Source organism: Variovorax sp. AB1(2024), assembly GCF_037482385.2.
Lineage (GTDB): Bacteria > Pseudomonadota > Gammaproteobacteria > Burkholderiales > Burkholderiaceae_C > Variovorax.
This window is the reverse complement of record NZ_JBBHKP020000001.1, coordinates 1,808,102-1,921,749: the sequence shown is the minus strand read 5'-3', so window position 1 is coordinate 1,921,749 and position 113,648 is coordinate 1,808,102. Positions and strand designations below refer to the sequence as shown.

At 67.7% G+C, this 113,648-nt stretch carries 105 protein-coding genes and 1 pseudogene (2 of these 106 running past the window's edge); 42 read left to right on the top strand and 64 right to left on the bottom strand.

All coding sequences use genetic code 11. From position 1 onward, the window contains the following. The 5 genes from WIX39_RS08995 to WIX39_RS08975 form a co-directional block, all read right to left on the bottom strand. Positions 1-482: the 5' portion of an ABC transporter ATP-binding protein gene (locus tag WIX39_RS08995; protein WP_409194916.1), read on the bottom strand. It extends 376 nt beyond the left edge of the window; only the first 482 of its 858 coding nucleotides appear in the window; the start codon lies at positions 480-482; its stop codon lies beyond the left edge, outside the window. 59 nt (positions 483-541) lie between these two features. Continuing rightward, entirely contained in the window at positions 542-1,552 is a 1,011-nt protein-coding gene (locus WIX39_RS08990) for an ABC transporter substrate-binding protein (protein WP_409194915.1), read from the bottom strand. A gap of 20 nt (positions 1,553-1,572) precedes the next feature. Beyond that, a complete protein-coding gene (locus WIX39_RS08985; protein WP_409194914.1) occupies positions 1,573-2,466 on the bottom strand; it encodes a TauD/TfdA dioxygenase family protein in 894 nt (297 codons plus the stop codon). A 159-nt stretch (positions 2,467-2,625) separates the two neighbouring features. Next, the gene (locus WIX39_RS08980) at positions 2,626-3,297 is read right to left on the bottom strand and encodes a hypothetical protein (protein WP_159053661.1); all 672 of its coding nucleotides are present in this window, start codon (positions 3,295-3,297) and stop codon (positions 2,626-2,628) included. 75 nt (positions 3,298-3,372) lie between these two features. Next, positions 3,373-4,488 carry a class I SAM-dependent methyltransferase gene (locus tag WIX39_RS08975; RefSeq protein WP_409194913.1) on the bottom strand — a complete coding sequence of 372 codons (1,116 nt, stop codon included), beginning with the start codon at positions 4,486-4,488 and terminating at the stop codon, positions 3,373-3,375. Between the two features lie 36 nt (positions 4,489-4,524). Between WIX39_RS08975 and WIX39_RS08970 the strand changes: the two genes are divergently transcribed. The 5 genes from WIX39_RS08970 (at position 4,525) to WIX39_RS08950 (ending at position 8,070) form a co-directional block, all read left to right on the top strand. Then, positions 4,525-5,301 (top strand): SDR family oxidoreductase, encoded by a 777-nt coding sequence (locus WIX39_RS08970; RefSeq protein ID WP_106935669.1) that lies wholly within the window; start codon positions 4,525-4,527, stop codon positions 5,299-5,301. Between the two features lie 11 nt (positions 5,302-5,312). Continuing rightward, positions 5,313-5,711, top strand: a complete 399-nt coding sequence (locus tag WIX39_RS08965) for a dihydroneopterin aldolase (protein ID WP_081271445.1) — start codon at positions 5,313-5,315, stop codon at positions 5,709-5,711. A 93-nt stretch (positions 5,712-5,804) separates the two neighbouring features. Further along, on the top strand, positions 5,805-6,737 hold the full coding sequence (gene ttcA, locus WIX39_RS08960) for a tRNA 2-thiocytidine(32) synthetase TtcA (protein WP_081271430.1): 933 nt from the start codon (positions 5,805-5,807) through the stop codon (positions 6,735-6,737). Positions 6,738-6,784: 47 nt separating this feature from the next. Continuing rightward, positions 6,785-7,405, top strand: coding sequence for a DUF4136 domain-containing protein (locus tag WIX39_RS08955; protein ID WP_106935670.1), 621 nt, complete (start codon positions 6,785-6,787; stop codon positions 7,403-7,405). Positions 7,406-7,425: 20 nt separating this feature from the next. After that, on the top strand, positions 7,426-8,070 hold the full coding sequence (locus tag WIX39_RS08950) for a histidine phosphatase family protein (RefSeq protein WP_106935671.1): 645 nt from the start codon (positions 7,426-7,428) through the stop codon (positions 8,068-8,070). Between the two features lie 13 nt (positions 8,071-8,083). Here the strand turns inward: WIX39_RS08950 and WIX39_RS08945 are convergent, their stop codons facing one another. Together WIX39_RS08945 and WIX39_RS08940 are read right to left on the bottom strand one after the other, a co-directional pair. Continuing rightward, positions 8,084-11,254, bottom strand: a complete 3,171-nt coding sequence (locus WIX39_RS08945; protein WP_285413240.1) for an efflux RND transporter permease subunit — start codon at positions 11,252-11,254, stop codon at positions 8,084-8,086. Between the two features lie 55 nt (positions 11,255-11,309). Next, the gene (locus WIX39_RS08940; RefSeq protein WP_106935673.1) at positions 11,310-12,503 is read right to left on the bottom strand and encodes an efflux RND transporter periplasmic adaptor subunit; all 1,194 of its coding nucleotides are present in this window, start codon (positions 12,501-12,503) and stop codon (positions 11,310-11,312) included. A gap of 253 nt (positions 12,504-12,756) precedes the next feature. Between WIX39_RS08940 and WIX39_RS08935 the strand changes: the two genes are divergently transcribed. The 10 genes and pseudogenes from WIX39_RS08935 (at position 12,757) to WIX39_RS08890 (ending at position 25,409) form a co-directional block, all read left to right on the top strand. After that, positions 12,757-13,215 carry a hypothetical protein gene (locus WIX39_RS08935; RefSeq protein ID WP_081271435.1) on the top strand — a complete coding sequence of 153 codons (459 nt, stop codon included), beginning with the start codon at positions 12,757-12,759 and terminating at the stop codon, positions 13,213-13,215. A gap of 95 nt (positions 13,216-13,310) precedes the next feature. After that, the gene (gene miaB / locus WIX39_RS08930) at positions 13,311-14,672 is read left to right on the top strand and encodes a tRNA (N6-isopentenyl adenosine(37)-C2)-methylthiotransferase MiaB (RefSeq protein WP_106935674.1); all 1,362 of its coding nucleotides are present in this window, start codon (positions 13,311-13,313) and stop codon (positions 14,670-14,672) included. Beyond that, on the top strand, positions 14,672-16,099 hold the full coding sequence (locus WIX39_RS08925) for a sensor histidine kinase (RefSeq protein ID WP_081271437.1): 1,428 nt from the start codon (positions 14,672-14,674) through the stop codon (positions 16,097-16,099). The genes miaB and WIX39_RS08925 overlap by 1 nt, the downstream gene beginning before the upstream one ends. 55 nt (positions 16,100-16,154) lie before the next feature. Further along, positions 16,155-16,808: a hypothetical protein gene (locus tag WIX39_RS08920; protein ID WP_081271438.1), complete on the top strand. Its 654-nt coding sequence runs from the start codon at positions 16,155-16,157 to the stop codon at positions 16,806-16,808. Continuing rightward, positions 16,805-18,193: a sigma 54-interacting transcriptional regulator gene (locus WIX39_RS08915; RefSeq protein WP_081271439.1), complete on the top strand. Its 1,389-nt coding sequence runs from the start codon at positions 16,805-16,807 to the stop codon at positions 18,191-18,193. The genes WIX39_RS08920 and WIX39_RS08915 overlap by 4 nt, the downstream gene beginning before the upstream one ends. Before the next feature lie 193 nt (positions 18,194-18,386). Further along, positions 18,387-18,590, top strand: coding sequence for a hypothetical protein (locus WIX39_RS08910; RefSeq protein ID WP_081271440.1), 204 nt, complete (start codon positions 18,387-18,389; stop codon positions 18,588-18,590). Between the two features lie 5 nt (positions 18,591-18,595). Continuing rightward, positions 18,596-20,602, top strand: a complete 2,007-nt coding sequence (mdoH, locus tag WIX39_RS08905) for a glucans biosynthesis glucosyltransferase MdoH (RefSeq protein ID WP_409194912.1) — start codon at positions 18,596-18,598, stop codon at positions 20,600-20,602. Between the two features lie 100 nt (positions 20,603-20,702). Continuing rightward, complete coding sequence (locus tag WIX39_RS08900) at positions 20,703-23,096, top strand: glucose/quinate/shikimate family membrane-bound PQQ-dependent dehydrogenase (RefSeq protein WP_106935676.1); 2,394 nt, start codon at positions 20,703-20,705, stop codon at positions 23,094-23,096. Between the two features lie 280 nt (positions 23,097-23,376). Next, positions 23,377-24,273 (top strand): annotated as a pseudogene (locus WIX39_RS08895) (RNA ligase family protein). Next, positions 24,270-25,409: an AAA family ATPase gene (locus WIX39_RS08890; RefSeq protein WP_106935678.1), complete on the top strand. Its 1,140-nt coding sequence runs from the start codon at positions 24,270-24,272 to the stop codon at positions 25,407-25,409. The pseudogene WIX39_RS08895 and the gene WIX39_RS08890 overlap by 4 nt, the downstream one beginning before the upstream one ends. Before the next feature lie 83 nt (positions 25,410-25,492). Here WIX39_RS08890 and ffh read toward each other — a convergent pair whose 3' ends face one another. Beyond that, complete coding sequence (gene ffh / locus WIX39_RS08885; protein WP_081270256.1) at positions 25,493-26,881, bottom strand: signal recognition particle protein; 1,389 nt, start codon at positions 26,879-26,881, stop codon at positions 25,493-25,495. Positions 26,882-27,064: 183 nt separating this feature from the next. Between ffh and WIX39_RS08880 the strand changes: the two genes are divergently transcribed. The 8 genes from WIX39_RS08880 (at position 27,065) to WIX39_RS08845 (ending at position 37,403) form a co-directional block, all read left to right on the top strand. Further along, the gene (locus WIX39_RS08880) at positions 27,065-27,880 is read left to right on the top strand and encodes a cytochrome C assembly family protein (protein WP_081270255.1); all 816 of its coding nucleotides are present in this window, start codon (positions 27,065-27,067) and stop codon (positions 27,878-27,880) included. Further along, positions 27,877-28,140, top strand: coding sequence for a PP0621 family protein (locus tag WIX39_RS08875; protein ID WP_081270254.1), 264 nt, complete (start codon positions 27,877-27,879; stop codon positions 28,138-28,140). The genes WIX39_RS08880 and WIX39_RS08875 overlap by 4 nt, the downstream gene beginning before the upstream one ends. Before the next feature lie 19 nt (positions 28,141-28,159). Beyond that, positions 28,160-29,857 (top strand): two-component system sensor histidine kinase NtrB, encoded by a 1,698-nt coding sequence (locus WIX39_RS08870; RefSeq protein WP_106935679.1) that lies wholly within the window; start codon positions 28,160-28,162, stop codon positions 29,855-29,857. 4 nt (positions 29,858-29,861) lie between these two features. Beyond that, positions 29,862-31,412: a sigma-54-dependent transcriptional regulator gene (locus WIX39_RS08865; protein WP_106935680.1), complete on the top strand. Its 1,551-nt coding sequence runs from the start codon at positions 29,862-29,864 to the stop codon at positions 31,410-31,412. Further along, positions 31,399-32,013: a 1,6-anhydro-N-acetylmuramyl-L-alanine amidase AmpD gene (gene ampD / locus WIX39_RS08860; protein WP_106935681.1), complete on the top strand. Its 615-nt coding sequence runs from the start codon at positions 31,399-31,401 to the stop codon at positions 32,011-32,013. The genes WIX39_RS08865 and ampD overlap by 14 nt, the downstream gene beginning before the upstream one ends. Before the next feature lie 350 nt (positions 32,014-32,363). Then, the gene (locus WIX39_RS08855) at positions 32,364-35,279 is read left to right on the top strand and encodes a ribonucleoside-diphosphate reductase subunit alpha (protein WP_081270251.1); all 2,916 of its coding nucleotides are present in this window, start codon (positions 32,364-32,366) and stop codon (positions 35,277-35,279) included. Positions 35,280-35,482: 203 nt separating this feature from the next. Further along, positions 35,483-36,661 carry a ribonucleotide-diphosphate reductase subunit beta gene (locus tag WIX39_RS08850; protein WP_081270250.1) on the top strand — a complete coding sequence of 393 codons (1,179 nt, stop codon included), beginning with the start codon at positions 35,483-35,485 and terminating at the stop codon, positions 36,659-36,661. 196 nt (positions 36,662-36,857) lie between these two features. Continuing rightward, the gene (locus tag WIX39_RS08845; protein ID WP_081270249.1) at positions 36,858-37,403 is read left to right on the top strand and encodes a histone H1-like DNA-binding protein; all 546 of its coding nucleotides are present in this window, start codon (positions 36,858-36,860) and stop codon (positions 37,401-37,403) included. A gap of 69 nt (positions 37,404-37,472) precedes the next feature. Here the strand turns inward: WIX39_RS08845 and WIX39_RS08840 are convergent, their stop codons facing one another. The 7 genes from WIX39_RS08840 to WIX39_RS08810 all read right to left on the bottom strand — a co-directional run bounded on the left by WIX39_RS08840 (position 37,473) and on the right by WIX39_RS08810 (position 43,839). Continuing rightward, complete coding sequence (locus WIX39_RS08840) at positions 37,473-38,375, bottom strand: carbohydrate kinase family protein (RefSeq protein WP_106935682.1); 903 nt, start codon at positions 38,373-38,375, stop codon at positions 37,473-37,475. A 57-nt stretch (positions 38,376-38,432) separates the two neighbouring features. Next, entirely contained in the window at positions 38,433-39,815 is a 1,383-nt protein-coding gene (locus tag WIX39_RS08835; protein ID WP_106935683.1) for a zinc-ribbon and DUF3426 domain-containing protein, read from the bottom strand. 55 nt (positions 39,816-39,870) lie between these two features. After that, a complete protein-coding gene (prmA, locus tag WIX39_RS08830) occupies positions 39,871-40,758 on the bottom strand; it encodes a 50S ribosomal protein L11 methyltransferase (protein WP_409194911.1) in 888 nt (295 codons plus the stop codon). Positions 40,759-40,773: 15 nt separating this feature from the next. Then, positions 40,774-42,123, bottom strand: coding sequence for an acetyl-CoA carboxylase biotin carboxylase subunit (accC, locus tag WIX39_RS08825; RefSeq protein ID WP_081270245.1), 1,350 nt, complete (start codon positions 42,121-42,123; stop codon positions 40,774-40,776). Between the two features lie 2 nt (positions 42,124-42,125). Beyond that, positions 42,126-42,593 carry an acetyl-CoA carboxylase biotin carboxyl carrier protein gene (accB, locus tag WIX39_RS08820; RefSeq protein WP_106935684.1) on the bottom strand — a complete coding sequence of 156 codons (468 nt, stop codon included), beginning with the start codon at positions 42,591-42,593 and terminating at the stop codon, positions 42,126-42,128. A 100-nt stretch (positions 42,594-42,693) separates the two neighbouring features. Further along, the gene (locus WIX39_RS08815) at positions 42,694-43,242 is read right to left on the bottom strand and encodes a TlpA family protein disulfide reductase (RefSeq protein ID WP_081270206.1); all 549 of its coding nucleotides are present in this window, start codon (positions 43,240-43,242) and stop codon (positions 42,694-42,696) included. After that, positions 43,243-43,839, bottom strand: a complete 597-nt coding sequence (locus WIX39_RS08810) for a hypothetical protein (RefSeq protein WP_106935686.1) — start codon at positions 43,837-43,839, stop codon at positions 43,243-43,245. A gap of 111 nt (positions 43,840-43,950) precedes the next feature. On the opposite strand from WIX39_RS08810, the gene mpl reads away from it, so the two are divergent. Together mpl and WIX39_RS08800 are read left to right on the top strand one after the other, a co-directional pair. Beyond that, a complete protein-coding gene (gene mpl, locus WIX39_RS08805) occupies positions 43,951-45,354 on the top strand; it encodes a UDP-N-acetylmuramate:L-alanyl-gamma-D-glutamyl-meso-diaminopimelate ligase (protein WP_106935687.1) in 1,404 nt (467 codons plus the stop codon). A 4-nt stretch (positions 45,355-45,358) separates the two neighbouring features. Beyond that, entirely contained in the window at positions 45,359-45,880 is a 522-nt protein-coding gene (locus tag WIX39_RS08800; protein WP_106935688.1) for a cupin domain-containing protein, read from the top strand. A gap of 16 nt (positions 45,881-45,896) precedes the next feature. On the opposite strand, the gene WIX39_RS08795 is transcribed toward WIX39_RS08800, so the two are convergent. The 6 genes from WIX39_RS08795 to WIX39_RS08770 form a co-directional block, all read right to left on the bottom strand. Further along, entirely contained in the window at positions 45,897-47,015 is a 1,119-nt protein-coding gene (locus WIX39_RS08795; RefSeq protein ID WP_106935689.1) for a 3-deoxy-7-phosphoheptulonate synthase, read from the bottom strand. 228 nt (positions 47,016-47,243) lie between these two features. After that, a complete protein-coding gene (locus tag WIX39_RS08790; RefSeq protein WP_409194910.1) occupies positions 47,244-47,765 on the bottom strand; it encodes a hypothetical protein in 522 nt (173 codons plus the stop codon). Positions 47,766-47,847: 82 nt separating this feature from the next. Next, entirely contained in the window at positions 47,848-49,308 is a 1,461-nt protein-coding gene (tldD, locus tag WIX39_RS08785) for a metalloprotease TldD (RefSeq protein ID WP_106935691.1), read from the bottom strand. A 117-nt stretch (positions 49,309-49,425) separates the two neighbouring features. After that, the gene (gene rodA / locus WIX39_RS08780) at positions 49,426-50,580 is read right to left on the bottom strand and encodes a rod shape-determining protein RodA (RefSeq protein WP_081270199.1); all 1,155 of its coding nucleotides are present in this window, start codon (positions 50,578-50,580) and stop codon (positions 49,426-49,428) included. Positions 50,581-50,612: 32 nt separating this feature from the next. Then, complete coding sequence (locus WIX39_RS08775) at positions 50,613-52,457, bottom strand: sensor histidine kinase (RefSeq protein WP_409194909.1); 1,845 nt, start codon at positions 52,455-52,457, stop codon at positions 50,613-50,615. 6 nt (positions 52,458-52,463) lie between these two features. Beyond that, entirely contained in the window at positions 52,464-53,210 is a 747-nt protein-coding gene (locus WIX39_RS08770) for a response regulator transcription factor (protein ID WP_199851855.1), read from the bottom strand. A gap of 374 nt (positions 53,211-53,584) precedes the next feature. On the opposite strand from WIX39_RS08770, the gene WIX39_RS08765 reads away from it, so the two are divergent. From WIX39_RS08765 to mtgA, 5 genes are all read left to right on the top strand, one after another. After that, the gene (locus WIX39_RS08765) at positions 53,585-54,178 is read left to right on the top strand and encodes a YqiA/YcfP family alpha/beta fold hydrolase (RefSeq protein ID WP_081270196.1); all 594 of its coding nucleotides are present in this window, start codon (positions 53,585-53,587) and stop codon (positions 54,176-54,178) included. 140 nt (positions 54,179-54,318) lie between these two features. Continuing rightward, positions 54,319-56,376: a ribonuclease catalytic domain-containing protein gene (locus WIX39_RS08760; RefSeq protein WP_409194908.1), complete on the top strand. Its 2,058-nt coding sequence runs from the start codon at positions 54,319-54,321 to the stop codon at positions 56,374-56,376. A 43-nt stretch (positions 56,377-56,419) separates the two neighbouring features. Next, entirely contained in the window at positions 56,420-57,274 is an 855-nt protein-coding gene (locus WIX39_RS08755) for an energy transducer TonB (RefSeq protein WP_081270194.1), read from the top strand. Positions 57,275-57,309: 35 nt separating this feature from the next. Then, complete coding sequence (aroE, locus tag WIX39_RS08750; RefSeq protein WP_409194907.1) at positions 57,310-58,170, top strand: shikimate dehydrogenase; 861 nt, start codon at positions 57,310-57,312, stop codon at positions 58,168-58,170. After that, entirely contained in the window at positions 58,167-58,910 is a 744-nt protein-coding gene (gene mtgA / locus WIX39_RS08745; protein ID WP_409194906.1) for a monofunctional biosynthetic peptidoglycan transglycosylase, read from the top strand. The genes aroE and mtgA overlap by 4 nt, the downstream gene beginning before the upstream one ends. Here the strand turns inward: mtgA and WIX39_RS08740 are convergent. Next, entirely contained in the window at positions 58,876-59,292 is a 417-nt protein-coding gene (locus WIX39_RS08740; protein ID WP_409194905.1) for a DUF2809 domain-containing protein, read from the bottom strand. The two genes, mtgA and WIX39_RS08740, sit on opposite strands and share 35 nt — an antisense overlap. 8 nt (positions 59,293-59,300) lie before the next feature. Here WIX39_RS08740 and WIX39_RS08735 point away from each other — a divergent pair, with 8 nt between their 5' ends. From WIX39_RS08735 to ruvC, 3 genes are all read left to right on the top strand, one after another. Beyond that, entirely contained in the window at positions 59,301-60,152 is an 852-nt protein-coding gene (locus WIX39_RS08735) for a lysophospholipid acyltransferase family protein (RefSeq protein WP_409194904.1), read from the top strand. Positions 60,153-60,324: 172 nt separating this feature from the next. Further along, complete coding sequence (locus WIX39_RS08730; protein ID WP_081270189.1) at positions 60,325-61,314, top strand: phosphatidate cytidylyltransferase; 990 nt, start codon at positions 60,325-60,327, stop codon at positions 61,312-61,314. A 25-nt stretch (positions 61,315-61,339) separates the two neighbouring features. After that, entirely contained in the window at positions 61,340-61,888 is a 549-nt protein-coding gene (ruvC, locus tag WIX39_RS08725; protein ID WP_081270188.1) for a crossover junction endodeoxyribonuclease RuvC, read from the top strand. 1 nt (position 61,889) lies between these two features. On the opposite strand, the gene glyA is transcribed toward ruvC, so the two are convergent. Next, on the bottom strand, positions 61,890-63,212 hold the full coding sequence (glyA, locus tag WIX39_RS08720; RefSeq protein ID WP_409194903.1) for a serine hydroxymethyltransferase: 1,323 nt from the start codon (positions 63,210-63,212) through the stop codon (positions 61,890-61,892). A gap of 165 nt (positions 63,213-63,377) precedes the next feature. Between glyA and WIX39_RS08715 the strand changes: the two genes are divergently transcribed. Then, positions 63,378-64,280, top strand: a complete 903-nt coding sequence (locus tag WIX39_RS08715; protein WP_409194902.1) for a LysR family transcriptional regulator — start codon at positions 63,378-63,380, stop codon at positions 64,278-64,280. A gap of 24 nt (positions 64,281-64,304) precedes the next feature. Here WIX39_RS08715 and WIX39_RS08710 read toward each other — a convergent pair whose 3' ends face one another. The 21 genes from WIX39_RS08710 to dksA form a co-directional block, all read right to left on the bottom strand. After that, the gene (locus tag WIX39_RS08710; protein WP_172839926.1) at positions 64,305-64,481 is read right to left on the bottom strand and encodes a hypothetical protein; all 177 of its coding nucleotides are present in this window, start codon (positions 64,479-64,481) and stop codon (positions 64,305-64,307) included. 24 nt (positions 64,482-64,505) lie between these two features. Beyond that, positions 64,506-65,429, bottom strand: a complete 924-nt coding sequence (lpxC, locus tag WIX39_RS08705) for a UDP-3-O-acyl-N-acetylglucosamine deacetylase (protein WP_172839925.1) — start codon at positions 65,427-65,429, stop codon at positions 64,506-64,508. Positions 65,430-65,654: 225 nt separating this feature from the next. Next, on the bottom strand, positions 65,655-66,866 hold the full coding sequence (ftsZ, locus tag WIX39_RS08700; RefSeq protein WP_081270184.1) for a cell division protein FtsZ: 1,212 nt from the start codon (positions 66,864-66,866) through the stop codon (positions 65,655-65,657). 170 nt (positions 66,867-67,036) lie between these two features. Continuing rightward, positions 67,037-68,266 carry a cell division protein FtsA gene (gene ftsA / locus WIX39_RS08695; RefSeq protein WP_081270183.1) on the bottom strand — a complete coding sequence of 410 codons (1,230 nt, stop codon included), beginning with the start codon at positions 68,264-68,266 and terminating at the stop codon, positions 67,037-67,039. A 28-nt stretch (positions 68,267-68,294) separates the two neighbouring features. Next, positions 68,295-69,083 carry a cell division protein FtsQ/DivIB gene (locus WIX39_RS08690; RefSeq protein WP_081270182.1) on the bottom strand — a complete coding sequence of 263 codons (789 nt, stop codon included), beginning with the start codon at positions 69,081-69,083 and terminating at the stop codon, positions 68,295-68,297. Between the two features lie 2 nt (positions 69,084-69,085). Next, entirely contained in the window at positions 69,086-70,057 is a 972-nt protein-coding gene (locus WIX39_RS08685; protein ID WP_409194901.1) for a D-alanine--D-alanine ligase, read from the bottom strand. Beyond that, the gene (murC, locus tag WIX39_RS08680; RefSeq protein WP_409194900.1) at positions 70,054-71,511 is read right to left on the bottom strand and encodes a UDP-N-acetylmuramate--L-alanine ligase; all 1,458 of its coding nucleotides are present in this window, start codon (positions 71,509-71,511) and stop codon (positions 70,054-70,056) included. Before murC ends, WIX39_RS08685 begins: the two co-directional genes overlap by 4 nt. Then, complete coding sequence (murG, locus tag WIX39_RS08675; protein WP_106935703.1) at positions 71,508-72,572, bottom strand: undecaprenyldiphospho-muramoylpentapeptide beta-N-acetylglucosaminyltransferase; 1,065 nt, start codon at positions 72,570-72,572, stop codon at positions 71,508-71,510. Before murG ends, murC begins: the two co-directional genes overlap by 4 nt. Then, positions 72,569-73,867, bottom strand: a complete 1,299-nt coding sequence (ftsW, locus tag WIX39_RS08670) for a putative lipid II flippase FtsW (protein WP_081270178.1) — start codon at positions 73,865-73,867, stop codon at positions 72,569-72,571. The genes murG and ftsW overlap by 4 nt, the downstream gene beginning before the upstream one ends. Next, complete coding sequence (murD, locus tag WIX39_RS08665; protein WP_409194899.1) at positions 73,864-75,945, bottom strand: UDP-N-acetylmuramoyl-L-alanine--D-glutamate ligase; 2,082 nt, start codon at positions 75,943-75,945, stop codon at positions 73,864-73,866. The genes ftsW and murD overlap by 4 nt, the downstream gene beginning before the upstream one ends. Positions 75,946-75,952: 7 nt before the next feature. Further along, positions 75,953-77,131, bottom strand: coding sequence for a phospho-N-acetylmuramoyl-pentapeptide-transferase (mraY, locus tag WIX39_RS08660; RefSeq protein WP_081270177.1), 1,179 nt, complete (start codon positions 77,129-77,131; stop codon positions 75,953-75,955). A gap of 15 nt (positions 77,132-77,146) precedes the next feature. Further along, entirely contained in the window at positions 77,147-78,589 is a 1,443-nt protein-coding gene (locus tag WIX39_RS08655; protein ID WP_409194898.1) for a UDP-N-acetylmuramoyl-tripeptide--D-alanyl-D-alanine ligase, read from the bottom strand. Beyond that, positions 78,586-80,142 (bottom strand): UDP-N-acetylmuramoyl-L-alanyl-D-glutamate--2,6-diaminopimelate ligase, encoded by a 1,557-nt coding sequence (locus WIX39_RS08650; RefSeq protein WP_409194897.1) that lies wholly within the window; start codon positions 80,140-80,142, stop codon positions 78,586-78,588. The genes WIX39_RS08655 and WIX39_RS08650 overlap by 4 nt, the downstream gene beginning before the upstream one ends. Positions 80,143-80,144: 2 nt before the next feature. Further along, on the bottom strand, positions 80,145-81,899 hold the full coding sequence (locus tag WIX39_RS08645) for a peptidoglycan D,D-transpeptidase FtsI family protein (RefSeq protein ID WP_081270174.1): 1,755 nt from the start codon (positions 81,897-81,899) through the stop codon (positions 80,145-80,147). Further along, positions 81,896-82,255, bottom strand: coding sequence for a cell division protein FtsL (gene ftsL, locus WIX39_RS08640; RefSeq protein WP_106935707.1), 360 nt, complete (start codon positions 82,253-82,255; stop codon positions 81,896-81,898). The genes WIX39_RS08645 and ftsL overlap by 4 nt, the downstream gene beginning before the upstream one ends. 94 nt (positions 82,256-82,349) lie before the next feature. Further along, positions 82,350-83,273, bottom strand: coding sequence for a 16S rRNA (cytosine(1402)-N(4))-methyltransferase RsmH (gene rsmH / locus WIX39_RS08635; protein WP_081270172.1), 924 nt, complete (start codon positions 83,271-83,273; stop codon positions 82,350-82,352). Between the two features lie 8 nt (positions 83,274-83,281). Beyond that, the gene (mraZ, locus tag WIX39_RS08630; RefSeq protein WP_081270207.1) at positions 83,282-83,710 is read right to left on the bottom strand and encodes a division/cell wall cluster transcriptional repressor MraZ; all 429 of its coding nucleotides are present in this window, start codon (positions 83,708-83,710) and stop codon (positions 83,282-83,284) included. A 273-nt stretch (positions 83,711-83,983) separates the two neighbouring features. After that, positions 83,984-85,312, bottom strand: a complete 1,329-nt coding sequence (gene hslU / locus WIX39_RS08625; RefSeq protein ID WP_081270171.1) for an ATP-dependent protease ATPase subunit HslU — start codon at positions 85,310-85,312, stop codon at positions 83,984-83,986. A 2-nt stretch (positions 85,313-85,314) separates the two neighbouring features. Next, positions 85,315-85,860, bottom strand: coding sequence for an ATP-dependent protease subunit HslV (hslV, locus tag WIX39_RS08620; RefSeq protein ID WP_007832466.1), 546 nt, complete (start codon positions 85,858-85,860; stop codon positions 85,315-85,317). 58 nt (positions 85,861-85,918) lie between these two features. Then, positions 85,919-87,583 (bottom strand): STAS domain-containing protein, encoded by a 1,665-nt coding sequence (locus WIX39_RS08615; RefSeq protein ID WP_409194896.1) that lies wholly within the window; start codon positions 87,581-87,583, stop codon positions 85,919-85,921. A 46-nt stretch (positions 87,584-87,629) separates the two neighbouring features. Beyond that, the gene (gene dksA / locus WIX39_RS08610) at positions 87,630-88,427 is read right to left on the bottom strand and encodes an RNA polymerase-binding protein DksA (RefSeq protein ID WP_409196334.1); all 798 of its coding nucleotides are present in this window, start codon (positions 88,425-88,427) and stop codon (positions 87,630-87,632) included. A 554-nt stretch (positions 88,428-88,981) separates the two neighbouring features. Between dksA and WIX39_RS08605 the strand changes: the two genes are divergently transcribed. Continuing rightward, a complete protein-coding gene (locus WIX39_RS08605) occupies positions 88,982-90,475 on the top strand; it encodes a YdgA family protein (protein ID WP_234382090.1) in 1,494 nt (497 codons plus the stop codon). 48 nt (positions 90,476-90,523) lie between these two features. Here the strand turns inward: WIX39_RS08605 and WIX39_RS08600 are convergent, their stop codons facing one another. The 11 genes from WIX39_RS08600 to WIX39_RS08550 form a co-directional block, all read right to left on the bottom strand. Further along, positions 90,524-91,579, bottom strand: a complete 1,056-nt coding sequence (locus WIX39_RS08600) for a CobW family GTP-binding protein (RefSeq protein ID WP_081271346.1) — start codon at positions 91,577-91,579, stop codon at positions 90,524-90,526. Positions 91,580-91,674: 95 nt separating this feature from the next. Next, positions 91,675-92,889, bottom strand: coding sequence for a class I SAM-dependent rRNA methyltransferase (locus WIX39_RS08595; protein WP_106935712.1), 1,215 nt, complete (start codon positions 92,887-92,889; stop codon positions 91,675-91,677). A 13-nt stretch (positions 92,890-92,902) separates the two neighbouring features. Beyond that, positions 92,903-93,910: a tyrosine recombinase XerC gene (locus WIX39_RS08590; protein ID WP_267898693.1), complete on the bottom strand. Its 1,008-nt coding sequence runs from the start codon at positions 93,908-93,910 to the stop codon at positions 92,903-92,905. Further along, complete coding sequence (locus WIX39_RS08585; protein WP_106935714.1) at positions 93,894-94,529, bottom strand: YdcF family protein; 636 nt, start codon at positions 94,527-94,529, stop codon at positions 93,894-93,896. The genes WIX39_RS08590 and WIX39_RS08585 overlap by 17 nt, the downstream gene beginning before the upstream one ends. After that, positions 94,526-95,230, bottom strand: coding sequence for a DUF484 family protein (locus WIX39_RS08580; protein WP_081271352.1), 705 nt, complete (start codon positions 95,228-95,230; stop codon positions 94,526-94,528). Before WIX39_RS08580 ends, WIX39_RS08585 begins: the two co-directional genes overlap by 4 nt. Next, positions 95,227-96,102: a diaminopimelate epimerase gene (gene dapF, locus WIX39_RS08575; protein ID WP_106935715.1), complete on the bottom strand. Its 876-nt coding sequence runs from the start codon at positions 96,100-96,102 to the stop codon at positions 95,227-95,229. The genes WIX39_RS08580 and dapF overlap by 4 nt, the downstream gene beginning before the upstream one ends. A gap of 57 nt (positions 96,103-96,159) precedes the next feature. Next, positions 96,160-97,761, bottom strand: a complete 1,602-nt coding sequence (locus tag WIX39_RS08570; protein ID WP_106937557.1) for an MFS transporter — start codon at positions 97,759-97,761, stop codon at positions 96,160-96,162. Then, positions 97,754-98,158 carry a DoxX family protein gene (locus WIX39_RS08565; RefSeq protein ID WP_106937558.1) on the bottom strand — a complete coding sequence of 135 codons (405 nt, stop codon included), beginning with the start codon at positions 98,156-98,158 and terminating at the stop codon, positions 97,754-97,756. The genes WIX39_RS08570 and WIX39_RS08565 overlap by 8 nt, the downstream gene beginning before the upstream one ends. Continuing rightward, complete coding sequence (locus tag WIX39_RS08560; RefSeq protein ID WP_409196333.1) at positions 98,158-100,044, bottom strand: amidohydrolase; 1,887 nt, start codon at positions 100,042-100,044, stop codon at positions 98,158-98,160. The genes WIX39_RS08565 and WIX39_RS08560 overlap by 1 nt, the downstream gene beginning before the upstream one ends. Before the next feature lie 4 nt (positions 100,045-100,048). Continuing rightward, positions 100,049-100,336 (bottom strand): DUF1427 family protein, encoded by a 288-nt coding sequence (locus tag WIX39_RS08555; RefSeq protein WP_081271399.1) that lies wholly within the window; start codon positions 100,334-100,336, stop codon positions 100,049-100,051. A 17-nt stretch (positions 100,337-100,353) separates the two neighbouring features. Beyond that, the gene (locus WIX39_RS08550; protein ID WP_106935717.1) at positions 100,354-101,007 is read right to left on the bottom strand and encodes a hydrolase; all 654 of its coding nucleotides are present in this window, start codon (positions 101,005-101,007) and stop codon (positions 100,354-100,356) included. Positions 101,008-101,178: 171 nt separating this feature from the next. Between WIX39_RS08550 and WIX39_RS08545 the strand changes: the two genes are divergently transcribed. Both WIX39_RS08545 and WIX39_RS08540 read left to right on the top strand, forming a co-directional pair. Next, a complete protein-coding gene (locus WIX39_RS08545; protein ID WP_409194895.1) occupies positions 101,179-102,090 on the top strand; it encodes a LysR family transcriptional regulator in 912 nt (303 codons plus the stop codon). Positions 102,091-102,092: 2 nt separating this feature from the next. Then, on the top strand, positions 102,093-103,310 hold the full coding sequence (locus WIX39_RS08540; RefSeq protein WP_106935719.1) for an MFS transporter: 1,218 nt from the start codon (positions 102,093-102,095) through the stop codon (positions 103,308-103,310). On the opposite strand, the gene WIX39_RS08535 is transcribed toward WIX39_RS08540, so the two are convergent. The 3 genes from WIX39_RS08535 to WIX39_RS08525 form a co-directional block, all read right to left on the bottom strand. Further along, positions 103,297-104,049: an anti-sigma factor gene (locus tag WIX39_RS08535; protein ID WP_106935720.1), complete on the bottom strand. Its 753-nt coding sequence runs from the start codon at positions 104,047-104,049 to the stop codon at positions 103,297-103,299. The genes WIX39_RS08540 and WIX39_RS08535 overlap by 14 nt on opposite strands. Further along, complete coding sequence (locus WIX39_RS08530; protein WP_234382924.1) at positions 104,046-104,570, bottom strand: sigma-70 family RNA polymerase sigma factor; 525 nt, start codon at positions 104,568-104,570, stop codon at positions 104,046-104,048. Before WIX39_RS08530 ends, WIX39_RS08535 begins: the two co-directional genes overlap by 4 nt. A 97-nt stretch (positions 104,571-104,667) precedes the next feature. Then, positions 104,668-105,237: a DUF3455 domain-containing protein gene (locus tag WIX39_RS08525; protein ID WP_081271361.1), complete on the bottom strand. Its 570-nt coding sequence runs from the start codon at positions 105,235-105,237 to the stop codon at positions 104,668-104,670. 255 nt (positions 105,238-105,492) lie between these two features. Between WIX39_RS08525 and WIX39_RS08520 the strand changes: the two genes are divergently transcribed. The 5 genes from WIX39_RS08520 to WIX39_RS08500 all read left to right on the top strand — a co-directional run bounded on the left by WIX39_RS08520 (position 105,493) and on the right by WIX39_RS08500 (position 110,475). Further along, on the top strand, positions 105,493-108,003 hold the full coding sequence (locus tag WIX39_RS08520) for a penicillin acylase family protein (RefSeq protein WP_409194894.1): 2,511 nt from the start codon (positions 105,493-105,495) through the stop codon (positions 108,001-108,003). A 124-nt stretch (positions 108,004-108,127) separates the two neighbouring features. Then, positions 108,128-108,811 (top strand): CPBP family glutamic-type intramembrane protease, encoded by a 684-nt coding sequence (locus WIX39_RS08515; protein ID WP_409194893.1) that lies wholly within the window; start codon positions 108,128-108,130, stop codon positions 108,809-108,811. Between the two features lie 283 nt (positions 108,812-109,094). Continuing rightward, on the top strand, positions 109,095-109,277 hold the full coding sequence (locus WIX39_RS08510; RefSeq protein ID WP_409194892.1) for a hypothetical protein: 183 nt from the start codon (positions 109,095-109,097) through the stop codon (positions 109,275-109,277). A 26-nt stretch (positions 109,278-109,303) separates the two neighbouring features. Further along, positions 109,304-109,768 (top strand): hypothetical protein, encoded by a 465-nt coding sequence (locus WIX39_RS08505; RefSeq protein WP_159053663.1) that lies wholly within the window; start codon positions 109,304-109,306, stop codon positions 109,766-109,768. Positions 109,769-109,782: 14 nt separating this feature from the next. Beyond that, positions 109,783-110,475 carry a hypothetical protein gene (locus WIX39_RS08500; protein WP_409194891.1) on the top strand — a complete coding sequence of 231 codons (693 nt, stop codon included), beginning with the start codon at positions 109,783-109,785 and terminating at the stop codon, positions 110,473-110,475. Between the two features lie 174 nt (positions 110,476-110,649). Here the strand turns inward: WIX39_RS08500 and WIX39_RS08495 are convergent, their stop codons facing one another. From WIX39_RS08495 to WIX39_RS08470, 6 genes are all read right to left on the bottom strand, one after another. Continuing rightward, complete coding sequence (locus tag WIX39_RS08495) at positions 110,650-110,844, bottom strand: hypothetical protein (protein ID WP_409194890.1); 195 nt, start codon at positions 110,842-110,844, stop codon at positions 110,650-110,652. 86 nt (positions 110,845-110,930) lie between these two features. Further along, positions 110,931-111,257, bottom strand: a complete 327-nt coding sequence (locus tag WIX39_RS08490) for a hypothetical protein (RefSeq protein WP_234382104.1) — start codon at positions 111,255-111,257, stop codon at positions 110,931-110,933. Between the two features lie 168 nt (positions 111,258-111,425). After that, a complete protein-coding gene (locus tag WIX39_RS08485; RefSeq protein ID WP_409194889.1) occupies positions 111,426-112,475 on the bottom strand; it encodes a DUF4365 domain-containing protein in 1,050 nt (349 codons plus the stop codon). 92 nt (positions 112,476-112,567) lie between these two features. Further along, positions 112,568-113,089: an ATP-binding protein gene (locus WIX39_RS08480; protein WP_409194888.1), complete on the bottom strand. Its 522-nt coding sequence runs from the start codon at positions 113,087-113,089 to the stop codon at positions 112,568-112,570. Next, positions 113,086-113,502, bottom strand: a complete 417-nt coding sequence (locus WIX39_RS08475) for an ASCH domain-containing protein (RefSeq protein WP_409194887.1) — start codon at positions 113,500-113,502, stop codon at positions 113,086-113,088. The genes WIX39_RS08480 and WIX39_RS08475 overlap by 4 nt, the downstream gene beginning before the upstream one ends. Positions 113,503-113,512: 10 nt before the next feature. Then, positions 113,513-113,648 carry the end of a GNAT family N-acetyltransferase gene (locus tag WIX39_RS08470; protein WP_409194886.1) on the bottom strand. 1,337 nt of this gene lie beyond the right edge of the window, so 136 of the gene's 1,473 nt are visible here — the last part of the coding sequence; its start codon lies beyond the right edge, outside the window; its stop codon occupies positions 113,513-113,515.

Here is a 113,648-nt window from a genome sequence, read left to right as displayed (position 1 = left end):
ACGTCGGCGAACTTCGACAGGCCCACCTTGTCGAGGTAGTGCAAAGCGCGCTCGGCCGCTTCCTTCTTGCCGAGCGTGCGCGAGGCGAGCAGCGGGAACATCACGTTCTGCTTGACCGTCTTCCACGGCGGCAGCTGGTCGAACTCCTGGAACACGACGATGCGGTCGGGCCCGGGCTGCGTCACGCGCCGGTCTTCGAGGCGGATCTCGCCTTCGACCGGCGCAATGAAGCCGGCCACGGCCTTCAGCAGCGTGGACTTGCCGCAGCCCGAGGGGCCGAGCAGCACGAAGCGGTCGGCGGCATGGACGTCGAAGCTCACGCGGTGCGTGGCGCGCACCACGCGCTCGGGGGTGCGGTATTCGAGGCTGACGTTGTCGACCTGGAGCAGCGGTGCGTTGGCGTCCTGCTCCCTCCCCCGCTGGGGGAGGGCTGGGGTGGGGGCAGACAGCGCCTGCTTGGCCACCGCCCTGCCCTCCCCCATCCCTGCCTTCCCCCAGAGGGGGAACGAGTCAAACCCCGAACGCACCTTCGCCGTGCCCATCAGTTCCCCGAAACGTTCTGCGCATCGTCGAAGAAGTAGTCCTTCACCGAAGCCGGCTTGTTCCTGATCGCGCCCACCCGGTGCATGAACTCCGCCAGCGGATAGGTGTTCTGCGGCGTGGTCTTGAACTGCACCTCGGGGTTCTTGATGATCTTCAGCAGCAGCTCGCGGTCGAGCTTGGCGTTGCTCACCTTCAGGTAGATGTCCGCCGCCTTCTCCGGATTGGCGGTGACGAACTTCGCGGCCTCGTCGAGCGCATCGACGAAAGCCTTGTAGGTCTTCGGGTTCTCGCTGCGGAATTTCTCGGTCGCATAGAGCACCGTGGCCGACGACGGCCCGCCCAGCACCTGGTACGAGTTGAGCACGATGCGCGCATTCGGATTGCCCGCCAGCTCCTGCTCCTGGAACGGCGGATTGCCGAAGTGGCCCGTGATCTCGGTGCCGCCCTTGATGATGGCCGCGGCCGCGTCGGGATGCGGCACCGCCACGCTGATCTTGTCGAGCCGGTTGAACTCCTTGTCGCCCCACAGCTTGGCCGACGCGAACTGCAGCACGCGCGACTGCACCGACACGCCCACCGCGGGCAGCGCGATGCGGTCCTTGTCGGTGAAGTCGGCGATCGACTTCACGTTCGGATTGTTGGTCACCAGGTAGTACGGGAAATTGCCCAGCGAGGCCACGCCCTTCACGTTCTGCTTGCCCTTGGTGCGGTCCCACAGCGTGAGCAGCGGCCCCACGCCGGCGCCGGCGATCTCGATGTTGCCGGACAGCAGCGCGTCGTTCACCGCCGAGCCGCCCGAGAGCTTGACCCATTCGACCTTGGCGTCCACACCGGCCGCCTTGGCGTGCTTCTCGATGAGCTTCTGCTCCTGCGCCACGTTGAGCAGCAGGTAAACGATGCCGAACTGCTCGGCGATGCGGATCTGGCCCTCGGCATGCGCGGCCAGGCTGCCGGCCAGGAGACTGAGGCCGGCGGCGAGCGCGGCGGCTTTGCGGGTGAAGCGGTTCATTGACTGTGGTCCCGGAAGAATCAGAAAGGCGTGTCGCCGACGATGGTGGTGCGGTTGAGACGGCGGCGCAGGTGGTCCGGCGTGCCGGCTGCGAGATGCATCAGCGAGCGGTTGTCCCAGAACACGAGGTCGTGCGGCGCCCACTGGTGGCGGTACACGAACTCGGGCTGCACGCTGTGCGCAAACAGCTCGGCCAGCAGTGCGTCGCTTTCGTCCTGCGGCAGGCCGACGATGCGCGTCGTGAAATGCTCGCTGACGAACAGCGCCTTGCGGCCGGTTTCCGGGTGCGTGCGCACCACGGGCTGCACGGCGGGCGCGACCTGATCGATCTGTTCTTGCGAGAGCTTGGGCCGCCACGGGTTCTTTGCGCGCAGCTCTTCGTACTTGGCGAGGTAGCTGTGCTCGGCCTTGAGCGGCAGGATGCGCCGCTGCAGCTCGGGGCTCAGCGCTTCCCAGGCCAGATGCTGGTCGGCGAACAGCGTGTCGCCGCCCTCGCTGGGCAGCTCCTGCGCATGCAGCAGCGAACCGAGGCTGGGCTTGGGCTTGTACGAGATGTCCGAATGCCAGTAGACCCCCGCGTCGCCCAGGCCGATGGGCTCGCCGTTCTCCTTGATGTTGGAGACGATCAGGATTTCCGGGTGGTTCTTCAGCTGGAACTGATGGAGCACGTGGATTTCGAGCGGGCCGAAGCGGCGGCTGAAATCGATGTGCTGCTGCGGGGTGATCTGCTGGTTGCGGAACACCAATACATGGTGGTCGAGGTGTGCGCGGTGAATGCGCGCGAAGTCCGTGTCGTTGATCGGTTTCGAGATGTCGAGGCCGACGATTTCGGCGCCTACGGGGGCGTCGAAGGGGCGCACTTCGAAGTGCTGTGAAACGCCTGCGGCGTTGAAGGGAACGGCATGAGAGGTCATGGACGGCGACGCCTGAATCGATCAAGGCTCTGCGTGGGCAAGCCTGCCACTCTAGGCCTAACCGCCGCCATTGCGAAAGAACGATTCGTTGCTTGCTTATGGCCCCTCGCGCATTTACCCAGCTTCCCCCAAAAAGACGACAAGCCGCACTGGGTCGCGCTATTTCTTCCAGAACTGCCATTTCCGCTTCACGCGGAACGGCTTGAGCGCAGTGAGGCCGGCGTCGCCCTCCAGCGTTCCGGCAACCTCCCTCAGCCTTGCACGCACGAGCGACAGCGGATGGGAGGGGAACATCGCATCGTAGGCCGCGCTGTCCGAGGGAATGACCCGCAACGGCGTGGCCCGCATCCTCTCGAACAGACTTTCACCCTCCGCCAGCTCGATCGGTTCGGCATCGGGAATGGGCCACTTGTCCCCTTCGAGGGCCATGACCGCGGCCTCGCGAATACCGGTAGTGCCGATTTCCTGTGCCTCGATATTGATCTGGTAGTTGCAATCGCCAAATGGAATCCACAGGATGCCGACGTAGTACATCGCAAGACTGCCTGGTGTCGGTGCTCGGTACTTGAACAGGCCACTCAGCACCTCGAGCCCCATCACCTTCACGACTTCCATCGACAGCATGACGCCTCGGTTGTCGATGCATTGCTGTCGATAGAAGGCGGCCGCAGCATCGGGCATGGTCAGGTCGAATTGCCAATCGACCGGCACCGCCCTGAAGCGCATCAGATGCGCCACACCCGCTGCACTCATCCAGAAACGATGGTTCTCGCTGCTTTCGCCGAGCGTGCATTCGGCGACATCGAACGTAAGCGACTCCATACTGACCATGACACTTCCTCCCTTTTTTGACAGCGCCGACTGTAGATGGAAACAGCTAGCGCGAGAGAGCATCCATGGCCGTGTTCACAAGGTGTGGCTGCGATCCCCCTCAACAAACCCCATCGCCTCCCAAGCCTCCCCCACGGCAAACCCCACAACCTTGAACAACTCCCCCATCTCATGCTCATGGATCAGCCGCGCAGCCATAGCCCGCTCGGCAGTGCTACCAAGCTCCATCCTCCCCAGCAACCCGCAGTTCAACAGAAACCGCGCCTGGCTCGTATAGCCCAGCACCTCAAGCCCCGCATCCTGACCAGCAAGCGCAATCCCCGTGAAGTCCACATGCGCGGTGATGTCCTTGTAGCCCACGTCGGACAGCGGATCGCCATCGGCCTGGTGCGCGCGGTGGCACATCACCGTGCCCATGTGGCGTTGCGGGTGGTAGTACTCGGCCTCGGGGAAGCCGTAGTCGATCAGGAAGGCCGCGCCTCTCTTCAGACGGTCCGCCAGCGTCGCGATGAAGGCCCTGGCCTGGGGATGGATCTCGGTGAGGTAGTCGTGCTCGCCGGGCACGTCGACCGGCGGCCGCAGCTCGGTCGGGCGGTCCGCCCAGGCCCAGCCGTCGTCCTGCGCGTTGCGCACCACGCCGCGCTCGAACCACTGGCCCCCCACGCGTGCCAGCAGTTGCACCGGCATCGCGTCGAGCACTTCGTTGCCGACGACCACGCCCTCCATCGACTCGGGCAGTTCATTGAGCCACTCGACGCGGTCCGCATAGCGCACCAGCGCCTGCTGCTGCCGCTCGCGCAGGGTGCCGGACAGGTCGACGATGCGGTAGCGCACGTCGGTGCGCCCCATTTCGTCGAGCGCATGCAGCAGTTGCACGGCCAGCGCGCCGGAGCCCGCGCCGAATTCCCAGACCGTGGAGGTGCCGGTCTTCTCCAGCGCCTCGGCCACCTGCGCGGCCAGCGTCTGGCCGAACATCGGCGTGAGTTCGGGCGCGGTCACGAAGTCGCTGCCAGAAGAAGGCATGTGGCCGAACTTGGCGGAGCTGTTGGCGTAGTAGCCGAGGCCGGGTGCGTACAGGGCCAGCGCCATGAAGCGGTCGAACCCGATCCAGCCGCCCGCGCGTTCGACGGAACGCGCGATGAGGTGATCGAGGGCGGTGGGTAAACTGCTGGGGGTTGTCTTTGTCGTCACGGCGCCATTGTCTCTCTCCTCCCATTTCCCCTCCGCATGAGCACCGCATCCTCCTCCCCCGCCCGCCGAACCGTTCTCGTCACGGGTGCCGGCCGCAGGCTGGGCCGCGACATCGCACTGGCGCTCGCCGCCAGCGGCTGGCAGGTGGCGGTGCACTACCGCAACTCGCGCGCCGAAGCCGAGCAGACGGTGGCCGACTGCGCCGCGCTTTCGGGCGACTCGGCCCTCTTCGCCGCCGACCTCGAGGACGAGGCCGCCACGCGCGCCCTGCTGCCCCGCGTGGTCGCGCGCTTTCGCAGCGTCGACGCGGTGGTGCACAGCGCCGCGCTGTTCGAGCACGACGAGGCCGCCACCTTCAGCTACGCGCTCATGGAGCGCCATGCGCGCAGCAACACCGGGGCGGCCATCCTGCTGGCGCAGGCGCTGAACGAACACGTGAGCGCGCGCGATGCGCAAGGCGCGGTGGTCCACCTGCTCGACCAGAAACTCTGGAACCCGAACCCCGACTTCCTGAGCTACACGCTCTCGAAGGCCGCGCTGGAAGCCGCCACGCCGATGCTGGCGCTGGCGCTGGCGCCGCGCGTGCGCGTGGTGGGCGTGGCGCCCGGCCTCACGCTGGCGAGCCACATGCTCGACGACGACAAGTTCGCGCAGCTGCACAAGCTGTCGCCGCTGGGCCGCTCCTCCACCCCGGCCGACGTGAGCGCCACGGTGAAGTTCGCGCTGGAAAACAGCTCCATCACCGGCACCACCCTGCTGGTGGACGGCGGCCAGCACCTGATGAAATTCGAGCGCGATTTCTCGCTCATGTGAGCACCACCACCATGTCCACCGCATCTTCCCAGCCCGCGGCCGCGCCCACGCAGGGCCGCCAGACACTCACCCTCCAGGGCCTGCGCTTCGACGCCAACCTGGGCATCCTCGACCACGAGAAGACGGCACCGCAGCCGATCCAGGTCGATGCCGAACTCAGCCTCGGCCCGCAGCCGCTGCTGCCGCAGGACGACGACATCTTCCATGTGCTCGACTACCGCAAGGTGCGCCGCATCATCATCGACGAGTGCACCGCCGAGCACGTCAACCTGCTCGAAAGCCTGATCGGCAAGCTGGTGCAGCGGCTGCTGCAGCTGCCCGGCGTGGTGGGCGTGCGCGTGAAGATCGCCAAGCTCGAAATCTTCGACGACTGCGAAGTGGCGATCCGCATGGAAGCCGGCCAGTGGTAGCGGGAAGAACCACGGCTTTTCCCGCCGCGTAGCGCGTGGCATGGGGATCGGGGACAATCACCTCCTCCCCCGACTCCCCGAAGTAGCCTGCCCATGAACGCCGTCTGGATCGACGAGGCGCCCGCCGCCGCCGACGCCACTGCCAATTCCCTCAAGATCGAACGCGAGACGCACAAGCTCGAAAAGCGCCTGTGCCGCCAGGTCGGGCAGGCCATCGTCGACTACAACATGATCGAGGAGGGCGACAAGGTCATGGTGTGCGTCTCGGGCGGAAAGGACAGCTACGCGCTGCTCGACATCCTGCTCAAGCTGAAGGCGCGCGCGCCCATTCACTTCGACATCGTGGCGGTCAACCTCGACCAGAAGCAGCCCGGCTTTCCCGAAGAAGTGCTGCCCAGGTACCTGAGCGAACTGGGCGTGGACTTCCACATCGAGAACCAGGACACCTACAGCATCGTCAAGCGCGTCATTCCCGAGGGCAAGACCACCTGCGGCCTGTGCAGCCGGCTGCGCCGCGGCATCCTGTACCGCGTGGCCGACGAGCTGGGCGCCACCAAGGTCGCGCTGGGCCACCACCGCGACGACATGCTGCAGACCTTCTTCCTCAACATGTTCTTTGCCGGCAAGCTCAAGAGCATGCCGCCCAAGCTGGTGAGCGACGACGGCAAGCACGTCGTGATCCGCCCGCTGGCCTACGTGGCCGAGAAAGACACCGTGCGCTGGGCCCAGCACCGCGAGTTCCCGATCATTCCGTGCACCCTGTGCGGCAGCCAGGAAAACCTGCAGCGCAAGCAGGTCGGCGAAATGCTGCGCGAGTGGGACAAGAAGTACCCCGGCCGCGTCGAGAACATGTTCACCGCGCTGCAGAACGTGGTGCCTTCGCACCTGCTCGACGGAACACGGCACGATTTCAAGGGTCTCAAGGCGACCGGCGTGGCGGATGACGACGGCGACAAGGCCTTCGACACGCCTTCCTTCGACTTGCTCTCCCAGGCACCCTCAGCACTGCGCATCGTCCAGGGCTGATTCGGGCAACCCAGGGGAATTTTGGGCAGCCTTGCCCGGAGACCCTCATGAAACGTGCGCTTTCAGCTCTTCTTCTCATAGCAAGCCTGACCGGCTGCGCCACCTCCTGGGTGGTCGACAGCGATGTGAAGAGCTTCTCTTCCCTCGGCCCGGTGCCACCCGGCGCCACTTACCGCTTCGACCGCCTGCCCTCGCAGCAGGCCGACGGCGCCCGGCAGGATTCGCTCGAAGCCATGGCAGCCGCGGCGCTCGACAAGGTCGGCCTGCGCCGCGACGACGCCCATCCCCAGTACAACGCGCAGATCGGCGCCCGCGTGACGGCCGGCCTCTCGCCCTGGGCCGACCCCTGGCTCTACGACGGCCCCTGGGGCTACGGATGGGGCGGCGGCTACGGCTACTACGGGCGCCGCTGGTACGGCGGCGGCTGGTACGGCGGGCCGGTGTTCGCCCAGCCGTCGAACCCCTGGTACGAGCGCGAAGTCAGCATCGTGCTGCGCGAGGCCGGCTCCAACCGCGTGGTCTACGAGACCCGCGCGCGCAACGACGGCCCCTACAGCTCGAGCGCGGCCGTGCTGCCCGTGATGTTCCAGGCCGCGCTGCAGGGCTTCCCGAACCCGCCGCAGGGCGAGCGCCGGGTGAACATCGAACTGCCGACGGCTCTAAAGTAGCGCCTTCTAGAATCCCGCGGATGGAAGAAGCCACCCGTCTGATCGCCGTTCGCCACGGCGAAACCGCCTGGAACGTCGACACCCGCATCCAGGGCCACATCGACATCGGGCTCAACGCCACGGGCCTCTGGCAGGCGCAGCGTGCAGGCGCGGCGCTGGCCGACGAGCCCATCGGCGTCGTCTACGCCAGCGACCTGTCGCGCGCCTGGCAGACCGCCCAGGCCATCGCCGAGCCCCACGGCCTGGCCGTGCAGCCCGAGCCGCGCCTGCGCGAGCGGGCCTTCGGGAACATGGAAGGCCTGAGCTTTGCCGAGATCGAGGCCACGCTGCCCGCGCAGGCCAAGCGCTGGCGCGAGCGCGACCCCGAATTCGAGCCCGAGGGCGGCGAGAGCCTGCTGACGTTCCGCGACCGCGTGACCGGCGTGGCCGCCGAGCTGGCGGCACGCCACCCGGGCGAACTGGTCGTGCTGGTGGCGCACGGCGGCGTGATGGACGTGCTCTACCGCGCCGCCACCCGCCAGGGGCTGCAGGCGCCGCGCACCTGGCAGCTGGGCAACGCCGCCATCAACCGCATGCTGTGGACGCCGGAGGGCTTCAGCCTCGTGGGCTGGAGCGACACCACCCACCTCGCGGTGGGCGACACGCTCGACGAAACCACGACCTGAGCGGGCGCGCGCCTCAGGCGTGCGAGGCCGCCGAATGGCCTGGCGCGCCGCCGGCTTCGGCCTTGGCCTCGCCCGGCAGATCGACCATCGGCCCGGTGCCGCTGTAGCGGTCCAGCGCCAGGTAGATGGCCGGCGTGATGTACAGCGTGATCACCTGCGAGAAGATCAGCCCGCCCACCACCGCCACGCCCAGCGGCTGGCGCAGTTCGGCGCCGGCGCCCAGGCCCAGCGCGAGCGGCAGCGCGCCCATCAGCGCGGCCAGCGTGGTCATCAGGATCGGGCGAAAGCGCAGCCGGCAGGCTTCGCGGATCGCCTCCACCGGGCTCAGGCCTTCGGTGCGCTGCGCGTCGAGCGCGAAGTCGATCAGCATGATGGCGTTCTTCTTCACGATGCCGATCAGCAGCAGGATGCCGATGGTGGCGATCAGCGTCAGGTCGAAGCCGAAGATCTTCAGCGAAATCAGCGCGCCCACCGCCGCCGAGGGCAGCCCCGCCAGGATGGTGATCGGGTGGATGTAGCTCTCGTACAGCACGCCCAGCAGCACGTAGATGACCAGCACCGCCAGCACCAGCAGCACCGCCTGGCTCGACTGCGAGCTCTGGAACACCGCCGCGTCGCCGCCGTAGGTGGTGATGATCGACTGCGGCATCTTCAGCTCGTCCTTGAACTGGTCGATCTTGGCGGTTGCGTTGCCCAGCGGAACGTCGGGGCCGAGGTTGAACGACACCGTCACCGCCTGCAGCTGCCCCTGGTGGTTGACCGAGGTCGGCCCCACGGTGCGCTTCACGGTCGAGAAGGCAGACAGCGGCACCAGCTTGCCGGTGGTGCTGCGCACCGACAGGCGCGCCACGTCTTCCTCGAACTGGCGGTCGCTGTCGGCGGCCGAAAGAATCACCTGGTAGGTGTTGCTGGCGCCGTAGATGCTGCCGATCTGGCGGTCGCCGTACGCGTTGTAGAGGGCGGTGCGCAGGTCGCCCACCGCCACGCCCAGCACGCCGGCCTTGTCGCGGTCGATGTCGAGCGTGGCCTGCAGGCCTCGGTTCTGCGAGTCGCTGGTGACGTCCCGGAAGGCCGGGTCGGCGCGCATGCGCTCCATGAGCCTGGTGGCCCAGGGCACCATCTCGCCCGCGTTCACGCTCTGCAGCGTGTACTGGAAGCGCGCCTTGCTCTGCCGGCCGCCCAGGCGCAGGTTCTGCACCGGCTGCATGTAGACGGCGATGCCCGGGATCTCGCGGAAGCGCTGGCGCAGCGACTCGAGCACCTTGCCCATGGCCGGACGCTCGCCGCGCGCCTTGAGCACGGCGAACAGGCGGCCCGAGTTCTGCGTGGCCGTGGGGCCGCCCACGCCGACGAAGGAGCTGACGTAGTCGACGCTCGGGTCGGCCTGCAGCGCCTCGGCCACGCGGTCCTGCAGCGCCTTCATGGCGGTGAACGAAATGTCCTCGGCCGCCTCGGTCGTGATCTGGATCTGGCCGATGTCCTCTTCCGGGAAGAAGCCCTTGGGGATGGTCGCGAACAGCCAGCCGGTGACGACGAAGGTCAGCCCCGCCATCAGCAGCATCAGCTTGCGGTGGCCCAGCGTCCAGTCGAGCGAGCGCATGTAGCTGCCGTGCACCGAGCGGTAGCCGCGCTCGAAGGCACGGCCGATGGCGGTGCCGGGCTCGGGGTGCTCTTCCTCGTGGTCGATCGCGCCTTCCTTGCGCGGCACCTGCTTGAGCAGCCGGCTCGCGAGCATCGGCACCAGCGTGAGCGACACCACGGCGGACACCAGCACCGCCAGCGCCACCACCACCGCGAACTCGTGGAACAGCAGGCCGATGACGCCGGGCATGAAGAAGATCGGGATGAACACGGCCACCAGCGAGATCGAGATCGACACGATGGTGAAGCCCACCTCGCGCGCGCCGCGCAGCGCCGCGGCGAACGGGTCCATGCCCTTTTCGACGTAGCGCATGATGTTCTCGAGCACCACGATGGCGTCGTCCACCACCAGGCCCACGGCCAGCGTGATGCCCAGCAGCGAGATGTTGTCCAGGCTGTAGCCGAAGGCGTAGAGCAGCGCCACCGCGCCGATCAGCGAGATGGGAATGGTGGCCGCCGGAATCAGCGTGGCCACAAGCCGGTGCAGGAACAGGAAGATCACCAGCACCACCAGCGCGATGGTGCCCAGCAGCGTGAGCTGCACGTCGTGCACGGCTTCGCGGATCGACAGCGAGCGGTCGTTCACCATCTGGATCTCGACCGACTGCGGCAGCTCGGCCTTGAAGCGCGGAATGAGCGCGCGCACCGCGTCCACCACCTGCACCGTGTTGGCATTGGGCTGGCGCTGCACGGCGAGCGAAATCGAGTCTTGCCCGTTGAAGCTGCTGGCGGTCTTGACCGACTCGAAGCTGTCTTCGATGGTCGCCACTTCATCGAGCCGCACCGGCGAGCCGTTGCGCTGGCCGACGATGAGCTTGGCGAAGTCGGCCGCCTTCATGAGCTGGCGGTTGGCCTGGATGGTGAGCGTTTGGCGCGGGCCGTCGAGGGTGCCGACCGGCGTGTTGGCGTTGGCGGAGTTCACCGCCTTGGCCAGCTCGTCGAGCGTGATGCCGCGCGCGTTGAGCAGGTCGGCATTGGCCTTGATGCGCACGGCAAAGGCCTTGCGCCCGTACACGCCCACCTGCGCCACGCCGTCGATGGTCGAGAGCGTGGGCGAGATCAGGTTCTCGGCGTAGTCGTTGAGCTCCGACGGGTTCATCGACGGCGAGATCAGCGCGATGAACAGCACCGGCGCGTCCGCCGGGTTGACCTTGCGGTACGAGGGCAGCTGCGTCAGTTCCTGCGGCAACTGGCGCTGCGCGCGCAGCAGTGCGGCCTGCACGTCGACGGCGGCGGCATCGATGTCGCGGCTGCTGACGAATTCGAGCGTGAGCGATGTCACGCCCTGCGTGTTCACCGAGCTGATGGTCTGCAGGCCCGGGATGGTCGAGAACTGCTTTTCCAGCGGCAGCGCGACCGACGACGCCATGGTGTCCGGACTCGCGCCCGGCAGTTGCGCATTGACGTTGATGACCGGCGTGTTGTAGCTGGGCAGCGCGGCAACGGGGATGCTGAAGTACGCAAAGATGCCGATGACCACCACGGCGGCGGACAGCAGCACCGTCATCGCGGGACGACGGATGCAGAGCTCCGAGATGTTCATTTGGCAACCTCCGCGCTTCGCGCTGCGGTATTCGCCTTGGGAGCGGCCCGGCGGCTCATGCCCGTCCCTGCTTCGGCGGCTTGATGTCGGTGCCGTCCGAAGACGCGGCGCTGCCGGGCGTGACGCCCGTGGTGCCCTTGGCCGGAGACTCGGGAGCCCCGGGCGCAGCGGCCGGCGGCTTCACGTCGACGCGGACCTTGCCGCCTGGGCGCACGTTCTGGCTGCCCTCGATCACCACCTGCTCGCCGGGCTCCACGCCGCTGACGGCCACCTTCGTGCCGAAGGTGTGCAGCGCCTTCACCTTGCGGCGCGTGGCGGTCTTGGCTTCATCCACCACGTAGAGCGACGTGCCGTCGGCCAGCATCATCAGCGCCGCGGCGGGCACCACCGTGACGCCGTTGAGCGTGCGCACCGTGATGCGCGTGCCGACGAACTGCCCGGGCCACAGGCCCTGGTCGGCGTTGGCGAACACCGCCTTGGCGCGCACCGTGCCGATCAGCGGATCGACCGTGTTGTCGACGAAATCGAGCGTGCCGGCCAGCGGCTCCTTGCGGCCGGTGACGACCGCCTCGACCTTCGAGCGCGAGCGCGCGGCCTCCAGCAGGTCCTGCAGGTTGCCTTCGGGCACCGGGAAGCTCACCGCGATCGGGTCGAGCTGCGTGACCGTGACCAGCGACAGCGTCGGCTGCACCAGCGTGCCCGGATAGATGTTGACGGCGCCGATGCGCCCGGCAATGGGCGCGCGCAAGGTGGCGTAGCCCAGCGCCACCTGGGCCGACTGCACGGCGGCGCGGTCGGCGGCCACGGCGGCGCGCTGCGCCTCGAGCTGCGACAGCGTGGCGTCGGCGGCGCTCTTGGCGATGAAGTTCTGCGCCACCAGGTCCTGGCTGCGCTTGTACTGGCGTTCGAGGTCGGCCAGCGTGGCCTCGTCCTTCTGCTGCTGGGCCCTGGCGCGCGCCAGGTTGGCCTGGTCGTTGCGGTCGTCGAGCGTGAAGAGCAGTTGTCCCGCCTTGACGAACTGGCCTTCCTTCACGTGCACCGCGCTCACCGTGTTCGTTACCTGCGGGCGCAGGTCGACGCTGTTGAGCGAGACCACGCTGCCGTTGACCTGCACCGTCACCGGCACGTCCTGCTTCTGCGCGGTGGCCAGCGTCACGAGCGCCGGTGCACCGTTCCCGCCGCTGCCGCCGGGCGCGCCGCCGGCACCCGGGGCCTTGGCGCTCTTCGCGGCCGGCTTGTCTGCGGACATGCTCCACCAGCCGCCCGCGACGGCTACGATCAACACGCCCGCAAGGGCGACAGCGACATTTTTTTTCATGGGGTTCTTGTGCACTTTGGGCTGACAGCGACTATTGGATCAGCGGTCGTGCCACGGTGGTCACGGGCACCGTAAAGAAATGTAAAGCAAGTCAACCCGAAGCCCGAACACCCACCTGCCGTCGACCGGTCGGACGAACACCCCCTCGTTAAAATCCCCGGTCCACAGCCTCTGGATAAACCCCATGAACCGCTGCAAGAACCCCACGAATGCTCTCACTTTCATAGCGCTCTGCGCACTCGTCGCAGGCGCTGCCGGCGTTTTCCCGCTCGCGGCCAGCGCCCAGGACGAAGTCCCCCGGCCGCAGACGCAGAACGAATCGCTGGTCGGCGGCCGCAACTTCCCCATCGGCACGCTCCGCGGCAAGTTCATGGTCACCAATGCGCCCGACGTCGAACTCGACGGCAGGCCCGACCGCCTGGGCGCCGGCGCGCGCATCCGCAGCGCGCAGAACATGCTGGTCATGCCCGGCGCCATCATTGGCCAGAAGTACCTGGTCAACTACACGCGCGACGCCGCCGGGCTGCTGCGCGAGGTCTGGATCCTCACGCCCGACGAAGCCTCGGCCAGCCGCGAATCCCTGAACAAGCCGTTCCTGAACATCTGGCCGTTCACCTCGAACGACACCGTCAACACGCAATAAGCCCGGGCGGCGCGACGCCTTTTTTCTTCTTCGCGCGCCCGCACCGCCCCGCCCCGCCCTGCGCAAGAAGCGCGCAGGGCCACGAGAGATTTCCCATGAAAAAAGTATTCATCAAGACCTTCGGCTGCCAGATGAACGAGTACGACTCGGACAAGATGGCCGACGTGCTCAACGCCGCGCAGGGCTACGAGCCCACGCAGAACGTGGATGAGGCCGACCTCATCCTGTTCAATACCTGCTCGGTGCGCGAGAAGGCCCAGGAGAAGGTGTTCTCCGACCTCGGCCGCGTGAAGCACCTGAAGGCCAAGGGCGTGAAGATCGGCGTGGGCGGCTGCGTGGCCAGCCAGGAGGGCCAGGCCATCATCGCGCGCGCGCCGTATGTCGACATCGTGTTCGGCCCGCAGACGCTGCACCGCCTGCCCGAGATGCTGAACGACCGCGAGCGCCTGGACCGCCCGCAGGTGGACATCAGCTTCCCCGAGATCGAGAAGTTCGACCACCTGCCGCCCGCGCGCGTGGAAGGCGCCACCGCCTTCGTGTCGATCATGGAAGGCTGCTCCAAGTACTGCAGCTACTGCGTGGTGCCCTACACCCGCGGCGAGGAAGTGAACCGCCCGCTCGACGACGTGCTCGTCGAGATCGCCGGCCTGGCCGACCAGGGCGTGCGCGAGATCACACTGCTGGGCCAGAACGTGAATGCCTACCGCGGCAGGATGGGCGACACCGCCGAAATTGCCGACTTCGCGCTGCTGATCGAATACGTCGCCGAGATCCCCGGCATCGAGCGCATCCGCTACACCACCAGCCACCCCAACGAGTTCACGCCCCGCCTGATCGAGGCCTACGCCAAGGTGCCGCAGCTCGTGAGCCACCTGCACCTGCCGGTGCAGCACGGCAGCGACCGCATCCTGATGGCCATGAAGCGCGGCTACACCGCCATGGAATACAAGAGCACGATACGCAAGCTGCGCGCCATCCGGCCCGAACTTACCCTGAGCAGCGACTTCATCGTCGGCTTCCCCGGCGAGACCGACGACGACTTCAACAAGATGATGAAGCTGATCGACGACTGCCAGTTCGATGCCAGCTTCAGCTTCATCTTCAGCCCGCGCCCCGGCACGCCGGCCGCCGCGCTGCACGACGACACGCCGCATGAAGTGAAGCTCGCGCGCCTGCACACGCTGCAGTCGGTCATCGATGCCAACGTCAAGCGCTTCGGCCAGGCGCTGGTCGGCACCACGCAGCGCGTGCTGGTGGAAGGCGCGTCGCGCAAGGACGCGAACGAACTCATGGGCCGCACCGCCTGCAACCGCGTCGTCAACTTCGAGGGCGACGCGCGCCTGGTCGGCCAGATGACCGACCTGCGCATCACCCGCTCGCTGGCCTACACGCTGCGCGGCGAGGTGCTGACGAGCGAGTCGCCCATGTCCCCAGCCCCCACGGCGCTCGCCCACTGATGGCGAAGCGGCCATCCATCCGGGGTTCGTTCCAGCAGCTGCTGCTGTTCGCGTTCCTGCTGATCACCGCGCTGCTGGTCGGCGTGGCGCTGCGTTCGGTGCTGCAGTACGACGCGCTGATGACGCAAAGCCGGGACGCCGCCGCCCGCGCGCTGCGCCTGTCGGGCGCGTCGCAGTCGCTGGCGGAGCGCAGCGCGGCCATGGAGCGCGCCGGGCGCCAGTCGCTGGTGCTGAACGACGCGGTGCTGCGCCGGCGCTTCGACGACGCGGCGCGCGAGGCGCACCAGGTGCTCGAGCGGCTCGAGAAGAACGGCCTGCCGCCCGCCGGCATCGAGATGTGGCGCACCCAGCTCGGCGTGATCGAGGGCCTGATGAGCGGCAGCGCCGACAGCGCCCTCGCCCGCGAAAGCACGATGGCGATGCAGTTCCGCGAGCTCGACGCGCTCAACACCAACATCGCGCAGCAGGCGCAGTTCCTGATCGAAACGCAGAACGACGCGCTGGCCCAGCGCATCGAGAACGCCCGCCGCCGGCTGATGCGCGAGGTGGTGGCCGCCAGCGTGCTGGCGGTGTCGCTGGCGCTGGCTTTCGGCATCTGGCTGGCGCGGCCTTTCAAGCGGCTGGAGCACGCCATCGTCGGCCTCGGCCAGAACCGGCTCGACGAACCCATCGACATCCGCGGCCCGGCCGACATACGGCGCGTGTCGCAGCAGCTCGAATGGCTGCGGCTGCGCCTGACCGAGCTCGACGCCGACAAGGCGCGCTTCCTGCGGCACGTGTCGCACGAGCTGAAGACGCCGCTGGCGGCGCTGCGAGAAGGCGTGTCGCTGCTGGAAGACGGCGTGACCGGGCCGCTGAACCCGGCGCAGCTCGAGGTGGCGCAGATCCTGCAGCAGAACACGGTGGCGCTGCAGGGGCAGATCGAGGCGCTGCTGCGCTTCAACGCCGCCGCCTTCGAGGCGCGCGAACTGCGCCGCGAGCGCACCGAGCTGCTGCCGCTGATCGAGGAACAGATCGAGGCGCAGCGGCTGCAATGGCAGTCGCACGGGCTGCGCGTGCGCGCCGAGGGCGAGCCGATCGCCATCACGGTGGACCGCACCAAGCTCGGCACGGCCATCGCCAACCTGCTGTCCAACGCGATCCGCTTCTCGCTGCCCGGCGGTGTGATCACGCTGGCGGTGTCGGGCACGCCGGAGGCGGTGCACATCGACGTGAACGACGCCGGCCCGGGCATCGCCGAGGGCGACCGCGACCGTATCTTCGAGCCCTTCTTCCGCGGCGAACGCCAGCCGGAGCACACGGTGAAAGGCACCGGCATCGGACTTTCCATCGTGCAGGAGTACATTGCAGCCCACGGGGGCCGCATCACCCTGCAGCCCGGCGGTCCCGGTGCTCGCTTTCGCATCGAACTGCCGCGCACGGCTTGACACCGCGGGCCCCACTCCAACACTGCCTGACCGCCCGCGTCCTCTTTTTCGACCCATGTCTTTTTCGTTCGTCCGCAGTTCCATCTTCGCCGGGGCCATGGCCGTGCCATTCGCCCTGCTGCTGACCGCCTGCTCCACGCAACCCAAGCCGCCGCCGGAAGCCGATGCGCTGCCGCCGCCCGTGGTCCTGCCGCGCGTGATGCCGGTCGAGGCCGAACCCAAGGCGCCCGCCACGCAGCCGGCCTCGCTCTTCACGCTGATGACGCAGGGGCCCGTGGCCGCCATGCTGTCGTATGCCGACAAGGTGCGCCCGCTGAACGGCGCCGACCTGAGCGCCGAGATCGCGCGCATCGGCGACCCCGGCGATTCGCCCACCACCCAGATGCAGCTGGCGCTGCTGCTTTCGCAGACGCGAACGCCGGCCGACCTGGCGCGCGCCCTGGGCCTGCTGCAGCGCGTGAACGCCAACCCGTCGCCCGAGGCGCAGGCCCTGCAGCCGCTGTCGCGCGCCCTGGCCGCGCGCTACGTGGAACAGCGCCGCGTCGAGGACGACCGCGACAAGCAGGCGCAGCAGCTGCGCGACAGCCAGCGCCGCATCGACCAGTTGAACGACCGCATCGAGGCGCTGCGCGCCATCGAACGCAGCTTCGCCCGGCCCAACACGCTGCCGGCCAACCCACCTCCCAACGGAAGCAGATCCAGCCAATGAGCACTACCGGCGCCCGCCTCCTCGTGGTCGACGACGACCCGGACATGCTGCGGCTGCTCTCGATGCGGCTGAGCTCGGCGGGTTACCAGGTCACGGCCGTGACCTCGGCCGAAACCGCGCTCACCCAGCTCGAGATCGAGCATCCGCAACTGGTGCTGAGCGACGTGCGCCTGCCCGGGCGCGACGGCCTCCAGCTGTTCGACGAGATCCGCAAGCGCCATCCGTCGCTGCCCGTCATCCTGCTGACCGCGCACGGCACCATCCCCGACGCGGTCGAGGCCACGGCGCGCGGCGTGTTCACCTACCTCACCAAGCCCTACGACGGCCGCGAGCTGCTCGACAAGATCTCCCAGGCGCTGGCCCTCGGCGCGCCGACCACCACGCCGAGCAAGACCGGCGACGACAGCTGGCGCTCCGAGATCGTGAGCCGCAGCAACCGCATGGCCGAGCTGCTGGCCGAGGCGCGCATGGTGGCCAAGTCGGATGCTTCGGTGCTGCTGCGCGGCGACTCCGGCGCCGGCAAGGAACTGCTGGCGCGTGCCATCCACAAGGCCAGCGCGCGCGCCGACAAGCCTTTCGTGGCGGTCAATTGCGGCGCCATCCCCGAGGCGCTGCTCGAGTCGGAGCTGTTCGGCCACATGAAGGGCGCCTTCACCGACGCCCATGCCAACCACAAGGGCCTGTTCCAGCAGGCCGACGGCGGCACGCTGCTGCTCGACGAAATCGGGGACATGCCGCCCGCCCTGCAGGTCAAGCTGCTGCGCGTGCTGCAGGAGCGCGCGGTGCGCCCGCTGGGCGCGAGCCAGTCGATCCAGGTCGACGTGCGCATCGTCTCGGCCACCCATCGCGACCTCGACGCCGCGATGGAAGCCGGGCAGTTCCGCGAAGACCTCTATTACCGCCTGAACGTGGTGACGCTCACGCTGCCGCCGCTGTCGGCGCGGCGCGAAGACATCCCGCTGCTGGCCAACCACTTCCTGCAGCGGCTGTCGACCAAGTACGGCAAGCGGCTGTCGGGTTTCGCGCCCGAGGCGCTGAAGGCGCTGACCACGGCCGCCTGGCCGGGCAACGTGCGCCAGCTGTTCAACGTGGTGGAGCAGGTGTGCGCGCTGTCGAGCTCGCCGCTGATCCCGCTGGCGCTGGTGCAGCGCGCGCTGCGCGTGCCCAGCGTCGAGGTCCAGACCTATGCCGAGGCCAAGCAGCGCTTCGAGCGCGACTACCTTGTCGGCCTGCTCAAGCTGACGGACGGCAACGTGGCCGACGCAGCCCGCCTGGCCGACCGGAATCGCACGGAGTTCTACCGGCTGTTGCAGAAGCACGAGCTCACGCCCGGGCACTTCAAGGCCGACGCTGTCGCTGGGGGTAGCGACCCTGTCGCCGAGTAGCGACGCAGCTAAGTCGTTGATTTGTATAGCCAAACCGCACGAGCCCGGCAGGCTTGTCGGGATTCAGCGACAAATTCGGGGGTTTTGGGGGCCGCCAGCCCGCCTCCACCGTCAAAACGGCATCCAGATCGGCCCAAGTCGTTGATCTGAAAGCGTTTTTCCAGCCTGGCACAGGGTTTGCCCCTGTACAGGCATGACAGCACTCACCAGCCCATCTTTCGCACTGCGCCAGCAGCGCGACGGCCTGCGTCAAAAGCAGTTTTCCCCCTCGCGGCCCCGCGCCGCGGGTCATTCGCTGGCCGCGCTCGCAAGCGCAGGCGGCGCCGCTACCGATTGCGTCTTCAAGCGCCTTCCGGCCATTGGCGACACCCCTTCCCTCGACAAGCAACGTTGGTAAATCACATGAAGCCAAACGACTTTTCGCATCTGAATGTTCTGGCGGAGACCGACTTCGCACACCGCAGCCCGGTGCGCGAGGAACGCCACCCCAACGCCGTCACCGCGCCCCCCATCAACCGCGGCTCGATGGTGCCCCGCCCCTGGCGCGGTTTCTGGAACAGCCTCGGCACCGCCGCGCTCGTGAAGCTGGGCGCCGGCCGCGACGCCGAAACCCAGGCCGCCACTGAAACCAAGCAACCCTGGCAACGTGCCGCCGCCCGGCGCCGCCTCGCCTTCATGATGCTCACCCTGCTGAGCACCGTGATCGCGTCGTCGCTGTTCGCCAGCGTGCAACCCGACTACGACAACGTCTGGCTCGAATACGGCCAGATCGGCCTCTACGGCCTGCTGTCCGGCTGGGTCGTCACCGGCTTCGTGACCGCCCTCATGGGCTTCTACGTTTCGGTGCGCGGTGACAAGCACGCGCTGTCGGCCAAGCAGGTCGCCAACCATCCGATGAACCCCGAGGCACGCACGGCGATCATCATGCCGATCTGCAACGAGGACGTGGCCACCGTATTCGCCGGCCTGCGCGCCACCTGCGAATCCGTCGCTGCCACCGGCCACGCCAAGCAGTTCGACGTGTTCGTGCTGTCCGACAGCTACAACCCCGAGACCGCCGCCGCCGAACGCGCCGCCTGGGAAGACCTACGCGCCGCGCTGGCCGAAAGCCCGAACCAGCCGCAGGTCGAGGTGTACTACCGCCTGCGCACCCGCCGCACGCACCGCAAGGCCGGCAACGTGGCCGACTTCTGCCGCCGCTGGGGCAAGGACTACCGCTACATGGTCGTGCTCGACGCCGACTCGGTGATGAGCGGCGACTGCCTGACCTCGATGGTCAAGCTGATGGAAGCCAACCCGAGCGCCGGCATCATCCAGACCGCGACGCAGGCCATCGGCCACGTCACGCTGCACGCCCGCGCACAGCAATTCGCTTCCCGTGTGACGGGCCGCCTGTTCACGCTGGGCATGCAGTTCTGGCAACTGGGCGAATCGCACTACTGGGGCCACAACGCCATCATCCGCGTCGAGCCCTTCATGAAGCATTGCGCGCTGGCCCCGATCAAGGGCACCGGCGGCATGTCGGGCGGCATCATGTCGCACGACTTCGTGGAAGCCGCGCTGATGCGCCGTGCCGGCTACAACGTGTGGCTGGTGTCCGACCTGGTCGGCAGCTACGAGCAGCAACCGCCGGACCTGCTGGCCGAGCTGCAACGCGACCGCCGCTGGTGCCAGGGCAACCTGCAGAACGCCCGCCTGATGGCCGAACCCGGCATCCACTCGGTGCACCGCGCAATGTTCGTGACCGGCACCATGGCTTATGTCTCGGCTCCGCTGTGGCTTGCCTTCCTGACGCTGGGCACCGCCCTGTGGCTGAGCGGTTCGAGCATCGTGTCGAGCTGGAACGTGCTGCCCGCCGAACTGGCCGGCCTGTGGGTCTGGACCCTGTGCCTGCTGTTCCTGCCGCGCGTGCTGGGCATCGCCGCCGTGCTGATGCGCGGTGAACAACGCCAGTACGGCGGTGTGTGGGGCCTGGTGAAGAGCTCCGCGCTCGAAAGCTTCCTGGCCATCGTGCAGGCTCCGGTCCGCATGCTCGCGCACTCGCTGTTCGTGGTGGTGGCCCTCACCGGCATCAAGCTCGACTGGAAGTCGCCCCCGCGTGAAGCCGCCGCCGTGCCGTGGAAGATCGCCGCCTCGCAGCTGGCTCCCATGACGCTGGTGATCGCCGCCCTGGCCGTCGGCGTCGCCCTGATCGACCCGAGCGCGCTGATCTGGCTCATGCCGGTCGGCCTGCCGCTGCTGCTGGCGATTCCGCTGACCGTGCTGACCAGCCAGATCGCGCTGGGTACCACGCTGCGCGACCGCGGCTTCCTGCTGATTCCCGAGGAATCGCGCTCGCCGGCCGTGCTGCGCCGCGCCTGGATGCACGCGGTGCGCCTGGCCCGTCCGGCCGCACTGGCGACCGCATGATGCGCTGAAGCATCCAAGCCTCCCCCCAAGAAGCCGGCCATTGCGCCGGCTTTTTTCATGGCAGACTGGAACGTCAGGCCAGCACAAGGGGTTCGGTTCCATGGAACAAAGACGAAGGCCGCTCGCGGTGTCGATCGGGCTGATCGCGCTCGGTGCGCTCACGATGCTGATGGGCGCCTTCCTCGCGGTCGGCGGCGCCTACCTCGCGGCCCTGGGCGGCAGTTGGTACTTCGTGCTGGCCGGCCTTGCGCTGCTGGTTTCGGGCCTGCTCGTTGCCAGGCACCGGCCGACCGGCGCCTGGCTCTTCGCATTGACGCTGGTGGGCACTGCGGTGTGGGCCGTGCGGGATGCGGGTTGGAATTTCTGGCCGCTGGTGTCGCGGCTGGTGGCGTTCGGCGTGCTGGGCGTGCTGGTGGCGCTGGCCTACCCGGCGCTGGTGCGCGTGCCAGGCGCCAGGGTCGTGCGCGGGGCGCGCGTCGTTGCGGCGCTGCTGGCTGTTGCCCTGGTGCTGGTCGGCGGCTATGCCTTCGTGCCGGCCGCGGTGGTCGTCGCGCAAGGCCCCGTGCCTGCGGTCGTGCCGGTCAAGCCCGAAGCCGCGCAGAAGGAATGGCGCCACTGGGGCAACACCACGGCGGGCGACCGCTTCGCGGCGCTCGACCAGATCACCAGGGACAACGTCGACCAGTTGAAGGTCGCATGGACCGCCCACACCGGCGACGTGCCGCAGAGCAACGGCTCGGGCGCGGAAGACCAGAACACGCCACTGCAGATCGGCACCACCGTGTACGTGTGCACGGCCTACAGCAAGATCGTCGCGCTCGACGCGGACACCGGCGCCGAACTCTGGCGCTACGACCCCAAGGCCGCCGCCCCCAACTGGCAGCGCTGCCGCGGGCTCGGCTATCACGACCAGGACGGGCTCGCGGCAGGCGCGACGCCCACGCCCGGCAGCACGCCGGGTGCCTGCCGCCAGCGCCTGCTGCTGCCCACCATCGACGCCCGCCTGATCGCCGTCGATGCCGTCACCGGCAAGCCCTGCGCCGATTTCGGCAGACAGGGCGTCGTCGATCTCAAGGCCGGCATGGGCGAAGTGAAGGACGGCTACTACCAGCAGACATCGACACCGCTGGTCGCTGGCGACCTGGTGGTGGTGGGCGGCCGCGTGGCCGACAACTTCTCGACCGACGAGCCGCCCGGCGTGGTGCGGGCCTACAACGCCGTCAGCGGCGAACTCGCCTGGGCCTGGGACCCGGGCAACCCGGCGGTCACGCGCCTGCCTCCGCCGGGCCAGACCTACACGCGCGGCACGCCCAATGTGTGGTCGGCCATGTCGTACGACCCGAAGCTCGGGCTCGTCTACCTGCCCACCGGCAACGCCACGCCCGACTTCTGGGCCGGCGAGCGCACGCCGTTCGACGACAAGTACAGCTCGTCGGTGGTCGCGCTCGACGCGAAGACGGGCAAGGTGCGCTGGAGCTTCCAGACCACCCACCACGACCTCTGGGACTTCGACCTGCCCGCGCAGCCGTTGCTCTACGACATTCCCGACGGCAAGGGCGGCACGCAGCCCGCGCTCGTGCAGGTCACCAAGCAGGGCGAGATCTTCATGCTCGACCGCGAGACCGGAAAGCCCATCGCCGAAGTGCAGGAGCGCCCCGTGCCGCAGGGCAACGTGCCCGGCGAGCGCTATTCGCCGACGCAGCCCTATTCGGTGGGCATGCCCTCGATCGGCAACAAGACACTGGCCGAATCCGATATGTGGGGCGCCACGCCCTTCGACCAGCTGCTGTGCCGCATCGCCTTCAAGGGCATGCGCCACGAAGGCGTCTACACGCCGCCCGGCCTCGACCACGCGCTGCAGTTCCCGGGTTCGCTGGGCGGCATGAACTGGGGCAGCGTGTCGGTCGACCCGACCAGCAGCTACATGTTCGTGAACGACATGCGCCTCGGCCTCGCCAACTACCTGGTGCCGCGCGCGCAGATTCCGGCCGGCGCCAGCGGCATCGAGATGGGCGTGGTGCCGCAGGAAGGCACGCCCTTCGGCGCGATGCGCGAACGCTTCCTGTCGCAGCTGGGCATACCATGCCAGGCACCGCCCTTCGGCACGATGTCGGCCATCGACCTGAAGACACGCAAGCTGGTGTGGCAGGTGCCGGTGGGCACCGTGCGCGACACCGGCCCGCTCGGCATCCGCATGCACCTGCTGATACCGATCGGCATGCCGACGCTGGGCGCGTCGCTGGCCACGCAGTCGGGCCTGCTGTTCTTCGCGGGAACGCAGGACTTCTACCTGCGCGCATTCGACACCGCGACCGGCAAGGAAATCTGGAAGGCTCGCCTGCCGGTGGGCAGCCAGTCGGGGCCGATGACCTATGTGTCGCCCAAGACCGGCCGGCAGTATGTCGTGGTGGGCGCGGGCGGCGCGCGGCAGTCGCCGGACCGCGGCGACTATGTCATCGCCTACGCGCTGCCGGAAAAGAGCAAGGGCAAGTAAACAACAGGCCGCTTCACCGGCGGCGCTGTGTGCTTATAGAATCCGCGCCTTCCTTCAACCTCAGCCTTCACTGGAGCGCCAAGTGCCCCGATTCGCCGTCATCACCCTCTGACGCCGACAACACCACTTCATTGCTGGTCATGTCGGGCGCCAAGCTGCGTACCCGCTGACCAGACACGGCATCTTCACCGCCGTGGAAGTCGCTCCCGATCCCCCGGTCTCTTCCAGCTTCGCTCCCGCACGTTGTCGGTCCTTCCTGATTCGCATCCGGAGAACCAACGTGTTTACTCTCTCTTCCCTTTCATCGATCCCACTGCTCAAGTACCCGCGTACTGCGCACCTGGAAGGCTCCCGCCTGCAGGCGGGCGACACCGACGACGGCCAGACGCCGCTGTCCGGACTGCACGGCATGCACGTCGTCATCGAGGAAAAACTCGATGGCGCCAATGCCGCCGTGTCGTTCACCCCGGCGGGCGAACTGCTGCTGCAGTCGCGCGGCCACTACCTCGCGGGCGGCGCCGGCGAGCGCCAGTTCAACCTGTTCAAGCACTGGGCCGCGGCGCATGAAGCCGCATTGCTCGAGCGGCTCGAAGACCGCTACGTGATGTACGGCGAATGGTGCTTTGCCAAGCACAGCTGCTAGTACGACCGGCTGCCGGCGTTCTTCCTGGAGTTCGACCTCTACGACCGGCAGGCGCAGTGCTTTCTGTCGACGCCGGCACGGCATGCGCTGCTCGATGGCAGTCCGGTACTGCCGGTTCCTGTGCTCTACGAAGGCGAGATGCCGCGCCATGCAAAGGCACTGCAAGCGCTCGTGCGGCCTTCGCTGGCGCGCAGCGCACACTGGAAGACGGCATTCGAACAGGCAGTGGCGCATGAAGGCCAGCCGCTCGATCTCGTGCGCCAGCAGACCGACCTGTCCGAGCTCGCAGAGGGCCTGTATCTCAAGACGGAATCGGACGGCCGGGTGACGGGCCGCTACAAGTGGGTCCGCCCGGACTTCGTGCAGACCATCCTGGACTCGGGCTCGCACCACAGCCGCAGGCCGGTGCTGCCGAACAAACTGGCGCCGGGCGCCGACCTCTACGCGCCGACGCCGCAAATGACGTGGCAAGACCTGGGCCTGCGCACCTTGCGCGACCCCGCCGAACTCGCAACCGCAAGGAGGACGCGATGACTCACGACGACCTGCGCGCCCTGGTGCCCGCGCCCGGCAACGGCGCCGACTGGGCGCAATGCTGCGAACTGCTGCCGGCCTTGCTGCGCCTCGAAGAGACGCCGCAAGACCCGTACTACCACGCCGAAGGCAACGTCGGCATCCACACGCGCATGGTGCTCGACGCCCTGATGCAGGACGCGCACTACCGGCGCGCCGATGCCGACGGCCGCTTCGTGCTGTTCATGGCCTGCCTGCTGCACGACATTGCCAAGCCCGACACCACGGTGATCGACGAAGCCAGCGGCCGCATCGGCCAGCCGGGCCATTCGCGGCGCGGCTCGGTCGATGTGCGCGTGCTGATGTGGAAGGCCCGCGTGCCGTTCGCGTTGCGCGAAGCCGTCTGCCGGATCATCGCCGTGCACCAGCTGCCGTTCCATGCCTTCGCCTCGCGCAAGGGCGTGCGGCCTGAATGGCTGGTCCACAAGCTTTCGTGGGAGCTGAGCCTGCCCGACCTGTGCTGCGTGGCGCGCTGCGACATGCTGGGGCGCCACTATGAAAAGCGTGCCGACAGCATGGCCGACATCGCGCTGTTCGAAGAACTCGCGCAGGAAGAAGGCTGCTGGAAAGGCCCGCGCCAGATGGCCGACGCCCACACGCGCCTGGCCTACTTCCGCGGCGCCGACACCAGCCCCGACTACCCGCTGTTCCAGAACCCGGGCTCCCGGGTGACGGTGATGTGCGGCCTGCCGGCCAGCGGCAAGAACCACTGGGTGGCGCAGCACCGCAAGGGATGGCCGGTGGTTTCCTTCGACGATGCGCGGACCGAACTGGGCCTCAGGCACGGCGAGAACGACGGCATGGCGGCGCACCATGCGGTCGACCAGGCCAAGGCGCTGCTGCGCAGGCACGAGCGCTTCGTCTGGAACGCCACGCACCTGAGCCAGCAGATGCGCACCAAGACGCTCGATCTGCTGTGGGCCTACCACGCGCAGATCGAGCTGGTGTACCTGGAGGTGCCGCACGCCGAGCTGATGCGCCGCAACCGAGAGCGCGACACGACGCTGTCGAACGCGGGCATCGAGCGCATGCTGCACCGCTGGGAGCTGCCGGCCCCGGTGGAAACGCACGAGACGGTCTACGAGGTACAGACCTGAAATGCAGACCTGAAAGACAGAGGGCCCGCCGGTGCGAACCGGCGGGCCCTCTTATATATATGTGCGTGCGTGGAGTGCGCCGCTCAGAACGGCAGCTTCGGCCCGCCGGGACCACCCATCCCGCCCATGCCCTTCATGCCGCCCATGCGCTTCATCATCTTCATGAGGCCGCCGCCCTTCATCTTCTTCATCATTCCCTGCATCTGCTCGAACTCGTTGAGCAGGCGGTTCACTTCCTGGACCTGCACGCCGGCACCGGCGGCGATGCGGCGCTTGCGTGTGGCCTTCAGCAGCTCGGGCTTGCGGCGCTCCAGCGGCGTCATGCTGTTGATGATGCCTTCCTTGCGGCGGATGTCGCGCTCGGCGCGGGTCATGTCGGCTTCGGTGGCCTTGGCGGCCATCTGCGCGGGCAGCTTGTCCATCAGGCTGGAGAGGCCGCCCATCTGCTTCATCTGCTGCAGCTGGCCGAGGAAGTCGTTCAGGTCGAAGCCCGCGCCGCTCTTGACCTTGGCCGCGAGCTTCTGCGCCGCCGCCACGTCCACGCCGGCCGTGACCTGCTCGACCAGCGCGACGATGTCGCCCATGCCCAGGATGCGGCCCGCGTGGCGCTCGGCGTCGAACACTTCCAGGCCGTCGATCTTCTCGCTCACGCCGGCGAACTTGATCGGCACGCCCGTGACCTGGCGCACCGACAGCGCCGCACCGCCGCGCGAATCGCCGTCGGTCTTGGTCAGGATGATGCCGGTGAGCGGCAGCGCCTCCTTGAAGGCCTTGGCGGTGTTGATCGCGTCCTGGCCCTGCATGGCGTCGACCACGAACAGGGTTTCGACCGGGTCGAGCGCCGCGTGCAGCTGCTTGATTTCGGCCATCAGCACTTCGTCGATGGCCAGGCGGCCGGCCGTGTCGACCAGCAGCACGTCGAAATAGTGGCGCTTGGCGTGGTCGAGCGCGGCGCGCGCGATGTCCAGCGGCTTCTGGTCGGGCGTGCTCGGGAACCACTCGGCGCCGGCCTGCTTGGTCACGGTCTTGAGCTGCTCGATGGCGGCGGGGCGATACACGTCGCCCGACACGGTGAGCACCTTCTTCTTGCGCTTCTCGATCAGGTGCTTGGCCAGCTTGGCGGTGGTGGTCGTCTTGCCGGCGCCCTGCAGGCCGGCCATGAGGATCACCGCCGGCGGCTGGGCCGCGAGGTTGATGTCGGACACGCCCTCGCCCATGGTGGCGGCAAGCTCGCGGTTGACGATGCCGACCAGCGCCTGGCCCGGCTTGAGCGAACCCAGCACTTCCTGGCCGAGCGCCTTTTCCTTCACGCGGGCGACGAAGTCGCGCACCACGGGCAGCGCCACGTCGGCTTCCAGCAGCGCCATGCGCACTTCGCGCAGCATGTCCTGCACGTTGCTTTCGGTGATGCGCGCCTGGCCGCTCATCGTCTTGACGAGGCGGGAGAACTTTTCTGTGAGGGCGGTGGCCATGAAAGAAATACCTTGTTGTCCGCTAGCGCGAACCGATGAAAAGTCGGGGAATCTGAAGCCGGTCGCGGGCGCTGCCCATTCGCGAAACACCGCAGAACCGGCTTCGCCGGGCCGCTGGTGTTGCCCCCGGTAGGGGGAGGCGCAGCAACGCGAAGCCTGGGGGCGAGCCATTACACTTCACCGATGATTTTAGCGATCCCCTCTCCACTCGGCGTGGCGCTGGGCATCGCCACCGCCGTGGCCTACGGATTTGTCGCCGCCGCCGGGGCCCGGATGAGCCGCCAGGCGACCCAATGGGCCCTCGGCATTGCGTGGCTTTTACACGCCCTGGCACTGGCTCACGGCCTCATGGGCAGCGAGCCGCGCTTCGGTTTCGCGCCCGCGCTGTCGGTCACGGCGTGGCTGGTGCTCACCGTCTATGCGATCGAAAGCCGCATGTATCCCCAGCTCAAGGTGCGGCGCGCGCTTGCCTGGCTGGGCGCGGCCGCGGTGCTGCTGGCCATACTGTTCGCGGGCACGCCGCTGCACGTCTCGGCCTCGCCATGGCTGCCGCTGCACCTGGCGCTGGGCATCGCCTCGTACGGCCTGTTCGGCGCCGCGGTCGTGCATGCCTGGCTGATCACCCGCGCCGAAAAGCAGATCCGCCTGGCCACCGCCGAACCCCATCAGGGTGGCGTGCCGCTGCTCACGCTCGAACGCCTCACCTTCCGTTTCGTCACCGCCGGCTTCGTGCTGCTCTCGGCCACGCTGCTGGCCGGCCTGCTGTTCAGCGAGCAGCTCTACGGCACCGCCGGCCGCTTCTGGAAGTGGGACCACAAGACCACCTTCTCGGTGCTCGCCTGGCTCACCTTCGCCGTCCTGCTGATCGGCCGGGTCCGCTTCGGCTGGCGCGGCCGCACCGCGCGCCGCGTGCTGTATGCCGGCTCCGCCCTGCTGCTGCTGGCCTACGTGGGCTCGCGCTTCGTGCTCGAAGTGGTGCTCGCTCGTCCTCCTGTATGAAATACCTCCTCGTCCTCGCGGTGCTCTGGGTCGCGATCTGGCTTTGGCGCAAGAACCGGCGCGAAGAAATGCGCGACGCGATGCGCGAGCGCGCGGCCAAGGCGCAGCAGCGCCCGCCCACCCCGGTCGGACCGCCCCAGGCCATGGTGCGCTGCGCCCATTGCGGACTGCACCTGCCCGCGACCGACGCCATCGCCGGGCCGGGCGGCGCTGTCTACTGCAGCACCGCGCACCGCGACGCCGCCACCGTGAGCCGCTGACCACGCGGCGCCTTCGCCAATGAGTTCTCCCCTCTGGTCGCGCGGCGAGCCTGTCACCGACTGGGACGTGCTCGAGCTCGGCGGCAGCGAAAGCACCGCCCTCATCCGGCTGTGGCGCGGCTTCATGGCCGCGCGTTGCTTCGTCGCGCTGGTGCTGGTGCTGCTTCAGGGCGTGGCCTTTGCGCTCGGGCAGACGATGCAGCCGCTGGCCATCGGGATTTCCGCCGTCTACCTGGTCACTGCCTGGCTGACCATGCGCTACACGCGCCTGCAGCCGCCGATCCGGGGCTTCACCGCGCCGTGGCTGCTCACCGTCGGCGTCGACCTGGCCGCCTTCACCACGCTGCAGGTGATGCAGGGCGGCAACGTCAACTACACGCCGCTGTTCGCGCTGCCGGTGCTCATGAGCGCGGTGCTCGGCACGGTGGTGGTGGGCCTGGGCACCACGTCCACCGTCACGCTGCTGCTGCTGGCCGACGCGGGCTGGCACTGGCTGCAGCAGCCCGTCGACTCGTCGGGCCGCTTCGTGCAGGCGGCGCTCACCGGCACCGGGCTTTTCGTGGTGGCCCTGCTGGCGCACGAACTGGCACGCCGGCTCGCGCGCGAAGAGGCGGTGGCGCAGCGCAACCGCAGCAGCGCGCAGATGCAGGCGCAGGTCAACGACCTGGTGATCGAGACGCTGAGCGAAGGCGTGCTGGTGATCGACGCCGAAGGGCTGGTGCACGCGGCCAACCCGGCGGCCGACGCGATCCTCGGGCAGGGGCTGGCGAAGCTGACGCTGCCTTTCCCCCTGCACGCACAGCCCGCCTGGCATGCGCTGGCCGCGCTGGCGCGCCAGACCTTCGCGCGCCGGGCGCCCCAGTCGGAAGAAATTCCGGTGGCGCAGGCGCGCGGCGCGGCCCGCGAGGTGCGCGTGCGCACCCGGCTCACACCCGCCGACGACAAGCGGCTCGACAGCCTGTGCGTGATGTTCCTGCAGGACTTACGTGAACTCGAGGCCCGCATCCGCACCGAGAAGCTGGCGGCGATGGGCCGCATGTCCGCCGCGGTCGCCCATGAAATCCGCAATCCGCTGGCCGCCATCACGCAGGCCAGCGCGCTGCTCAACGAAGACCTGACCGACCCCGCGCACCGCAAGCTCACGAGCATGGTGCAGCACAACGCGCAGCGGCTCGCGCGCATCGTGGACGACGTGCTCGACGTTTCCCGGGCGCGCCAGCAGCGCGTGCTGTCGCTGGGCGAGCAGGTCGTGCTCGACCCCGCGGTGCAGGTGCTGGCCGAGGAATGGATCCGCCAGACGCAGCGCAAGGGCGTGCAGGTGTCGCTCGATGCGGCTGGCAGCGACGTGCGTTTCGACGCCGAGCACCTGCGCCGGCTGCTGGTGAACCTGCTCGACAACGCATCGCGCTACGCCGGCAAGCGCGAAGGCTCGATCCAGGTGCTGACCAGCCTTCAGCGCGGCACCTCGGGCCGCCCCGCCCTGATGGTGTGGAGCGACGGCGCGCCGCTGGAGCCCGCGGTGCAGCGGCACCTGTTCGAGCCGTTTTTCTCGTCGGAAAGCCGCTCCAGCGGACTCGGCCTGTTCCTGTGCCGCGAGCTGTGCCGGCGCCACGGCGCCACCATCGGCTACGAGCGGCGCGCGATGGTCCAGGGCGGCCCGGAGGGCAACGAATTCTTCGTGAGCTTCGCCGCCAGCGAAAACCGGCTGACACAATAGCGCCGTGAGCATTCCCACCCCTTCCACTCAGCGGCCGGCGCAGATCCTGGTCATCGACGACGAACCCGACCTGCGCACGCTTTACGAGCTGACGCTGCTGCGCGAGGGCTATCGCGTCGAGGCCGCGGGCAGCGTGTCCGAGGCATGGCAGCACCTGGAGGCGGGCCGCTTCGACGCGGTCATCACCGACATGCGGCTGCCCGACGGACAGGGCATGGAAATCATCCACCGCATACAGAAGGAGCAGCGCAGCGAGCGCTGCGTGGTGATGACGGCCTACGGCTCGGCCGAGAATGCGGTCGAGGCGCTGAAGGCAGGCGCCTTCGACTACCTCACGAAGCCCGTCGATCTCAAGCAGTTCCGCGCCGTGGTCGCTTCCGCCGTGCAGGCGCGCAATGCCGCGCAGCAGCCGGCCAGGTCGGCGCCTGCCGCGGCGGCGGGCAACAACAACGATGCGCCGGTGGCCATGTCGGACAGCGGCGCCGCCGCGCTCGAGCGCCTCGTCGGCGATTCGGAGCCCATGCGCCTCGTCAAGTCGCGCATCGCAAAGGTGGCGCGCGGCATGGCGCCGGTGCTGGTGCGCGGCGAGTCCGGCACCGGCAAGGAACTGGTGGCGCGCGCGGTGCACGCCTGCAGCCAGCGCAGCGACGGCCCGTTCGTGGCCGTCAACTGCGGCGCGATTCCCGAGAACCTGCTCGAGGCCGAATTCTTCGGCGCCCGCAAGGGCTCCTACACCGGCTCGGCGCAAGACCGCGACGGCTACTTCCAGGCAGCGCGAGGCGGCACGCTGTTCCTCGACGAAATCGGCGACCTGCCGCTGGCCATGCAGTCGAAGCTGCTGCGCGCGATCCAGGAGCGCAGCGTGCGTTCGATCGGCTCCACGCAGGAAGACGCGGTCGACGTGCGCATCGTCAGCGCCACCCACAAGGACCTTCATTCAGAGGTGCAGGCCGGCCGCTTCCGGCAAGACCTGTTCTACCGGCTCAACGTGATCGAGATCGCGGTGCCCGCGCTGCGTGACCGCCGCGAAGACCTGCCCGCGCTGTGCGCCGCACTGCTGTCGCGCATTGCGCACGAGGCCGGAATGCCGGTGCCGCACCTGTCGGACGACCTGCTGCGCCGGCTCGGCATGCACCCGCTCGACGGCAACGTGCGCGAACTCGAGAACCTGCTGCACCGCGCGGTCGCGCTGAACGACGGCGACGAGCTGCACCTCGACCTGATGGGCGGCTTCACCGCCTCCGCCGAAGCCGCCGCGTCCGCGCCGGCGCCGCTGATGCCGGAGATCACGACGCCCGCCATGCTCATGCCGGCTCCCGCGCCGGTTGCGCCGCCCAAGCCCGCGCCGCCGCCGCTGCCGTCCGACCTGCAGGCCTACCTCGACCAGCAGGAGCGCGAGATTCTCGTGCGCGCGCTGCACGACAGCGGCTTCAACCGCACCGCCGCCGCCGCGCGGCTCGGCATGAGCCTGCGCCAGATCCGCTACCGCATCGCGCGCCTGGGCATCACCACGCCCAACGGCGACGATGGCGCGAGCAGCCATGCCGACGACTGAAGGCACCGCAGGCGGCAACGACGACGGTGCGCTCTGGCAGGCCGGCTGGTACCGCTTCGCGAAGGCGCTGCCCTCTCCGAACTTCGGCCCCCGCCCCGCGGGCGCGAATACCGACCTCGTCGTGATCCATTCGATCAGCCTGCCGCCCGGCGAGTACGGCGGCGACGCTGTGCAGCGGCTCTTCACCAACCGGCTCGACTGGGACGCGCACCCCTACTTCCAGTCGATCCGCGGGCTCGAGGTGTCCTCGCATTTCTACGTGCGCCGCAACGGCGAGCTCTGGCAGTTCGTGAGCTGCGACGACCGCGCCTGGCATGCCGGCGTGTCGTCGTGGCGCGGCCGCGGCAACTGCAACGACGACTCGGTCGGCATCGAGCTCGAAGGCCTCGAGGGCCAGTTGTTCGACGCGCCGCAATACGAGACGCTCGCGAGCCTGTGCGCCGCGATCGCGCAGCACTATCCCATCGCCCACATCGCCGGCCACGAGCACATCGCGCCGGGCCGCAAGCAAGACCCCGGCGCCGGTTTCGACTGGCGCCTGCTGCGCGAGCAATTGGGCTGGAGTCCACAAATGTTTCCTGCACAGGTGGTGCAGCGCTAATTTTTTCAATCGCGCGGCGGCTCGCGATGCGCGGATCGTGCGTCGCGGCAATGCGAAAATGTCTGTCGCTCGATCAAGCAACCATGCGCCTTGCAGGCCCAAATCGGCTCGCAAGCCAAGCCCCATGCGGCTTGCGCGACCATAGCCCAGTATTCACGCGGCATCTCTGCTGTTGTCCTACGCCGAAAGAGATGCCGGCAAGGCTTGTATCGAGACGAAAACGCTACATCTAGTGGGTTGTACACCCCTCGCACCCTAGATATAGTGTCCAACGTCCGGTCATCAACACCGGCGCGACGCCCGGCCCAGGCGTCGCCATCCAACAAGAATTGCCAACCGAGAGGAAGCGAATGCAAACTGCCCTGACCCCCCAATCGACCCCGCGTGCCGTTCCCTCGACGCCACCGCAGCAGCAGCGAGACACTGCCGGCTCCCCCAACGTCCAGAACCTGGCCCACTACCAGATCATCCGCCGCAACGGCGCCGTGGTGCCCTTCGAGCCGAACAAGATCGCCATCGCGATGATGAAGGCCTTCCTCGCCGTGCACGGCACGCAGGGCGCGGCTTCGGCCAGCGTTCGCGAGACGGTCGACGTGCTCACGCAAGGCGTGATCCGCGCGCTGGTGCGCTCGCGTCCGGGCGGCGGCACCTTCCACATCGAAGACGTGCAGGACCAGGTCGAACTCGGCCTGATGCGCGGCGGCCATCATGAAATCGCGCGCGCCTACGTGCTGTACCGCGAGCGCCGCACGCAGGAGCGTTCGAAGCAGGGCGAACAACAAGCGCCGGCCACGCCCGCGCTGCACGTGCTGGACAACGGCGAGCTGGTCGCGCTCGACATCAACGAGCTCAAGGGCCTGATCGAATCCGCCTGCGAGAACCTGGGCGAGAGCATCACCGCCGCGCCAATCGTCGCCGAGACGATGCGCAACCTGTACGACGGCGTGCCGCTCGACGAGGTCTACAAGGCCTCGATCCTGGCCGCCCGCACGCTGATCGAGAAGGACCCCGACTACACCTTCGCCACCGCGCGCCTGCTGCTGCACACGATCTTCAAGGAAATCATCGGCCGCGAAGTGATGCCCGCCGAGCGCGCCACCGCCTATGCCGACTACTTCCCGCAGTTCATCAAGAAGGGCGTGGACAACGACCTGCTCGACGAAAAGCTGCTGCAGTACGACCTGCCCCGCCTGGGCGCCGCCCTGAAGGCCGAACGCGACAACCAGTTCGACTACCTCGGCCTGCAGACCCTGTACGACCGCTACTTCCTGCACGTGCGCAAGACCCGCATCGAGCTGCCGCAGGCCTTCTTCATGCGCGTGGCCATGGGCCTGTCGCTGAACGAAATCGACCGCGAAGCCCGCGCCATCGAGTTCTATGAAGTGCTGTCGTCGTTCGACTTCATGTCGAGCACGCCCACGCTGTTCAACGCCGGCACGCTGCGCTCGCAGCTGTCGAGCTGCTACCTGACCACCGTGCCCGACGACCTGGACGGCATCTACGAGTCGATCAAGGAAAACGCGCTGCTGTCGAAGTTCGCCGGCGGCCTGGGCAACGACTGGACCCGCGTTCGCGCACTCGGCAGTCACATCAAGGGCACCAACGGCGAATCGCAGGGCGTGGTGCCGTTCCTGAAGGTGGTGAACGACACGGCCGTGGCCGTGAACCAGGGCGGCAAGCGCAAGGGCGCCGTCTGCACCTACCTGGAAACCTGGCACCTCGACATCGAGGAGTTCCTGGAGCTGCGCAAGAACACCGGCGACGACCGCCGCCGCACGCACGACATGAACACCGCCAACTGGATCCCCGACCTGTTCATGCGCCGCGTGATGGAAAAGGGCACCTGGACGCTGTTCTCGCCCTCCAACGTGCCCGACCTGCACGACCTGTTCGGCGCCGAATTCGAGAAGGCCTACGTCGCCTACGAAGAGAAGGCTGCCCGCGGCGACATCAAGCCCGCGCGCACCATCCAGGCGACCGACCTGTGGCGCAAGATGCTCACGATGCTGTTCGAGACCGGCCACCCCTGGATCACGTTCAAGGACGCCTGCAACGTGCGCTCGCCGCAGCAGCACGCCGGCGTGGTTCACTCGTCGAACCTGTGCACCGAGATCACGCTGAACACCAGCGACACCGAAACCGCCGTGTGCAACCTCGGCTCGGTGAACCTGCTGCAGCATCTGAAGGACGGCAAGGTCGACCAGGAAAAGCTCAAGAAGACGATCTCCACGGCGATGCGCATGCTCGACAACGTGATCGACATCAACTACTACGCCGTGAAGAAGGCGCGCGACTCGAACCTGCGCCACCGTCCGGTCGGCCTGGGCCTGATGGGCTTCCAGGACGCGCTGTACGAACTGCGCATTCCCTACGCCTCGCAAGAAGCCGTGCAGTTCGCCGACGAGTCGATGGAAGCCATCTGCTACCACGCCTACTGGGCATCGACCGAGTTGGCCCGCGAACGCGGCAAGTACTCGAGCTACAAGGGCTCGCTGTGGGACAAGGGCATCCTGCCGATCGACTCGCTCGACCTGCTGGAAAAGGCACGCGGCGGCTACGTCGAGGTCGACCGCTCGGCCACCCTCGACTGGGACGCGCTGCGCCAGAAGATCAAGGCCGACGGCATGCGCAATTCGAACTGCGTGGCCATCGCTCCGACCGCGACCATCTCGAACATCATCGGCGTGGACGCATCGATCGAACCCTGCTTCGGCAACCTGTCGGTCAAGTCGAACCTCTCGGGTGAATTCACCGTGATCAACCACTACCTGGTGCGCGACCTGAAGCGCCTGGGCCTGTGGGACGACGTGATGGTCATGGACCTGAAGCACTTCGACGGCTCGCTGCGTCCGATCGACCGCGTGCCGCAGGACGTGAAGGCGCTCTACGCCACCGCGTTCGAAGTGGAAACCACGTGGCTGGTGGAAGCCGCCGCGCGTCGCCAGAAGTGGATCGACCAGGCGCAGTCGCTGAACATCTACATGGCCGGCGCATCGGGCAAGAAGCTCGACGACACGTACAAGCTCGCATGGCTGCGCGGCCTGAAGACAACCTACTACCTGCGCACGCAGAGCGCGACGCACGCCGAAAAGTCGACGGTGCAGTCGGGCCGGCTCAACGCGGTGTCGTCGGGCAGCGATGCACCTTCGGGCATGAGCGCGCTCGAAGCCGCTGCAGCAGCGGCGAAGGCGCAGATGAACGCGATTCCCGCCACCGACATCGCGTTCTGCGGCGTGGACGATCCGACCTGCGAAGCCTGCCAGTGATGAGTGAATCGAAGCGCCGATCGGCGCTTCGTTGAATCAGCGAGGCGCATGCGAAAGTCGTGCGACGGTCACTCGATGAAGCCATTGACTGACATCGCACGATGCATGCGAGCAACATAACAACCACATAAATGGCGTGCGATGTGAACGAGCACTTTGCAACTCACATCGTTACTCCGATAATTTGAGCATTGGATTTTTCTATGTTGACCTGGGACGAAGAAGTCAAGCCCTCCTTACCAAAGGATATGCAACAAGGATTGCAGCAGCACCACGCATCGACCGGCGGTTTTTCCGCGGGCCGTTCGGTGGATGCTCCGACTTCGTCGATTGCACAGCCCGCAGCAGCAACGCCCGCGGCCACCCAGCGCGTCAAGGCCTCCGACAAGCGCATCATCAACGGTCAGACCGACGTCAACCAGCTTGTGCCCTTCAAGTACAAGTGGGCGTGGGAAAAGTACCTCGCCACCTGCGCCAACCACTGGATGCCGCAGGAAGTGAACATGACGCGCGACATCGCGCTCTGGAAAGACCCGAACGGCCTGACCGAAGACGAGCGCCGCATCGTCAAGCGCAACCTCGGCTTCTTCGTGACCGCCGACTCGCTGGCCGCCAACAACATCGTGCTGGGCACCTATCGCCACATCACGGCCCCCGAATGCCGCCAGTTCCTGCTGCGCCAGGCCTTCGAGGAAGCGATCCACACGCACGCGTACCAGTACATCGTCGAGTCGCTCGGCCTGGACGAGAGCGAGATCTTCAACGCCTACAACGAAGTGCCGTCGATCCGTGAGAAGGACCAGTTCCTGATCCCGTTCATCGACGCCATCAGCGACCCCAACTTCAAGACCGGCACCCACGAGACCGACCAGACGCTGCTCAAGTCGCTCATCGTGTTCGCCTGCCTCATGGAAGGGCTGTTCTTCTACGTCGGCTTCACGCAGATCCTCGCGCTGGGCCGCCAGAACAAGATGACCGGCGCCGCCGAGCAGTACCAGTACATCCTGCGCGACGAGTCGATGCACTGCAACTTCGGCATCGACCTGATCAACCAGCTCAAGCTCGAGAACCCCGGCCTCTGGACCCCCGAGTTCAAGGCGGAGATCAAGGCCCTCTTCATGAAGGCCGTCGAGCTCGAATACAAATACGCCGAAGACACCATGCCTCGCGGCGTGCTCGGCATGAATGCCTCCATGTTCAAGGGCTACCTGCGCTACATCGCCAATCGGCGTGCACAGCAGATCGGCCTCGAAACGCTCTTCCCGAACGAGGAAAACCCGTTCCCCTGGATGAGCGAAATGATTGACCTGAAGAAAGAGCGCAACTTTTTCGAAACCCGCGTGATCGAGTACCAGTCGGGTGGTGCGCTCTCCTGGGATTGAATCTTTCGACAAGAATTAATGAATTCAAGAATTGCCCTTGCCACCGATCGCGCCATAGAGCGCGGCATGGACGAGGGCTCAGGTGTTCATGGTGCTGGGGCTCAGATTCCAACGCCATGAATCGCTTCACGCTACCCAACGTGCGTGGAGTGCTTCAATAGGTTGATTTTTTCAACTTGATCAAGGAGAAATAGAAATGGCAACTGCAAAGAAAGCGCCGGCTAAGAAAGCCGCTGCAAAGAAGGCTCCGGCAAAGAAGGTCGTGGCTGCAAAGAAGGCTCCGGCAAAGAAGGTAGCCGCCAAGAAGGCACCGGCCAAGAAGGTCGCTGCCAAGAAGGTAGCCGCCAAGAAGGCGCCGGCGAAGAAGGTAGCGGCCAAGAAGGCAGCACCTGCCAAGAAGGCCGCCGCCAAGAAGGCGCCTGCCAAGAAGGCCGTAGCGAAGAAGGCCCCGGCCAAGAAGGCTGCTGCGAAGAAGGCGCCTGCCAAGAAGGCCGCCGCCAAGAAGGCGCCTGCGAAGAAGGCTGCTGCCAAGAAGGCGCCTGCGAAAAAGGCCGCGGCCAAGAAAGCCGCGAAAAAGCCCGCTGCCAAGCCTGCCGCTGCTGCCAAGAAGCCTGCTGCGAAGAAGGCTGCCAAGGCAGCAGCGCCCGCCAAGGCTGCCGTAGCACCCGCTGCTGCTCCTGCTGCACAGACGACGCTGAATCCTCAAGCTGCATGGCCGTTTCCCACGGCCAGCAAGCCCTGAGTCTTTTCAGCGGCCCTGAAGGCGCAAAAGCCCGACACCTCACGGTGTCGGGCTTTTTTATTGGGCGAATCAGAGGCCCAGGGCCTTGCGATCGACCTGGTAGTTCTGCGGGCCGCGCTGCGCGATCTTGAGCGCGCCGATGCGATTGCCAAGGGCCGCGCACTGCGCCAGCGGCCATTCCTTTTCCAGGCCGAACAGCAGCGCACCGCGCCATGCATCGCCGCAGCCGGTGGGCTCGACCACCTCCGTCGGCACCACGCCGGGCACGTGTTCGCGCACACCGTCGGTCCACACTTCGCAGCCGTCGGCCGCCAGCGTGACCACGAGGCCGCGCACGCGCTGCGAGATCTCGGCCAGGCTCCAGCCGGTGCGTTGCGACAGCATCTTGCCTTCGTAGTCGTTCACCACCACCCAGCTCGCAAGCTCGACGAAGTGGCGCAGCGCCTCGCCGTCGAACATCGGCAGGCCCTGGCCCGGATCGAAGACGAACGGAATGCCGGCGGCGGCAAACTGCTCCGCGTGCTGCAGCATGGCGTCACGGCCGTCCGGCGCGATGATGCCGAGCTTGATGTCCTCGCGCGCCGCCACCTTGGTGACATGCGCCTGCTGCATCGCGCCGGGGTGGAAAGCGGTGATCTGGTTGTTGTCGATGTCGCTCATGATCATCGCCTGAGCGGTGAAGGTGTCGTCGAGCTGGCGCACGAACTCCGTGCTGATGCCCAGCGAGCGCATGCGCTCGAGGTACGTAGCACCGTCGCTGCCCAACGTGGCCATCGGCAGGGCCGTGCCGCCGAGCGCATTGAGGCTGTAGGCGATGTTGCCGGCGCAGCCGCCGAAGTCGCGCCGCAGGGTCGGCACCAGGAACGACACATTCAGGATGTGCAACTGGTCGGGAAGAATCTGGTCGGCGAACCGCCCCTCGAAAGTCATGATCGTGTCGAACGCGAGGGAACCGCAAATTACTGCTGCCATGGGTGAGCCGTTGGTTGAAGGAATGAAAAAAGCAGAGGACGCGTGCGAGCGCCCTGCTCAAGGATAGAAGGCCTCGACGCGGTAGCCCGCGATGGGCGGCAGGGCCGCTGCTTCCGAGGCCGACAGCGTCAGCGGCAGCGAAGCCGCCCTGTCGGACCGCGCAGCCAGCACGGAAGGAGCACCGTAGTCGGCCGGCATGAGCACGCGGCGCACCACGGCACGTTCCTGCGTATCGAGCAGCGACAGCTCCACGGCAGGCATCGCGAGCGGCACCGTCGCGCCGTTGCGCAAGGTGAAGCTCAGGCGGTAGTCGTTGCTGCCGCTCTTCTCGCGCGCGAAGGCGGCGCCCTCGATCACGATGTCGCCGATCTGGCGCAGCGCCGCGAGCTCGCAGCCGGTGTATTGGCACAACGCCGCCAGCGCGGGACGCAGATTGGGTTGGCGCGCGGCGATGCCGTCACGCTCATGGCGGATGACCTGCACCACGAGCAGCAGCACGGCGAGCACCGCCAGCAGCGCAAGCACTGCACGCACGCCCCTGCGCTGCCAGAAGCCCGGCGATGCGTCGTCGGCCGGATCGTCTTCTTCGGACAGCGGATGCCCCGGCGGCGGCTCGAAGGTGGAAGACAAAGAGAAGTCGGGCTCGGTCTCGGTCTCGGTCTCCACGGCCTGCACCACGGCAGCCGAGCTCGCAGCCTTCGCGGCCGCGCGCTCCTCGCGGGCCTTGGCGCTCGCGATCTTGGCCGACTTGATGCGGGCGCGGCGCAGCGCCTTCTGCATCTGTACCTGGTCGTGGTCTTTTTCTTCCTGCTCGCGCTCGCCCTCCCCGTCGTCGCTGGCGCGCTCGACCAGCGTGCGCATCCTGGCCTGCGGCTTCACGGGCAGCGGCGGCGCCGGCGGAGGTGGAGGCGGCGGCGCAGACGCGAGGTTGAGATCGATGCTGGGGAACGGAGGCAGCGTGCTCTGCGGCGGCTTCCACGCGGGCTCGGTGATGTCGAGGTCGGACCAGGGCTCGTCCGCGGCGATGCCGTGTTCGGGAAGCTCCAGGGAAAAGTCGAGCGGCGACGGCAGCGGAGGCATGACGGCCGGCGGCGGGGAACGCTCATGCCGCGACTGGTGCTCGGGCTCGTCGTCGAAGAAATCGGCGTCTTCCGCCGGCTGGACGGGCGCAGGGGCCGGCGGCGGAGGCACCGGCACCGGCACCGGTGACGGCGCAGTCTTCGGCTCGCTCGACGATTCGACCAAGCCAGGCATGTAGCCACCCTGCATCGCAGGCGACGAACCCGCCGATGCGCCATCGGGCGCTTCGTGCAGGTCGAGCGTGGCGTCGAACACATGGCTGCAGCGTCCGCAGCGCACCCAGCCGTCGGAGATGCGAAGCTGGTCGCGCACAACCTTGAAGGTGGTGGTACAGGCGGGGCAGCGCGTGACGAGGCTCATGACGGGGCGATTGTAGGGTCGGGCCCTCGCCGCGTGAGGGGCGCGAAGCGGCGGTTCAGCAGCGCGCGGTCATGAGGATCCAGCCATCCTCGGTGTCGCTGACTTCGAGCGCGGCGTACGGTGCGTAGGCCTCTTTCAATTCGTCCGCCTGGCGCTCGAGGATGCCGGCCAGCACCAGCGATCCACCGGCCTTCACATGGCTGCGCAGCAGCGGCGCGAGCACCTTGAGCGGCGTGGCCAGGATGTTCGCGAGCACGGTGTCGTAGGAGCCCTTGGCTGCATCGGGCAGTCCGGCCTTCAGCTGGACGCCGTTGGCCTCGGCATTGAGCCGGGTCGACGAAACCGCGGCTTCGTCGATGTCGACGGCGTCGATGTCGCTCGCGCCGAACTTCGCCGCACCGATGGCCAGGATGCCGGAGCCGCAGCCGTAGTCGAGCACGCGCTGGCCGCCCAGGCCGCCCTGCCGCGTGGCGATCCAGCGCAGACACATGCGGGTGGTGGGATGCGTACCGGTACCGAAAGCGAGCCCCGGGTCCAGCCGGATCACTTCCCTGGCCTGTTCGGGGGGCTCGTGCCAGGTGGGCACGATCCAGAACTCGGGCGTGATCTCGACCGGCGCGAACTGCGACTGCGTGAGCCGCACCCAGTCCTGCTCGGGAACGACGCCGATGCCGAGCACCTCGCAGCCTTCGAAGAAGTCCTGCAGCGCCAGCACGGAAGCCGCATCCTTCGCGCCCGCCTCGTCGGGAAACAGCGCGATCACGCGCGAACGCTGCCAGCCATCCTTGGGCGGCGGCATGCCGGGTTCGCCGAACAGCGCCTGCTCGGCGTCGGTCTGCGCGTCGGCGTCTTCCACCGACACGCTCAGTGCATCGAGTGCATCGAGCGCATCGCTGAGCGTTTCGACCCGGTCTTCCGGCGCCATCAGGCGGAGTTCAAACATCGCAGTCTTTCCAGGTCAGCGCTTGTGTGCAGCCAGCCACTCTTCCAGGTAGTGGATGTTGGTGCCACCGGTCATGAACTTGGAATCGACCATCAGCTCGCGGTGCAGCGGGATGTTGGTCTGGATGCCTTCGATCACGGTTTCGTTGAGCGCCGTGCGCATGCGGGCCATGGCCTGCTCGCGCGTGTCGCCGTACACGATGATCTTGCCGATCATGGAGTCGTAGTTCGGCGGCACGAAGTAGTTGGTGTACGCATGCGAATCGACGCGCACGCCAGGGCCGCCCGGCGGGTGCCACATGGTGATGCGGCCCGGCGACGGCGTGAACTTCCAGGCGTCCTCGGCGTTGATGCGGCACTCGATGGCGTGGCCGTGCATCTGGATCTGGCGCTGCGTGAACGGCAGCTTCTCGCCGGCGGCGACCATGATCTGCGTCTTGACGATGTCGATGCCCGTGGTGAACTCCGTCACCGGGTGCTCCACCTGCACGCGCGTGTTCATTTCGATGAAATAGAACTCGCCGTTCTCGTACAGGAACTCGAAGGTGCCGGCACCGCGGTAGTTGATCTTCTTGCAGGCGGCCGCGCAGCGTTCGCCGATCTTCTCGATCAGCTTGCGCGGAATGCCCGGCGCGGGCGATTCCTCGATCACCTTCTGGTGGCGGCGCTGCATGGAGCAGTCGCGCTCGCCCAGGTAGACGGCGTTCTTGTGCTTGTCCGCGAGGATCTGGATCTCGATGTGGCGCGGGTTCTGGAGAAACTTCTCCATGTACACGGCCGGATTGTTGAAGGCCGCGCCGGCTTCCGCCTTGGTCATCTGGATCGCGTTGACCAGTGCCGCCTCGGTGTGCACCACGCGCATGCCGCGGCCACCGCCGCCGCCCGCCGCCTTGATGATGACCGGATAGCCGATGGCACGCGCGATGCGCTTGTTGGTGGCTGCGTCGTCCGACAGCTCACCTTCGGAGCCTGGCACGCAAGGCACGCCGGCCTTGATCATGGCCTGCTTGGCCGAGACCTTGTCACCCATCGTGCGGATGTTGTCGGGCGTCGGGCCGATGAACTGGAAACCGCTCTGCTCCACGCGTTCGGCGAAGTTGGCGTTCTCGCTGAGGAAGCCGTAGCCGGGGTGGATGGCCTCGGCGTCGGTCACTTCGGCGGCCGAAATGATCGCCGGCATGTTGAGATAGCTCTGCGCCGACGGGGCCGGGCCGATGCACACCGCTTCTTCGGCCAGCTTGATGTACTTGGCGTCGCGGTCGGCCTCGGAATAAACCATCACGGCCTTGATGCCGAGTTCGCTGCAGGCGCGCTGGATCCGGAGGGCAATCTCCCCCCGGTTTGCAACCAGGATCTTCTTGAACATGGTCACTCGATGATGAACAGCGGCTGGCCGTATTCGACCGCCTGCCCGTTTTCGCCGAGGATCTGGGTGATCGTGCCGGACTTGTCGGCCTCGATTTCGTTGAGGATCTTCATCGCTTCGATGATGCAGACCGTATCACCCTCGTTCACCTTGCTGCCGACTTCGACGAAAGCCGGTGCGCCGGGGCTGGACGAACGGTAGAAGGTGCCGACCATCGGAGACTTCACCGCGTGGCCGGCACGGGCCGCTTCGGCGGCCGGCGCTGCGGCCGCGGCGGGAGCCGGGGCTGCACCCGCGGCCGGCGCGGCTGCTGCCGCGGCAGGCGCCGCCAGCGTTTGCACGTACTGCACCGGGGCGGCGCCGCCGCCCTTGACGATGCGAACCTTGCCTTCGGTCTCGGTGATTTCCAGTTCGGAAATATTCGATTCGGACACCAGATCGATCAGTGTCTTGAGTTTGCGCAGATCCATGAGACTCCAGTGCCGGCTTTGCCGGTCTTTGGGATATAACTTGTCCGAAAATCGGCGATTTTCGGCGTTTGGCGGCTAACGCCAGCGGAGGGACGGGATTCTAACCACGAACCAGTTCGCGCCGCCAAGTGTCCAGATCGGTGGTTTCCAGCTTGCCCATTTTACGAGCCGCCACCGAACCGTTCGAATTCAGGACCAGCGTGAAGGGCAGCCCGCCTCCCGTATTGCCCAAGTTCTTGACCAGTTCCGTCCCCTGAAGGCCGGCCAGGCCTGTGGGGTAGGTGACAGGCGTGCGCTGCAGGAACTTGCGCACGGCGCTTGGCTGATCGATGGCCAATCCCACCACTTGCCAGCCGTTAGCGCCATGTTCGCGGAAAAAGGCGTCGATCATGGGCATTTCCTCCACACAGGGAGGACACCAGGTCGCCCAGAAGTTCAGCAGCAGCGGCTTGCCGCGCAGGCTCGACAGGACGAGGTCACCGCCCTCCGGCCGCTCGAAGCTTTGCCCCCAGAACGCGGCATCCAGCTGCTCGCCGCCGGCCGAACCGCTGCCTCGCTCCTTCCACCAGGCACCGCCGAGCCCGGCGGCTGCCGCGGCAGCCGCCACGCCGGCATAGAGCATGCCGCGTCGGGTGGGCGAAGAAGTCATTCACTTGTCCTTTTCTCGTTCAATCAGCCGTCGCAATGCCGGCAGGTCCCCGCGCGGCGTGCGCCCCTGGGCGTCGGGCTTCAAGGCCCCGCGCAGGTCGTCGAGGTCGTAGACCAGCAGATGCACGCCGATTTCCTCGCCGAGCGCCCGGCTCGGGGCATGCACGCTCAGCGCCTCGACCTGCTCGCCATGAAATCCGGTCACCATGCGGGGTTCGTAATCCACGTGGTGATCGATCAGGGCGATTTCGGCCGACTTGGAATCATCGCAGAACAATTGAATATAAATGTCTGACAGCCGGGTGGCCGTTCCGTGCCACACGGCGCCGCCGACATGCGGGCGGAAAGCGGCCATGCGCTCCATCCATTCGAGCGCCAGCAGGCGCAGCGCGTGCAGCTCTCGCGGCTGGGTGTCGGCGCAGAACAGCTCGATGTATTCGCGCACCTCGGCCTCGACTTCGTCGTTGTTCGGCAGCGGCGTACGCGCCGACAGGCCGAGGTCGCGCAGTGCGCGGCGCTTGGCGGGGCCGTACTCCAGCCCTTCCTCGACGACGAGACGGGCTGCGGAAGCGGCGATTTCACGCTTGGACGTGTCCATTCGGGCATTTTGCCCCCAGTGGGCTGCCCTTGGATGAACATCAGTACGAAGCGCAGGCCAAAGGCACCGCAGCCGGCCAGGCACCGCACCTCGCTTCCCTAGAATCGACCGATGCACATTCATATCCTGGGTATCTGCGGCACGTTCATGGGCGGACTCGCCGCCCTGGCGCGCGAGGCAGGCCACCGGGTCACGGGCTGCGACGCCGGCGTGTACCCGCCCATGAGCGACCAGTTGCGCTCGCTCGGCATCGACCTGATCGAAGGCTTCGGCGCCGACCAGCTTGAACTTTCGCCCGACATGTTCGTGGTCGGCAACGTGGTGTCCCGCGCCAGGCTGCCCGACGGGAGCCCCAAGTTCCCCCTGATGGAAGCGATCCTCGACGCCGGCAGGCCCTACACCAGCGGCCCCCAATGGCTGGCCGAGCACGTGCTGCAGGGCCGCCACGTGCTGGCCGTCGCTGGCACACATGGCAAGACGACGACCACTTCGATGCTGGCCTGGGTGCTCGAAAAAGGCGGCAAGGCGCCAGGCTTCCTGGTGGGCGGTGTGCCGCTGGACTTTGGTGTATCAGCCCGGCTGGGCGACGGCACGGCCTTCGTGATCGAGGCCGATGAATATGACACCGCCTTCTTCGACAAGCGCAGCAAGTTCGTTCACTACAGGCCGCGCACCGCGGTGCTGAACAACCTGGAGTTCGATCACGCGGACATCTTCGATGATCTTGCCGCCATCGAACGGCAATTCCATCACCTTGTGCGCACGGTGCCCGGCACCGGCCGGCTGGTGGTGAACGCCACTGAAGAGAGCCTGCGGCATGTGCTGAGCCAGGGCTGCTGGAGCGAGCTCGCGCGCTTCGGCGCCGGCGGTGAGTGGCAGGCACGCGGCTCGCACGACGCCTTCGACGTGTTGCGCCAAGGCGAAGTGGTCGGGCGGGTCGAGTGGGAGCTCTCCGGACTGCACAACCAGATGAACGCGCTCGCTGCCATCGCCGCGGCCGACCATGTGGGCGTGCCGCCCGCCGAAGCGGCGCGCGCGCTCGGCAGCTTCCGCAACGTGCGCCGGCGCATGGAACTGCGGGGCACCGTCGAACGCGAGGGCGGAGCCATCGCCGTCTACGACGACTTTGCCCATCACCCGACGGCCATCCGCACGACGCTCGACGGCCTGCGCAACAAGCTCGATGCCGCCGGCAAGAAGAGCGAGCGCATCCTCGCGGCCTTCGAACCGCGCAGCAACACGATGAAGCTGGGCGTCATGGCGGCGCAGTTGCCCTGGAGCCTGGAGTCGGCCGACCTGTCGTTCTGCCATACGGCCGGGCTCGACTGGGACGTCGCCGCCGCGCTGGCGCCGATAGGCGAGCGCGCCCGGCTGGCAGGAGCCATCGAACCGCTGGTGAAGCAGATCGTGGCCGAGGCGCGGCCGGGCGATCACATCGTCTGCATGAGCAACGGCGGTTTCGGCGGTGTGCACGACAAACTGCTTGCGGCGCTGAAGGCCGCGGCGGCATCATGAGCCCATGGCCCTCACCGCTCCTCCGTCCCGCGCGCAAGAACTGATCGAGACCCTGAAGCTTCAGCCGCACCCCGAAGGCGGCTGGTACAAGGAAGTGTTCCGCTCGGCGGCGATGGTGTCGCCAGCCGACGGCCGTGCAGCCCGCAATGCGCTGACCAGCATCTACTTCCTGCTGGAAGCCAACCAGCAGTCACGCTGGCACCGGGTGCTGTCGGACGAGGCCTGGGTGTATCTGGAAGGGGTACCGCTGGCGCTCTGGACCTGCGACGCCGAGATGCGGACCGCACCGGCCCACGTGAAGCTGGGCCCGGTCGATGCCCACGGCACGCGGCCGCAGCACGTGGTGCTTGCCGGCCAGTGGCAGGCCGCGCGCCCGATCCAGAGCCACTCGGCGGGCGACTGCACGCTGGTTGCGTGCATGGTCGGACCGGGCTTCGACTTTGCCGATTTCTCGATGGTGCCGCCCGACAGCGACGAGGCTGCGTCGATGCGGCACCACTGGCCCGACCTGGCCGGCATGCTCTAGCAGAGCGCGGCGCCCCTCAGCCCCGGCGCCGCTTGACCGCCTGCGACAGCGTGTCGAGCACCTGCATCGAATCTTCCCAGCCCAGGCACGCATCGGTGATGCTCTTGCCGTATTCGAGGCCCGACAGCTCGTCCTTGCCCGGCGTGAACTTCTGGGCACCGGCCTGCAGGTGGCTTTCGACCATCACGCCGAACACGCGATTCGAACCGCCGGCGATCTGCGCGGCGACTTCCTTCGCCACGTCGATCTGCTTCTGGTGCTGCTTCGAGCTGTTGGCGTGGCTGCAGTCGACCATCAGTGTGGGCGGCAGCTTGGCGGCCTGGAGGTCCTTGCAGGCGGCCTCGACGCTGGCGGCGTCGTAGTTGGGCGCCTTGCCGCCGCGCAGGATGACGTGGCAGTCGGGGTTGCCGTTGGTCTGCACGATCGCGACCTGGCCGTTCTTGTGCACCGACAGGAAGTGATGGCCGCGCGCCGCCGCCTGGATGGCGTCGGTGGCGATGCGGATGTTGCCGTCGGTGCCGTTCTTGAAGCCGATCGGCGCCGACAGGCCCGAGGCCAGCTCGCGGTGCACCTGGCTTTCGGTGGTGCGCGCGCCGATGGCGCCCCAGGCGATCAGGTCGCCGATGTACTGCGGCGAGATCACGTCGAGGAACTCGCTGCCCGCCGGCAGGCCCATGCGGTTGATGTCGATCAGCAGCTGGCGCGCGATGCGCAGGCCTTCGTCGATGCGGAAGCTTTCGTCGAGGTACGGGTCGTTGATCAGGCCCTTCCAGCCGACCGTGGTGCGTGGCTTCTCGAAGTACACGCGCATCACGATTTCCAGCGTGCCTGCGTATTTTTCGCGCTCGACCTTCAGGCGGCGGGCGTATTCGAGCGCCGCGGCCGGGTCGTGGATGGAGCACGGCCCCATGATCACCAGCAGCCGATCGTCCTTGCCCGCCATGATGTTGTGGATGCTGCGGCGGGTGCCTTCGATCAGGGTCTCGACAGGCGTGCCGCGGATCGGGAAGAAGCGGATCAGATGTTCGGGAGGGGGCAGCACGTTGATGTCCTTGATGCGTTCGTCGTCGGTCTTGCTGGTTTTTTCGACGCTCGCATACCAGCTGTCGCTGGCGGGGGCAGTGTTCGTGCTCATGGGTGCTTCCTTGTTGGAGTGGGTTTCGTCAGGCCATAAAAAAACCGCCGGGGGCTTGAGGCCACCGGCGGTTTTGGGAGGGTGTTCGTTTGCTTTACGCGCTCGCCTCTCGTCCGCCGGAAACCGGGAACCAAAAGTAGGCAAAAAAGTAAGCGCGGAGGGCGGACATGTGGGCGAAATGTAGCACGGAAAGCAAAAACCGGGTCAAGCGGGCGGGCCCAGCCTTGCTTACCGGTAGCCCGATTCGTTGGGGTTGTGGATGATCCAGATCAGGTTGCCGCTGGAGAAATCGCCCATGCCGCCGCCCGCGAAGATCAGCCGGCCCTGGCCCTTGTAGGTCATCTCGAAGCGGTGGCGGTCACTGCCGAAATAGAACGGAATGAAGGCCTTGCCGGTCACGTAGGCGCCCTGGTCGGTCGGCTGGCCGGCAAGGTCGGTGACCTGCCGCGCGCTCATGCCGATCTGCAGCCGCGCGAACTTGCTGTTGCGCGCCGGATTGCCGGTGATCTCGCCTTCGTAGCCGTTCAGGCCCTTGACCGTCTTGCCGCTGCCGGCCTCGACCTTCGACGAGTCGACGACGTTGCCCTGGGCGTCCATGCCGGCCCTGGCGCCGCCGCGTGCCGCAGCGGCTGCGGGCGCTGCCTCGGGCTGGCTGCCCGAACCACCGCGCGATGCGCAACCAGCGCAGGCCAGCGCCACCACGGCGGTCGCGGCCCACAGCACGGCGGATGAATTGATCCTGCTCCCCATCGAGTTGCTCCTTGTGTTCTGTCGTTCGCAAAAGGGACGCAGCTTAGCAACCGGAGGAAGCAGTCCACAAGTGACGAAAGGCCTAAGCCGTTCCACCTACCGTCAGGCCGTCGATGCGCAGGGTGGGCTGGCCCACGCCCACCGGCACGCTCTGGCCTTCCTTGCCGCAGGTGCCCACGCCGGAGTCGAGCGCCATGTCGTTGCCGATCATGGTCACGCGGGTGAGCGCGTCGGGGCCGTTGCCCACGATGGTCGCGCCCTTCACCGGGTATTGGATCTTGCCGTTCTCGACCCAGTAGGCCTCGCTGGCCGAGAACACGAACTTGCCGCTCGTGATGTCGACCTGCCCGCCGCCGAAGTTGGTGGCGTACAGGCCCTTCTTGATGCTCGCGACGATTTCCTTCGGGTCCTTGTCGCCGCCGAGCATGTAGGTGTTGGTCATGCGCGGCATCGGCACGTGGGCGTAGCTCTCGCGGCGGCCGTTGCCGGTGGGCTTGACCTTCATGAGGCGGGCGTTGAGCGAGTCCTGGATGTAGCCCTTGAGGATGCCGTCCTCGATCAGCACGTTGCGCTGGCTGGCGTTGCCCTCGTCGTCGACGTTGAGCGAGCCGCGGCGGTCGGCGATGGTGCCGTCGTCGAGCACCGTCACGCCCTTGGCGGCCACGCGCTGGCCGATGCGGCCCGAGAACGCGCTCGAGCCCTTGCGGTTGAAGTCGCCCTCGAGGCCGTGGCCGATGGCTTCGTGCAGCAGGATGCCGGGCCAGCCGGAGCCGAGCACCACGGTCATTTCGCCGGCGGGTGCCGGACGCGCGTCGAGGTTCGTCAGGGCGGCCTTCACGGCGTGGTCCACGTACTCGGCGATCTGCTCGTCGGAGAAGTAGGCCAGGCCGAAGCGTCCGCCGCCGCCGCCCGAGCCGATTTCGCGGCGGCCGTTCTGCTCGGCGATCACCGTGACCGAAAGCCGCACCAGCGGCCGTACGTCGGCGGCCAGGGTGCCGTCGGCGCGCGCCACCAGCACCACGTCGTATTCGCTCGCAAGGCCGGCCATGACCTGCGCCACGCGCGGGTCGCGCGAACGCGCCAGTTTCTCGACCTTCTCGAGCAGCTTGACCTTGGCGGTGCTGTCGAGCGTGGAGATGGGGTCGATGCCGTCGTAGAGCGAACGGCTCGAAGCGATCTTGCGGGTCGCCGTCTTCACGCGGCCGGTGCGGCCCGCCGAAGAAATCGAGCGCACCGTGCGCGCCGCGTCGAGCAGCGAGGCTTCGGAAATGTCGTCGGAGTAGGCAAAGGCGGTCTTCTCGCCGCTGACCGCGCGCACGCCGACGCCCTGGTCGATGCTGAAGCTGCCGGTCTTGACGATGCCCTCTTCGAGGCTCCAGCCTTCGCTTCGGGTGTACTGGAAGTACAGGTCGGCGTCGTCCACCCGGTGCGCGGTGATCTCGGCCAAGGCCTTGCTCAGGTGCGATTCGTCGAGCCCGAACGGCGTGAGAAGGAGCTGTTGCGCCGTGGCGAGGCGCTCGATGGTGGGTTCGCGAGAGATCATCGTCGGATTCTATGGCTCGCCCCCAGGCTGCGCGCACTTCGTGTCGCTTCGCCTTCACCCTACCGGGGGCAACACCAGCGGCCCGGCAAAGCCGGTTCCGCGGTGTTCCCGGCATCCTCAGTTCTGCGCCAGCTTCCTGGCCCGGGCGATCGACATCAGGATGCCCAGCCCCAGCCCCAGCGTCACCATGGCCGTGCCGCCATAGCTGATGAACGGCAGCGGCACGCCCACCACCGGCAGGATGCCGCTGACCATGCCCATGTTCACGAAGGCGTAGGTGAAGAAGATCATCGTCACCGCCCCCGCCAGCAGGCGCGAGAACAGCGTGGTGGCATTGGTCGCGATGGCCAGCCCGCGGAAGATCAGCAGGATGAAGGCCGCAATGAGCGCCAGGTTGCCCATGAGCCCGAATTCCTCGGAATAGGCCGCGAAGATGAAGTCGGTGGTGCGCTCGGGAATGAATTCGAGGTGCGTCTGCGTGCCCTGCATGAAGCCCTTGCCGCCCACGCCGCCGGAGCCGATGGCGATCATGCCCTGGATGATGTGGAAGCCCTTGCCCAGCGGGTCCTTGCTGGGGTCGAGCAGCGTGCATACGCGCTGCTTCTGGTAGTCGTGCAGCACGCGCCAGTCGACGCCGTCGGCGCACAGTCGCGATTCGAAGCTCACGATCAGCGTGATGGCCACCGCACCGATCACCACCGGCGGCACGATCAGCTTCCAGGGCAGCCCCGCGAAGAAGATCACCGCCAGCCCCGCCGCCAGCACCAGCAGCGAGGTGCCCAGGTCGGGCTGCTTCATGATGAGCCCGACCGGCACCGCCAGCAGCACCGTCGCCACCACGAAATCGAGCGGCCGCAGCTGGCCTTCACGGCGCTGGAACCACCACGCCAGCATCAGCGGCATCGCGATCTTCAGGATTTCGCTGGGCTGGATCACCATGCCCAGGTTGATCCAGCGCTGGGCGCCCTTCTTGGTGATGCCGAAGAGCGCCACCGCCACCAGCAGCGCCACCCCTGTCGCATAGAGCGGCACGGCCGCCAGCATGAGCTTCTGCGGCGGCACCTGCGCCACCACGAACATGATGAAACCGGCGAGCAGCATGTTGCGGCCATGGTCGACGAAACGGGAGCCATGGTCGTAACCGGACGAATACATGGTCAGCAATCCGGCGAACGCGAGCAGCAGCACGGCAAAGGCCAGAAAGCCGTCGAAGCCCTGGAAGATGGGCGCGATGCGACGCGCCAGGGAGGGCTGATTGAACACGGCAGACATGGGGGCGGATTATCCCCGCCCCGGCGTCCGCCTCAATCGAAAGCCAGCTGAACGACCGTGCGGCCCGGTCGGCTTTCGACCGCCAGGCGCGCGCCGATGGCCCCGGCGCGCTCCGCCAGCGCCCTCGGCACCTGGGAGGCGTCATAGCCCTTGCCGTTGTCGATCACCCGCACCTGCACCGTCTTGCCGCGCATGTCGGCCTCGAGCCGCAGCACCGTGGCCTGGGCGTGCTGCAGCACGTTCGATATGGCCTCGAACAGCAGGAACTGCAGTTGCCGCATGGTCTGGGCGTCGAGCCGGTCCACGGGGTCCACCTCGTCCACCGCCCATTCGAACTCGATGCCGGCGGCCGCCAGCCGGGGCTCCAGCCGGTAGCGCAGTGCCGCGAGCAAGGCGCCGACATCGCCAGGCGGCAGGTGGATGGAGTCGATCGACAGCTTGAGCTGGTCGAGCGAATCGCGCAGCGTGCGCAGCAGGTCGCCCGGGCTGGTCTGGCCCGACTGAAGCTGGCGGATCGCCGAGCTGATGTGCGAGCCCACGCCGTCGTGCATGTCGCGCAGGATTCGCTCGCGCTCGTGGGTGCGCGCCTGGTCGCGCGCCGCGGCTTCGAGCTCCGCATAGGTCGCGGCCAGTTCGCGTTCGCGCTGGGCCACCTGCTCGGCCAGCGCCGCCACGGAACCGCGCGCCTGCGCCGTCGCCGCATGGAAGCGCCGCAGCACGATCAGCAGCAGCGCCACGCCGAAGAACACCGACGAATAGCGCACCCACGTGGTCTCGCCGTAGGCGTCGCTCAGCCGTATGACCAGCCAGTCGCGCGCGGCGAACGCCACCGTCACCAGCGCGGCGCCGGCCACCAGCAGCTGCTCGGTGTTCGGCCGGCGCACGGTCGCGATGGCGAAGGCGCTCACCAGCGCGACGACCAGCACGATTTCCACCGCGAGCCAGCCGGTGAGCCACATCGGCTCCTCGCGCTGCAGCGCCAGCGTCGTGAAAATCGCCGTGCCGGCCACGATGGCGGCCATCGGCCAGCGCACCCAGCGGAAGCGGCGGTCGCTGCCCCAGCCGGCGATGTGGCAGCCGAACATCATCACCGAGACCACCCAGCCCGCATAGCAGATGGCCATCAGCACGCCCCAGACGCCCCAGGTCAGCGGCGGCTCGGCGATCACGCCGTCGGCCACCCGGACGGCCCAGCAGAACTCGGCCAGCGCGGCCCAGAAATAAATGCCTTCGCGGCGCGGCCGGCCGTCCGCACCGGTCTCGACCTGCGTGAGCCAGAGCGCCAGCGCGATGCCGCCGACGATCAGGCTGAACGCGGCCAGCAGCACCGAGCCGGTGAAGCGCCAGGCGTAGGCGCTCTCGAACAGTTCCGTGCGCACCTGCGCGGCCGGGCCGATGGTCACGTGCGAGAGGCCCGCGCGCCGGCCGCTGTCGGCGCGAAGGCGGATCTGCAGGTGGTTCTCGCCCGGCTTCAGCAGGCGGCCCGGCACGGGGATGTAGATCGGCGCCTTCGCGTAGTCGGCATCGTTGCCGCGGTCCAGGTCGCCGTAGACCTGCAGCAGCGCGTCGTTGAGCTGCACTTCGAACACATTGCCCACGCGCGGAATGAAGATGCCCCACGGGGTCTGGGGCGCGGCCTCGAGCGTGAACGGCAGGTCGAAGGTCGCGAAGCCAGGGCGTCCGGTGTGCTGCCGGTCCCAGTGGTAGGAAAGCTCGACCGGCCCGGTGCGCTTGACGCCGTCCACCGAGGTCGTGACCGAGCCTTGCGTCAGTTCGAGCGGCTGCTCCGGCGCGCTCGCGGCCGCCACCGTGGCGATGCCCGACAGGAGCAGCGCCAGGAGAAACGAAAGCAGCGACGACACCAGCTTCGGCACCATCCGCGCTCAGCCCGGATGAGACAGCAGGCCGAGGCGCGTCGCTTCGAAGACGGCCTCGCTCTTGGAATGCACCGCGAGCTTTCCGTAGAGGTTCTTGATGTGAGTCTGCACCGTATGGACGCTCAGCCCCTTGAGCCGGGCGATCTCCGCATAAGAGAAGCCGCGCGCGATCAGCGTCAGCACCTCGTGTTCACGTCCCGACAGCAAGCCGCGGTCGGACTCCTCGGCGGGCGCCTCGGGCGCGCCGCCCGGCACCTCGGCGCCGCCGACGGCGCTCGCCGCCGACGATTGCAGGCTGCGGTATTTGGCCAGCACGCGCCGCGCGATCATGGGCGAGATCGGCGACGCGCCGGCCTTCATTTCGACGATGGTCTGCGCGATGTCCTCGGGCGCGGCGTCCTTGTGGATGTAGCCCACCGCACCGGCCTCGATGCTGGCGAGCACGTTCTCCTCGTCGCCGAAGACCGACACCACCAGCGGCTCGCAGCCGGGAAAGCGCGCGACGGCGTCGCGGATCACGTCCAGCCCGGTGCCGTCGGGCATGCCGAGGTCGACCAGAAGCACGTCGGGAATCGTCGCGGTGCGCGCCAGCCAGGCCCGCGCCTCCTGCACGCTACCTGCGCTGCCGAGCCAGAAAAGGCGTGGGCTGCGCTGCACGCTGGCCTCGAAAAAAGCGCGCGCGCGGCTGTCGTCTTCGACGACGAGCACGCCCCACCGGCGTAGCGCCCCGTCGTCCTGAGCCTCGATGTTCATATGTCGAGCATAAGGCTCGGCGCAAACTGTTAATTCAACAACGCCTACCCAGTTCATGGGATGCGCCCGGGCAGCCGCCCCCACGACACTTGCGCCGCTTTTTTGCCCTGGGCGCCGCATGTCGAGTTAACCCGAACGTAGCCATTCGAATCGCGGCAAGGAGCAACATGAATACTTTAAGTATCGATTCGTGCAAGCCCTTGTGCGCAGGGGCGGCCAAGAGGTTTGCACACGTCCGGGCACGACAGGCCGAAGGACCCCGCTCGCGGGGTTTTTTGTATGTTGGAAGCGGCCTCGCAAGAACAGACCTCATGCAAAATTGCCCGGTCATGGCAAGCGTGGCGCGCCGCACGCCCCTCCCGAATCTTCATCGCATGGATCCGCAAACCACTCACCTGCTGTATCTGCACGGCTTCCGCTCCTCGCCTCTGTCCACGAAGGCCCGGATCATGGCGGACCGCGTGGCGCGGCGCCACCCGAACCTGCAGTGGTGGTGCCCGCAGCTGCCGCCTTCTCCGCACGATGCGATCGACATGGTGATGAAGGGCATCGCGCACTGGCCGCGCAAGTCGATGGCGGTGGTGGGCTCTTCTCTCGGCGGCTTCTATGCCACGTACGTGGCCGGCATGACGCGCTGCCGCGCCGTGCTGCTCAATCCGGCGGTACACCCCGCGCGCGACCTCACGCGCTACATCGGCGACCAGACTGTCTGGCACGACCCGGCCGAGCACTTCTACTTCCGCCCCGAATACATCCACGAGCTGCGCGCCATGGAAGTCGGCCAGCTCACGCGGCCCGAGCGCGTGTTCGCCATCATCGCCAAGGGCGACGAAGCCCTCGACTGGCACGAGATGTCCGCGCGCTACCCGGACAGCAACATCAAGCTGCTCGAGGGCAGCGACCATGCGCTGTCGGACTTCGAGAAGGCGCATCTCGACGACGTGATGGCTTTCATCAATCCGGTCTAGGCACACCCCCAGACTTCGCGCACTTCGTGTCGCTTCGCCAACCCCCTTGCAGGGGGCGATGCCTGCGGCCCGGCGAAGCCGGTTCCGCGGCATCCTGGTATTGGATCGCGTCGGTTTTCCGCGTGGGAGAATCGGGGACTATGTTTGTATTGTTTGAAGAAGCCGGCAAGTACCTCGGCGGCCGCGTGCTGTCGGAGGCCGAAGCATCGGCACAGGTCGAGCTCGACACCGGCAAGCGCGTCAAGGTCAAGGGCGCCAACATCGTGCTGCGTTTCGAGAAGCCCGCGCCCGCCGAGCTGATCGCCGAGGCGCGTGCGCTCGCCGCCACCATCGACCTCGACCTCGCCTGGGAATTCGCCGCCGAAGGCGAATTCGGCTTCGCCGAACTCGCAGCCGACTATTTCAGCGACAAGCCCACGCTCGCGCAGCAGGCCGCGGCGCTGTTCGCGCTGTTCGAGGCGCCGCACTACTTCCGCCGCGCCGGCAAGGGCCGCTTCAAGAAGGCGCCCGCCGAAATCGTGCAGCAGGCGCTGGCCGCCATCGAGAAGAAGAAGGCCGTCCAGGCGCAGATCACCGAGTGGGCCGGACAGCTGGCCGAGGGCGTTTGCCCCGCGCCGGTGCGCGAGCAGCTCTACAAGATCCTGTTCAAGCCCGACAAGAACGCCCCCGAATACAAGGCCGTGGTCGACGCGGCGCGCGCCACGCAGCGCCCGCCGCTCGACCTGCTCGAGCGCGCCGGCGCCATCGATTCGCCCTACCAGTTCCACTGGCGGCGCTTCCTGTTCGAGAACTTCCCCAAGGGCACCGGCTTTCCCGCGCTCGCGGCGCCCGCCATCGTGGACGACCTGCCCGTGGCGTCCGGCGTGCAGGCTTTCTCGATCGACGATTCGCAGACCACCGAAATCGACGATGCGCTCTCGGTGCAGGGCCTGGGCTGCGGCACCGTCACCGTGGGCATCCACATCGCGGCGCCGGCACTCGCACTGACGCCGGGCAGCGCCATCGACAACGTGGCGCGCGCGCGCATGTCGACGGTCTACATGCCCGGCTACAAGATCACGATGCTGCCCGACGACGTGGTCAACACCTACACGCTGCTCGAAGGCGGCGACCGCCCGGCGGTGTCGCTCTATGCGCGCTTCGACGAAGCCACGCTGGAGCTGCAAGGCACCGAGACCAGGCTGGAGCGCGTGCCCATCGTCGCCAACCTGCGCCACGACCAGCTCGACACCGTCGTCACCCAGCCCTGGCTCGAAGACGCCTCGTTCCAGAGCGACAACACGCCCGAAGCCGCGGCCGCGCTGCGCGCCCCGCTCTCCTTCCTGTTCCGCCTCGCGAAGCAGCTGAAGGCGCAGCGCGAAGTGGTGCGCGGCAAGCCGGAGAACTTCAACCGGCCCGACTACAACTTCCGCCTCGTCGGCAACGAGGGCAACGAGCCCACCGGCAACGAGCAGGTGCAGATCAGCACGCGCCAGCGCGGCGCGCCGCTCGACCTGATCGTGTCCGAAGCCATGATCCTGGCCAACAGCAGCTGGGGCGGCTGGCTCGGCGAACTCGGCGTGCCCGGGCTGTACCGCAGCCAGGCCAGCCTCGCGCCGGGCATCAAGGTGCGCATGGGCACGCGCGCGCTGCCGCACGCGGGCCTGGGCGTGAAGAGCTACGCCTGGAGCACCTCGCCGCTGCGCCGCTACACCGATCTGGTGAACCAGTGGCAGATCATTGCCGCCGCGCGCCACGGCAAGACCGCCGCGCTGGCCGCGCCCTTCAAGCCGAAGGACGCCGACCTGTTCTCCATCCTCTCGGGCTTCGACGCGGCCTATGCCACGTACAACGCCTACCAGGGCGGCATGGAACGCTTCTGGACGCTGAAGTACCTGCAGCAGCAAGGCATCACCGAGCTCGAAGCCACCGTCATCAAGGACCTGCCCAACGGCGCGCTGGTGCGTGCCGAGACGCTGCCGCTGGTGTTCCCCGTGGCCGGCCAGCAGGAGCGCGGGGCGCGCCTGCGCGTGAAGCTCGGCGAAATCGACGAGATCGCGCTCGACGTGACGGGCACCGTGCTCGAGCGCCTCGACACGCCGAAGGCCGATGCGGCCGCCGACGAGGAAAGCGACGAAGAAGAAGTGGTTGCAGGCCCGATCGCCATCGCGGTCGACCTGACGGACAGCGAGGCCGCGCCCGAGAACACGCCCGCATGAGCCACGGGCCGGTCACATGCGCCCCTCTGGAGGAGTTTAGAGAATGAACTTCAAGGACCTCAGCACGCTGCAGATCGCCCTGGGCGTGTCGGTCATCGCGCATGCAGCGCTGCTCGCGGTGCGCTTCGTCGACCCGGAGTCGTTCAACAAGGTCTTCAGCGAAACGCCGCTCGAAGTGATCCTGGTCAACAGCAAGACGCAGGACAAGCCCGACCCGAAGGCCAAGGTCATGGCGCAGACCTCGCTCGCGGGCGGCGGCGACCTGGAGCAGGGCCGCGCCACCAGCCCGCTGCCGCCTTCGAGCTTCACCTCGGTGGGCGACTCCTTCGAGGACTCGCGCCGCCAGGTCGAGGCCATGCAGGCGCAGCAGATGCAGATGCTCGCGCAGCTCAAGCGCGATCTGGCCGCCATGCCGGTGCCGGACCCGCGCAATCCGGGCGACCCGACCGAAGCCGCCGCGCAAGAGGAAAAGCGGCGCCAGATGGTCGAGATCCTCGCCCAGATCGAACGCCGCGTGAACGAAGAAAACGCGCGCCCCAAGAAGCGCTACATCAGCCCGACCACGCGCGAAGCCGCCTTCGCCGTCTACGTCGACAAGATGCTTCGCCGTATCGAGGCGCGCGCCGCCGAGAACTTCCCCCAGATCGCCGGCCAGAAGCTGTACGGCGAACTCAAGATGACCATGACCGTCAACTTCGACGGCAAGGTGCTCGCGGTCGACGTCGACCAGAGCTCGGGCAACATCGCGCTCGACCGCCGGGCGCAGGCCATCGTGCGCAGCGTCGGCAGCTTCGGCAAGTTCACCGACGCCATGCGCCGCGAACAGGCCGACCAGATGGTGATCCAGGGCCTGTTCCGCTTCGCGCGCGACGGCACGATGGAAATCACCTCCCAATAGCCCGGAGACCCGAGACGGCCGCGCCGCCCCACACCATGGACCTGTACTGCGTCATAGGCAACCCCGTCGAGCACAGCCGCTCGCCGCACATCCACGCCCGCTTCGCCGAACTCTGCGGCCAGCAGATGGACTACGGCCGCAGGCTCGTTCCCATCGGCGCTTTTGCCGAGGGCATCGCGGCCTTTCGCGCCGAGGCGGCAGAACGCGGCGACACCGCGCGCGGCTGCAACATCACCGTGCCCTTCAAGTTCGAAGCCGCCGCGCTGGCGCAGCACACCAGCGAACGCGCCACGCTCGCGCAGGCGGTGAACACGCTGCGCTTCGAGGCCGACGGCAGCATCCATGCCGACAACACCGACGGCATCGGCCTGGTCAACGACATCGTGCGCAACGCGGGCGTGCCGCTGCAGGGCAAGGCGCTGCTGCTGATCGGCGCGGGCGGTGCGTCGGCCGGCGTGCTGGGCCCGCTGCTGGACGCGGGCGCGTCGCGCGTCGTGGTGGCCAACCGCACCGTCGACAAGGCCATCGAACTGGTGCGCCGCCATGCGGCGGTTGCGCTGCGCCACGGCGCCTCGCTCGAAGCCTGGGCGCTCGACAAGGTGCCGGGCACCTTCGACGTGGTGGTCAACGCCACGGCCTCCAGCCTCGCGGGCGATGCTGTGCCGGTGAGCGCCGGCGTGCTGCGCCCCGGCGGCCTCGCGGTCGACATGATGTACGGACCCGCCGCCGCCGGCTTCATGGCCTGGGCCGAGGCGCACGGCGCGGTCGCGCGCGACGGGCTGGGCATGCTGGTCGAACAGGCGGCGGAGGCGTTCGAGATCTGGCGCGGCGTGCGTCCGCCCTCGGCCCAGGTGCTGGCCGAACTCCGAAGCTCGCTCGCCTCCTCGAAAGCATGAAAGCCGTGCTGCGCCTGATCGCCTGCCTCGTGGTGGCGGGCGTGGCACTCGAGCTGTTCTTCGTCGCGCGCATCGCTGCCATGGCCGTGATCAACCCCGAGAGCACGGCGTTCCAGCGCTCCGAGGCCTTCCAGATCGCCATTCACAAGGGCAGCGGCGGCGGCTGGCGGCAGGAGTGGGTGCCGTATGCGCAGATCAGCGACAACCTCAAGCGCGCCGTCATCGCGAGCGAGGACGCGGGCTTCGTCGACCACAACGGCGTGGAGTGGGAAGCCATCGAACGCGCGCGCCAGCGCAACGCCAAGGCCGAAGAGCTGGCGGCCAAGCGCTCCGCCCGTGCGGTGGCGCGCGGCAAGCCGATGCAGCCCGTGCGGCTGCGCGGCGGCTCGACCATCACGCAGCAACTCGCGAAGAACCTGCTGCTGTCCGGCGAGCGCACCATGCTGCGCAAGGGCCAGGAGCTGGTGCTCGCCACGCTGCTGGAACTGGTGCTCGACAAGCAGCGCATCCTGGAGATCTACCTCAACAACGTCGAATGGGGCGAAGGCGTGTTCGGCGCGGAGGCCGCTTCGCAGTACTACTTCCGCAAGCCGGCTTCGCGCCTGAGCGCCAACGAGGCCGCGCGCCTGGCCGTGATGCTGCCGAGCCCCAAGTTCTTCGAGCGCCGTCCCGGCTCGCCTTACCTGAGCGGCCGGGCCTCGACGGTCATGGCGCGGATGCCCGCGGCCGCGCTGCCCTGAAACCGCCGCGCAGCCGCTCGATGCCGAGCACGCCGAAGAAGCCGAGCACGTAGGCCGCCACGTCCCACCAGTCGGCCGTGCTGCCGAGCACGATGCGCAGGGCCCGGTTCGGAATGCGCAGGTGCCATGCCGACGCAAGGTACTGCCCCAGCTCCACCGCGCAACCCACCGCCAGCGCGGCCAGCGCCAGCGGCAGCACGCGCGCGCCGATGGCCGTCCTGAACACGAAGTACACCCACACCACGGCCAGCACGTCGCCGAAGAAACTGCGCACCCAGCCCCAGCGCGCGCCGACGGTGGCCAGCAGCACGAGGATGAAGAACAGGGCCACCGCCCACGCCAGAGAAAGAGGATCGAAACGCCATCGCATGGCCCGTATCATCGCGCCCTATGCTGGCAAAGCTCACGGGTTGGTTGTTGTTGGGAATCGTCCGGTTGCTCACTGGCGCGCAGGCGCGCTGGTACGGCTGTCCGCCGAAGGCAGAGCAGCGCATCTATTTCGCCAACCACCAGAGCCACGCCGACCTCGTGATGATCTGGGCCGCGCTGCCGGAGGAGCTGCGCAGCATCACCCGGCCGATCGCGGCGCGCGACTACTGGGCCAACACGCCGGTCAAGCGCTGGATCACGACCGAGGTGTTCAACGCGGTGTATGTGGAGCGCGCGGCGACGACTGCGCCCGCCCCCGCAGCATCCGTGGAAGTACCGCCGCCAGTGGCCGCCGAACCGGCACCGCCGGCCGAGCGCATCGAGCCTTCGATGGAGCCGCTGCTGCCGATGTCCCTGCCTTTCGCCGATGCCTCGGCGGAGGTCGTGCGGGACGCGCAAGGCCAGCTGGATCTCTCGGCCCCGCCACCGCCTCCACCGGCGCCTCCCCCTGCTGCCCCGGAACCCGAGCCCGCTGTGGCCGCTCCCACAGCCGATCCGCTGGCCCCGCTCATCGAAGCCCTGCGCAGCGGCGACTCGATCATCATCTTCCCCGAGGGCACGCGCGGCCACACCGGCGAGCCGCAGAAGTTCAAGTCGGGCCTCTACGCGCTCGCCACCATGTTCCCCGAGGTGGTGCTGGTGCCGGCCTGGATCGACAACGTGCAGCGCGTCATGCCCAAGGGCGAGATCGTGCCCGTGCCCATTCTTTGCTCCGTCACCTTCGGCGCGCCGATCCGCGTCGAGGAAGGCGAGGAGCGCCGTCCCTTCCTCGACCGTGCACGCGCGGCGGTGATCGCTTTGCGCGATGTCTGACATGAAGCACTTCTCGATCGGCCTGCACAACAGCCGCGCCCATTGTGTGAAGGGCGCCGGGTGGATCCCGCAGCGAAATAAAGGAGGAGGCCGCAGGCCGGGGGACATTCGCGGAGGGAGCTACCCGGTGGCCTTCACACACGCCCTGAACAAACCCGAAGCGCAGTAAAAAATGAACCAGTTCCTGCGCAACCTGACCCCGACCCAGCAGGTCGCCGCCCTCTTCCTCATCGTCTTCGGCGTGCTCGCGATCGTGAGCGCCACCGCGTTCTTCCTCACCTTCAGGGAACGCCGCAACCCCGTGCACGACGCCGCCTGGCAGGCCGAGCTGGCCCACTTCCGCGGACTGCTCGGCACCACCTGGTTCATGGCCGTGATCTTCTGGATCGGCTGGGCGCTGGGCGAGACGGTGGCCACCGTGCTCTTCGCGCTGATCGCCTTCTTCTCGCTGCGCGAGTTCATCACCCTCTCGCCCACGCGGCGCGGCGACCACCGCAGCCTCATCCTCGCCTTCTTCGTGGTGCTGCCGATCCAGTTCTGGCTCGTCGCCACCGCGCGCTTCGACCTTTTCACCGTCTTCATCCCGGTCTACGTGTTCCTCGCCATCCCGGTGGCGAGCGCGCTGGCCAACGACCCGAGCCAGTTCCTCGAACGCAACGCCAAGCTGCAGTGGGGCATCATGGTCTGCGTCTACGGCATGAGCCACGTGCCGGCGCTGCTGCTGCTGAGCTTCCCCGGCTACGAAGGCAAGAGCGCCTTCCTCGTGTTCTTCCTGGTGTTCGTGGTGCAGACCTCGGTGCTGGTGCAGCACCTCATCTCGCGCCGCACCCAGCGCGCGCCCTTCGCGCCCAACGTGAGCCGCAGCTTCAACTGGACCAGCTGGGGCATCGGCATCGTGGTGGCCAGCCTGGTGGGCGCGCTGTTCTCCTTCATCACGCCGTTCAAGTTCGCCCAGGCGCTCGCGGTGTCGGTCATCGCATGCATCGCGGGGTCGATGGGGCACCTGGTGATGAAGGCGCTCAAGCGCGACCGCGGCATTCCCAACTGGGGCAAGAAGGGCGTGGGCGTGACCGGGGCCAACGGGCTGCTCGACCGCGTCGACGCGCTGTGCTTCGCGGCGCCGATCTTCTTCCACTCGATCCGCTGGTACTTCAACGCCTGAGGCAGCAAAGGCCTCCTTCCTGTTCATGCGAATTCTCGGCATCGACCCCGGCTTGCAGACCACCGGCTTCGGCGTGGTCGACGCGGACGGCCATGCGCTGCGCTACGTGGCCAGCGGCACCATCAGCACGCGGCACCTGGGCACCGGCAACCTGCCGGCACGGCTCAAGGTGCTGTTCGACGGCATCGCGGAAATCACGGCGCGCTACCAGCCCGATGCGTCGGCGGTGGAAATCATCTTCGTCAACGTCAACCCGCAGTCGACCCTGCTGCTGGGGCAGGCGCGCGGCGCGTGCGTGACCTCGCTGGTCAACAGCAACCTCTCGGTGGCCGAATACACCGCGCTGCAGATGAAGAAGGCCGTGGCCGGGCACGGTCAGGCCGCCAAGGCGCAGGTGCAGGAGATGGTGAAGCGCCTGCTCGACCTGCCGGGCCTGCCCGGCGCCGACGCGGCCGATGCGCTGGGCATCGCCATCACGCATGCGCAGGTGGGGCGTTCGATGGCGCGGCTCGCTCAGGCGGCCGAGCTTTCGAAGACGCATGCCGGCACCTACCGGCAAGGCCGCTCGCGCTGAATCAGCGCACGATGTAACGCAGCTCGCCCAGGCGCTTGCGGCGCTCGCGCACTTCGGCCGCCACCGGGGCGGCGTCGCCTTGCAGGGCGCGCGCGATCCACGACGCCAGCTGCGGCATGTCCTCGGTCGTGAAGCCGAGGCGCACGATCTCCGGCACGCCGAGCCGCAGGCCGTTGATGTCGCCTTCGACCGGCGCCACGGGCAGCCCGATGCCGCAGGCCAGCAGGCCGCCTTGCGCGAGCAGCTTCGCGGCGCGCTGCCCGCCGCCCCAGCGCGCGGCCTCGACCGCCAGCTGGTGCGACTGCGTGAAGCCGCGAGCCTTGGCAAACACCGGCAGCCCCTGGGCATCGAGCGCGCGCGCCAGTGCCTGCGCGGTCTCGCGCATCGCAGCCGCATAGGCCTTGCCGTGCACCTTCCAGTCGAGCAGCCCGCGGGCCAGCGCGGCGGTTCGGCCCGCGTCCGAATTGGCGGTGAGGCCGGGATAGGCGATGGCGTCGATGCGCTCCATCAGCGCGGCGTCGTTCGACACGATCAGCCCTCCCGCCGGGCCGCCCAGGCTCTTGTAGGTGCTCATGGTGATGGCATGCGCGCCTTCTTCGAGCGGCTGGGGCCATGCCTTGCCGGCCACCATGCCCGACAGGTGCGCGGCGTCGAACAGCAGCTTTGCGCCCACGCTGTCGGCAATCTCGCGGATGGCGGGCACGGGGTGCGGAAAGAGATTGAGGCTGCCGCCGATGGTGATGAGCTTCGGTTTCACCTCGCGCGCCAGCCGGGCCAGCGCGCCCACGTCGACGGTGTAGCCGTCGGCATCGACGGGCGCCGGCACGGTCTTCAGGCCGTAGAGGCCGGCCGCGCCCGCCGCATGGTGCGTGACGTGGCCGCCGATGGTAGCGGGTGGCGCGATGATGGTGTCGCCGGGCTGGCAGGTGGCCATGAACACATAGAGATTCGACAGCGCGCCGGAGCCCACGCGCACCTCGGCGAACTTGGCGCCGAACACCTCGGCCGCCAGCTCGGCGGCGACCACCTCGATGCGCTCGATGGCTTCCAGCCCCATCTCGTATTTGTCGCCGGGATAGCCGAGCGACGGGCGCGAGCCGAGCCCGCGCGACAGCAGGGCCTCGGCCGCCGGGTTCATGACGTTGGTGGCGGGGTTGAGGTTCAGGCCGTCGACATCGTGGATGCGGTGGTTGTCGGCCACCAGCCGCTCGATCTCGGCGGCGACGCCGGCCGCGTCGCGCGCTGCGGCATCGGCGGCAATGGAGAGCACGTGGTCTTCGCTGGCGGCGGGAACCCAGGGGCGGCGTTGCAGGGCGGCAGGCATGCGGCGTATCTCGCTGGAAGTGGTGTGTGGCCGCATCGTCGCGCGCCGCACGGCAGCGGGCAAACCGGATAATCTGTGCCCCAGCCTTAGAAAAACTTGGCCTGATCTTTCTCGTTCTCGATGCCGCTCGCACCGCCCCGCCCCCGCCTGCCTCCGCACACCGCCGTGCGTGCCTTCGAAGCGGCCGCGCGCCACGGCAGCTTCGCGCGGGCGGCGGAAGAGCTGTTCGTCACCCCGGCCGCCGTCGCGCAGCAGATCAAGGCGCTGGAAAGCTGGGCCGGCGGCGCGCTGTTCGAACGGCACAGCCAGGGCATACGCCTGAGCGCGCACGGGCGGCGCGCCCTGCCTGCCCTCAGCGCCGCCGTCGACCAGCTCGGCCTCGCGGTGCAGGCGCTGCGCCACGAGACCCAGACCGCCGCTCGCCGCAGCACGCTGCAGGTGGCGGCCCTGCCTGCCGTGGCGCAGCTGTGGCTGTCGCCCCGGCTCTCGCGATTGAAGGCCGCGCTGCCCGGCGTGCAGGTGTCGGTGACGGCGCTCGAGCAGCCGCCGAACTTTCGCCGCGAGCCCTTCGACCTGGGGTTGTTCTATGCGCGGGCCGGTGAGCACATCGAGACGGCAGTCGGCGCGCAAGCCATTCCGCTGGCGCGAGACCGGCTGCTTCCCGTCTGCAGCCCGCGCCTGCAGCAGCCGCTGCCCAGCGGCCGGCCCCGATCGCTCGACGACCTGGCGGAACTGCTGGCCCGCTGTGGCGGCCTGCACGACACCGTGTGGCAAGACGACTGGCGGCGCTGGCTGCAAGCCACGCGCGCCGGCACCACGGCGGCCGAAGCCGATGCGCTGGCCGCGGGGCCGGACTTCTCGCTCTACAGCCTCGCGCTGCAGGCCGCGGTCGACGGCGAAGGTGTGTTGATGGGCCGGGAACAGCTCGTCGCGCCGCTGCTCGCCCAAGGCAGGCTGCATGCGCCATGGGGACGGCCGAAGGCGCTGGGAGATACCGTCATGCTGCTGGTGCCGGCCCATCGCAAGGGGCCGCTGCTGGCGCGGCAGGTGCAGGCGTTGGCCGCCTGAGTGCCAAGGGGCCTGGGGCGTCGACTAGGCCACGCGCTCGGCGATCAGCACCGCGAAGAAGCCGAACGCCGCCAGCAGCGTCCACTTCAGCACGATCCAGCCGAAGCGCCGGTACTTGACCTGCCCGGTGCCCGCATAGAACGCAAAGGACACGCCCGCCACCAGCAGAAGCAGCAGGATGGCCCAGCGGAAAAGAAGCATGTGTGAACGTGGCCTGCGCCGGGTCTACCAGGCGCGGGCGACTTCGCCGAAGCCGCGCGGTGCGCGCTTCTCGTCTTCGAAGGTCACGACTTCGTAGGCGTCGCTGTGCGAGAGCAGCTCGCGCAGCAGCTTGTTGTTCAGCGCATGTCCCGAGCGGAACGCGGTGTACGCGGCCAGCAGCGGCTTGCCGATGATGTACAGGTCGCCCATGGCGTCGAGGATCTTGTGCTTCACGAACTCGTCGTCGTAGCGCAGGCCGCCCGCATTGAGCACCTTGGTGTCGTCCATCACGATCGCGTTGTCCAGGCCACCGCCGAGCGCGAGGCCCTTGCTGCGCATGTACTCGACCTCTTTCGTGAAGCCGAAGGTGCGGGCGCGCGCGATGTCGCGGCTGTAGGAGTCGGTGCCCAGGTCGAACTCCACGCGCTGGCCGGTGGAATTGACGACGCGGTGGTCGAAGTCGATCTCGAAGCTCAGCTTGAAGCCGTGGTACGGCTCCAGCCGCGCCCACTTCTCGTTGGCGCCCTCGCCCTCGCGCACCTCGACCTTGCGGGTTACGCGGATGAAGCGGCGCGGCGCCTTCTGCAGCGCGATGCCCGCGCTCTGCAGCAGGAACACGAATGAAGAAGCCGACCCGTCGAGGATCGGCACTTCGTCGGCCGTGATGTCGATGTAGAGGTTGTCGATGCCGAGGCCCGCGCAGGCCGACATGATGTGCTCGACGGTCTGCACCTTGGCGCCGCCGGTGGAGACCGTGGACGCCAGGCGCGTGTCGGTGACCGACTCGGCGGTCATGCGGATGTCGACCGGCTCCGGCAGGTCGACGCGGCGGAACACGATGCCCGTGTCGGCCGGGGCCGGCCGCAGGGTCAGTTCCACGCGTTGGCCGCTGTGAAGCCCCACGCCCACGGCGCGGCTGATCGACTTGAGGGTTCGTTGTTGCAGCACGCCGGCGATTTTAGGCGCGCCACGGGGGTGGCGGCCTATGCCCCTGGCTATGGCACCGATAGACATGGGTTCTATGCAATCCCGCCGGATGCGCGCGAAATGGACGCGGTCCGTCGATTCGCGAAACACCGAGGCACCGGCTCCGCCGGGCCTCAGGTGTTGCCCCCCGGCAGGGGGGTAGGCGAAGCGACACGAAGTGCGCGCAGCCTGGGGGGCGAGCCAGCTTCAGTCGGCCTGGCGGCGCAGGAAGGCCGGAATCTCGAAGTCGTCCATGCCGCCCGACGACAGCGCGTCCACCTTGGCGGCGGCCATCGTGCGGTTGGTGCGCCACACGCTGGGCACGGCCATGCCGTCGTAGTTCGGCTGGCTGCCGCTGCTGTGCGCGTGGCCGGTGCCGCCCAGCGTGGGCACGGTGAAGCCGATGTTGTCGGTGCCGGTGCGGATCACTTCCAGCGTCGGGGCCTGGCGGCGTGCGTCGGCGCGCGACAGGCCGGTGGCCACCACGGTGACGCGCATCTCGTCGCCGAGGCTGTCGTCGTAGGCGGCGCCGTAGATCACGTGCGCGTCCGGCGAAGCGTAGGCGCGGATGGTGTTCATCGCCAGCTTCGACTCGTTCAGCTTCAGCGAGCCCTTCGATGCCGTCACCAGCACCAGCACGCCCTTGGCGCCCGAGAGGTCGATGCCTTCGAGCAGCGGGCAGGCCACGGCCTGTTCGGCGGCGATGCGCGCGCGGTCGGGGCCCGCGGCCGCGGCCGTGCCCATCATGGCCTTGCCGGGTTCGCCCATCACGGTGCGCACGTCTTCGAAGTCGACGTTCACGCCGCCGTACTCGTTGATGATTTCCGAGATGCCGCCCACGGCGTTCTTCAGCACGTCGTTGGCTTGCGCGAAGGCCTCGTCCTGCGTGACGTCTTCGCCCAGCACGTCGAGCAGCTTCTCGTTGAGCACCACGATCAGCGAGTCGACGTTGGCTTCGAGCTCGGCCAGGCCGGCGTCGGCGTTGGTCATGCGGCGGCCGCCTTCCCAGTCGAAGGGCTTGGTCACCACGCCCACGGTCAGGATGCCCATTTCCTTGGCGACGCGCGCGATCACGGGAGCCGCGCCGGTGCCGGTGCCGCCGCCCATGCCGGCGGTGATGAACAGCATGTGCGCGCCGTCGATGGCCGCGCGGATGTCGTCCACCGCCGCTTCGGCCGCGTCACGGCCCTTCTCGGGCTTGCTGCCGGCGCCCAGGCCGCTGGTGCCGAGCTGGATGATCTTGTGCGCGCTGCTGCGCTGCAGTGCCTGGGCGTCGGTGTTCGCGCAGACGAACTGAACGCCCTGCACGCCGCGCTCCATCATGTGGGCGACCGCATTGCCGCCGCCACCGCCGACGCCGATCACCTTGATCTGCGTGCCCTGATTGAACTCTTCGACTTCGATCATTTCGATGGTCATTTCTAACTCCTTGAATCTTGCAGTTGCCGTTATGTGTCTATGAATATTTCTTGTGCCGCGACTGGAACAACGATGCGCTCGTCATGGCGGTGGACCTGTTCGTCGCCATCGCTCGTTGAAGTGCAATGGAGGGCTGCCGCGCGCGAGCCAGAGTGGAGACTTGATCATCGTCAGAAATTCCCCACTATGAAGTCCTTGAAGCGCCCGAATGCGGTTTTCACCGACCCGTTCTTCTGCGCGACCTTGAAGCCGCGCATGCGCGCGAAGCGTGCCTCTTCGAGAAGGCCCATGACTGTAGCGGCGCGAGGCTGCGCGACCATGTCAGACAACGCGCTGGAATACTTTGGAATGCCGCGTCGCACCGGCTTGAGGAAGATGTCCTCGCCGAGTTCGACCATGCCGGGCATCACCGCGCTGCCGCCCGTGAGCACCACGCCCGACGACAGCACTTCTTCATAGCCCGACTCGCGCACCACCTGCTGCACCAGCGAGAAGATTTCCTCGATGCGCGGCTCGATCACGCCGGCCAGCGCCTGCTTGCTCAGCATGCGCGGGCCGCGGTCGCCGAGACCCGGCACTTCGACCTGCGTGTCGGGGTCGGCCAGCAGCTGCTTGGCGAAGCCGTTCTCGACCTTGATGTCTTCCGCGTCCTTGGTCGGCGTGCGCAGCGCCATCGCGATGTCGCTCGTGATGAGGTCGCCCGCGATCGGGATCACGGCCGTATGGCGGATCGCGCCGTTGGTGAAGATCGCCACGTCGGTGGTGCCCGCGCCGATGTCGACCAGCACCACGCCCAGTTCGCGCTCGTCCTCGGTCAGCACCGCCTGGCTGGAGGCCAGCGGGTTCAGCATCAGCTGGTCGACCTCCAGGCCGCAGCGGCGCACGCACTTGATGATGTTCTCGGCCGCGCTCTGCGCGCCGGTCACGATGTGCACCTTGGCCTCGAGCCGCATGCCGCTCATGCCGATCGGCTCCTTCACGTCCTGGCCGTCGATCACGAACTCCTGCGGCTCCACCAGCAGCAGGCGCTGGTCGCTGGAGATGTTGATGGCGCGCGCCGTCTCCACCACGCGGGCCACGTCGGCGGGCGTCACTTCCTTGTCCTTCACCGCCACCATGCCGCTCGAGTTGATGCCGCGGATGTGGCTGCCGGTGATGCCGGTGTAGACCCGGCTGATCTTGCAGTCGGCCATCAGCTCGGCCTCTTTCAGCGCCTGCTGGATGCTCTGCACCGTGGCGTCGATGTTCACCACCACGCCGCGCTTGAGCCCGTTGCTCGGCGCGATGCCGAGGCCGGCCAGCTTGAGCTCGCCGCCGGGCAGCACCTCGGCCACCACCACCATCACTTTGGCGGTGCCGATGTCGAGTCCTACGACCAGGTCTTTGTATTCTTTGGGCATTGATATGTCCTCGATTCCTCGGTATTCGCTACTTGATTTTTCTTGGGGCCTCTGGCGAGACCGTGGTGACGCCGCGCAGCCGCAATGCATACGCGTCGTTGTGGCGCAGATCGGCGCCTTCGACATCCGCCACCGTGCGGTGGTACTGGCCCGCGACCTGGGTCACGGTCTTCAGGAAGCGCTGCAGGCGGGCCGACACTTCCTCGCCCTGGCCTCGGCCCAGCTCGATCTCGGCGCCGGTGTCCAGCACGACCTTCCAGCTGCCCCGGCTCGACAGCGTGAGCTCGTCGATGCTGAAGTCATACGGCTTGAACTGCGGCTGCAGCACGCGGTACATACCCAGCACCTGGCCGGCCTGTTCGATCGGGCCGTCCAGGCGCGGCAGGTTGTCGTCCACCTCGGCCACATTGGCCTCGAACACGTCGCCGAAGCCGTTGATCAGCTTCGAGCCCGCTTCGTCGCCCCAGATGGCCACCGGTACCTGCTCGGTCAGCGTCACGCGCAGCTTGTTCGGGAACTCGCGCCGCACCACCGCGCTGCGCACCCACGGCACCGACTCGAAGGCCGCGCGCGCGCGCAGCAGGTCGATGGTGAAGAAGTTGCCCTTGAGCTGCGGCGCCACGTTGGCGCGCAGCGTGACCGCGTTGTTGTGCGTGACCTCGCCGTCCACCTTGATGCCGACGATCGGGAAGAACGGCTGGCGCAGCACCCACCAGGCGCCCGCCGCAAGCAGCATGAGCGCCACCGCCGCGAACGCAAGGTTGGCGACGATGTTCATGAGCTTGACGTCGAAGGGCGCGGGGATGCTGTCAGCCATGGCTATAACGAGCCTCCCGTGGCGTCGAGCGTGGCCGAGGCCAGCACCCGCACGCAGAGTTCTTCGTAGGCGATGCCCGCGGCGCGGGCCGACATCGGCACCAGCGAGTGGCTGGTCATGCCGGGCGAGGTGTTCATCTCGAGCAGGAAAGGCTTGCGGTCGCTGGCGCGGATCATCACGTCGGCACGGCCCCAGCCGCGGCAGCCGAGCGTGCGGTAGGCGGCCAGCGTGATGCGCTGGATCTCGTGCTCCTCCGCCTCGGGCAGGCCGCTCGGGCACTGGTACTTCACGTCGTCGGTGAAGTACTTGTTCTGGTAGTCGTAGGCGCCTTCGGGCGCGGCGATGCGCACCACAGGCAGCGCACGCGCGTCGAGCCCGTGGCCGAGCACGGCGCAGGTCACTTCCTCGCCTGCGATGAACTCTTCGCACAGCACGTCGGCGTCGTACTTGGCCGACAGCGTGATCGCGTCCTGCATCTGCGAGTAGCCCTCGACCTTGGTCACGCCGATGGACGAGCCCTCGCGCGGCGGCTTCACGATCAGCGGCAGGCCGAGCACGTCAGGCACGGCCATGACCTGCTCGCGGCTTTGCTGGTCGAAGGCCAGGCGCACGTACTTGGGCGTGGGCAGGCCGTCGGCCTGCCAGATGCGCTTGGTCATGACCTTGTCCATGGCCACGCTGGAGGCCATCACGCCAGAGCCGGTGTAGGGAATGCCGAGCAGCTCGAGCGCGCCCTGCACCGTGCCGTCCTCGCCATGGCGGCCGTGCAGCGCGACGAAGCAGCGCGCGAAGCCTTCGCGCTTGAGGTCGGCCAGCTCGCGCTGCGAGGGGTCGAAGGCATGCGCGTCCACACCGCGCGAGCGCAGGGCTTCGAGCACGCCGGTGCCCGACATCAACGAGATTTCGCGTTCGGCGGAACTGCCGCCGAACAGCACGGCGACCTTGCCGAAGAGTTTGGGATCCTGAAGGCTCATGCGGCCCTCCCTTGGCGCGAATCGCGCTGCATTGTTGAGGGCGTGGCGCCCAGTTCGACCACCTTGGCCGGCACCGCGCCGATGGACCCGGCGCCCATCGAGAGCACCACGTCGCCCGGGCGGGCGTTGTCGAGAATGGCTTGCGGCATGGCGGCGATGTCGTCGACGAACACCGGCTCGACCTTGCCCGCCACGCGCAGCGCGCGTGCCAGCGTGCGGCCGTCCGCGGCCACGATGGGCGCCTCGCCGGCGGCATAGACCTCGCCGAGCAGCACCGCGTCGGCCGTGCCGATGACCTTGACGAAGTCCTCGAAGCAGTCGCGCGTGCGGGTGTAGCGGTGCGGCTGGAAGGCCAGCACCAGCCGGCGCCCCGGGAACGCGCCGCGCGCGGCCGCGATGGTGGCCGCCATTTCCACGGGGTGATGGCCGTAGTCGTCGATGACGGTGAAGGTGCCGGCACCAGCGGCGTCGCCGCCCTGCACCGCCACGTCGCCGTAGCTCTGGAAGCGGCGGCCCACGCCCTTGAAGCCCGCCAGGCCGCGCTGCACGGCCTCGTCGGGAATGCCGAGCTCCACCGCCACCGCGATCACCGACAGCGCATTGCGCACGTTGTGCTCGCCGGGCAGGTTCAGCACGATGGGCAGGTCGGGCAGCGTCACGCCGTTGCGGCGCTGCGCGGTGAAGTGCATCTGGCCGCCGACGGCGCGCACGTCGATGGCGCGCACCTGGGCGTCTTCGCCGAAGCCGTAGCTGGTCACCGGGCAGGTCACGCTGGCGACGATCTCGCGCACCGCGGGGTCGTCGGTGCACAAGATGGCCACGCCATAGAACGGCATGCGGTGCAGGAAGTCGACGAAAGCCTTCTTGAGCTTCGCGAAGTCGTGCCCGTAGGTCTCCATGTGGTCGGCGTCGATGTTCGTGACCACCGCCATCACGGGCAGCAGGTTCAGGAACGAGGCGTCCGATTCATCGGCCTCGACCACGATGTAGTCGCCGCTGCCGAGCTGCGCATTCGCGCCCGCGCTGTTCAGGCGGCCGCCGATCACGAAGGTCGGGTCCAGGCCGGCGGCGTCGAGCACGCTCGCCACCAGGCTGGTGGTGGTGGTCTTGCCGTGCGTGCCGGCAATGGCAATGCCCTGCTTCAGGCGCATCAGCTCGGCCAGCATCAGCGCGCGCGGCACCACCGGAATGCGCTTCTCGCGCGCGGCCAGCACTTCGGGGTTGTCCGGCTGCACGGCAGTGGACGTGACGACCGCGTCCGCGCCGTCGATGTGCGCAGCCGCATGGCCCACGAAGGTGCCGATGCCCAGGCCCGCGAGCCGGCGCAGCGTGGCGCTGTCAGACAGGTCGGAGCCGGTGATCTTGTAGCCCAGGTTCAGCAGCACTTCGGCGATGCCGCTCATGCCGGAACCACCGATGCCCACGAAGTGGATGTGACGGATTGCGTGCTTCATTTGGCAAGCTCCTCGCAGGCGCGGACGACCGCCTCGACGGCTTCGGTCTTCTGCATGGTCTTGGCCTTCGCGGCCTTGTCGATCAGCGCGGTGCGCTCTGTGTTCTGTAGCAAGTCAGCCAGCAATTCAGGAGTGAGGTCGGCCTGTTGCACCAGCCAGCCGCCGCCCGCGTCGACGAGGAAGCGCGCGTTGGTGGTCTGGTGGTCGTCGACCGCCGAAGGGAAAGGCACGAACAGCGCTGCTGCGCCGACGGCCGCGATTTCTGTGACGGTGCTGGCACCTGCGCGCGCGACGATGATGTCGGCGTCCGCATAGGCCTGCGCCGTGTCTTCGATGAAGGGCGTGAGTTCGCCTTCGACGCCGGCCGCCGTGTAGTTGGCGCGCAGCTCGTCGATCTGCTTGGCACCGCTCTGGTGCAGCACCTGCGGGCGCACGGCCGGCTCGATGCGGGCCAGGGCCTTGGGCACCACGGTGTTGAGGCCGCGCGCGCCCAGGCTGCCGCCCACCACCAGCAGCTTCAGCGGGCCGGTGCGGCCCGCGAAACGCGTGGCCGGATCGGCCTTGGAGGTGAATGCCTCGCGCAGCGGATTGCCCACCCATTGCGCCTTCTTCAGCACATTGGGGAAGGCGGTGAACACGCGGTCTGCCACGCCCGCCAGCACCTTGTTGGCGAGGCCGGCGACCGAGTTCTGCTCGTGCAGCACCAGAGGCTTGCCCATCAGCACGCCCATCATTCCGCCGGGGAAGGTGATGTAGCCGCCCAGGCCCACCAGCACGTCGGGCTTCACGCGGCGCACCACGCCCAGGCTCTGCCAGAAGGCGCGCAGCAGATTCAGCGGCAGCAGGAACAGCGTGAGCGGACCCTTGCCGCGCACGCCGCCGAACTGCACCGGCTCGAAGGCGAAGCCGCGCGGCGGCACGAGTTTTTCTTCCATGCTGCCGGGCGCGCCCAGCCAGTGCACCTGCCAGCCGCGCTCGCGCAGGGCCTCGGCCACCGCGAGTCCGGGGAAGATGTGGCCGCCGGTGCCGCCTGCCATGACGAGTGCGGTACGGCCGGTCATACGCGGCCCCCTCTCATCAGCACGCGGTTTTCGTAGTCGATGCGCAGCACCACGGCCAGCGCCACGAGGTTCATCAGGATCGCCGAGCCGCCGAAGCTCATCAGCGGCAGGGTCAGGCCCTTGGTCGGCAGCGCGCCCAGGTTCACGCCCATGTTGATGAACGCCTGGAAGCCGAGCCACACGCCCACGCCCTGCGCCACGAGGCCGGAGAACACGCGGTCCAGCGCGATCGCCTGGCGGCCGATGTGCATGATGCGGCGCGTGAGCCAGAGAAACAGGCCGATGATCAGCAGCACGCCGATCAGGCCGAACTCCTCGCCGATCACGGCGAGCAGGAAGTCGGTGTGCGCCTCGGGCAGCCAGTGCAGCTTCTCGACGCTGCCGCCCAGGCCCACGCCGAAAATTTCGCCGCGCCCGATGGCGATCAGCGAGTGCGACAGCTGGTAGCCCTTGCCCAGCGCATGCTCTTCGCTCCACGGGTCGAGGTACGCAAAGATGCGCTCGCGGCGCCACGGGCTGGTCGCGACGATGGTGCCGAAGGCCACCACCACCAGCGCGGCGATCACGAAGAACATGCGCGCGTTCACGCCGCCCAGGAACAGGATGCCCATGGCGATCACCGCGATCACCATGAACGCGCCCATGTCGGGCTCGGCCATCACCAGCATGCCGACCACCACCACCGCGATGCCCATCGGCAGCACGGCGCGGAAGAAGCGCTCCTTGATCTCCATCTTGCGCACCATGTAGCTGGCGGCGTAGAGCACCATCGCGAGCTTGGCCAGCTCCGAGGGCTGGAAGCGCATGAAGCCCATCGGCAGCCAGCGGCGCGCGCCGTTCACGTTGATGCCGATGTGCGGAATGAGCACCGCCACCAGCAGCAGCAGCGACGCGACGAAGAGCCAGGGCGCGGCGCGCTCCCAGGTCTTCATCGGGATCTGGAAGGTCAGCAGCGCGGCGACGAACGCGAACACCACCGAGGCCGCGTGCCGCGTGAGGAAGTAGGAAGCGCTGTAGCCGGCGCGCGCGAAGCGCGGGTTGTCGGGCAGCGCGATGGAGGCCGAATACACCATGATCAGGCCCCAGGTCAGCAACGCGACCGTGACCCAGACCAGCGCCTGGTCGAAGCCCAGCACGCGCATGGGCGTGGCCTTGGTCTGTGCGATGCCGGCGCCGCCCAGCCGCACGGGCAGGTGCACCGGCAGCGCGTCGATGCCGCTGCGGGCGCGCCTGAACCAGCCTCCGAATCGGCTGGTGCGTGCGTTGGGCGTGGCGCCCGATGCGGCAGAGTTCAAAGCTGCTCCTCCGTCGTCGAAGAATCGCCCAGTCCGCGCGGGCTGTCCGCCCAGGCCTGCACGGCCTCGCGGAAAACGTCGGCGCGGTGCTCGTAGTCCCTGAACATGTCGAAGCTTGCACAGGCCGGTGACAGCAGCACTGCATCACCCGGATTGGCGCGGGCGGCGGCGGCCTGCACGGCTTCGTCCATGGAGCCGGCGTGCATCAGCGAGACGCCGGTGGAAGCCAGCGCGGCCTCGATGATGGGTGCGTCGCGGCCGATGAGCACCACGGCGCGCGCGTACTGGCGCACGGGCGCGGCGAGCGGCTCGAAGTCCTGTCCCTTGCCTTCGCCGCCGAGGATCACGACCACGCGGCGCTCTTCGCCCAGGCCGGCCAGCGCGGCCACGGTGGCGCCGACGTTGGTGCCCTTGCTGTCGTCGAAGTACTCGACCTCGTCGACGATGGCGATGGGTTCCACGCGGTGCGGCTCGCCGTGGTATTCGCGCAGGCCGTAGAGCATGGGGCCGAGCGGGCAGCCGGCGGCGCTCGCCAGCGCGAGGGCGGCCAGCGCGTTCATGGCGTTGTGGCGGCCGCGGATGCGCAGCGCATCGGCGGGCATCAGGCGCTGCAGGAAAATCTCTTCTTCCACCACGGCGCCGCGCTTGCGCTTCTGTGTTTCGTCGGCTTCCAGCGCGCGCACCAGCCAGGCCATGCCGTTGACGCGCTCGATGCCGTAGTCGCCCGGGCGCAGCGGCATCGCGGCGCCGAAGGTGACGTGCGCGCGGATCTGCGGACGCTGCAGCTTGACCTTGACGGGTGCGGGCAGCATCGCCATCACGCCGGCGTCGTCGCGGTTGAGGATCATCAGCCCGCGCGCGCCGAAGATGCGCGCCTTGGCCGCCGCGTAGGCCGGCATGTCGCCGTGCCAGTCGAGGTGGTCCTGCGTGAGGTTGAGCACGGTGGCGGCGGTCGGCTCGAAGTCCTGCACGCCGTCGAGCTGGAAGCTGGAGAGCTCGAGCACCCACACGTCGGGCAGCGTGCCGGCGTCGATGTGGGCCCAGAGCGTGTCGAGCAGCGTCGGGCCGATGTTGCCGGCCACCGCCACGGTCTTGCCCGCGCGCTCGACCAGCTGGCCGGTGAGCGAGGTGACGGTGGTCTTGCCGTTGGTGCCGGTGATGGCGAGCACCGCGGGCGTGTAGCCCTTGGGCGCCTCGGGCTCCACCGGCGGGGCCAGTTCGAGCTGCGGCGATTCTTCCTCGACGGCGGCGGAGGCCGGGTTGGTGGCGGAAAGCTCGGCGATCTTGGCGACGAACTCCGCGGCTTCCTTGGCGGCCGTGGGAACGTAAGGCTTGCCAGTGGCGGGCAGGCGGGAAACGGTGGCGGGCGCCGGCGCCGGGATGGCGACGGGAAGCTCGGCGGCAGCAGTTTCGACAGTTTCTGCGCTTGCCTCAGGGGCGGCAGCAGGTGCGTCGGCTTCCGGAGGCTGCGGCACGGCAACGCTGAGCGAAGGATCGCGCGGCATGGCCTCGGCTTGCGCGGGAACGATCGGCTCCGGCTCCGGCTCCGGCTCCGGCGCCGGCGCGGGTTCGGGCTGCTGCACAGGCTCTGCCACGGCCTCTGCCGGCTCGGCGGGCGCCGGCTCTTCCAGCGGCAGCTCTGCCTGCGGCTGCGGCTCGGCGGCTTCCACGGGCGCTTCGGGCACGGCGTCGGCCACGGCGTCGGGCTCGGCTTCCGCCACCGGCACCTCGACCGTCCGCAGGTCCAGCAGCGCGCGCGCGAACAGGTCGAGTTCGCCGCCGACCGGCAGGCCCATGGCGCGTGCGGCATCGGCCACCGGCGCGATGGTCGCGGGCGACAGCCCCGGCGAGCGATAGACCGCGCGGATCGGCGTGCCTTCGACCAGCGCGGCCGTGAACGGACCGCCGACGAAAGCAACCTCGGGCCATTCCGCCTTCAGCGTCGCCAGCGAGGCGGGCGCCTCGCGGGTGTCGGCCACGGTCACGACGGCGCCGTGCCGCGCGCACCAGCGCGCCATCGCCAGCCCGGACGCGCCGAGGCCGAGGATGAGAACGTGGAGGTCTTTCAGGTGCCGCATGTGTCCGTTACCGCAGCTTCAGCGTCGAAAGGCCCACGAGGCACAGCAGCATCGTGATGATCCAGAAGCGCACCACGACCTGCGTCTCGCGCCAGCCGCTCTTCTCGAAGTGGTGGTGCAGCGGCGCCATCTTCAGCACGCGCCGGCCTTCGCCGTAGCGCTTCTTGGTGTACTTGAAGTACATCACCTGCGCCATCACCGAGATCGCCTCGACCACGAAGATGCCGCCCATGATGAAGAACACGATCTCCTGGCGCACGATGACCGCGATGGTGCCCAGCGCGCCGCCGAGCGCCAGCGCGCCCACGTCGCCCATGAAGACCTGCGCCGGATGCGTGTTGAACCACAGGAACGCGAGCCCCGCGCCCGCCATGGCGGAGCAGAACACCAGCAGTTCGCCGGAGCCCGGGATGTTGGGGAACAGCAGGTACTTGGAATACACCGCGCTGCCCGTCACATAGGCGAACACGCCCAGCGCCGAGCCGACCATCACCACCGGCATGATGGCCAGGCCGTCGAGGCCGTCGGTCAGGTTCACCGCGTTGCTCGCGCCCACGATCACCAGGTAGGTCAACACCACGAAGCCGATGCCGCCCAGCGGGTAGCTCACTTCCTTGAAGAAGGGCACCAGCAGGTTGATCTTGGGCGGGAAGCTGAGGTCGAAGCCCGACTGCACCCACGCGAAGAACAACTGCAGCACGCGCCAGTTGGAGCTTTCCGAAATGCTGAACAGCAGGTAGAAGCCGGCGAGCAGGCCGACCACCGACTGCCAGAAATACTTCTCGCGCGAGCGCATGCCTTCCGGGTCCTTGCGCACCACCTTGCGCCAGTCGTCGACCCAGCCGATGGCGCCGAAGCCCATCGTGACCCACAGCACGATCCACACGAAGCGGTTCGACACGTCGAACCACAGCAGTGTCGACAGCGCGATGGAGAACAGCACGAGCACGCCGCCCATGGTCGGCGTGCCGCTCTTGGTCAGGTGCGTTTCCATGCCGTAGCCGCGCACCGGCTGGCCGATCTTGAGCGCGGCCAGGCGGCGAATGACGTACGGCCCCGCCACCAGGCCGACCACCAGCGCGGTCAGCGCGGCCATCAGCGCGCGGAAAGTCAGGTACTGGAAAACGCGCAGGAACCCGAATTCGGGCGAGAGCGTCTGCAGCCATTGGGCCAGGGTCATCAGCATGTGGTTTCGCGCGGCTCATGCGTCATGACCGGCCTCCTTTTGTTGTTGTGGTTGTCGTGCCTGGGCCGCGATGGCCTGGACCACGCGTTCCATCTTCATGGAGCGCGAGCCCTTGACGAGCACGCTGCCGACATGCGGCAGCCGGGCGAGCACGGCGGCGCCGAGCGCGTCGAATTCGTTGAAATGGCGGCCGTCGGCATCGCCCCGGAACGCGGCGACGGTGTGGGCCGTGGCGCTGCCGAGGGTGTAGACGGCCTCGATACCGCGCTGGCGCGCCCAGTCGCCGACCTCGGCGTGGAACTCGGTCGAGCGCTCGCCCACCTCGGCCATGTCGCCGAGCACCAGCAGGCGCGGGCCCGGCAGGGCGGCGAGCACGTCGATGGCGGCAATCACGGAATCGGGATTGGCGTTGTAGCTGTCGTCGACCAGCGTGACCGCGCGGCCGCCGTCCACCACGATCTCGCTGGCGCGCGAACGGCCCTTGACCGGCTCGAAGGCGCTCAGGCCCGCGGCGATGATGTCGGTGGACACGCCGGCCGCGAGCGCGCAGGCCGTGGCCGCGAGCGCGTTGACGACGTTGTGGTGGCCCGCGATGTGCAGGCGCGCGTCGAAGCCGCCGATGGGCGTGCGGATGCGCACGGCCCAGGCGCCCTGCTTCCATTCGGCGCTGTCGAGCGAGATGTCGGCGTCTTCCGATTCGCCGAAGGTCATGCAGCGGCGCGAGCCGCCGGCGTGCGCCATGTCGGTCCACAGCGAGGTGAAGGCGTCGCCGTGCGGGAAGACGGCCGTGCCGTCTTCGGGCAGCACCGCGAACACCGAGGCGTTCTCGATGGCCACCGCCTCGACGGTGGCCATGAATTCCTGGTGCTCGCGCTGCGCGTTGTTGACCAGCGCGATGGTCGGGCGCGAAATGGCGGCCAGCCGCGCGATCTCGCCCGGATGGTTCATGCCCAGTTCGAGCACCGCGCGCTGGTGCTGCGCGCGCAGGCGCAGCAGCGTGAGCGGCACGCCGATCTCGTTATTGAAGTTGCCGGCCGTGGCCAGCGCGCGCTCGGCCCGGAAGGCGAACAGGATGGCCGCGATCATCTGCGTGACCGTGGTCTTGCCGTTGCTGCCGGTCACGGCGATCAGCGGCAGGTCGAACTGCGCACGCCAGCCCGCGCCGAGCGCGCCCAGCGCCGCCAGCGTGTCGGGCACCTCCAGGCCGGCCAGCCCCGCAGCCTCGAGGCCGTGGTGGGCGATGGCGGCGACGGCGCCCTGCTTCTTTGCCTCGGCGAGGAATTCGTTGGCGTCGAAGCGCTCGCCCTTGAGCGCGACGAACAGGTCACCGGCCGCGAGCGTGCGGGTGTCGGTGTGCACGCGGGCGATCACGGTCGAGGCGTCGCCCACCAGGCGCGCGCCGGGAATCCATTGCTGCACCTGTGCCAGCGTGATGCCGAGCGGCGTGGTGTCGGTCATGCGCCACCTCGCTTTGCCAGCGCCTGCAGCGCATGCGCCTTGTCGGAGAACACGATGCGCTGCCCGGCGATTTCCTGCCACGCCTCGTGGCCCTTGCCGGCGATCAGCACCACGTCCTGCGGGGCGGCCTGCGCGATCGCGTCGGCGATGGCGATGGCGCGGTCCGGCTGCACCTGCGCGCCCTCAGGGCGTGAGAAACCGAGCAGCACCTGGCTGATGATGGCGTCGGGCTTTTCGCTGCGCGGGTTGTCGCTGGTGACGATCACGCGGTCGGCCTGGCGCTCGGCGACGGCGGCCATCATCGGGCGCTTGATCGGGTCGCGGTCGCCGCCGCAGCCGAACAGGCACCACAGTGCGCCGCCGCGCTGCCTTGCCAGCGGGCGCAGGCCGATCAGGGCCTTGTCCAGCGCGTCGGGCGTGTGCGCGTAGTCGACCACGGCCAGCGGCGCGCCTTCGCCGGTGCCGGCGCGGTCCATGCGGCCCGGCACGCTGGTGAGGTTGGCGCAGGCGTCCACGGCCTGCGCCAGCGTGAGGCCCAGCGCGCGCAGGGTGCCGAGCACGCCGAGCAGGTTGGCCACGTTGTACTGGCCGATCAGGCCGGTCGACAGGCGCTCGACGGCGTCGGTGCCGTGCTCGGCCACCGAGAACTGCAGGCCCTGCGCGTCGTAGCCGATGTCGCGCGCCACCAGGCGCGCCGGCTTGCCGCCGGCCGAGACGGTCCAGACGTCGAGCGCGCCGATGCCGGCGTCGATCAGGTTCGCGCACAGGCTGGCGCCGTGCGTGTCGTCGATGTTGATCACCGCCGCGCGCAGGCCCGGCCAGCGGAACAGCTCGGCCTTGGCCTGCCAGTAGGCGTCCATGCTGCCGTGGTAGTCGAGGTGGTCCTGCGTGAAGTTGGTGAACACGGCCACCGCGATCCGCGCGCCGTCGAGCCGGCGCTCGGCGATGCCGATGGACGAGGCCTCGATGGCGCAGGCGCCGAAACCGCGCTCGACCAGCGCGCGCAGCTCGCGCTGCATCATCACCGGGTCGGGCGTGGTCAGGCCGGTGTAGGTCAGCTCGGGCGGCACGCCGATGCCGAGCGTGCCCATCACGGCGCAGGGCGAAGGCGCGTCGCGCTGCATGGTGCCGTCGGGCTTCATGGCGCGCACGCCGCCCGCCGCCCGCAGCGTGGAGAGCGATTCGGCCAGCCACCAGGCGGTGGAGGTCTTGCCGTTGGTGCCGGTCACGGCCAGCACCTCGAGCAGGGCCGAGGGGTTGTCGTAGAAGGCCGAGGCGATCGGGCCGGTGGCGGCCTTGAGGCCGGGGTAGCTCACGATGCGTTCATCGCCATCGAAACCGAAGGGCTCGACGCCCTCGTGCTCGACCAGGCAGACCGCGGCGCCCTGCGCCAGCGCGGACGCCACGTGCTTGCGGCCGTCGGTGGCGGCGCCGGGCCAGGCGACGAAGATGTCGCCCGCGCCCACGGCACGGCTGTCGGCATGCATCGCGCCCTGCGGTGCACGCTCCTTCAGCCAGGCGGCCACCAGTGGGGGGGAAGTGAAGGTCAGCATGTTCAGAAACTCTCGTCGACGCCCTGCGTCATCACAAGCGGTTTGACCGCCAGGTCGGGCGGTACGTTCATCATGCGCAGGGTCTGCTGCACGACTTCGCTGAACACGGGAGCCGCTGCCAGGCCGCCGAAATACTGGCCGTCGCTGGGCTCGTCGATCATCACGGCGACGATGATGCGCGGCTTCTCGATCGGCGCCATGCCGGTGAACCACGCACGGTATTTGTTGCTGGCGTAACCCTTGCCGACCTGCTTGTGGGCCGTGCCCGACTTGCCGCCGACCGAGTAGCCCACCGTCTGCGCGCGCGTGCCGGTGCCGCCGGGGCCGGCGGCCATCTGCAGCATCTTGCGAACGGCCAGCGCGTTCGACGGCGAGAACACCCGCACGCCGGCCGGCGGCTCGGAGTTCTTGAGGATGGTGACCGGAATGAGCGAGCCGTCGTGCGCGAACGAGGTGTACGAATGCGCCATCTGGAACAGCGAAGCCGACAGGCCGTAGCCGTAGGCCATGGTGGCCTGCTCGACCGGCTTCCAGGTCTTCCACGGGCGCAGGCGGCCGGTCACCGCGCCGGGGAACTGGATCTGCGGCTTCTGGCCGTAGCCGAGCGCGGTGTAGGTGTCCCACATCTCGTGCGGCGTCATCTTCTGGGCGATCTTGAGCGCGCCCACGTTGCTCGACTTCTGGATCACGCCCTCGACCGTCAGCGCGCCGTAGTTGTGGGTGTCGCTGATGGTGAAGCCACCGATCTGGTAGCGCCCGGGCGCGGTGTCGATCACCGTCGACGGCTTCACGCGGCCGGCTTCCAGGGCCATGCCGACCGTGATGGGCTTCATGGTCGAGCCGGGCTCGAAGGTGTCGGTGAGCGCGCGGTTGCGCAGCTGCTCGCCGGTGAGGTTCTGGCGCTTGTCGGGCACGTAGCTCGGGTAATTGGCCAGCGCCAGCACCTCGCCGGTGGTGGAGTCGAGCACCACCACGCTGCCGGCCTTGGCCTTGCGCGCGATCACGGCATCGCGCAGCTTCTGGTAGGCGAAGAACTGCACCTTGCTGTCGACGCTGAGCTGGATATCCTGGCCGTCGAGCGGCGGCACCAGTTCGCCCACGCCCTCGACCACGCGGCCCAGGCGGTCCTTGATGACGCGGCGCGAGCCGGCCTTGCCCGCCAGTTCCTTGTTGAACGCGAGCTCGATGCCTTCCTGGCCGCTGTCCTCCACGTTGGTGAAGCCCACCACGTGCGCCGCGGCCTCGCCCTCGGGGTACTGGCGCTTGTATTCCTTGCGCTGGTAGAGGCCCTTGATGTTCATCGCGGCGATCTGCTTGGCGATGGGTTCGTCGACCTGGCGCTTCACCCAGACGAAGGTCTTGTCCTCGTCCTCGAGCTTCTTGTCGAAATCCTTCTGCGGCATCTCGAGCAGCTTGGCCACCTGCTTGAGCTTGGCGCGCACCTCGGGGTCGTCGCGCTCGATGTCTTCGGGAATGGCCCAGATGCTGGGCGCCACCACGCTGGACGCGAGGATGAGGCCGTTGCGGTCGAGGATGCGGCCGCGGTTGGCCGGCATCTCGAGCGTGCGCGCGAAGCGCACTTCGCCCTGGCGCTGGAAGAAGCTGTTGTTGAACACCTGCACGTACGCGGCGCGGGCGGCCAGCATGACGAAGCCGAAGGCGATGCCGGCCACGATGAACTTGCTGCGCCAGACCGGCGTCTTGCTCGCGAGCAAGGGGCTGGTGGTGTAGCGCACGCTGCGGTTGCCCCGGGTCATCGTGCGGCCCTCGCTGCGGTGGCGGGCTTGGCGGCCGGCTTGGCGCCCGCGGGCGTGGCCGGCGGCAGCGGCGCCACGGCCGGGATCACCGAGCCGTCGGGCCGCACGTACTGCGTGATGGCCGGGGAGGTGGTGCGCATCTGCAACTGCTCCTTGGCAAGCTTCTCGACGCGCAGCGGCGTGGCCTGTGCGCGCTTCTCGACCTGCAGGCGATCGCGGTCCAGCTCCAGGCGGCGGGCTTCCTGCTGCACGCGGTCGAGCTCGGTGTAGAGCTGACGCGACTGGTACTGCGTGTGAACGAGGTACAGCGCCGTGGCAATCACAGCCAGCAGCAGCAGCAGGTTGATACGGGCCATGATTAAAGAAGCTCCCCCAGGCTGCGCCACTGCGTGGCTGCGCCTTCCCCCTCGCGAGCGAGGGGGCGAGCGCCTTCGGGCGGCCGGGCGGCGCTCATGCGGCCTCCGTGCGTTCAGCCACGCGCAGGATGGCGCTGCGCGAGCGCGGGTTGCCGCTCACCTCGGCCTGGGACGGCTTGATGCGCTCGAGCGCGTTCAGCTTCATCACCTTGGGGGCGGCGAAGGGCGCGCGGCGGTCGTAGACCTCTTTCGAGTGCTTGGCGATGAACTGCTTGACGATGCGGTCTTCCAGCGAGTGGAAGCTGATCACCGCCAGCCGGCCGCCGGGCTTCAGCACGGAAAGGCTCGCTTCTAGCGCCTGTTGCAGCTCTTCAAGCTCGGCGTTGATGAAAATCCGAAAAGCCTGAAATGTGCGCGTTGCAGGGTTCTGGCCCTGCTCGCGGGTTTTGACCGTGCCAGCCACGAGCTCGGCCAGTTCGGTGGTGGTTGAAATTGGGCCCCGTTCTTGTCGGCGAGCAACAATCGCCTTTGCAATCTGAACAGCAAACCGTTCTTCGCCATAGTCACGGATCACCTCTGCAATCTGCTGGAGTTCGGCCGTTGCCAGCCACTCGGCCACGCTCTCGCCGCGCGTGGTGTCCATGCGCATGTCGAGCGGGCCGTCGAAACGAAAACTGAAACCTCGCACCGGGTTGTCGATCTGGGGCGAGCTCACGCCCAGGTCCATCAGCAAGCCGTCGACGCTCGCGTCGGGCAGTTCGCCCAGCGAGCGGAATCCCTGGTGGCGGATAGAAAAACGCGCATCGGAGATGCGCGCTGCTTCGGCCACTGCTTCCGCATCCTTGTCGAATGCGATCAGCCTGCCTTCCGGCGCCAGCCTGGAGAGGATTGCACGCGCATGCCCTCCCCGCCCGAAGGTGGCGTCCACGTAGGTGCCGGTTGCCGCCGTGCTGCCGGAAAGAAGGGCTTCCACCGCTTCGTTCAGCAAGACGGTCGTATGGGTCCATGGGGTAGTCACGTGAATCCTCAGAACGCGAAGTCCTGAAACACATCCGGCATCTCGCCCTGGGTGGCCTCGGCCTCCTTGGCCTCGTACGTGGCCTTGTCCCAGAGTTCGAAGTGGTTGCCCATGCCCAGCAGCAGCGTCTCGCGCGTGATGCCGGTGGCCGCGCGCAGCTCGGGCGACACCAGGATGCGGCCGGTGCCGTCCATCTCGACGTCCATGGCGTTGCCCAGGAAGACACGCTTCCACCACTGCGCCGACATCGGCAGCGCGGCGATGCGCTCGCGGAATTTTTCCCATTCGGGACGGGGGAACACCATCAGGCATCCGTGCGGATGCTTGGTGATCGTGAGCTGGCCGCCTGCCGTGGCGCTCAGGACGTCACGATGCCGGGTCGGCACGGAGAGCCGCCCCTTGGCATCCAGACTGAGCGATGAAGCGCCTTGAAACACGACCACGAAACCCCTGTGTTGGGAGTGCTGCGGCACCCGAAGGGGGCACTACCCGCACTTTTTCCCACTTAACTGCACTTTTTTGCACTGTAGCAGGAAACACTTCGGACGCAACTGGCCGTTCGGGGTATTTTTTGTAATGGAATCAACGACTTAGCACCGATTCCAAATCCGTGGAATCGGTGAATTTCGTTGAGAATTAAGTACTTAGCCCACGCAGTGAAAGTGATGCGTGAAGGATTCCCCCGTTACAGGGGGAACCAAAGGGCAGCTTCAGAGGATGAAGCGCGAAAGATCTTCGTCGTGACTTAGTGCCGCAAGGCGCTGGTCGACATAGGCGGCATCGATGCGGATCGACTGGCCTTCGAGGCGGGTCGCGTCGAAGCTTACCTCATCCAGCAGGCGCTCCATCACCGTCGACAGGCGGCGCGCGCCGATGTTCTCGGTGCGCTCGTTCACCTCGAAGGCGATGGTCGCCAGCCGGTTCACGCCCTCGGGGGTGAAGTCGAGCGTCACGCCTTCGGTGGCGAGCAGCGCCTGGTACTGCTTCACGAGCGACGCGCGGGTCTGCGTGAGGATGCTCTCGAAGTCCGACACCGAGAGCGACTGCAGCTCGACGCGAATGGGAAAGCGACCCTGCAGTTCCGGGATCAGGTCGCTCGGCTTGCTCAGGTGGAAAGCGCCGCTCGCGATGAACAGCATGTGGTCGGTGCGCACCACGCCGTACTTGGTGGTGACGGCCGTGCCCTCCACCAGCGGCAGCAGGTCGCGCTGCACGCCCTGGCGCGACACGTCGGAGCCCTGCGCTTCGCTGCGCGTGGCGACCTTGTCGATCTCGTCGATGAAGACGATCCCGTTCTGCTCCGCATTGGCGATCGCCTGCGTGCGGATCTCGTCCTCGTTGACGAGCTTGGCGGCTTCTTCGTCGATCAGCAGGCGCATCGCCTCGCCGATCTTGAGCTTGCGGGTCTTGCGCTTGCCCTGCCCCAGCTGGCCGAACATGCCGCGCAGCTGCTCGGTCATTTCCTCCATGCCGGCCGGGCCCATGATTTCCAGCGGCGTGCGCGTCTCGGCGAGATCGAGTTCGATCTCCTTGTCGTCGAGCTGGTGCTCGCGCAGCTTCTTGCGGAAGGCCTGGCGCGTGGGATTGGGAGCGTCGAGCGCCGGGGTCGTGCCGTCGGCGCCGCGCGCCGGGGGCAGCAGCACGTCGAGGATGCGCTCCTCGGCGGCATCCTCGGCACGCACGCGCACCTTGGCGCTCTCGGATTCGCGCGTCTGCTTGACGGCGATCTCGGCGAGGTCGCGGATGATGGAATCGACGTCCTTGCCCACGTAGCCCACCTCGGTGAACTTGGTGGCCTCGACCTTGATGAAGGGCGCATCGGCCAGCCGCGCAAGGCGGCGCGCGATCTCGGTCTTGCCCACGCCCGTGGGGCCGATCATGAGGATGTTCTTGGGCGTGATCTCGTGGCGCAGCTTGTCGTCGACCTGCTGGCGGCGCCAGCGGTTGCGCAGGGCGATGGCCACTGCGCGCTTGGCCGCCGGCTGGCCGACGATGTGGTTGTCGAGCTCGGAGACGATTTCCTGGGGGGTCATGGACATGGTCAGAGCGCTTCCACGGTGTGGTTCATGTTCGTGTAAATGCAGATTTCTCCGGCGATCGCCAGCGATTTGCGCACGATCTGCTCGGCCGAAAGCTCGGTGTTCTCGATCAGCGCCTTGGCCGCCGACTGGGCATACGCGCCGCCGGAACCGATGGCGATCACGCCGTCCTCGGGCTCCAGAACATCGCCGTTGCCGGTGATGATGAGAGAGGTGGTGGCGTCGGCCACGGCCAGCATGGCCTCGAGCTTGCGCAGCACGCGGTCGGTGCGCCAGTCCTTGGTGAGCTCGACGGCCGCGCGGGTCAGGTGGCCCTGGTGCTTTTCGAGCTTGGCCTCGAAGCGCTCGAAGAGCGTGAAGGCGTCGGCGGTGGCGCCGGCAAAGCCGGCCAGCACCTTGCCGTGATAAAGCCGGCGCACCTTGCGCGCCGTGCCCTTGATGACGATATTGCCGAGAGTGACCTGCCCGTCCCCGCCGATGGCGACCTGGTCGCCTTGGGGGGTCTTGCGGCGCACGCTCACGATGGTGGTGCCGTGAAACTGTTCCATCGAAGCCATCTGGGGATGGCAAGAGGCAATGCAACCCGCGGCAAGGCCGCCCGGCGGCTTAGTTTTTTCTAACCGCGACCGTGGCGTGATCGGTAATGCCTACCAGCGTGAACAGCGCGGCGATGAGCCGGTGCGCATCGACGAACTGCACGCGCTCGCCGTTCGCGTCGCGCGTGCGCACCCAGCTCAGCAGCGCGCCGGCGGCGGCCAGGTCCATGCGCAGCAGCGCGGCACAGGAAATGACGGGCGCCGAGGTGTGGCGCAGGTCGTTGTCGAGCCGCTCCCAGCTCGACAGGGACTCGCCCCGCAGGTCGCCCGCCAGCGCGGCGAAACCGCTGTCGGTGGACGGAAAGCTCTCGGAATCGCCACCGACCGACAGCAGCGACCACACCGAGCTGGGGCGGCTCGCCGGCGGCGCGGCCAGCGAGGCGCATTCACCGCGCGGGTCTTGCCAGGAGGGCGGCGACACCTCGTAGGTGATGCAGTAGTTGAGCGCCACCAGCTCGAAGTCGTCGGGCAGGTGCATCATGCGCAGCGCCGCGAGGTGCAGCTGCCACCAGACGTCTTCGGTGCTGCGGTCGTTGTTGGGCGCGGCCTCGGACAGCACCGCCAGCAACTGGGCGGAGCCCATGAAGCGCAGTTGCACCGGCGAATCGGCCCAGTGGGTGAACAGCACCCGCAGCGGCGCGGCGGCATCGGCGCCGATGGTGTTCAGGGCGCGCCAGTCGAGCGTCCAGACCGAGCCGGCCTTCGAGAGTGCGCGCGTGAGCTCCACCAGGCCTTCGCGCCCCAGGTGCGTGGGCGACACCCAGTCGGCGTGCGCGGTGGCTTCGGAGACGGCGCCTGTCTCTTCGCTGGCGGCCACGGCCTTGACGCTGCGGGCCAGTTCTTCGAACGAAACCCAGTCGGGCCCCATGCGCCGCATGCGATGCGCATAGCGCATGCGGGCGGCGGCGAACTTGGCGGCATCGCCGGTCGCGCGGTACAGGTCGAACAGGGCACGCCAGCGACTGTCGTCACGCTCGGCGGCGGGGCTGCCCTCGGCTTCCGTGGCGGGGGCGCTCTCGGAGGCCAGGGCCTGCAGCAGGATGGCTTCGGCGCCGGTGTCGTCGCCATGCGCGAATCGGATGACGGCCTCTTCGAGCGCGCCGTCGTGCGCCAGCCGCGACAGGGGCGCTGGCGCCGCGCTCGCGGCCATCGCCGGCGCCTCCCCGGCCGGCGCCGCCGCAACGGGCGCGCCAACGCTGTCGGGCCGGTCGGTCTGCGTATCGGGCGCGTCGGAACCGACGGGCGGCAGGGTCTCGGCGCCGGCGTCGGGCGGCTGGTTGACCAGCGGCTCGCCGTTCGGGCCGCGCCCCTTCCACCACTGCTGCGACATCTGCTGCTCGATCTCGTCGATCTTCTTGAGCGTGAGCGCGCGGCCTTCGAGCTTTTCCGAAGAGCTGTTGAGATTGAACGACGACGGCGTGACGGTCGGGTCGAAGGCGTGGGCTGCAGCCTCGCGCTGGCGCAGCTTGCGCAGCATGTCGAACTCGCGGCGGCGCACGAAGTCGTTGCGCTGGCGCCGTTCGATCATCTCCTTGAGCATTTCCCTGTTGTAGGCCTGCTCGGGCAACGAAGAGTCCGACTGGGCGGGCTCGTCCAGTTCCGACCAATCCTTCAGCGGATTGCGGACAAACTTGGCCACCTTCGAAAAAAGGCGGCCCGACTCTTCCTTTGCCATTCGACGAAAGCTTGCGGACGGGGGGTTCTTGCGACCTTGTTCCCGATCAATCCCCGAACATCTTCTGCTTGAGTTCCCGGCGCTGCTGCGCTTCGAGCGACAGCGTGGCCGTCGGGCGGGCGAGCAGGCGGCCGACGCCGATGGGTTCGCCGGTTTCGTCGCAGTAGCCGTAGTCGCCGGCGTCGATGCGCTGGATCGACTGCTCGATCTTCTTGAGCAGCTTGCGCTCGCGGTCGCGGGTGCGCAGTTCGAGGGCGTGTTCTTCCTCGATGGTGGCGCGGTCGGCCGGGTCGGGCACGACCACGGTGTCCTCACGCAGGTGCTCGGTGGTCTCGCCGGCGTTCTCGAGGATGCCGCGCTTGAGTTCTTCGAGCTTCAGGCGGAAGAACGCCATCTGCTTTTCGTTCATGTACTCGTCGTCGGGCATGGCGATGACTTCGGCGTCGCTCAGCTCGTTGGCGGACTTGGTCTTCCAGTTGTTGACCAGCTTCGGGTCCTTCTTCACGGCCAGGGGCGGCGGCGGCACCAGCGCGGTGGAGGGCGCCTGCGAGAAGCTGGACTTGGCGGCGGTCGATGCCACCGATTGCGGCATCGAGGGAACGGTCAATTGCGACAGCCGGGACACGCGGCCACCACGCGCAGCGGGAGCGGGCGTGGCGGTTTGGGCGGGAATCGAGGGTGTCGCCGGGGCGGAAGTGGAGGCGGCAGCCGTTTTTTTCATGGGGATCGGGGAAGCAGAAGGAACGGCAGCAGGGCGGCCGACGGGTTTGGATGACGAGGTACCCGCGCCTGCGCTCTTGGTCGCGGCAGTTGCAGGCTTGGCGGATTTCTTGGCAGCGGTCACGGCTTTGGCCGGTGCTGCCGCGGTCTTTTTGGTCGGCGCGCTTTTCTCTTTCGCCGTGGGGTCCGGCACTGCGGCGGAAACCTTTTTTGCCGCAGGTGCAGCCTGCTTCGCAGCCGCCACCTTCTTTGCGGCGGGCTTGGTTGCTGGCGTGGCCTTGGCGGCGGGTTTCTTCACGGTGACTGGCTCCTTGGTCGAACTGGAACGCGCTTTCACTGGGTGTCTCCTCCCATGGGAACCGATTGCGGCTTTCAGGCCGCGCCGGCTCCACGTTGTCGGGGTGCCCGCCAACGGCGAACCCCGGGGTTATACCCCCGAAAGCCCACCAGAAACGTGCGGCGCCCCGTGCCGGATGCCACATCCCGTCCGCTGGGACGGGGTGTGGCTGCCGGAACAGGCGCGCGATTGTATAGAGAACTCGAAAGCGCGGGCGATGTGTCCGGCTGCCGGTCGCGTCCATTAGCATCGCGCGGCGCCGCTGGAGGGGGTGGCGCTGGCCGGCCATTGCCCTTTTGGCGGCGCGGGCCATCCGATCATTCGACAAAAGAAAGCAAGTCTTGAGCAAAAAAGCAGCAGTATTGGGCGTCCTGGCCGCAGCCATCGCGGTCGCCTACGGTGGCAGCACCTGGTGGGCCGGTTCGCAGGTCAAGTCGCGTTACGACACCGCATTCGAAGAACTTCCGAAGCAGACCGCGCTGGTGCGGGTGGTCGAGCGCAGCTACGAGCGCGGCTTCCTCGGTGCCGTGAGCACCGTGACCCTCGAAATCGGCTGCGCGCCCGACGCCGCAGCGGCCGCCGCCGCGCAGAAACCCGCCGCCGGCGAGGAACCCGAGGAAGAGCCGGAGGAAGAAGCCGAAGCCGCGCCGCCCAAGCCGCTGCGCTTCACCATCCGCGACACCATCCACCACGGCCCGCTGGCCGGCGGCACGCTTGCCGCGGCCACCATCGACAGCGAACTGGTGCTCGACGCCAAGACCCAGGCCGACGCGAAGAAGCTGTTCGGCGAGGCCAAGCCGCTCACGGCCCGCACCAAGGTCGCCTTCAGCGGCGCCTTCACCAGCGACCTGAACGTGGCGCCCGCCAGGCTCGCCGAAGACGGCAAGGGCCAGATGGCATGGCAGGGCGCGCAGCTGCGCATGGACGTGAACGCCGCGCGCACCCAGGTGCGCTACGACCTGACGATGCCCGGCTTCGACTTCAACGACACCCGCAGCGGCCTGACCATGAAGATGGGCAAGCTCACGGCCAAGGCCGACATGGACAGCAGCGCCGGCTGGTTCCTGGCCACCGGCAAGACCGAGGGCCGCCTCGACACGCTCGAATTCGCCGCGCCCAAGGGCCTGGGCGCCGGCGACGGCGACGACACCACGCCGCGCAAGCCGCTGCCGACCGTGCTGCTGCAGGGCATCGACCTGGTGGGCGGCGCGAGCATCAAGGACGGGCTCTACGCGTCCGAAGGCACCCTCAAGGGCGCCGGCAAGATCGGCGCCACCAGGATCGACAGGTTCGAGCTGACCAGCAGCGCGCGCCGCATCCATGCCGCCGGCTACAAGAAGCTGGCCGACGCCTGGATGCAGTCGAGCGCCGCCAACGGCTGCGGCAAGGGCGGCAGCAAGGCTTCACAGGCCGCCATGAGCGCGCTGGTGGAACAGCTCTCGCCGGACCTCAAGGCCATGGCCAAGTACGGCCCCGAAGCCGGCATCGACAAGATGCTGGTCGAAATCGACGGCAAGCGCGGCGAACTCGGCTACACCGCCAGCATGGCCGGCGTGACCGACGAGGACCTGCAGCTGCCCGGCACCGCGCTCCTGCTCAAGCGCGGCGTGCTCAAGGCCAATGCGCGCCTGCCGATGCAGTGGATCGAGAAACTGGCCGCAACCGGTGCCGAGAGCGGCCAGACGCCCCCGCCCGAAACCGTGGCGCTGCTGGTCACCCAGGGCGAGCAGAGCGGCTTCGTGAAGCGCGACGGCGACGACGTGACCGCCCAGGTCGAGTTCAGCGACGGCAACCTGAAGGTCAACGGCAAGCCGCTGGGCGGGCTGGGCAAGTAGCAGGGTATGTCTCCTTCCCCCCAGCGGGGGAAGGAGCAAGTCAGGGCTTCAGACCAGGCACTGCTCCAGGCCCTGCTCCAGGATCTCGCGCGGCAGCTCGATGCCGATGAACACCATGCGGCTCTGGCGCGCCTCGTCCTTGCCCCACTCGGGGCCCAGGTCGCTGCCCATGAGCTGATGCACGCCCTGGAAGATCACCTTGCGCTCGGTGCCCTTCATGTTCAGCACGCCCTTGTAGCGCAGCATGCGAGGGCCGTAGATGTTGACGATGGCGCCCAGGAAGTCTTCCAGCTTGGCCGGGTCGAACGCACGGTCGGCCTTGTAGACGAAGCTCTTCACGTCGTCGTCCGTGTGGTGATGGTGGCCGTGCCCGCCTTCGTGCTTGTGCGAGGGATGGTCGCAGTGCTCGCCATGCGCGTGGTCATGGTCGTGATGGTCGTGGTCGTCTTCCTTGAGGAAGTCGGGGTCGATGTCGAGCTTGGCGTTCAGGTTGAAGCCGCGCAGGTCGAAGATGTCCTTCAGCGGCACGTCGCCGAAGTGCGCCTTCTGCTGCGGCGCGCGCGGGTTCATGTGCTTGAGGCGGTGGATGAGCGCCTCGGTCTCCTCGGCCGACACCAGCTCGCTCTTGCTGATGAAGATCTGGTCGGCAAAGCCCACCTGGCGGCGCGCTTCCTGGCGGTCGTTGAGCTGCTGCGGCGCATGCTTGGCGTCGACCAGCGTCAGGATCGAGTCGAGCAGGTAGCTCTCGGCGATCTCGTCGTCCATGAAGAAGGTCTGCGCCACCGGGCCGGGATCGGCCAGGCCGGTGGTCTCGATCACCACGCGGTCGAAGTCCAGCAGGCCCTGGCGCTTCTTGGCGGCCAGCAGCTGCAGCGCCTCGCGCAGGTCTTCGCGGATGGTGCAGCAGACGCAGCCGTTGCTCATCTGCACGATCTGCTCCTTCGACTCGGTCACCAGGATGTCGCTGTCGATGTTCTCTTCGCCGAACTCGTTCTCGATGACCGCGATCTTCTGGCCGTGGGCCTCGGTCAGGATGCGCTTGAGCAGCGTGGTTTTGCCAGAGCCGAGAAAGCCGGTGAGGATGGTCGCGGGAATGAGGGCCATGTGGGAGTGCTCCGGAAGCGGAAAACAGGAAAAGGGGCGGAAAAAGACTTGGCAGGCAGTTTAGCCAATGCCACTGAGTTGCGTTGCCGGCAGGGTCAAGCCGGCTTGCGGACCACCACCAGGCCCTTCAGGTACTCCCCTTCCGGGAACTCGATGGTCATCGGATGGTCGGGCGCCGCGCCCAGCCGCTCGGCGATGTAGCCGTCCACGCCCGCGTCGATCCCGGCCGAGGCCACGATCTTGTGGAACAGGTCGGCGCTGATGCCGCCCGAGCAGGAGAACGTGAGCAGCACGCCGCCCGGCTCCAGCAGCTTGAGCGCCAGCCGGTTGATGTCCTTGTAGGCCCGCGCCGCGCGCTCGGCATGCGCCGCCGTGGGCGCGAACTTGGGCGGGTCGAGCACGATGGCGTCGAAGGTGCGGCCCTGGTCGATGAACTCGCGCAGCACCGTGTTCACGTTGGCGTCGAGGAATTCGGTCTCGATGCCCTGCCCCTCGAAGCCGTTCAGCGCCAGGTGGCCGCGCGCGCGCTCCAGCGCCGGCAGCGACGAATCGGCCGACACCAGCTGCGCGCCCTGCAGCGCGTTTGCGGCCTTCAAGCCCGAGAGCGCCGCGACGGTGAAGCCGCCCGTGTAGCAGAAGCAGTTCAGCACGCGCCGGAAGCGCCGGTGCTGCGCCAGCTCGGCAAAACGCTGGCGGCTGTCGCGCTGGTCGAGGTAGAAGCCGGTCTTGTGGCCGGTCGCGATGTCCAGCGACAGCTGCCAGCCGTGCTCGCGAATGACGATCTCGGTCGGCCCGTCGCCGCGCAGCCAGCCGGTGACGGGCTTCAGGCCTTCGCGCTCGCGGCCGCTGGCGTCGGAGCGCTCGTAGAGCCTGGAAAGGCCCGTGGCCTTGAGCAGCGCGTCGGCCAGCACGTCTTTCCAGCGCTCCACGCCGGCCGACAGAAACTGCGCCACCAGCGTGTCGCCGTAGCGGTCGACGATCAGCCCCGGCAGGCCGTCGGCCTCGCCGTGCACCAGCCGCACGCCATCGCTCTGCAGGTCGAACAGGCCGCGCGCGGCCACCGCGCGGGCGCACACCGACGCGAGGAAGGCGGCGTCGATGCGCTGCGTCTCGACGAAGCTCCAGGCCCGCGCGCGGATCTTCGAGACCGGGCTGAACGCGGCCCACGCCAGGAAGGCGCCGTCGTGCGACTCGACGCGCACCGTCTCGCCGGAATCGGCACCGCCGCGCGCGATGGCGGATTCGAAGACCCAGGGGTGGCGGCGCTGCATCGAGCGCTCTTTGCCGGGTTTGAGGCGAAGGGTTTTCATTGGTTGTTGTTGCTTACTTGTCGTTCTCCGGCCTGGCCTTGGCGCGCGGATGCGCGGCGTCGTAGGCCTTGGCCAGATGCTGGAAATCCAGCCGCGTGTAGACCTGCGTGGTCGAGATGTTGGCGTGGCCGAGCAGCTCCTGCACCGCGCGCAGGTCGCTGCTCGACTGCAGCACGTGGCTGGCGAAGGAATGCCGCAGCATGTGCGGATGCACCGGCGCAGCGAGGCCGGCCTTGAGGCTGCGTTCGCGCAGCAGCTTCCACACCGCCTGCGACGACATCCGCACGCCCTTGGCGCTGATGAAGAGCGCGGCGGCGGCCTGCGGGTCGCGCAGGTGCGAGGTGGCCAGCGCGGCGCAGTCGCCGCGCACCGCGAGCCAGTCGCGCACCGCCTCGGCCGCCTTGCTGCCCATCGGCACGATGCGGCGCTTGCTGCCCTTGCCGAGCACGTTGGCGTCGCCCGCATCCAGGTCGACCCAGCCGCGCGCCGTGCTGCTCGCCTGCGCGTCGAGCCCCGTGAGCTCGCTCACGCGCAGGCCGCAGCCGTAGAGCATTTCGACGATGGCGCTGTCGCGCGCCTCGGTCCAGGGGTCGGCCTCGGGGTCGTACAGCTCGGCCAGGCGCACCGCGTCGTCCACGCCCAGCGCCTTGGGCAAGGGCTTGCCGGCCTTGGGCGCATGCACGTCCTGCACCGGGTTGAAGCCGACCAGCCCTTCATGGCCGAGCCAGCGGTAGAAGCTGCGCCAGCACGACAGCACCAGCGCAATGCCGCGCGGCTCGCGCCCCGCGCCGTGCAGCTGCGCCATCCAGCGGCGGATGTGGGCGGTCTGCACGCGGTCCAGCGGCAGCTTCGCCTCGGCGGCGTGGTTGGTCAGCGACTTCAGGTGGAAGGCGTACAGCTCGACAGTGCGCGCCGCGAGCCGGCGCTCGACGCGCACATGCTCGAGGTATTTTTCGACCCAGCCGGAATCTGCGGAAACGGCCGGCGTCGCGGGCCCGGAGGGCTCAGAAGAGGAAGCCACGGAAGACATTGTTCACGATGGCCGCCGGCTCGCGCAACGCGCCCTTCGAAAACGGCCCCAGCGCGTTCCAGCAGGACGTGGGCGCCGCCGCGTACTGCACGTCGAAGATCCGGTCGAAACCGCTCATCTTCACCAGGCGCTCGACGCGCCACATGTGGAACGGCTCCGACACGATGACCACGCTGCGCACGCCGGCCGCCTCCAGCAGCGGGCGCGACAGCGAAAGATTCAGGCGCGTGGAGGTGGAAGCGGGCTCCAGCAGCACCGGCCCGGCGTAGCCCGCGGCCACGGCGCGCTCCTGCATCGCGATGGCCTCCGTGCGGCCGTCTTCGGAATCCACGCCGCCCGAGAAGGCGAGCTGCTTCACGAGGCCGGTCCTGGCCATCGCCACCGCGGTGTCGACCCGCCCCGAGAGGCAGGGGTGGGGCTTGCCGTCCAGGTAGGCGCGGCTGCCGAGCACCAGGGCGGCGTCGGCCGCGCGCTGCGGCGGGTTGGCCAGCAGCGCTTCGGCCTGCCGCCAGATGAACGCGCCGATGGCCGCGTACACCAGCGCCCCGGCCAGCAGCCCGCCGAACAGCAGGACCTGCCAGGGCCGCCGCAACCAGCGCGGGCGGCTCAAGGACGCAGCCGCGACAGCCCGCCCGACGCCAGCTCGGCGATGCGCTCGAGGAAGTCGGTGCCCATTTCGGAGTTGAAGCGCTGCGCGTCGGGCGACGCCAGCACCAGCATCCCGAAGGCCGGCGACTCGGCGTCGGCGCGCAGCGGGATCAGCGCGATCGACATGGCCGACTGCGGCTCCGGCAGCCAGTTGGCCGCCTCGAAGCCCGAATTGAGCCCGCAGTACGGCGAAGTCAGCGAGGTGGCCAGCGCCTTCACGTCGTCGCTCACCCACTGGGCATAGGCCTCGTTGAGGTATTCGCTGCTGCAGTCCCACACCTTGATGGCCGTCTGCGGCACCAGGAACAGCGACTGCAGGTCGACCGCGATGCGGTACGGCAGGCTGCGCGGGTCGCGCGTGGTCAGCAGGCCGCTGGTCCAGCGCTGCAGGCGGTCGGCGATGACGACGTTCTCGGTGCCGTGGCGCACCATGTCCATCAGGCGATGCTCCAGCGCCTTGATCTTTTCGCGCAGCATCTCGGCCTGGCGCTCCTGCAGGCTCACGGCGCGGTTGCCGTGCGGGCTGGTGAGCTGCACCTGCGCCAGCAGCTGGGCATGGCGCTCGAAGAAGTCCGGCGTGTTCGCCAGGTAGTTGGCGATGTCGTCTTCGGTGATCGGGTTCATGGCGTTGGCGTCGTTGTTGTTCGTGAAGTTGGTCGTCATGGCAGCTCCGGCACCTCGATGTCGCCCTCGAACACCGTGGTGGCCGGCCCCGTCATGAGCACCGGCTGGCCTTCGCCCTGCCATTCGATGGTGAGAATGCCGCCGTGCGTCTGCACGTCGACCCGGCGGTCCAGCAGCCCCAGCCGGATGCCCGCCACCACCGCCGCGCAGGCGCCGGTGCCGCAGGCCAGCGTTTCGCCGGCGCCGCGCTCGAACACCCGCAGCTTGATGTGCGCGCGGTCGACCACCTGCATGAAGCCCGCGTTCACCCGCTGCGGAAAGCGCGGGTGGTGCTCGATCTTCGGGCCCTGCTCGGCCACGGGAGCGGTGTCGACGTTGTCGACCACCTGCACCGCGTGCGGGTTGCCCATCGACAGCACCGCCAGCGCGACGATGGCGCTGTCGGCGTGCGTGCCGAGCGCGAGGTGCCAGGTTTGCCAGCCGCCGTCGGGTTGCGGGTCGAGCCCGGCCGTGTCGAACGGCACGCGCGCGGTGTCGAAGACCGGGGCGCCCATGTCGACCGTCACGCGGCCGTCGGCGCCCATGCGCGGCTCGATGACGCCGGCCAGCGTCTGCACGCGCACGGAGTCTTTTTCGGTCAGCTTGTGTTCGCTGACGAAGCGCATGAAGCAGCGCGCGCCGTTGCCGCACTGCTCCACTTCGCCGCCGTCGGCGTTGTGAATGACATATTGGAAGTCGACCCCCTCGGCCGGCGAAGGCCGCACCGTGAGGATCTGGTCGGCGCCGACGCCGAAGTGGCGGTCGGCCAGAAAGCGGTATTGCGCGGCGCTGAGGCCCAGCGTGCCGCGCGTTTCGTCCAGCACGACGAAATCGTTGCCGGCTCCCTGCATCTTGGTAAAGCGGATTCGCATCCGGGGATTATCGCCACCGGCACTGTCCCTGACGACCGCGGGCCCAAGCCGCCCGCGCTACAGCGCCAGGAAGTGATGCACCTCGGGCTTCCCCGGCCCGATGTGAAAGCGCAGCGCCTCGCCCTGCAGGTCGGCGTCGGCCTGCGACACCCGGTGGTGCTGGCGCAGGTGCTCCGCCCAGGATTCGACGAGGAACCACTCCATCACCCGTTCGGCGTCGGCCGTGTGCTCGTGCAGGCCCCAGGCGTAGGCGCCGTCGCGGCGGCGTTCGAGAGACAGGCGCTTCATCGTCTGCAGGAAGGCCAGACGGTCGTCCTTGCGGATGCGGTATTCGATCTGGATCATCACCGGCCCGCGGTCGTGCGCCACCGGCTCGGCGAGCAAAGGCTCGGGCCAGTGGTTCGACGCCTGCAGGTCGGCCTCGCCGGAGGGCAGCCGCACGCGGTGGAACACCAGCCCGACCACCACCAGCCCCACGGCCCCCGCCACCAGCGTGGCCGGCACGCCGACCTGCTGGGCCACCAGGCCCCAGCCCAGGCTGCCCGCCGCCATCGCGCCGTTGAACACCGTGAGGTACACGGCCAGCCCGCGTCCGCGCACCCAGTTGGGCAGGATCGACTGGGCCACGCCGTTGAGCGTGGTCAGCGCAATGATCCAGCCCAGGCCCAGCAGCAACAGCAGCAGCACCGCCAGCCACTTCGGCGGCGCGAAGACCAGGCTGCCCATCACGGCGGCCGTGAGCAGCGCCGCCAGCAGCAGCATGCCGTCGGCGTCGAGCCGGGCACGCAGGCGCGGCATCACCAGCGCGCCGCCGATGGCGCCCGCCCCCACGGCGCCGAGCAGCACGCCGTAGAAGCCGGCGCTGCCGCCGAGCATCTGGCGCGCCACCAGCGGCAGCAGCGCCCACACCGAACTGGCGAACAGGAAGAACACCGCCGCGCGCAGCAGCACCACGTGCAGCTCCTTGCTGGCCCGCGTGTAGCGCAGGCCGGCGCGGAAGGCGCCGAGAAAGTTCTCCGACAGCCCGCTGTCGGCAGGCGCCGGGCGCTTCCACCACAGCAGCGCGGCGATCACGAACACATAGCTCAGCACGTCCACGCCGTAGGTGGCCGCCGCGCCGAAGCTGGCAAGGATCAGCCCGCCAGCCGCCGGCCCGATGGAGCGCGCGATGTTGATGCCCAGCGAGTTCAGCGCCACCGCGCCCTTGAGGTCCGAACGCGGCACCAGCTCCGGCACGATCGATTGCCAGGTCGGCCCCATCAGCGCCGCACCGATGCCGCCCACGAAGGTCAGCACGATCAGGTATTCGACCGTGAGCGCGCCGGTGTGCGAGAGCACCAGCAGCGTGCCGCTGACCGCCGCCAGCACCAGCTGCACGAAGATCAGGAAGCGCCGCCGGTCGAGGATGTCCGAGAGCACCCCCGCCGGAATGGCGAGCAGGAACACCGGCAGCGTGGCCGCCGTCTGGATGAGCGCCACCGCCGTCGGGTTGGCCGACAGGTCGGTCACCAGCCACGAGCTGGCCACGTCGCGCATGAAGCTGCCGATGTTGCCGAGCACGGTGGCGGCCCAGAGCACCGCGAACACCGGCTGGCGCAACGGCGCGAAGGCGCCGGACCGGGCCGCCGGCGCAACCGCGCCGTGAGAGTTGTCAGACATGGGCACGCTCCTTCAGGTCATGCCAGGCAACCAGCAGGAAACCGCCGGCCAGGCCCAGGTGTTCGAAGAAGGCGTTGGCCGCCATGAAGCGCTCCTGCCCGAGCGGCATCTGCCAGAAGCGCAGCGCCACGAAGGTCGCCATCAGCGTGAAGCCGCCGAGCGCCAGCGCGCCCAGCCAGCGCAACCGTCCCGCGAGGATCAGCGCCGAGGCGCCCAGCTCCAGCACGATGACCGCCACGGCCAGCGGGCCGGCGGGCGACAGGCCGAAGTGGTTCATCTCGGCGAGGGCCGCATCGAAGTCCATCGCCTTGTTCAGTCCGCCCTGCAGGTAGGCGGCGCACAGCAGCAGCAACGCGATCCAGCGCAGCGCGGGCGAGGTGGTCCAGCGCGTCGCCATCACACCGCCCAGCAGGCGCAGCCTAGCGCGCCCCAGAAGCTCTTGAGGTCGGCCACGGGCAGCTTGCTGCTCCAGGCCGTGGCGTGGCCGTGGCCGTGCACGTTGCAGTTGTTGGCGCAGCCGCAGGACATGGCCGCGTTGCGCAGAACCTTCTGCAGCGGCGCGCCCTCCTTCTTGTCGGCCCAGCCGGCGTAGCCGCCGAAAGTGCGCGCGGGCGACCAGTCGGGCATGGCCGGGGGCACCGAGCCTTCGTCGTGCGCTGCGAACACCCCGGCGCCGTAGACCACCTTGCCGCCCACCATCGTGAGCAGCGCCGTGGTGTCGGCGATGTCCGATTCGGCGCAGGCGAAGAAATCGCGGTCGGGCACCACCAGGTCGGCGAGCTGGCCGGCCTGGATGCGGCCCTTCTTGCCCTCCTCGTTCGAGAACCAGGTGACGTTCTCGGTCCACATGCGCAGCGCCTGTTCGCGGTCGAGCAGGTTGCGCTGCGGCGTGATCTGCAGGCCGCCCACGGTCTTGCCCGTGACCAGCCACGACAGCGACACCCACGGGTTGTACGAAGCCACGCGCGTCGCGTCGGTGCCGGCCGAGACCTTCAGGCCGCGCTCCAGCATGCGCTTGACCGGCGGCGTGGCCTCGGCCGCGGCGGCGCCATAGCGCTCCACGAAGTATTCGCCCTGGTAGGCCATGCGGTGCTGCACCGCCACGCCGCCGCCCAGCGCGGCAATGCGGTCCATCGACTTCTCCGAAATGGTCTCGGCATGGTCGAAGAACCAGTTCAGGCCGGCCAGCGGCGTGTCCTTGTTGACCTTCTCGAACACGTCGAGCGAGCGGCTGATGGTCTCGTCGTAGGTGGCGTGCATGCGCCAGGGCCAGCGGTTCTGCGCCAGGATGCGCACCACGCCCTCCAGGTCGCCTTCCATCTCGGGCGCCATCTCCGGACGCGGCTGGCGGAAGTCCTCGAAGTCGGCGGCCGAGAACACCAGCATCTCGCCGGCGCCGTTGTGGCGGAAGTAGTCGTCGCCCTGCTTGTATGTGGAGTTGGCAGTCCAGTTGAGGAAGTCTTCCTTTTCCTGCCTGGGCTTCTGCGTGAACAGGTTGTAGGCCAGGCGGATGGTGAGCTGGCCGTCGTCGGCGAGCTTCTGGATCACTTCGTAGTCGTCCGGGTAGTTCTGGTTGCCGCCGCCCGCGTCGATGGCGCCGGTCACGCCCAGGCGGTTGAGCTCGCGCATGAAATGGCGCGTGGAATTGAGCTGGTAGTCGAAGGGCAGCTTCGGGCCCTTGGCCAGCGTGGCGTAGAGGATGGCCGCGTTCGGCTTGGCCAGCAGCAGGCCGGTGGGGTTGCCGGCGCTGTCGCGCACGATCTCGCCGCCGGGTGGCGCGGGCGTGTCCTTGGTGTATCCCACGGCGCGCAGCGCGGCGCCGTTGAGCAGCGCGCGGTCGTACAGGTGCAGGATGAACACCGGCGTATCGGGTGCGACCGCATTCAGTTCCTCGATGGTCGGCAGGCGCTTTTCCGCGAACTGGTGCTCGGTGAAGCCGCCCACCACGCGCACCCACTGCGGCGCGGGGGTGATGGCCACCTGCCGCTTGAGCATGCCCATGGCGTCGGCCAGGCTGCGCACGCCGTCCCAGCGCAGCTCCAGGTTGAAGTTCAGGCCGCCGCGAATGATGTGCAGGTGGTTGTCGATCAGCCCTGGCAGCACGCGCTTGCCCTGCAGGTCGATCACGCGGGTGGCGCCACCGGCCAGCGGCAGCACGTCTTCGGCGCGGCCGACACGGGTGAAGCGGCCGTCCTTGACGGCCACGGCGTCGGCCACCGGGTTGGCGCGGTCCAGCGTGGTGAAGCGGCCGTTGTGCAGGATCAGGTCGGGCGGGGTCGTCATGTTCTCAGCCATGGCGGGTTTCCTTGTTGGGGGTTTCGGCGGCAGTCTGGGCGGGCAGGCACTTCGGCAGTTCGCCGAACACGTGCGGCTTGACCTGGTGGTGCAGCCACGAGGTGGCCACGGCGTCGGGCTTGAACACGCTCTTGATGAGCGGAGGGATCTGCTCGCCGAGCAGTATCCCCAGAAGCCCCACCAGGGCGATGACCGGCGGCGCCGGCGAGCGCACCTGGAACAGTGCGTAGATCACGCCGACCAAGAGGCCGAGTGCAAGCGACAGGACATAGGGCTTCATCTGGTTCACCCCGGCTTTCAACCCTCGTGCGCGCCGAACATGGTCTTGGCGTAGGTCACGCCCAGGCCGTAGGCGCCGCCCACCTTCTTCGCGATGCCGGTGGTCAGCTCATAGGTGTCGCCGCGGGCCCAGTCGCGCTGCAGCTCGAGCAGGTATTGCAGCGAGGTCATCGGCTGCGCGCCGGCCTGCACCATGCGCTCCATCGCGCGGTTGTGCGCCTCGGCCGACACGTCGCCGCAGGCGTCGGCGATCACGTACACCTCGAAGCCCTGGTCCAGCGCCGACAGCGCCGGCCCGACGATGCACACGCTGGTCCACAGGCCCGACAGCACGATGCGCGGCTTGCCGATCTGGTTGACGCGGTCGATCACGGCGGCGTCTTCCCAGGTGTTCATCGAGGTGCGGTCGAGCATCTTCTGGCCGGGGAAGGCGTCGGTGATCTCGCTGAACATCGGGCCCGAGAAGCTCTTCTCGGCCACGGTCGTGAGGATGGTCGACACGCCGAAGCCGGCCGCCGCCTGCGCCACCAGCGCGGCGTTGTTGCGCAGGTTCACGGCGTCGATGGAATGCGTGGCAAAGGCCATCTGCGACTGGAAGTCGATCATCACCAGCGTGTGATCGGTGGGCGTGAGCAGCTTGGAACCGGCGGTGGGGATGGCTTTGATGGACATGGAAAAAGCTCCTGGGCTTGAGTTGACGTTCGATTGAATTCACAATTGCGTTCGGAGGGAATCTCCTTGGCATGGGCTGAATCATCGGGCTCCCACTCACTGTCATCGACGAAACTTTTCACCGTCAATGATCGAATTTTTCGATCTTTCTTTTTCGACAAGGACCGCCGCATGCTCAAACTCAGCCTGGAAGCCATCGAGGTGGTGGACGCCATCGCGCGCCACGGCTCCTTCGCCGCCGCCGCCACGCGCCTGAACAAGGTGCCCTCCACGATCTCGTATGCCGTGGGCAAGCTCGAGGAGCAGCTCGGCATGCTGCTGTTCGAGCGCAACGGCCCGCGCGTCACGCTCACCGCCGCCGGCGAGGAAATGCTCAAGGAGGGCCGCTGGCTGCTCAGCGCCGCGAACGACCTCGAATCGCGCATGCGGCAGATCGCCACCGGCTACGAGTCGGAGCTGCGGCTGGTGCACGACTCGCTCATTCCCACGCACGCGCTCATCGACGACATCCGCGCCTTCGAGGACCTGCGCTGCGGCACGCGGCTGCGCATCGGCTGCGAGGCGCTCACCGGCAGCTGGGAGGCGCTGCGCGAGGGGCGGGCCGACATCGTCATCGCCGCGGGCGACGGGCCGGCCGGCGGCGGCTACCAGGCGGTGACCGTGGGCAGCCTCGACTTCGCGTTCTGCGTGGCGCCCTCGCACCCGCTCACGCGGCTGGGCCGCCCGCTGCAGCGCGGCGACCTGCTGGAGTGCAACGCCATCGTGGTGGGCGACAGCGCGCGCACGCTGTCGGAGCGCACCGTCGGCCTGCTGGCCGGCCAGCCGCGCATCACCGTGCCGTCGATGCCCGCGAAGATCGCCTGCCAGGTCGCCGGCCTGGGCCACGGCTTCCTGCCGCGCGCCTGCATCCTGGGCGAGCTCAAGCGCGGCACGCTGGTCGAACTGCCCACCGAGGAACCGCGCCCGCCCGAAGCCTTCTGGCTGGCCTGGAAGACCGGCGCGCAAGGCCAGGCGCTGCGCTGGTGGCGCGAGCGGATGAACCGCACGCTGGTGCCGGCGCTGCTGCCGCGCTCGGCGTTCTGAGGATGAAGCCGATCGGCCCGCGGCGCGCGGCTCGTCAGTTCCCGGCCTTTCTTTTCTCGCTGCTCGTCTCCAAGCTGGCCGACCAGATCCTGCTGTTCCTGGTGCCGCTGGTGGTGTTCCAGGTGACGCAGGACGTGGCGTGGTCCGGTTATGCATTCGCGGCCGAGACCTTTCCGCGCTTCCTGTCGTTCCCCGTCTGCGGCGCGCTGTGCGACCGGATCTCGCCGATCAGGCTGCTGCGCGGCAGCCAGGTCTTTCGCGCGCTGGTCTGCGTGCTCGGCGTGCTGGGCAACGAGGCGCTGGGCGGCATCGGCTGGCTGGTGGGCCTGTCTGCCGTGTGCGGCGTGCTGACCACGCAGGGCGTCATGGCGCGCGAGGTGATGCTGCCGCAGATTGCCGGCAACGGCCACGGCTTCGACAAGGTGCTGGCCTATGCGCAGACGGCCGAGCAGACCGGCATGGTGCTCGGGCCGCTCGTTGCGGCGGCGCTCTTTGCGTTCTTGCCCTGGCAGGCGGTGGTGGGCGCGGCGGCCGCCCTCTTCCTGCTGGCGGATGTCGCCACCGCGTACTGGCGGCGCGGCAACCCCATGCAGCTGCACGAACCGCAGGCCGCCAAGGGCCACTTGCTGCAGCCGATCAAGACCGCGCTCGGCCATCTGCTGCACCTGCCGGGCCTGCTGCGGCTGACCGGGCTCACGGCCGGCGTGAACCTGATGCTCGGCACCACGCTCGCTTCTTCCGCCGCGATGGTCACCGGGCTGCACCATCGCTCGGCCACCTACTACGCGTGGCTGCAGACGCTGGGCGCCGTCGCCACCATCGCGATCCTGCTGAGCATCATCCGGGGGTCGTTCGCGCTGAAGAAGATGGGGCTGACCGCCTACCTGCTGATCTTCGGCGGCGGCCTGCTCACCGCCGTGAGCACCAGCCACTGGGGCTATGCGGCCGGCTTCCTGCTGGTGATCGGGTTCGACAAGATGTTCAGCATCTACATCCGCATCCACCGCCAGCGGATCATTCCGGCGCACGACTACGGCAAGACCACCGGCGTGATCGTGCTGCTGAACAACCTGACGCAGCCGCTGGCAGGCCTGCTGGTCGGCGCCTTCGCCGACGCGGCGCAGACGCGCATGGTGATCTTCGGGCTGTGCATGCTGGTGGGCGCCATCGGCATCGCGGCCGCCCTTGCCAGCCGGAGCAGCAGCGCTACAGCACCTTGACCGCGCGGCCGATGAACTGGATCGGCCCGGTCGGACGGTCGATGGGCGAGCCGTTCTCGGGCTCCAGCGTGAGCTCGAACAGCTGGTTCGGTTCCAGCGGCGGCAGCTTGTCGATGGGAATGCGCAGCGTCTGGCCCTGCTTGACCAGCCCCAGCGACACCGGGCCGCGCCACTGGTCGGCCTTGGTCCAGAACTGCAGCGTCTTCTGCGGCGGCACTTCGACGGTGCCCAGCGGCACCAGGCTCAGCTGGCGCGACGACGTGGTCTGGATCACCCAGCCCGGCGACTTGTCTTGCGGGGCGACCAGCACCACCATGTACTGCGGCGTGGGCGCCGGCCGGGTGACCAGCACGGCCACCATCAGCGCCGCGGCTGCAAAGCCGCCGGCGGCAAGGCCGCGCCAGAGCTGCAGGTTGTTCCACCAGCTCGCGAAGCCCGATGCGCGCGCCGGCTGCCCGGCCTTCGGTGCGGCTGCGCCAGCAGCACCAGCACTGCCCAGCGTGCGCTCGATGCGCGACCACAGCGCGGGCGACGGATCTGCCGGCGGCGCCAGCGAGGCCAGCGGCAGCAGCCGGGCTTCCCACGCCTGCACCGCATCGCGCAGCGCGGGCTCGTCGCGCATGCGGGCTTCCACCGCCGCGCGTGCGTTGGCCGACAGCGTGCCCAGCACGTATTCGCCCGCCAGCGCGTCGATGTCTTCGAAATTGCCGAAACTGGAAGAAGCGGTGCCGCTGCTCATGCCATGCACTCCCGCAGCGCGCGCATGCCGCGCTGGATCCAGGCCTTGACCGTGCCCAGCGGCGTCTGCAGCCGCTCGGCAATTTCGCCGTGCGAGCAGCCTTCCACATACGCATAGAGGATGCAGTCGCGCCGCGCCGGCTCCAGGCCGCCCAGGCAGCCTTCGAGCCTGCCGAGGTCCGCGCGCAGCTCGAACGGGTCGGCGGCGGTGGCATAGGCCGCGAGCGCGGCCTGGTCGTCGATGGCCTCGGCCGCGTCTTCGCTCACGTCCACCTGGCGTGCGCCGCTGCGCACCATGTTCAGCGCGGCGTTGCGCACCACGCTGTAGATCCAGCCCCGGCCTTCGCCGCGCGCCGGGTTGAAGGTTTCCGCGCGCTGCCAGATGCTGATGAAGGCGTCGTGCAGCACGTCTTCGGCCTGCTGGCGCTGGCGCACGATGCGCAGCGCCACGCCCAGCAGGTAGCGGCTTTCGCGCTGGTAGAGCTGTTGCAGGGCCTGACGGTCACCGCGTGCGCAGGCCATGAGGGTGGCGTCGTAGTCGAAGGGCGAGGTGGGTGGCGGGTTCTGCACGGCCCGATGGTAGTGGAGCCGGCGGCCCCGCCGCCGAATCGCCCCCCGATCAGGACGCCTTCCAGAAGATGTAGTCGGCTTGGTACTGCACCACCTGCTTCTGGCCCTTGGTGGCCGGCGTGCACGGCACGGCCGCCGGCGCCACGCCGCCTTGCAGCGCCACGCGCTGGATGTACGTGACGCCCGTCATGGCGCCGCTGCCCGTGGCCGGGTTGGCCTTCACCAGCTGGTACGGCAGGCTGGTCGGGCCCGAGGGCGCGACCGCCAGCTGCGTGGCCGTGAGCTTGGAGCCGTCCATCGACTCCCAGGTGGCCGGCGGGCCGTAGTACTTGCCGACCTGCTTGCCGCTGCGGTCCAGCAGCCTGGCGTCGGGGCCGACGAACACCCATTCCGTCTGGCCCGGGGCATTGGCCTTGTCGCGGCATTCGTAGGTGATGTCGCCCTTGCCCACCGTTTCCATCGCGACCTTGTTGCCGGCCGGCACCTGGATGGTGGGGGGCAGGCTGGACTGGTTGAAAGCGGGCGTCATCGACATCGAACCGCAGGCGGTGAGCACCGCGGCAGCGGCGGAAACAGCGCCGAGAACGGCGAGCGAACGGGCGGGACGGGAGGTGTGCATGGAATTTCTCCTGGGGTTGTAGAGGGTCAGCAGCTCCTCGCTGCTGAGGGGTCTACACGCCAGGGGCGGGTTTGGATGCAGCCTCGCGGAAAAAAATTTTTCCGACGCGCCAACCCCACCCCATCCCGGCCCTCCGAGCGGCCGGCGCACGTTCAGCGTTCTTTCAGCATCGCTTCAGCTTGTGCCAAGCCTGGGTTTCTATCGTGCCCCGAGGGCTGCTGCGTGGTGCGGCAGCCGACTTCGATCAGGGACGACATGAACTCTCGGCATTTGCATTCCTCGCCTCCGGCTTCCAACCGTCCATGCGGGCTGCGGCGGGCCTGGCGGCTGGGCCTTTGCGCCAGCGCCACCGCGGCGTTGGCGGCATGCGGCGGCAGCAACAGCGGCGGCGACATTGGCATCGGCAACTGGCTCGGCGGCAGCGGCAGCAACAGCGGCAATGTCAGCAGCGCGGGCGGCGGGCCGGAAAGCATCGCCCCTGGCGATAGCTACAAGGCCGAGATCCGCCGCACCGCCCATGGCATTCCGCACATCGAGGCCAGCGACGAGAAGGGCATCGGCTACGGCGTGGGCTATTCGTACGCGCAGGACAACTTCTGCGTGCTCGCAGGGCATTTCGTCACCGTGCGGGGCGAACGGTCCCGCTACTTCGGCGAAGGGGCCTTGCCCGCATCGGGACAGGGCACCCTGCCCGCCAATGTGACCTCCGACCTGTTCTATCGCCATCACAACGACGAGGCCAAGGTGCGCGCGGCCTGGAACGCCTACAGCGAACCGGTCAAGGCGATGTTCAAGGGATTTGCCGCGGGCTTCAACCGCTACCTGCGAGAAACCGGGGCACAGGCATTGCCGTCGAGCTGCAAGGGCGCAACCTGGGTGCGTGCGGTGGAAGAAGCCGACCTCGTGCGGCTGATGCGCGACTACGCGGCGCTCAATGGACTGGCCGACACCGCGCCACTGCTGGCCCAGGCTTCGCCGCCGCAGCGCGGCGGCAATGCCGCACAAGGCGCGCCGCAGATTTCCGGGGCGAGCGCGCTCCAGGCACTGGTGCAAAAGCCCAGCACGGGCAGCAATGCCATGGCATTGGGCAGCGACGCCACCGCCAACGGGCGCGGCATGGTGCTGGGCAACCCGCACTTTCCCTGGGCCGGCGTGCTGCGCCTGTACCAGCTGCACCTGACCATTCCCGGCCGCATGGACGTGATGGGCGCGAGCCTGCCCGGCCTGCCGATCGTGGGCATCGGCTTCACACGCGACTTTGCCTGGACGCACACCACGAACACGGCGGCGCGCCTCACCTTCCACCAGTTGCGCCTGGACCCCGCGGACCCCACGCGCTACATGGTGGATGGGCAAAGCAGGCCCATGGAGCGCAAGGTGTTCAAGATCGACGTACGGGAGCCCGACGGGCGCATCGCGGCACGCGAACACGCCTACTACAACACCGACTTCGGCACCGTCATCGCCCATGGGCCGCTGCGCTGGGACAGCCAGCACGCCTACACCGTGCGAGATACCAACACGGACAACCACCGCCTGGCCGACCAGTGGCTGGCCATGAACCGGGCCCGCTCGCTCGACGAGATGAAAGACGCCGTGCTGCGCATCGTGGGCAACCCGTGGAACAACACCCTGGCGGCGGATGCCTCCGGGCGGACGCTGTTCATGAGCGCAACGCCCACGCCGAATGTCTCCGCGCAAATGCTGGCCGACTGCCAGGCCACCGGCTCCGACGCGTTGAAGGACCTCCCCGCCCCCGTGCTGCGAGGCGACACGACGCGCTGCCAATGGGCGAACGACCCTGCCGCGCCGCAGGCCGGCATTTTTGCAGGCAAGGCTCTGCCGCTGCTGGAGCGCCACGACTACGTCCACAACTCGAACGACAGCGCCTGGCTGACCAACCCCCAGGCTCCGCTCGAGGGCTTCTCTCCACTGGTGAGCATCGCGGGCTCCCGGCAAGGCTTGCGCACGCGTCAGGGCCTGTCGTGGCTGCAGACCGCCCTGCAGCCGCGCAACGGGCTGCCCACCCGACGCGTATCGCAGGACCAGGTCGAGGCCATGGTGCTGGACAACCGCGTGTACCTGGCGGAGCTGGTGCTCGACGACATGCTCTCGCTATGCCCAGGCGGCAGCAGGTCGCCCGAAGCCACTGCCGAGATGAGCCAGGCATGCGCGGCGCTCAAGTCATGGGACCGCACGGCAGGCCTGGATGTCGGCATCGGCTATGGGTACATGGAAGATTTCGCGCTGTCGTTCCTGCAGCAGGGCCCGGACGTCTGGCGCGTTGCATTCGATCCCTCCGACCCCGTGAACACGCCGCGCGGCCTGCGCGTGGAACAGCCCGAGGTAGCGGCCCAGGTGCGTGCGGCCATGGAGGCCGCGGTGCGCAACGTCGCAGCCAGGGGCTGGACTGCGGACCGGCGCTGGGGAGACGTCCAGGGCGCGACGCGGGGCGGGCGGCGCATCCCCGTTCCCGGCGGACATGAGGAACTGGGCGTGTACAACATGATGATGAGCGTCGATGCCACCGGAAGCGGCCTGCGCGAAGCCGTGCACGGGACCAGCTACCTGCAGTCGGTAGGGTTCACGGCGGAGGGGCCGCGCGCCAGGGCATTCCTCGCCTACTCCCAGTCGACCGACCCCGGCTCCCCCTGGTTCGCCGACCAGACCGAACGGTTTGCCCGCCGCGAATGGGTGGAACTGCCCTTCACGCGTGCGGAGATCGACGCGCAAAGAGATGTGACACTCAAAGTGATCGCCGAATGAGCCTGCGACCGTGGCAGGCCGGCTCGGGCGATCACGGCGGCGACGCAGTCCCATAGCGATAGAAGGAGGAGCAGTCTTGACTCGACGAGTATTCGCGGCAACCTTTTGCGCAGGCCTTCCCGGGGTGATCGCCGTCGCATGGCTCGCAGTGCCCGAGATCCTGGCGGGCAAGGTACTGCCGCTGCCGATGTGGGTCGTGAGCGTGGCCTCGGGCATGCAGAGCGCCATGCTGCTGGCACTGGCGGCATACGCCGGTGCCAGGCTGGCACCCGGGGTCGGTTTGCAGGCGCCGGCATTGGCGGCGCTGGCCGGGTCGAGGCCGGCGTGGAGCATGCTTCGCGCACAGTGGCTTCCAGGCATCGTTGGCGGGCTGCTTGGCGCCGCGCTCCTCTGGTCCATCACGCGCCTCGCGGCCGATGCCGCCGGAGCGCTGCAAGGCGTGACGCTGCCGCCCGTCGTGCGCTTTCTCTACGGCGGCATCACGGAAGAAGTCCTCGTGCGCTGGGGCCTGATGAGCGCGATGGCCTGGGCCCTGTGGCGCGCTGCAGCACGGCAAGGGCGCGCCACGCCACCCGCGTGGATCTTCTGGGTCGCCATCGCGGGCAGCGCACTGTTGTTCGGCGTGGGGCACCTGCCGGCCGCCTTTGCCTTGGCGGGCGCGCCGAGTGCCGGCCTCGTGGCCTACATCGTCGGGGCCAACGCCGCATTCGGCCTGGTGGCCGGATACCTCTTCTGGCGGCATGGCCTGGAGGCGGCAATGATTGCCCACCTGCTGACGCACGCCGTGCTCCTGGCCGTGCAGCCGTAGGGGACTGCGCGACAGGCCGCCACTTGCGAACCGACCTGGCCTGCAATGCTGCAGGCCTTCATTGGCAGACTCCGCGCCACTCCAAGCGTTGAAAACCAGGGCCCGCGTGAAGAATTTCTAGCCAGTTGACAGTGGGCAACAGTGTCAACGCGCGCTTCCTCCTACAACTCCCGCACACAAAAGGGAGGTTTCAGGATGATGCGCAGAGTTGTCTTGGTCGGTGATCGCTCTTCCCTTCTGCTACTACGAAGACAACGTGGTCAACTTTGACACTGGTGTAGTCATGGATGCCAACTCGCAGCTCGTGGTGCTGCTTCACGAAGTGACCCACTTCAACGACACCTTCGGATCGAATGACACCTGGAACGGGACAGCAAACTCAAGGCGGCGCGTGACCAGCGAAAACCACGCCGCCCTTCTTTCCAATGCCGACAGCATCGTGGCTTACACACTTGGAGTGCCATGAAAAGATATCGCCCAGCCATTTGGCGTATGACCGCAATCTTCTTGTCATTGGTTTCCACGCCCTCGGTTCACGCCTGCAGTCCGATGAAGGTCATTGGTGTGTACTTCGATCGCGACTCCGCGACCGTATCCGCAGCGCAGGTGTCGAGGCTTGCTAGCTGGATGGCCGACCTGCATGCGAGATATCCGAACCATGAATCTATCGACATCAGCGCTTCGGCAGAACCTGGCGAAAACTCTCCAAGCAACCTTGCAATGGCGCGGGCACGCAATGTTGCTCGTGTTCTCCGGGAAAACCTTCTGTTCGATGGAGCAAAGATCTATCTGCCGGAGCGAGGCCATGTACAAAAGTCTGCGTCCGCGTACCTCAAGGAGTTGGAGAAGAGCCAAGGCGTCAGGGCCGTGCAACTCGACTTTCTTCCTGCTTGTCCGCACGAATGTTCATGTCAGATAGGCGCCTTCGGAGAGCCGACAACACGACGCACGCGTTGAAAGGTCTTTTTCCCGTGCCCACCGAAGCCAAGCGGTTTGCACTTAGCTACCGAGAGAGGAAAAGTGCAGACCTCGTAGTCAACGACTTTGCGGCCATAAAGCTATGTCCGAACCTGAAGACCTCGAAACTGCCGGGCTGCAATCCCGATCGGCCCGACGGTTGGAGCGTTGATGCGAGTGCAGCCCGACCTGGCTTCACATCGAGCACGGCGCCGAGCCGAGGCTTGAAAATGAAAGGCTGCTGGCAAATTTTTCCGAGATGCCTTCTTGCATCTCTTGCTGTTCTGCTTGCGCCGACCACATGGGCTTGCAACCCCATCAGAACCATCGGCATCGTGTTTGAGAGGAACTCGGCGACCGTTCCGTCCAAGGAGGTTCTCAAGCTCGCCAATTGGACGGCCATGCTCCGATTGCAGTATCCGAATCGCGAGTCGCTTTTTCTTTCAACGCAAGCGGCATTCGGCGAGCACGACGCGAGCAATCTAGGGGTGAAGCGCGCCAGGAACGTCGCGAGAGTCCTCAGGGAAGACCTGCAATTCGACGTGCGCGAAGTCGACTTGCCCACCAAAGGGTATGTCGCCGCCATCCCGGCCCCAGAGGGAAGCGACTTGGTGAAGCGCGTAAATATCGATTTCCTTCCGGCCTGCCCACACGAATGCCCGTGTCAAAAGGGCGACCCGCTCTACCAGCCGCCGGTTCCACGGTGACGCGGATGGATTCGAGCACCCTCGAATTTGGTCGCAAGGTGCGGATGCTCGGCGCTCGCCCCGACGACCGTGCCGAGGCACGCAACCTCGGCCCCGGCACCAGGCACTGCGTGGCGCCGTAGTCGAGCGAACGACGGTCGCCGAGGTGCGCGGTCTTGCGGCCCTGCAGGACCACTACCCCCCCGGCGTGAGGCGCTGGGTTTTCTCGTAACGCGCCGGGCGCGAGAACCGGTAGCAGCGCAGCCTCGGGTACAGCGCATTGGTACGGCCGTCCGCAGGGGTTCGCGCCGCGACCATGTCGCGCAGACGGGCCCAGGCGGCGGTGGGAATGGCCTCGGGCTTGTTGTCGGCGACGGGCGTAACTGGCATCGGTTTTGTCGTGGAGAAAAGAGGAAAAGCGCGATGCGCAGCGTAGCCGGTGGGCGCGTGCCCGTTGTCAGGGCACGCGCCCGGTGCTACTGGGTGCTGCCGATGTTTTGTTGCAGCGCTTCACGCACTGCGCTGGTGGCGCTATTGACGGTATCGATACGGACCAGCAGCGCGTCGTTGAGCAAGCCGAGCAAGGCGCTCAGTTCGGTGCGGCTGGGAGTGAGCACCTCGCTGTCGTTCAGGGCGCTGGTGTCGACGAGCTTCTTGAGTGCGCTGTAGGCGCGCATCACGTCGTTGAGAGTGTCGGCGTCGTCGCAGGCTTGTAAGGCAAGGTCGTCGAGAACACATGACTCGGGATTTAGAGAAGCGGAAGGAATGCGAGGTTGCGCGCGGGTACGAGCGGATTCAGCCATGAAATGGACTCCAAGATTCGCAGGGGCTTCATCAGGCTTCCAAACCCGGTCGCGCCACCTAGCGCGACGGGCGCAGTATATCGATGAGATCGTTGCCCTAAAGCTCAACGATGTTCCGCGAATAATAAATGGAAATTTTCTTCAGAGTTCCTACTTTGCCTCGCGCCATTATTCCAACTCCGAGTTTGTAAAGGGCACCAAATAATCCAGGAGGGCTGATGGACCTCGATTCGCGTACTTATCCCAATGCATTTCCGGGCGAAGATATTGCAGGCCAGCGAAGTAAAACCCAGAAGGATCGACAGAGGGGTCAACTGACTCTTGGCCGGGGTATGCCTCTCGGAACGCACAGTAGTAGGCAACTCGAGGTTCGATGTTCATGAACCTCATGGGCAATGCAAGTGACGTGATATGTGCGAAATGCTCGTCGTACAAAATTCCGAGGGCAGTGAGCCCGATTCGGGAGTAGGTATCGCCCCGTAAAACTATCCGATCAATCGTAGGAGCCGTAACCACTCCGCCTATACGTCGCACCATCTCGAGCAGCTGCGCAAACACCACATTGCCTTCGAGACTTCCCCGCAAACGCTCTCCAAGCCTGACAGCTTGGTCAATCAGAGCGTTCAGACCAGCTTGCCCCAGCCCGCCCGAACTGCCGGCGACTGCATCTGCGAGCAACCGCATCGTCGAAAAATCGTTTATTGCTGCTGCGGCTCGCATTGTTCCCATCAAACTCAACGCAAGCTGTGCCTTCCCCTCCCATCGGGCAATCGCCTTAAGGTCGCCCGATAGACCTGCATGCACTGTCTGGCGCTGTGGCACCCAAATTGCCCAAGACTGCTGGCCTTCCATCAGCGAGTTGTCAGAGGCTCGCTGTTGTAGAAGCCAATCCTGAAGCCAAAGATACCAAGCTTGGCGAGTCTCAAGATCAACTCGTATGAATATCACCGGAATTCGGCACACGTCTGCGTACTCGAAGTACCGCCGTTCGATGATGAACTTCACACCTGCATCACTGCATTCCACCCTCTCCGACGTCTTGATCTGCACCTTCAAGATATCTCCACGCAGTCCGTTTTCCGTGAGCTCAAACTCCGCGTCAATCCCGAAATCCTCTCCCAGGTCTCGCGACAACCAGTGGGGATGTTCCTCCACATGCGCGAAGAGCCATTTATGCCCCTGCGCGCCGATTTTTTGAGCCTTGGTTCTGGTATTCACTTCTTTGAGAGGAGTCGGATTCTTGTATCGGGGTTCTCAGACTGACAGCGAAGGCAAACGGCTCAATCGCAAAGTGCTCGCGCAGTACACGTCTACAACACCTGCTTAAGCGCCTCATCGAACTCATCTGTCGAAGGGGAATTCAGCTCGATCAACCGGATTCGAAGCGAACTCGCAACAGACTCAGCATGTTCAGCCTCGGCCCTAGCGAAGGAGGTCATCTCGGCCTCATCCCAGCTGCTATCCCCTCTGGCCACAAGTCGCTCCAAGACAACGGGAGTCGCGCACGCTAGCAAGATGATGGAGGTGCAGCCGAGATCGCGAAAGACCGAATCAGGCAGTCGCTGGTGTTGACCGACTTCTTTTCTCAGAACGAGGTGACCGTCCAGCACTAATGCATGTTTATCAGCCTTGATTCGAGCCACCGCAGCGACCAGCGCTGCCTGATTGGCCGCGACTTCATCGACCCGCTTGCTGGAATTCCAAGAGGTGTGCCCTCGCTCCTCTCTAATCAATTGACTAGCAGTCGCGTACTTCAGGCCGAGTCGAAAAGTGGCCTGTTTTGCTAAGTACGTCTTGCCGACACCGTGGACACCCGCGATAAAAATCGTCATGCTGGGCCTTTATCAGTTGCAGTCTTTTTCTCGATTTTCTCGAGCTCGGTCGATGTGAGATATCGGAAAGATTGCGGCGGTGTAAATTCCTTGAACAGTGATCTGGGGTCGAGAGGTCTGTTCAGCTTTCGTAGCGCACCCAACAGAATCGCACATCCCTGCTTTTTCCCCTCAAAATAGTCGAAGAGTTCACGCCGAGTCAACGCCCCTCCTCTCTCTATACAGTAGCTCCATAGCGCAGTGGATGATCCCTTAATCACTTCTTCAACTTCGACAAGAGCAACAATTCGCTGTACTGGAGAACTCGCATAAATAGCGATGAGTTTTACCTCCTCCGCGGCCCATGCTCGCCGAAACTCAACGCGCTTCTTGCCGGACAGAATGAGATCTGAATATTTTGGTTTGATCGACAACAAGATGGCCCTACCGACCTGCGGCGGCGAGCACTCGAGAAAAAGCGACATCGGAGACTTTACGAATGGATTGAATCGGGCCAGTGACTACGCGCTCATGGATGAGACGGTCATAGGAAACAGAATGCGGTAGGTGCTCCACCAGC

Coding starts and splice junctions, on each gene's coding strand:
- WIX39_RS08990 (WP_409194915.1), bottom strand. CDS start 1,552: ATGAACCGCTTCACCCGCAAAGCCGCCGCGCTCGCCGCCGGCCTCAGT.
- WIX39_RS08985 (WP_409194914.1), bottom strand. CDS start 2,466: ATGACCTCTCATGCCGTTCCCTTCAACGCCGCAGGCGTTTCACAGCAC.
- WIX39_RS08980 (WP_159053661.1), bottom strand. CDS start 3,297: ATGGTCAGTATGGAGTCGCTTACGTTCGATGTCGCCGAATGCACGCTC.
- WIX39_RS08970 (WP_106935669.1), top strand. CDS start 4,525: ATGAGCACCGCATCCTCCTCCCCCGCCCGCCGAACCGTTCTCGTCACG.
- WIX39_RS08965 (WP_081271445.1), top strand. CDS start 5,313: ATGTCCACCGCATCTTCCCAGCCCGCGGCCGCGCCCACGCAGGGCCGC.
- ttcA (WP_081271430.1), top strand. CDS start 5,805: ATGAACGCCGTCTGGATCGACGAGGCGCCCGCCGCCGCCGACGCCACT.
- WIX39_RS08955 (WP_106935670.1), top strand. CDS start 6,785: ATGAAACGTGCGCTTTCAGCTCTTCTTCTCATAGCAAGCCTGACCGGC.
- WIX39_RS08950 (WP_106935671.1), top strand. CDS start 7,426: ATGGAAGAAGCCACCCGTCTGATCGCCGTTCGCCACGGCGAAACCGCC.
- WIX39_RS08945 (WP_285413240.1), bottom strand. CDS start 11,254: ATGAACATCTCGGAGCTCTGCATCCGTCGTCCCGCGATGACGGTGCTG.
- WIX39_RS08940 (WP_106935673.1), bottom strand. CDS start 12,503: ATGTCCGCAGACAAGCCGGCCGCGAAGAGCGCCAAGGCCCCGGGTGCC.
- WIX39_RS08935 (WP_081271435.1), top strand. CDS start 12,757: ATGAACCGCTGCAAGAACCCCACGAATGCTCTCACTTTCATAGCGCTC.
- miaB (WP_106935674.1), top strand. CDS start 13,311: ATGAAAAAAGTATTCATCAAGACCTTCGGCTGCCAGATGAACGAGTAC.
- WIX39_RS08925 (WP_081271437.1), top strand. CDS start 14,672: ATGGCGAAGCGGCCATCCATCCGGGGTTCGTTCCAGCAGCTGCTGCTG.
- WIX39_RS08920 (WP_081271438.1), top strand. CDS start 16,155: ATGTCTTTTTCGTTCGTCCGCAGTTCCATCTTCGCCGGGGCCATGGCC.
- WIX39_RS08915 (WP_081271439.1), top strand. CDS start 16,805: ATGAGCACTACCGGCGCCCGCCTCCTCGTGGTCGACGACGACCCGGAC.
- WIX39_RS08910 (WP_081271440.1), top strand. CDS start 18,387: ATGACAGCACTCACCAGCCCATCTTTCGCACTGCGCCAGCAGCGCGAC.
- mdoH (WP_409194912.1), top strand. CDS start 18,596: ATGAAGCCAAACGACTTTTCGCATCTGAATGTTCTGGCGGAGACCGAC.
- WIX39_RS08900 (WP_106935676.1), top strand. CDS start 20,703: ATGGAACAAAGACGAAGGCCGCTCGCGGTGTCGATCGGGCTGATCGCG.
- WIX39_RS08890 (WP_106935678.1), top strand. CDS start 24,270: ATGACTCACGACGACCTGCGCGCCCTGGTGCCCGCGCCCGGCAACGGC.
- ffh (WP_081270256.1), bottom strand. CDS start 26,881: ATGGCCACCGCCCTCACAGAAAAGTTCTCCCGCCTCGTCAAGACGATG.
- WIX39_RS08880 (WP_081270255.1), top strand. CDS start 27,065: ATGATTTTAGCGATCCCCTCTCCACTCGGCGTGGCGCTGGGCATCGCC.
- WIX39_RS08875 (WP_081270254.1), top strand. CDS start 27,877: ATGAAATACCTCCTCGTCCTCGCGGTGCTCTGGGTCGCGATCTGGCTT.
- WIX39_RS08870 (WP_106935679.1), top strand. CDS start 28,160: ATGAGTTCTCCCCTCTGGTCGCGCGGCGAGCCTGTCACCGACTGGGAC.
- ampD (WP_106935681.1), top strand. CDS start 31,399: ATGCCGACGACTGAAGGCACCGCAGGCGGCAACGACGACGGTGCGCTC.
- WIX39_RS08855 (WP_081270251.1), top strand. CDS start 32,364: ATGCAAACTGCCCTGACCCCCCAATCGACCCCGCGTGCCGTTCCCTCG.
- WIX39_RS08850 (WP_081270250.1), top strand. CDS start 35,483: ATGTTGACCTGGGACGAAGAAGTCAAGCCCTCCTTACCAAAGGATATG.
- WIX39_RS08845 (WP_081270249.1), top strand. CDS start 36,858: ATGGCAACTGCAAAGAAAGCGCCGGCTAAGAAAGCCGCTGCAAAGAAG.
- WIX39_RS08840 (WP_106935682.1), bottom strand. CDS start 38,375: ATGGCAGCAGTAATTTGCGGTTCCCTCGCGTTCGACACGATCATGACT.
- WIX39_RS08835 (WP_106935683.1), bottom strand. CDS start 39,815: ATGAGCCTCGTCACGCGCTGCCCCGCCTGTACCACCACCTTCAAGGTT.
- prmA (WP_409194911.1), bottom strand. CDS start 40,758: ATGTTTGAACTCCGCCTGATGGCGCCGGAAGACCGGGTCGAAACGCTC.
- accC (WP_081270245.1), bottom strand. CDS start 42,123: ATGTTCAAGAAGATCCTGGTTGCAAACCGGGGGGAGATTGCCCTCCGG.
- accB (WP_106935684.1), bottom strand. CDS start 42,593: ATGGATCTGCGCAAACTCAAGACACTGATCGATCTGGTGTCCGAATCG.
- WIX39_RS08815 (WP_081270206.1), bottom strand. CDS start 43,242: ATGACTTCTTCGCCCACCCGACGCGGCATGCTCTATGCCGGCGTGGCG.
- WIX39_RS08810 (WP_106935686.1), bottom strand. CDS start 43,839: ATGGACACGTCCAAGCGTGAAATCGCCGCTTCCGCAGCCCGTCTCGTC.
- mpl (WP_106935687.1), top strand. CDS start 43,951: ATGCACATTCATATCCTGGGTATCTGCGGCACGTTCATGGGCGGACTC.
- WIX39_RS08800 (WP_106935688.1), top strand. CDS start 45,359: ATGGCCCTCACCGCTCCTCCGTCCCGCGCGCAAGAACTGATCGAGACC.
- WIX39_RS08795 (WP_106935689.1), bottom strand. CDS start 47,015: ATGAGCACGAACACTGCCCCCGCCAGCGACAGCTGGTATGCGAGCGTC.
- WIX39_RS08790 (WP_409194910.1), bottom strand. CDS start 47,765: ATGGGGAGCAGGATCAATTCATCCGCCGTGCTGTGGGCCGCGACCGCC.
- tldD (WP_106935691.1), bottom strand. CDS start 49,308: ATGATCTCTCGCGAACCCACCATCGAGCGCCTCGCCACGGCGCAACAG.
- rodA (WP_081270199.1), bottom strand. CDS start 50,580: ATGTCTGCCGTGTTCAATCAGCCCTCCCTGGCGCGTCGCATCGCGCCC.
- WIX39_RS08775 (WP_409194909.1), bottom strand. CDS start 52,457: ATGGTGCCGAAGCTGGTGTCGTCGCTGCTTTCGTTTCTCCTGGCGCTG.
- WIX39_RS08770 (WP_199851855.1), bottom strand. CDS start 53,210: ATGAACATCGAGGCTCAGGACGACGGGGCGCTACGCCGGTGGGGCGTG.
- WIX39_RS08765 (WP_081270196.1), top strand. CDS start 53,585: ATGGATCCGCAAACCACTCACCTGCTGTATCTGCACGGCTTCCGCTCC.
- WIX39_RS08760 (WP_409194908.1), top strand. CDS start 54,319: ATGTTTGTATTGTTTGAAGAAGCCGGCAAGTACCTCGGCGGCCGCGTG.
- WIX39_RS08755 (WP_081270194.1), top strand. CDS start 56,420: ATGAACTTCAAGGACCTCAGCACGCTGCAGATCGCCCTGGGCGTGTCG.
- aroE (WP_409194907.1), top strand. CDS start 57,310: ATGGACCTGTACTGCGTCATAGGCAACCCCGTCGAGCACAGCCGCTCG.
- mtgA (WP_409194906.1), top strand. CDS start 58,167: ATGAAAGCCGTGCTGCGCCTGATCGCCTGCCTCGTGGTGGCGGGCGTG.
- WIX39_RS08740 (WP_409194905.1), bottom strand. CDS start 59,292: ATGATACGGGCCATGCGATGGCGTTTCGATCCTCTTTCTCTGGCGTGG.
- WIX39_RS08735 (WP_409194904.1), top strand. CDS start 59,301: ATGCTGGCAAAGCTCACGGGTTGGTTGTTGTTGGGAATCGTCCGGTTG.
- WIX39_RS08730 (WP_081270189.1), top strand. CDS start 60,325: ATGAACCAGTTCCTGCGCAACCTGACCCCGACCCAGCAGGTCGCCGCC.
- ruvC (WP_081270188.1), top strand. CDS start 61,340: ATGCGAATTCTCGGCATCGACCCCGGCTTGCAGACCACCGGCTTCGGC.
- glyA (WP_409194903.1), bottom strand. CDS start 63,212: ATGCCTGCCGCCCTGCAACGCCGCCCCTGGGTTCCCGCCGCCAGCGAA.
- WIX39_RS08710 (WP_172839926.1), bottom strand. CDS start 64,481: ATGCTTCTTTTCCGCTGGGCCATCCTGCTGCTTCTGCTGGTGGCGGGC.
- ftsZ (WP_081270184.1), bottom strand. CDS start 66,866: ATGACCATCGAAATGATCGAAGTCGAAGAGTTCAATCAGGGCACGCAG.
- ftsA (WP_081270183.1), bottom strand. CDS start 68,266: ATGCCCAAAGAATACAAAGACCTGGTCGTAGGACTCGACATCGGCACC.
- WIX39_RS08690 (WP_081270182.1), bottom strand. CDS start 69,083: ATGGCTGACAGCATCCCCGCGCCCTTCGACGTCAAGCTCATGAACATC.
- WIX39_RS08685 (WP_409194901.1), bottom strand. CDS start 70,057: ATGAGCCTTCAGGATCCCAAACTCTTCGGCAAGGTCGCCGTGCTGTTC.
- murC (WP_409194900.1), bottom strand. CDS start 71,511: ATGAAGCACGCAATCCGTCACATCCACTTCGTGGGCATCGGTGGTTCC.
- murG (WP_106935703.1), bottom strand. CDS start 72,572: ATGACCGGCCGTACCGCACTCGTCATGGCAGGCGGCACCGGCGGCCAC.
- murD (WP_409194899.1), bottom strand. CDS start 75,945: ATGCGGCACCTGAAAGACCTCCACGTTCTCATCCTCGGCCTCGGCGCG.
- mraY (WP_081270177.1), bottom strand. CDS start 77,131: ATGCTGATGACCCTGGCCCAATGGCTGCAGACGCTCTCGCCCGAATTC.
- WIX39_RS08655 (WP_409194898.1), bottom strand. CDS start 78,589: ATGACCGACACCACGCCGCTCGGCATCACGCTGGCACAGGTGCAGCAA.
- WIX39_RS08650 (WP_409194897.1), bottom strand. CDS start 80,142: ATGCTGACCTTCACTTCCCCCCCACTGGTGGCCGCCTGGCTGAAGGAG.
- WIX39_RS08645 (WP_081270174.1), bottom strand. CDS start 81,899: ATGACCCGGGGCAACCGCAGCGTGCGCTACACCACCAGCCCCTTGCTC.
- ftsL (WP_106935707.1), bottom strand. CDS start 82,255: ATGGCCCGTATCAACCTGCTGCTGCTGCTGGCTGTGATTGCCACGGCG.
- hslU (WP_081270171.1), bottom strand. CDS start 85,312: ATGTCCATGACCCCCCAGGAAATCGTCTCCGAGCTCGACAACCACATC.
- hslV (WP_007832466.1), bottom strand. CDS start 85,860: ATGGAACAGTTTCACGGCACCACCATCGTGAGCGTGCGCCGCAAGACC.
- WIX39_RS08615 (WP_409194896.1), bottom strand. CDS start 87,583: ATGGCAAAGGAAGAGTCGGGCCGCCTTTTTTCGAAGGTGGCCAAGTTT.
- WIX39_RS08600 (WP_081271346.1), bottom strand. CDS start 91,579: ATGGCCCTCATTCCCGCGACCATCCTCACCGGCTTTCTCGGCTCTGGC.
- WIX39_RS08595 (WP_106935712.1), bottom strand. CDS start 92,889: ATGAAAACCCTTCGCCTCAAACCCGGCAAAGAGCGCTCGATGCAGCGC.
- WIX39_RS08580 (WP_081271352.1), bottom strand. CDS start 95,230: ATGACGACCAACTTCACGAACAACAACGACGCCAACGCCATGAACCCG.
- dapF (WP_106935715.1), bottom strand. CDS start 96,102: ATGCGAATCCGCTTTACCAAGATGCAGGGAGCCGGCAACGATTTCGTC.
- WIX39_RS08570 (WP_106937557.1), bottom strand. CDS start 97,761: ATGTCTGACAACTCTCACGGCGCGGTTGCGCCGGCGGCCCGGTCCGGC.
- WIX39_RS08565 (WP_106937558.1), bottom strand. CDS start 98,158: ATGGCGACGCGCTGGACCACCTCGCCCGCGCTGCGCTGGATCGCGTTG.
- WIX39_RS08560 (WP_409196333.1), bottom strand. CDS start 100,044: ATGACGACCCCGCCCGACCTGATCCTGCACAACGGCCGCTTCACCACG.
- WIX39_RS08555 (WP_081271399.1), bottom strand. CDS start 100,336: ATGAAGCCCTATGTCCTGTCGCTTGCACTCGGCCTCTTGGTCGGCGTG.
- WIX39_RS08550 (WP_106935717.1), bottom strand. CDS start 101,007: ATGTCCATCAAAGCCATCCCCACCGCCGGTTCCAAGCTGCTCACGCCC.
- WIX39_RS08545 (WP_409194895.1), top strand. CDS start 101,179: ATGCTCAAACTCAGCCTGGAAGCCATCGAGGTGGTGGACGCCATCGCG.
- WIX39_RS08540 (WP_106935719.1), top strand. CDS start 102,093: ATGAAGCCGATCGGCCCGCGGCGCGCGGCTCGTCAGTTCCCGGCCTTT.
- WIX39_RS08535 (WP_106935720.1), bottom strand. CDS start 104,049: ATGAGCAGCGGCACCGCTTCTTCCAGTTTCGGCAATTTCGAAGACATC.
- WIX39_RS08530 (WP_234382924.1), bottom strand. CDS start 104,570: ATGGCCTGCGCACGCGGTGACCGTCAGGCCCTGCAACAGCTCTACCAG.
- WIX39_RS08525 (WP_081271361.1), bottom strand. CDS start 105,237: ATGCACACCTCCCGTCCCGCCCGTTCGCTCGCCGTTCTCGGCGCTGTT.
- WIX39_RS08520 (WP_409194894.1), top strand. CDS start 105,493: ATGAACTCTCGGCATTTGCATTCCTCGCCTCCGGCTTCCAACCGTCCA.
- WIX39_RS08510 (WP_409194892.1), top strand. CDS start 109,095: ATGGATGCCAACTCGCAGCTCGTGGTGCTGCTTCACGAAGTGACCCAC.
- WIX39_RS08505 (WP_159053663.1), top strand. CDS start 109,304: ATGACCGCAATCTTCTTGTCATTGGTTTCCACGCCCTCGGTTCACGCC.
- WIX39_RS08495 (WP_409194890.1), bottom strand. CDS start 110,844: ATGCCAGTTACGCCCGTCGCCGACAACAAGCCCGAGGCCATTCCCACC.
- WIX39_RS08490 (WP_234382104.1), bottom strand. CDS start 111,257: ATGGCTGAATCCGCTCGTACCCGCGCGCAACCTCGCATTCCTTCCGCT.
- WIX39_RS08480 (WP_409194888.1), bottom strand. CDS start 113,089: ATGACGATTTTTATCGCGGGTGTCCACGGTGTCGGCAAGACGTACTTA.